This window comes from Acidaminobacter sp. JC074, from assembly GCF_022496765.1.
Classification (GTDB): Bacteria; Bacillota; Clostridia; order Peptostreptococcales; family Acidaminobacteraceae; genus JABXKX01.
In genome coordinates this window covers 115,343-230,685 of the sequence record NZ_VANV01000002.1, presented here as the reverse complement: position 1 = coordinate 230,685, position 115,343 = coordinate 115,343, and the positions used below count along the sequence as shown (strand labels likewise).

Genomic DNA, 115,343 nt, shown 5'->3' with positions numbered 1-115,343 from the left:
TACATATCTCCTTTCATCAATAAGATCTATATTAAGCTTATGTTAAGCATGTGGCTATAACAATTGAACTCAGGCATACTTGACAGTGACTGATGTAATTTCTTACATAAAAAAAATGACTTAGGATTGAATTATAAATCCTAAGTCATTTAACTTGTTTTTATACTTATTTTACTAAAGAAGCCTTCTCCCTTAGAAGTTATGTAGTCAAGGTTTCCATTCACCAAATCAAGCCTTGATCGGATACCTTTTAAACCATTACCTTCTATAAGTTCATCACAACCTTCACCATTATCAATGATCATCATCTGAAGATCATTAACTTGAACTTTTACTGAAACAAATATTTCTTTTGCACCACTGTGTTTGAGTGCATTAGTGATTAACTCCTTAGCAATTTTCTTAATAATGTCATACACCTTATCATCAATTTCTTTTTCAAGACCCTTTACAGATAATTTGGTCTGAATACCAGTATACCTGATAGCATCCAATATACGATTCAGTTCCTTTTTTAATAAATTGCCAGAGTAAGCTCTTGAAATTTGACCTTTTCTTATGTGACTCATGGATAATAGGCCTGCATCTAGCGAGTCCGAAACATCCTTTAAAGCATTCATGCTCAGAGTTCTGTCATTGTTGTAATATACCTTTGACACTTCTAGTAGTTTTATGGTTACTACTAATGAATGGCCAACAATATCATGAAGTTCCCTTGCGACATAATTTCTGGCTCCAATTTTAGAACTTTCTTTCAAAAGTCCAATATGGTCTGATAGTATCTTGTTCTTTTGATTGAGTTCTACCTGCTTGTTCTGGAGTTCGCTTTCAATAACCTTATAAGGTGTAATATCCTTAAAAATTAAAATGATTTGATCTTGAACCCAAGAGCTTTGAACTCTTATATAACGCTTATTATGTTTTAACTCTATAACATCAGGAGTTTTGCTTGTGATTAAATACTCTTTCAAATCATCAGGTTTACAAATGTCTTTACTTTGATAAGCATGGTTTTGATACAAGGTCTCAAACTTTTTATTTAAAACAAGTATAGGTGTATCTAGCTTATGAACAATTTCATGCCTTAAAATAGGCGATAAAGACATAAACTCAGACTTAAATGTTGCATATACAAATACAAACATGGACCATGTAAAGACAATGGGCGTTAAGTCAAAAATAACATACCAACCTAAGGAAAAAACAAAACGGTGAATCACTTTAGTAATAAAGAGCACATTGATAAAAAGCGGTAACAGTATTGCAGAAGAAACCAATAGTCTGTACATCGCATTTTTGCCTTCAAAGCAGATCTTAAACATTTTTCTACAATAGTAAAAACCAACACCAATAAAAGCATACTCAATTACCGTATGTAGTACAAACAAAATGCCAAATGAATCGGTCCAAAAGTTGTATGTCTTATAAAATAAATGGTGTATTGGATTTGTGACAATGATCAGTACCTGAAATACAACTACTGTCCATAGAAGCATTCGAACAGGTCTTTTTAAAGACTTTTGAGTGTAATAAGTATAGCCAAATTCTAAAAAGGCAATTTCCAATATACAAGCACAAATGTAATAAGCAACTATAAACAGCCATCTCAAGGTTACATTAGGTGCGACTGTTTTAAATATTTTAAATATCATCCAGCCGATCATAGAAAGTTGCACCACAACAAACCAGTTAAGCGCTTGGTTTTTTCTTGCTTTTATCAAAAATATCATTAAAAATGCTATTGATAAGACAATGGCAAAAATATGGACCACACAAATGGTTTGAATTTCAAGCTTTAGAACATCATTCATGATTCTATGCCATTTTCTACAGCATAAACTGCTAGTTGCAGCCTATCTGTTATGTTTAACTTCTCATATATCTTACTAACTTTATTTTTTATAGTACCTTCTGTGTAACAGAAAATTGCCGCAATTTCTTTGTTGCTTTTACCACTGACAATATGTTTGATCATTTCAATTTCTTCTTCTGATAAAACTTTAAGATAAGATTTACTGCTAGCCTGCATTCTAGAAAACTTGTTGACCATGATTTCCTTAACACTCTTATGTATAACTGTGAGTCCAAAGTTAACACATTTTATTATAGAAACCAGTTCACTGCAATCCACATCTTTAGTAATATAACCATCAGCATCTGCTAAAAAAGCTTCTACAATATTCTCTTTATTGTCAAAAGTCGTCAACATAATCACTTTAATAGTCTTAAACTGTTCTCTGATACGTTTCAGCGCTGTAATGCCATTCATTTCAGGCATTTCTATATCCATCAATACGATATCAGGCCTATGCCTTCTACAAGCTTCTACAGCCTCTTTACCGGTAGCAACCAAATCCACGACTTTAAACTCTTCTTCTATGCTTATCAACTGACCCAATGACTTTCTAAGAAGTACTTGATCATCCGCTATTAATATCTTAATCATGCTTCCTCCATTATTCGTTCATGTAAGTTGATACAGCCGCTCTGACATCTTTTAAGTCCTCTTTTGCACGACTTAAAATATCATTGATATCACTTTCAAACGCCTGAGACGATGCCAAATCTTTCACCATATTTTTTAGCCTATGCATAGACTTTTCTTGTTTTTCAGAAATCTCGTCTAGTATTTTGATTGTTTCTCTCTCTTTTTCAAACTCATAAACAATTTCTTTGTACTCTGATAATTGTCTATTTAGAATAACCGCCTGATCCTGTTTTTCACCTAATTGATCTAACATTTGAATCAAATCTGTAATATCCATAAAAGTTATGATAAAACCAACAAGTTCATTCTTGTCTTTTAACAAGCTATTGGAGAGATTAAAATACATCTCATCTTTACCAAAATATTTGATAAACTGCTTGTTGTAAGCCTGTCTAATGTCTATTTTCTCATCAAATAACTTGTCTAAGGAATCCATAGATACTTTGTCACAGGTGATTAGAAAATCCGACTCACGTACTTTCTTGTTTCTATATATGATGTTGCCATCTTTGTCTGTTATATAAATATAATCATCCAACATAAACCGAATGTTTCTGAATACTGACATACCAATCCGATAAGGTGTTCTTAATAAGGCAACATTATATATGCCGAATGCATAGGATGCATATATCAAACATAAGACAAGTCTTGTTAAATCTGAATTTAACATCACCACTATCAAGAAGACCAAGCTAGGTAATATCCAGAGTCCTAAATGATTGTACAAATAGCTTCTGATAGGGTTCATCTTATAAAGTCTGAAAACAAGGTATACATTTATAAGAATCAGTAGACCAAGAATGACAAAGAACATGTTTTCAAATTCGATACCATTAGGTTGATAAGAAATAAACACATCAGGCTTGAAGACAACCGCTAGTATAACCAAGACAGAAACCACAATGTTATCAAGACCATATTTACTTTTCTTATTTAAATAAATAACATCTAACAAGAATAAGATATGCATCATAATAAAAGTGACTAACCACAGCATATCTAATCTATGGATCAATGAAACATCTACGATGACCTCTTCTAAAAAAAGTATAAATAAGCCCAACAGGATTAAGAGTGTTGGTCTTAAAAATCGCCTACTATTTTGATCACCAGAAGTTTTATATAGTTGCATCATAAATACTGTTACAACATAGATAATTACAAGGGTTAAGAACACCACATTAACAAATTGTGCAATCGAATAATACCTTCCATCTCCCATAAACGCCTCCATCAATTTATTATATAATAAACGCCAGTCACTTGTAAGTGACCAGCGTCATTTCTCCATTTAATCATTCTCTTCTACTTGAACATAGTCTCCCTTATAATTATCCTTATCTAGAAGTTTGTCATCTATTTTACTATGTATGTCGATGCTTGTTACTTTCCATGATGTGATGTAAGGTAGTATCTTTCCTTCCATAAAATGATCACAGTATTCAAGGGTCGTACCACTTTCTTTATAGTCGGTTATAATTCTCTTATCTAGAGAATAAGTTAAAGACATTTTTGAATAAGTTTGACCACTCCTATAATACTTATGACCTAAAAAGACACGCTCACCATTTTTTGTTTCTATATACTCTCTATAACCATATTCATCAATAGTCTCTAGAAGGCCATCCTCACTTAGCCATTTATAGGTTTCGTTATCATTCTCGAGTTCTTCAAAAATAGAAAAATCCAAAAGTCTTATTGGTGCATTATCGCCATGTTCTGACATGATATAGCCATCCTGTCCGATAATGGTCGTTACATCTGCCTCATGGTTATACAAGATTTTTGTAACTCTTGTTATAGCACCTTTATAGGTGTTTTCTATCAAATAATCTCTACCTTTAAAGTAACACTTATTTTCAAATGTATAGTGAATTTCTCCATCATTGTGTTCTTTTGTATTTGGTGGATCATGATCCATACCTCCACCTTTTATGGTTACAGTGAGGTTTTTAGGATAAGCATTACCCCATTCTTCTTTCCATTCTTCAAAATCTAGTTGTCCAATTTCATGTCTAATCATGATTTCATCACCAAATGTCACATCTACATAGTCATCAATAGATGCTTTAAGTTCTTCACCTGTAAGCCCACCTTCTTCAGCATTTGAAGCTGGGTTACCTGCTTGACCAGAGTTTTCATATTGATAAACTACATAAGAGGTCTCTTCATCTTCTTCTTGGATAATGAACCAGACAAAGACACCACCAAGGGTTCCTTTAATATCAGCAGCACCAGGATACTCGGTAATATCATAATCCTCAGTATTTTCTAAAAGTGTTTTGTAGTAAGCTACAACTTTTTCAAAACTAGCTGATGAATAGTACTCAGTCACATAACCATCCGATGCACTGACTTCATTTCTAGAAACGAAGTCAGTAGCTTTATACTCTCCGAAACCAGCCAGATCATCACCACTTAGATTACTAAGTAGACCATCTAGGTTATCTACAATCACTTGAGTATCGATGTCTTCTTCAATTGCATTTGAAACTCTATCAAGTATAGACTCAAGGTCTTCAGTATCAAGATTTTCTAAATCTGCACCGCTTTCTTTAACGACTTCTATAACTTTGTCTATTTCATCTTTATTTTCTGTATACACTTCTTCTACTTCGTCTATAACACCTTTAATTTCATCTAATTCCTCACATCCTAAAAACAAGAGACAAACCACCATCAAAATTAATAATTTAGCCTTCATCTTCAATCCTCCCTTATAATTATTCTATAGAATACTCTAAGAAGAGACATCCACCTTAAGCCACAAGTTATTTAACTATGGTCACTAAATTGAACATAAAGAAAGAGGAGGAAACAAATCCCCCTCATTTTCTTAGTTAAATAGAAAAGCAGTTATCACTATCGATTCACAACTTTGATAACTTGGTCAAACTCATTGACAACTGCTTCTGTTACTATTTCATTTGGTATTCTTACATTAATTCTGATCTTCACATGTTGGTCATCATGGCTATCGATGATTTCCATCTTCTTAAGCTTCATATGATATTTGTCTACTACATGGTTGACATGTCCAATTTGAGATTTTAAGTCATTGGTTAAAATAACAATCTCCATATGTCTATTCTTAAGTGTCTGTCTGTGCTCGAATGTACCAAATACTTTTAAGATAAAAATAACAATGGCTGTTGCAGAAATACTGATGATATAATCACCCGCACCTATTGTAAGACCAATAATTGCAGACACCCACAAACTTGCTGCTGTGGTCAGTCCTTTTACACTGTTGCCATTTCTAATGATTGTACCAGCTCCAAGAAAACCGATGCCTGAGATGACTTGTGCACCTAGTCGTGTGATATCAAATGTATTACCATTTAGCTGATTAGTATGTATACCAAAAGGGATAATCATAACCAAAGACGCCCCAATACAAACCAAAGCATGGGTTCTTAGTCCGGCTGGTCTGTTTTTCGATTCTCTTTCAAAGCCAATTAGGCCACCTGCAAATGCTGCGGCAATGACCTTGAACAAATTTTCTGATAAATGTAAACTGATCAGATTGAGTGCTGTTCTTGATGCATCTACAAAATTAAAAACAGCTGTAGCTACAATCAGTCCAAACAATATTCCTACGATGAGTGGATCTCTTAAAACACCTTTTGTACGATTCATTTTCCCCCCTTAATATAAAAAGACTGCATAAACAAACTTATCATTCCATAAGCTTGTTTAGCAGTCTCATTCTCTTGCTATAATATTTAATTAACAACCCCAAATATCAACTTTACTGGTTGATACACCAATTGCACCAGCTTTTAAGCTGTTCATGATGTCTTCTTTTTCTGTTATCAAACCACCTGTAATAATTGGCTTTCTAACTTCTTTAACCATCTTGTTTACGATTTTCGGAACTACATTTGGCAGTATCTCAACAGCATCTGGATTACATGCGTTGATTGAACCTATACCCGTCTCTAATGAAAGGGAGTCCAGTAAGAAAATGCGTTGTATGGTCATGACATCATAATGCTTACATGCAGAAATCAAATGGCTTTTGGTCGTTATGATACCATCTGGCTTAAATACTTCACAGATGTATCTAATACCTGTCTTATTAGAAGATATGCCATCCACTAAATCCACATGCACAAAGGCCAGTTTATGTGCTTTCTGAATCTTTTTTATTTGATCATCTAAATCAAAGATAGATGAATTTAAGATAAAGACGATTTCAACATCTGCCCCTAAAGCTTCATTAAGATTTTTTTCATCACTAACGGCTGCTATGATTGGATTATTATGTAGTGAATCAACAATTTTATTTCCCATAAGTCACCTTCTGTTAACTGAATAAGTTAAGTGTAAATAATGCAATTGTTTCTGAGTAAGTTAGAAGAAGCAGTACTAAGATTAAGGCCCCTATAAATGGCCAAACTTCCCTGACAAAGTCTTCAAGTTTTACCCCTACAATGGTACATACTGTGAACATCATAGAACCAAACGGTGGTGTTAAACCACCAATCATGATGTTAACAATAAAGATCATACCAAAGTGAACCGGATCTATACCAAATGTGATTGCAGCTGGTACCAATAAAGGTGCTAGAATAACAAGTGCTGCACCACCTTCTATAAACATACCGATGAATAAAAGCATCACATTAACAACCATTAAGAATACAAATGGACTGTCTGTCATATTTACCAGTGAGTTTGTGATAAGCTGTGGGATTCTTTCAAGTGTTAAGTAAAAACCAAATACCTTGGCACTTGCAATGATCAACATAACTGCACCAGTTGACTTAACTGTATCCATTAAGATAACCGGCATATGCTTTAACTTTAACTTCTTATAAACAAAGAAACCTACAAATAATGAGAACAATACAGCGATACCACCAGCCTCAGTTGGTGTAAACATCCCCATTCTCATACCCATGATAATACCAAATGGTATTAAAAGAGCCCATATTGATTTAAAGAACTGAACAAGTACTTCACTGACTGAAGCTTGTTTGTCTCTACTTGGCTTAAATTTTCTTCTTACAGCAATGATATGTACAGCAAGCATTAGTGCACCTGACATCAAGATACCTGGTGTATAAGCCGCTAAGAACATAGCACCAACAGATACATTGGCAATAATTGCATAAAGAATCAAGTTTGTTCCTGGTGGAATAACTGGACTTACTGACGATGAAGCTGCTGTAATAGCAGCTGAAAATGGTGCTGAAAAGCCTTTTTTCTGCATTTCAGGAACCAAAATTTTAGATTGCATAGCAGCATCTGCATTGGCAGAACCTGATATACCACCCATCATAGCACTTAATAATACGTTTACCTGTGCAAGGCCACCTCTTGTATGGCCCACAAGTACCTCGGCGAACTTCATCATAGCCTCACTAATACCTGAATGATTCATAACAGCACCTACCATTATAAAAAATGGTACTGCTAGGTAAGGAAAAGATTCAATAGATGTAACAAACTGTTGAATGGCCATTTCCATAGGAATCGATGTATTGATGAAGATGAAGTAGAATAAAGATGCACCTATTAATGCAAATGCTACTGGAATATTCAAGAAGAATAAAATAAATAAAACAAGAATTGGCAATAAAGCTAACATTATTCTATCCCCTCCTTATCTGTATTTTTAGTAGCGAAAAACTGCTTGATATCATCATATGCAAAATATATAGAATATAAAGTGATAAGAAAGAATGATATAACAATAGAAATCTGAATATAGATATATGAGATTTCAAGTGCTACTGTGATCTTAGTTGAGTTCATTACATATTGGAAACTCAAATAAAACATACTACCTGATAATAAAACTACAATTATTGATGTTATTGCATTAAGAACAAGTCTACCTCTTGGTGGTAATAATTTTACTAAGACTTCTACACCGATAACGCTTTTCTTCTTGTAAGCGTTTGCAAAGCCTAAAAAAATTACCCATACAAAAGCTCCAACTGCTATTTCTTCAGTCCAGCTAAATGTAAAATTCAAGAAGTATCTTGTAAAAACATTCATAATAACAATAACTGATGTTACTGTTAAGAAAATACTTCCGATATAAAGTTCGAAGTCTTTCTTGAATCTATTTAAAAAATTGTTCATACTTCCTCCGACAATTAGATAAAAAGGTTGGAATGTCATTCCAACCTTTCATATAACAAGATATTAGTTTGACGCTTTAATTTTATCTAACTCTTTGATGATTTCATCATAGATACCTGGTGTCCACTTTTCGAACTTCTCGAATACTGGAGCAGCTGCATCCATAAATGCTTGAGAATCAACTTCGTGTACAGTTACACCATTTTCTTTTAATAAGTCTAAGTATTCGCCTTCAAGTCTCTTAGTCTCAGCTAAGTTGTCTTGCATACCTTTTTCGAATTCTTCAGAGATGATTGTTCTTTGCTCTTCAGTTAAACTTTCCCATACAGTTGTAGAGATAGATACTGCAGAAACACCTAATAAGTGATTTGTTAAAGAGTACTCTTTTACGTTTTCGTATTGCTTAGTACCATAGTAAGTTAAGATAGAACCTTCGATACCATCGATAACACCTTGCTGGATAGCAGCATATGTATCAGGGAATGGCATAGCGATTGGGTTACCACCCATAGCTTCTAATGTAAATGTGTACATTTGTGAGTTTGGTACTCTAATATTTAAACCATCCATATCTGCTGGCGTAATGATTGGCTTGTTAGTCATCATTGATCTGAAACCAAATACCCAGTCTAAAGATAATACTTTGATACCGTGCTCAGCTGCTTGAGCGTTTAAACCCTTAACTAAATCAGTTTGAGTCATTGCTAAGTATTGGTCAAAATTTTGGTATAAGAATGGACCTGTAATAGCATTGTAATCTGGTACGTAGTCACCTAAGAAGTTTACACCATCTACAGAAATCCAGTCAGCACCTTTAACTACCTGCTCCATAGAGTCTTTACCGATTGGTAAGATACCACCAGTGAATAATTGAAGATCTAAAGATCCTTCTGATCTTTCGTTGATCGCTTCAACAACTTTCTTTAATGACTTTGAAGTTTGCTCATCATCAACAAACTTTGTACTAACCTTAATAACTCTTGTTTTAACTTCTTCGCCACCAGCAGCCTTTTCGCCACCACAAGCGATCATAGTTAAAGACATCGCCAGTACTAATAATAATACTAATAGTTTTTTCATTGTGTTCCCCCTCTTTCTAAATATGGCACGATCCCCTTAAAAATATAAATTAATTATTTATGTGCCATCTTTTCAGGCCGAAAAAAAAGCCGCGTTTAAAACGACCTATCATTCCATAAGTCATTATAAAGCAGTCTCACTCTCTTGCCCTCATATTAAAATACTTCATCATTATATTACAGTTCATAAGCTTTGTACAGAACTTTTTTATACTTTTTTAATCAATTATAAAAAAGCTACAAACAAGCATTTTGAGACATTGGGCAATATTTTTCTCAAAATTCATTAATCATGATTAGCTTTTTTCTGCTGAATTAGTTGGAAATACACACTTTTGCCACATGATGATATTTGTACTATAAAGCATCACATCAGTTTATATAATAAACCATTAGAAAAAATGATATCACTATTTAGTTATAAGCAATTATAATTATAGACTTATATATAACTGTGATAGATTAACTATCAAAACAATCTTAAATAAAACGTTTTCCTATTTTTCAAGGCTTTTCACAAATCTTGAAGTCCACTGTCAATTGTCTTATGTCATTTTTCTATTAATTACTCTTTATATTACATTATAATAATTTTATTTTTATCAACTTTTTAATATATAAAAAGTACACAAAAAAAGAACAGGTTGCCCTGTCCTTTCGACTGCCCGCATTAAATAGCCTTCATAGATCTTGAAGCAACTATGTTAACACCTGTACCCAATACATTTTCTATTAGAACATCACCCATTTTAACAGGTGCAGTTAATGTGGTCTCATTAATTTCTTTCATACAGTCAAAGATTTTATCTTTAGGAATATCTTCTGCAGTTCTCACTGGAATTCTGCTACTTAAACCACCTTCAATTTTCATAGTGGAAGTAACAATTCTCGTTGGATTCGTCAGCTCTTTTACACCATACGCTTCACCACGTTTGCACTTAGCATGCTCTACAAGAATCTCGCTTCCTTCAGTCACCTTTAAATGGCAACCTACTGGACAGGCTATACAGATTAAATCATGTACTTTACTCATTAGACAACCTCCATTACTTCTACACTTAAAGTTTCATTAGAGTCTTCTAACATCTTAGATGCAAGAACAATTTTCTCCATTTCACTTGGTGTTACATGGTTCTTCTTTACTTCTCTAATAACTTGATCTCCTAGCTTGACTACAAACTTAACATTGGACGCTTGGTTTCTAACTCTCATAAATATCTCTACAGCTTTTTCATCATGAACAAGTGCAATTTCTTGAGGTACGATATAACCAATACCATTTCCTGGCGTCGTTTTAATACGTGTCTTAGATTGACCTCTTACACCTTGAATGTACTTGGCAGCATTTCTGCCTGCTTTTTCACTTTCAAAAGATACAAAGTCCACAATATCATGAACATGCACTACATTTCCACATGCAAATATCCCATCTACATCTGTAGACATGGTATCATCCACAATAGGACCTTTGGTTCTTCTGTCTAAGTCTATATCTGCTTTTTCCGAAAGTTCATTTTCAGGAATTAAGCCAACTGAGAATAGGACCGTATCACATTCAATGGTCTGTTCGCTACCTGGAATCGGTTGTTTCTTCTCATCCATATCCATAACAACAACACTTTCCACACGGTCTTTACCGTTGATTTTCACGATGGTTCTTCTTAACATAAGCGGAATATCAAAATCGTCTAAGCACTGAACAACATTTCTTGCAAGTCCTGCTGCGTAACCACCTCTAGCAAGTACACCAACAACCTCAGCACCTTCTAAAGTCAGTCTCCTAGCCATGATTAATCCGATATCACCAGAGCCTAAGATAATGACTTTTTTACCAACATTGAAACCTTCTGTATTAATTAAAAGCTGTGCCATACCGGCGTTGTAAACACCTGCAGGTCTTGAACCAGAAATACTAACCGCACCTCTTGTACGCTCTCTACAACCCATCGCAAGTACAATAGCATCAGCACTGATCGTTACAAAACCTTCTTTTACAGACATGTAAGAGATTTTCTTGTCAGGTGTTATGTCTACAACCATTGTATCTACTTTATATGGAATTTCCATTTCTTCAAGTTCAACGATGTATCTTTCAGCGTATTCTGGTCCTGTTAACTCTTCCTTGAACATTTGAAGACCAAAACCATTGTGGATGCACTGCTGTAAGATGCCACCTAATTCTTTGTCTCTTTCAATGACTAAAATGTCTTGAACACCATTCTTTTTAGCCTCAATGGCTGCTGCAAGCCCAGCAGGTCCACCGCCTACTACAACAAGTTCATAATGCTTCATTAGTGGGCCTCCTTCGTTTCACCTGTAATAATAAATGATTCATTTCTATCTTTTACAATTGTCTTAATATCTTTATCAAGCTCTCTAGCTAAGATCTCCATAACCTTGGCACCACAGAAACCGCCTTGACATCTGCCCATACCAGGTCTTACACGTCTTTTAATGCCGTCAACAGTTGTTGCGCCTAGTGTTCTATGGATCGCTTCAACAATTTCACCTTCAGTAATAAGCTCACATCTACAGACGATACGTCCATATCTAGGATCTTTCTTAATTAAAGCTTGTTTCTCTTCTTCAGGTAAGTCCATAAAGTGAGGGACTGCCTTTCTGATAGGATTAAAGTCTTCTTTTTCTTCAACATCTATTCTTTCTAGAATCATGTCCTTTACATAATCAGCAATAGCTGGTGCTGAAGATAAACCTGGTGATTCTATTCCTGCAACATCAATAAAACCTTTTACATCCGAAGCTTCTTCAATGATAAAATCTTTAGTTGACGGCTTTGCTCTTAAGCCTGCAAATGATGTAATCACCTGATTCATCGGTAGATTAACCACTGTCTTATAGGCTTTTTCTTTAATGAAATTTAAATTATCAGAATCTGTTTCTACATCTTCTTTATCATCAAACATCTCAGAGTCAGGTCCAACCAAGGTATTACCATGTACCGTTGGCAGTACCAGTACACCCTTACCTTTTTCTGTCGGGCACTGGAACATAATGCTGTTAAGTAGTGGCTTTTTCATCTTATCTAGTAGATAATACTGGCCTTTCCAAGCATCAATCTTAAAAGATTCTTTTGCAATCATATTATGAATCTTATCAGCATAAACACCTGCACAGTTAATAACAAACTTCGCTTCAATAGAACCATGGTTGGTTTCAAGTACAAAGTGTTCATCTTTATTGATATCATTTACCTGATGGTTGAGTAATAGGTCTACCCCATTGTCTACAGCATTTTCTGCAAGGGCAATGGTTAACTCCCATGGACCGATGATACCAGCCGTTGGGGCAAACAAGCCCGCTACAACTTCAGGATTTAAGTTTGGTTCACGCTTTAATAACTCTTCTTTATAAACAATCTCCATATCTGGAATATGATTGTCTTGTCCTCTTTTAAGAAGATCTTTCAAAGTCTCAACTTCTTCCTTTGAAAAAGCTAAAACATAAGAACCGATTCTTTTAAAAGGGACATCCAGTTCATCACATATTTTATCAAACATCATGTTTCCAAGTGCGTTGAACTTTCCTTTATTCGTATTTGGAAGTGCATCATACCCTGCATGGATAATAGCACTATTGGCTTTTGTCGTCCCCATTGACACATCATTTTCTTTTTCTAATAGTGCTACTTTTAACTGATATCTCGAAAGCTCTCTTGCAATCGAAGCACCAATGACCCCTGCACCAATTATGGCGATATCGTACATATTTCCTCCCTCACACGCAAAAAAAGCCACACAAATAAACGCTAGTTTACTGTGCGGCTCTCATTCTCTTGCCTATTTATTAAATTCGAGTTCATTATACATGACTTTTATACAATTGTCTATCTAAGAATTAAAATTTATTTAAAGTCACAGAATGAACTGTCAGAATCAACAAAAGCAGTGATCTGATTACTTCATATATATGGCTTGGCCTATGTCTTTCATACCAAGTTTTTCATATTTTGCATAAGTTGGTATCGCTTTTTCTAGATCAAAGTCACATGCTTGATAAAACATGTCTAAAGCCTTGTCCATATCAATAGTTCTACCCTTAGGTGGTCCATCATAAGCGGGTTCTTTCATAAAACGTTTAGGCAGTTTATCATCTTTTCTCCTAAAGCCTCTATCGTAATTAAGCGCTCTTTCAAGGGCGATGGTCCTTTCAGCTTTTAAAAGAAGTTCTCTTTTATCACATTTAAGACCAGTTGCATGCTCATACAAAGATGCCATTGTTGTAGGCTGCATTTCAGTGTTGATCACATTAAAGTCACAAAGTCCAATTAAGTTTGTCACAACAAAGTATTCCTTAATTGCCTTTAACCATTCTTTTGATTCTTCTTCACTAAATGGATCCTTAGGTTCGTTGATATCTAAATCAGGGTAAATATAGCCAAATCCATCAATGGATGCTGCATATGGCCTCATATGACAAGCGCCTCTTTCACTGGTGCCAAAGGCTATGGCCATGGAAACTGCCCCTCTTGGATCTGTCGCAGAGATCTCCATTCCCTTAACAGTCATAACATGGTCCTTGGATGCTTCACCTAGTTTCTTACTTGCCCAGTAAGAGCCATCTGCAAACAAATCACCGCAACCTTCACGCAAACACATCTTTCTAACAAGTTCAGCCATGGCCTGGCCATTTCCGAAATTCAGCTCAAGGCCATCTAAATCCTCTTTGGTCACAATGCCCTTTTCATACCATTCCATTGCAGTAGCGACCGTTGCCCCGGCTGATATGGTATCAATACCATATATGGATGTATAATAATTTGCCATGGCAATGGATTGATAGTCGTAAACACCACACCTTGGTCCAAAAGCAGCAATGGTTTCATATTCAAGTTCACCAACTTCTACATCTCCCATTACCACATACTTGTGACAACCTATTTGACAAGCATAACAAGTTCTTCTTTTCACATCAAACTTTTCACGGTCATTCCACAGATTAGCTGGCAGTAATGGATCCAGCTTATCAGTTTTATTTTTTTGGAAGTTATCTACTGGAAGTAAGCCAAACTCATTAGCACCATCTAACCATGCTGGCGTACCATATGCATGAACCGGTCCCCAAGTATAAGCCTCTGACTTAAGTTCTTTTATGGCTTTTGTTGTCATTTGTAAAAAGGCTTCAGATTCAGCTACATCTATAGAGCCTGTTCCTTTAACAACAATTGCCTTTAAGTTCTTACTTCCCATCACAGCACCTGCACCGCCACGACCGGCAAAACAATCATCAGAAAATATTGCAGCCAGCTTGTTGAGTTTTTCACCAGATGGTCCAATACAGACTACCTTATAGTCCTTTCCATGCCTATCTTTAAGTATGTCTGTTGTTTCTCTTGTGACTTTACCCCATAAGTCTTTTGCATCTTCTATGCTTACCTTGTCGTCATCTACAAATAAGTAAACAGGCTCTGAAGACGCAGATTCGAATATGATAGAATCATAACCGGCAAATTTGAGTTCCGCCCCAAAACGGCTGCCCATATTCGATGCCCCTATGGAGCCAGTAAGAGGCGAGATAAAGACCACACTTGTCCTAGAAGCAGAAGGTGCTGGTGTGCCTGTTAAAGGGCCAGTATTAAAGCTTAAAATGTTGGCTTCATCTAAGGGATCAATTGTATGGTTCATTTCATCCCACATAAGAGCCATACCATAACCTTCTCCCCCCATATACTTTTGGATGTAATCTTGATTCAAAGGCTTCTTGTTGATTGTTTTTTCTTTTAGATTTATTCTTAACTCACAATTCTTATATGCTTTCATATGGCCCCCTTACCAACTCAATACTTGTCGCGGACAAGCTTCTACACATTTTGGCAAACCACCGCACAAATCACACTTAACCGCCTGATTGTCCATCATTTGAATAGCATCAATTGGGCATGCTTCTTTGCAATCGCCGCATCCTACACAGCCATCACCAATAGTAACAGCACCTGAATACCTATCTCTTACAATCACATTATTGTTACAAGCTTCAGCACATGGCACGTCAATACACTGCTGACATACTGTTTGCATGAAACTTCCTAGCTCAGCCTTCTCTCTTATCTTAATACCTGTTCCATTAGGATTGATTTTTCCGAAATGAGCGAGGCTGCAGACACTTTCACATACTCTGCATCCCTGACACGCATTCCTGTTTACATTGATTTTAATTCTACCTGCTTTCATTAGGCCTCCTATCCCCCACCACAAATAGGCAGTATCTTCACTCTATCCATTTCTGATAAGACAGCATTCTTTGAAATTGTCTGTCCGTTAACCGAAATCACCAACCAGCTTTCATTTATTCTTACATCAAGTAGCTGAATAAGTTCTTTAACTGTTGTCTTCTCTGGTATATCCATAGTCTTTTCCTTACAACCTAAGGCTTTTTCTATCAAACCAGAGACTTCAATCGTCACTTCCATAACATCCCTCCCAACAAAAAAGCAAAGAAAAACCAATGTAAACATTGATCTCCTTTGCAAACGGCAGGCTGATTCATTGCTAAATCAACCCTATCGATCCTATATACCCTGTAGGCCTATAGAACTCGGAGTTGTATCCACTTCTAAGACCATTATAAACTCTACTCTTACAATAGAGTCAAGGCTTCATCATTTAATTGGTACTTGAATTTTAATAAACATCTTTTGTCTATTTTCAAAAACAGGCAGTTCCACAACTACTTCACATATATAATCACCTATCAAGACATAATTATGTTTTTTAGCATAATTCAAAAGCTTTTCAGCATACATAACTTCATCATAGAAGTTTTCAAAATACAAGGTTAGATACTTACCTGACCTTATGGTTTCATTTGATTCCATTGAGTCAACAAATATAAATATTTCAGAGGAATAGAAATCTTTGTTGACCAGCTTATCATGCCTTAATATAGAACCCACATTACAAAACTTTACCATGGGAAGATGGTCAAGCTTGACTTGCTCTTTTAAAGACCTGATCATATACTCCCAAGTGGAAATATCATTTTCATAAAAGTTGATCCCAGTGTCATGAACATAAACATTTCTCTCTTCAAGTTCCTCAATATAGATTTCTCCTAGTTTTGGCGCCGACCTGTATCTTGATATATTGTCGCGGTAACCTTTAACTGCCTTTTTCATATCTCTTAGGCCCTTGAGCTCTTCCTCTATCCACTTTTCTTGGTTACTCAAAATATCATCTAAGTCTTTAATATTTTTAGCATCCAACTGATTTTTAATAGCTTCTAAAGACATACCAAGACATTTCATGTATTGAATCATATCCAGACGAGCACATTGGTCTATCGTGTAATACCTGTAATTTGAAATCTCATCAACAATCACTGGTTTTAAAAGTCCCATCTTGTCATAATGTCTTAGGGTTTGCACAGTTACTTGATTGAGTTTTGCCATTTTACCAATACTTAATTTTTCCATAGAACACCTCAAAATTTCTATACCCCAGTAGGCTTTAATTATTACTTTTATTTTATCTTAAATTCTCCATAAAAAGAAAAAGCCTGATAAACAGACTTTTTAGTGTTTCATTTTGGTTGTAGGATCGTAATTGTACTTAACTCCCTGCACCTGACATCTGTGGAAGCGCCAAGTCTTCTTATCAACAAACTGCAACTCATCATTAACAGCTTCAACATTTTTAGCAACATATACTGTGATATCATCCACTTGATAGGTATCATACAAATCCATATTCCTAGGCTTTCTGTAATTGATCACTGGATATTTAGTAATACCATAAGAATAAATGTTATGTACGTCTGTCATAAGGGTTAATGTTAAGATATCATGGTGGTGATGGTGCATATAGTCAACAAGGTTATGATCTAAGTTCACTTTCATACTATCATCTCCTCTTTACATTTATACCCTTTATGTGCAATATCAAAACATCTGTAGGTAATCTGACATCTGTTTCTTAATCCACCCTGGGGAAGGATGTTTGAAGTCTAATCGATCATCGTGATAACAGGCGTCACAATAAATGCCACCTCCAATCAGAGTTTGATCTCTTGTTAATACAAAATGAGGATTTATTGCCTTAAACATGGCAAAATCAGGATAACATGCTAGAAGCTCAATAAGTTCTGAATCATATGTTTTAAAGATGTCACATATACGGCACTTGGTCACAATGTTACAATACGCTTGGTCATTTAACCTGATACCAATCCAGTCCATATCACCACCTTGGATATTAAAATCAACTTGCATAATCCTAAGTTGATTAATGGACTTTGGCGCGTCTTGTCTTTTTGGCAATTTGAAAATCATTTGGTCCAAATAAGCCCTTGTAAAGTTAACAGCAGCTGTTCTACCGACAATGTCCACCAAACATTCAAGTCTTAAATACTGAGGGAGCAGTCGCATTTTATGAAAACTATCTGCTGTTACAGTGTCGCCTTTATGCTCTAGCAAAGACATCATGTAACTTTTATAGCTAGAATGCAGATCCTGACCTTTTGGCAGTTGCTCTATTAGGTTATCAATATATAAGTCATAACAATCCTCAAATGCTTGACTTACAGCCTTTAAATATGATTCAAAAGATAAAATCGATTTCTTAATAAAACCGTCCACATCTAAATTTAAGACCGCATCTTGTTTGAAAGCCTTATAATACTTATTCATACAAGCCTCTTTTATTCAGATAAGCCTTTAATAATGGCACACTCTTATTAATAAAATCCCTCGGGTTTTCTCTAATGATAAGGACATAATTGATGAAATTGACACGTCTGGCAATAATCAAATCCTCAATTAAATCATCGTTAAAGTCAAACTCCCGCAATCTATGATAACCTCTTATAAATGCGTCTTTGACCTCATCATAAGACCATTTATTATGATGGGTATAGTAATAAAGTAAGGTCGCAAGATCATGCAGTGGACAACCTAACATAGCTTCTTCATAGTCTATTAAGAATAGATCATCTTCAGATACTTTTATATTCCAAGGATTTAGATCGCCATGTATCAATTGGCTGTCATACATACAATAGATTTTATCTAATGACTCATTTAAGATTGGAATGATCTTGTCTAGAAGCCTCTTCAACTCTTTGTCTATAAAATTTTCATACTTTATTTTATGATAAACGGCTACTTCATCCTTGTAAAAGAAGACCTTATTCCAACGCTTGGGTTTTAAGTCATGTAAAGCTTCTCCAAAAGTTGCCTCATGCAGTTTAGCTAGAGTTTCACCAAGTGTTTCAAAGCTTCTAATAGATTCACGTTTATCATGATCTTTTCCTGCCATCCACTTATAAATCATGATACGTTTATAAATGTCTTCAGAATCACAGTAAACACTGGTGACAGAACAGCCTTCCTTATTTTTAACAAGTTTAGGGAAAGATAAGTTTGTCTTCTTGTCTACCAAGTCAAGAAAATAAGCTTCTGCTTTATTATCTTCAAGACAAGAAGAGGCTTCCTCAAATATTTTCAGTGCGTAGTCACCTTCTTTAGTATGCACCTTATAGATAACATTTGTTTCTTCCACTAAAAACTCTATTTGAGATGACTTAAAATCATACATATTTATAGCACTCAATGCTATATCTCTATATTTATTCAATTCCATATATTCTAACCTTTCCATCTACACCAATCGTGCTAATGTATGTCTCATCTTTAGAAATAACAACTCCTTGTACCTCTGTTCCCGGTCTAAATGTCTTGATAAGTTTACCAGACTGAAAATCCCATAATCTCATGGTTCTGCCATGCGCACTACAAGACACCATCCAACTTTTATCTCTTGATATAAATACATCCATTACCTTGCCAGAATGGTCATCTAATAATTTATTAAGATTACCATCATGTATATCCCAATAGGCAATGTTATGGTCTGCACCACATGTAATGAGGTATTTATCACTAACTTTTATATCATAATTATAACCATCATGTCCTCTAGTTGAATAAAGTTTCTCAAATGATTTTGCATCTAATGCTGTTGTAGTAAAATCATCAGTAGCCCCTGCATATGCGAAGAATACTTTAGAATCATCATTTGAAAAAGCAAGTTGAAAAATAGGATAATCTAAAGCTTGATAATTTGAAATTATATCCAAGTCCGGATAGGTACATAACTTTATGTTACCACCAATTTTACCAATGACAATTTTTTTATTATCATTTGATAATGAAATACTACCAACTTGATCCTCTACAAAAGACATGGTTTTGCCTTCTAAGTCGTAAAAATACAATTTACCTTGTTCACCTTTGTAGATCAGTGTTTGGTCATCATCCGTAAAGACCATGTCAACAGCCATTTCATCTACTTGAACCTGATCTAGCAATCTACCCGATTTTACATGCCAAAGCTTAAGCGTCTTATCAAAACTAGAAGTGGCAACAATCTTATCGTCATGACTAAGAGCCAGACAAAAGCCAGCCTGATTATGAGCAGAAATTACTTTTAGTTCTTCAACTTGATCTAGATTTTCTAGTCCTATTATAGACAGGTCTGATAAAACCTTGTTTCCGATAAAATAAACAGTATCATCATAACCACCTGTAACAAGACCATCACTGGTAAATGTAACAGTGTGAAGTTCATCATCAAAGTTTATTCTTTTTACATGTTTGCCGTTCTCAAGTTCTACAATATTGACGGACTTATCAACACCTACCGAGGCCACATATTTTTCATCTAATGATATAGCTAGATCATACAAACCATCCATATGTCGATACTTCTTAATAAGACTACCATCCTCTTTCCATATGGCCACATTTGAATCTGTTCCTCCTGCTACTAGGTAAGCGCCGTCTTCTGTAATCTCCAAACAGTGAACATCAAAACTCAAACCTTTATAATTCATGACTACTTGTCCACTCATTATGTTATATTTTTCTACCTTACCTTCATGCCCCACACAATATATAAAGTCATTATTGGGACCAAACCGAACATCAAAACAGCCTGAAGTCCAATCAAATGAAGATATTAATTCAAACGAACTCAAATCAAATACTTTTACTGAATTACCATCTGAGATTGCAACGTAACTTAAGTCGTTACTGATATTAAACTCCTTTGTTATACCTTCATAAATAATCAAGCTATCAAATGACTCTAAATCTGTTTTAATCAACTGATTATCATCACTTATGCTATAAATAGCATTATGTATTTCTACTTCTTCAACACCCTTCGTATAAAGGGATTTATGATGTATAAGTTGACCACTGTGGTCCCATAGAGAAATGCTACCATCAGTAGAACCAATAACAATATAGTCCTCATTACTATCAGAAGTATAGATTCTATCCGCATGTTGATGACTTTCAAACACATTTACAAAATCCCTGATTCCTCCGTAATCGATGATGTTTTCGGCAATCTCTTCTTCAATTACAGTATTTTCTTTTGATTCACTTTGACAGCCTATCAAGCATATCATTAGCAATAATAACAACACTTTTTTCATAATCCCACCCCTTTCTTATAAGTATAGGATGTATATATATATGAGAAAAGTGATGAAAATAAGTAAAAAATAAGCCTTATATCATTCTTATGAAAGTAAATGATTGATATTTTCATAAAAAAACCGACTATAAGCCGGTTTAGATCTTATTACCATATAAAATTTTTCAACCTATTTCCATTGCTTTTTTATATTGGCGATTGCTAGTATAATGCAACTTCAACTCATCATGTATTTCATGAAGCATATGGTTTAACTGATAATTCAATGCAACCGATTCAGCTTTAAGTAAGATCACCTTATAAGCTTCATCTTTTATGTAATCTCTATGATGAATCATATAATCATACTTTGAATAATAAACATCCTCCAAAGCCTTATCCTGAGTTTTTGACAAATGAAGCTTCAAGTAACCTTCGTTAAGAGTTTTTCTAGCCAAATCCATGTTCTTAAAACTTAATACATAAGCCTTTTGAAAGTAAGGCAAAACACCATAAAGTTTCTTATCAATAGATTCTGCGTGTTCAATAGCCAGCTCAGCATACTTCAACATATCTGCTAGTTGGTTATTCCTCATTGAGATTTCACCTAAATTAGAGTATCCAAAAAACATGTAAGACCTAATATAATCATCACTACTTTGGCAGGATTCTGATAACTTGATGGCATTCTTGTAATAAGTTTCTGCCATATCATAGTCTCCCATAGCAACGTAAACAGTACCTACATAGTGAACAGTTGAAACAATACCTCTCATACAGCCTTCATTAAGAAAAGATGCTACAGCATCCTCAGCATATTTCAGAGCATGATGATACTTCTTCATACCTGTATTTAAGCACATCAATTGAAAGTTGACATATCCCTTAGACTTCATCTTCAACAAATCCTCTAACAAATGAATACCTGATAGCCTATCTGCAGAAAGTTCAGAAAGGCCATTATATAATCTGAAACTATACATTTGCTCATCATTTAAGTGATTTGATAAGTCTTCTAAGTAAGCTTTTGCAGCAAGTGCTTTTTTATAGAAGGGTCTTTTAGATATAACGTAATAACCGTATACCATTAAGTAAAATGCAATATGATATTTTGAAAACTTCAATAGAGACTGTCTCTTGATCAACCTATCATAAGTATCAAAAGCCATAAATCTATCCATAGACATTATCAACTCATGAAAATTATGCAGATCATAACAATCTTTCTCTCTAATTGGTTCCTTCTCAGATAAGTCTAATCTTTTCATCAATAGGCTCTTTATTTCGTCAGTTAACTCAACATCTCCAGTTTCTATTTTAGACAAGTGTGATACTGCACAAATACCATGACATACTTGCTTCTGTGATAAAGCCATGTGTTTTCTTTTTGCTCTAATAACCGCACCATAATTATTCATTTTCCACCTCAATAATTATTATAATACAAAAAAGATAGCCCTACAAAAGTAGGACTATTCTTCCATTAAACTTGTTACATATTCACTTACCTTAGCAAATTCCTCATCACTTTCAATTGATGTCACTTCAATTGTACCATCCTCATAATCTGAGAATCTATATAATAAGGCTACTTCATCTATTGGATGATAAAGTGCTATATACTGTTGTGCTTCAACTTCAAAAATATCAATAATAGGACATTCTAATTCTGAACCATCTTCTAATGTAAGTGTTACTGTATCATGGTGATGGTCATGATCATGTTCTTCACCACAACCGCATGTTTCTAATTCTTTTTCCTTTGTCATTGTCTTCTCCTTATTCTACTTTTCTTGTTCATCATACATAAGTTCAAAACATTTAACAAGCAAATCATCTAGATATTATAGAATTTAAATGTTTTAAAATTCTTTTACCAAAAATGCCACCTACTAAACCAAAACCAGCGCAAATTATTACAGTTATGCCAATCCATATAAAAGTCACATTTTCAAAAATACCACCTATTAAATGTTTAGAGAATATAAGTGCTGTTAAACCTGTATACATAGAAAAGAATATACCTCCTAGCATGGAACGTTTATCCTTGTCTATAAATCCAATGATGGAAACTTGTGTTAACAGTGTTGTGGTAACAATTGAAAGTCCCATGACAACATGAAAAAGTGACATGATACCTGCAAATACCAGTCCTATGTAAAGTATGGCATATTTATTTTCTATTTTCATTGACAGTACATACATCATCATGGATAAAAAAGGTGCCATCAGTATAAATTTTATCCCTGGAAATGGCATCAACTTAGATACGGCAAGTACAATAAAACCACCAGCTATTATTGATGCAACGCCAAATGAAATTGTGGTTATATCTTTCGTCTTCATAAACCTCTCCAAACTCTAATACGCCTATTATACCATTTTTGTTGACTATCTAAAACTATATACCTATTTTGGTTATAAAAAATTATAGTACCGATTTCGGGTATATCTTGACTTATAACCATTATCGGGTATACTTAAGATAAGGAGATAATATTATGTACTTTGTAATCAATATAGATGTAAAATATTCAAAAAAGCATAGCAATCGTCAACTCTTACAGGACAAACTTAAAAGACTTTGCGAACATCTTAATAAGGAATCTTATGTTATAGCAGCTTTCGATATTGTACTCGGGGATGAAATTCAAGGTTTGATTGAAGCATCTCCAGACTTAATATCACTACTTGAAACTTTAAAAGCATTCGAAATTAAACACGATTTAAAGCTATACATAGGTATTGGATATGGAAAAATAGATACTCAGTTAAATACCATTGATGTAGAAAAAAATGATGGTCCAGCTTTTCACTGTGCCAGAAATGCTATCATAAAAGCCAAGAAAAAAGGACAACCCAATACCATTATTGAAAACTTAAATTTTAAGTCAACTCAAAATCTATGGAATCTATATGTAAAATTAAAAGACAATTTATCTGATCAGGCTAACTTTATACTGGAATCACTCTATAAGGAAATGCCGCAAAAAGAAATCGCACTTAGACTAGATAATCAACAATCGAGTATTTCTAGGACCATTTCAAGATATTATCTTGTAGAGATTATTCAACTTAAAAATTCTTTAATACAACTACTTTCACTCACTTTAAAGGAGACTTCATGCAACTAGTTATTTATTATAGTATTTTTGCCCATATACTTGGTGACTTTTACTTTCAAAACAAAGAACTCATTAAGAAAAAACATGAATCTGTAAAATATCAAGCTTTACACACCATCATTCATCTGCTATGTTTGCTACCACTCTTATTTTACCAATTTTCCATTAGGATGATTGCTTACATTCTCATCATTTCAACGCTTCACTTCATGGTAGATGTTTTTAAGTACGGTATTAAGTTCGATAAAAAATATGATTTAATGGCTTTTTTACTCGATCAAGGTTTACATATTGTCTTAATCTTGATTTTTTCAAATATAATGGTTCAGCCCACTTCGTACGCTTTTTCAAGACTATATCGACTACTATTTTTGCTTCTACCGGTTCTTATAATGATTCGACCAGTGGATGTCCTAATCGAAATAGTTTTTTCAGTTATTCATTTAAAGGATTCCGAAGACGAATCTTCTCCATCTAAATGGATTGGATATATTGAAAGAATACTGTTTTCTATCTTGATTATCCTTAACCTAGAGTCTTTTGTTGCTGTATTTATTGGTGTAAAAACGGCTTCTAGGTGGAATGAGGTACAAAATAACAAACTTTTCGGTTTACAGTTTTATATAGGTACCTTTATCAGTGTTGTTGCTGGATTAATTACCGGTCTAATATTAAAAAGATACTTGATATGAGTGGAGATTACTCCACTCTTTTTAACATAGGATCTAAAGTATCAATCCAACTCTTAAAAGTATCTTTCTCTTCTAAATATCTAAGCGCATACTCATTTAAGCCACCTGGTGTCATTTCAGTTGAAAGCTGATTAAGATTAGAAATTGAAGCATTATTAGATAAGGCTTCGAAAAAGTTTGTCGTATAGTCTTTAGAAACTTCATAAGACAATCCTGCACCTTGTCCCCATAAGGTAACATCATTAAGCAGTCTATAATATGACGTCATCAGTCCTGTAATAGCAGCGATTGCCTCTATATCTTCTACCTTGTCTACTGAAAGCAAGTGTCCCATTTTAGAAAATACAGATGAAACAAAATCATTTTTAGGATAGACAGCTATAGGACCTTGTCTATTTTGAATAAATGATAAAGGCACCATATGGGTTAAAGATTGAGTTTTTCCTATAACACCAGCAATTTGATCTAACTTCTTATCCGACATCAAGTTAATCACATGATGTTTATCAGAGAAGCTTAAAGACGATAATATCTCCATACCTTTAGAAGGTAAAACTGAAATAATGATCAAATCGGCCTTATCAAGCACTTCTTGATTTGTTTTACATCTGATAACCTGACTAAACTCATCTTCTAATGATTTGCTTTTTTCTTCACCTCTTGGTGAAATGTATAACACATGGTCTAAGTCGCCATCCTTGCAAAAGCCTCTTATAATAGAGGAACCAATAACACCTACACCTAACACGCCAATATTCATGGGCAATCCTTTCTATATAACAAGTCATGTTTTCTATATAATTTCAAGAATATTATATCAGTAAATACCAAAAGACTCATAAATATTACGGAAATTTTCTTTGAGTGACGAATTAAATCTAGGGTATAATATTTTTAAAGGAGATTATTATGTTTCAATCCATTAGAAATCGAGCTATTTTAATATATTTAATCATTTTTGTCATTATTATAGGCACACTAACTTATACCTTTTCAGAGAGCACAACAAGTGAAATGCGTTCGCTTATCATTGAGAATTCTAAAGAGATAACACGTTTACAAGCCGAGATTATATCTAACAACTTAGAACTCCACATATCTACTTTGGAACAACTTGCAAGCATGAATTCTCTATTAAATAAGAAAATCGACCGTTTCAATCAAACCACTATGAAATATACAGATTCAGACAAATTTATATTTGACCATATATATTTTATAGACCTTGAAGGCAACTCCTACTGGCAAGACGGTACAATTGGAAATGTAACAGACAGAGAATACTTCTATCAGATAATAGAAAATAACTTAGATTATTATGTGAGTCAGCCTTATATGGGCAGGTACTTAAAAGCACCTGCTGTTGCAATACTGGTACCTGTTAGAGACAGTGGTGAACTTATCGGTGCCCTTGCTGGTTCTATTAAGGTCGAATCACTTTCTAAATCCTTTGAGAATGTTAAACTCGCGACTGAAAGCTATGGCTGGATCATCGATAGACAAGGCACCATCATTACACATCCTGACTTTCAATATGAAAACTATGTTAACATCCAAGACCTGCCTAAATACGGTTATAGTAATGAACCCGAAGTCATTCAAAGTTTACTAAAGGACTCTAGCGGTTCAGGCACCTTTGAAAGTGATGGCGAAAACCACATCATGACTTTTACCAAAATCCCTTATGCAGGTTGGAAACTTGGCATTACTTCTAAAGAAGATGATATTTATTCACCAACAGCTATCATAAGAGAAATGGTTGTAACAAGAGGTTTACTTCTTTTACTTATAGGACTCATATTAACAACATTTATCACCTACTCTTTACTAAAACCCATTGAAAAACTCACGGAATCGGCAAAGGCATCTCTGCCTTTTAAATCAAACCTGACAGGTTTACAAAAGAACACAGAAATGATGACACTGGTGGATACCTATAACTCCATGCACTCTGCTATAGAAAAACATACATCACAACTTGAAGGTCTTGTAGAAAAAAGAACAGAGGAACTGCGTGTTGCCAACAAGAAGCTCACGAAATTAGCTACACGCGATGCTTTAACAGGCATTTATAACCGTCATCAGCTCTATATAGAAATCAATGACTTTATCGAGTCCGTTAAAGAAAACCGCATCAACACCTTTTCACTTTGCTTCATAGACATCAACAACTTTAAATACTACAACGACACCTTTGGCCATGATTTAGGTGATGAAATTCTTATTAAAATATCTGGTCATATGGCAAGCTTTATTAGGTCAAAGGATGTGATAGGTAGATACGGTGGTGATGAGTTTATTATACTACTGCCTCATATAGAAGAAGATCAATTACAAAAACTGATTGTAAGACTTATACAATCTGTTGAAGATTTGATTCATGATCAAGATTATCTAGAAAATCTTCTAGGTCAAGAAGTCCAAATACCTAATGATAAAGAAATTTCTCTATCCATAGGATATGCAAGATATATCTCTTCTTCAAAATATACTGCTGACGATCTTATAAAATCTGCAGATGGTAAAATGTATGAAATGAAAAGACAAATAAAAGGCAAATAAAAAATCCGCTTATGCGGATTTTTTTAACCAAATATAGGCTTAAAAACTTTGCCTAATATAAATGATAATGGTATACCTATGATGACTGTTAAGACAAAAGTCAAACCATGACCAATTGCAAGTTGGTTTAAAAATAAAATGGTGATGGTTACCCCCATATAATGCATGACATAAGCACCAAATGCATACTTACTCATCCATTTAACAATGGTATATTCTCTGTTAAAGAAATGTTGGAAGACACTTGTTAGACCTAATGACATAGTACAGAACATGAGCATATCGAAAAGGCTGTACAAGAGTGAATAGATATTTCCACCACCAAAGGCATAAGTAATATCACCTACTGATGTTATTAGACCATAGATGACTAATCCTAATAAACCTAAAATTGGTATTAGTAAGATTAAAACTTTATAGTATTTGATCGACATGATCTCATCTAATATATTATCCCTCGATACAATCACACCTAAAGCATAGGCATAGATATACTGAATAAAGTGCGCTGGTTGAAATGCAACTACAGGAAGGAACACCCCTACAGGTGTAATCATTCTAACGAGCCAAGTTAAAATGACTGTAAGCGGCAACAAATATATCATATGTTTGATCTTGATCTTTTCTAGTAACTGATTTGTAAATGCATAAACACAATCAAATAGAAATAAGGCCAATACAAACCATAATGCGCCAATTGAAAAACTTAATGATAGGCCGTCATCCATCCCCTTTTGGAAGACTTGGACAATTATATTATTAAGTGGCGATAGGCCTATATAATAAATTAATGCTGGTATAAAGAGTCTTTTAAACTTAGCATGAATAAATCCCTGTCTACCTTTTTTCTTTAAAGATTTATAAGAAAAAAAGGATGATATGGCAAAGAAGAGTCCCATAAAATAGGATTGATTGATGGCTAAAAAGCCTGTCATACCTAAATTAAAAAGTCCACTTCCTTGAGTCTGAGATGCAATTACAAATGCACCTTCTCCACCAAAGGCTATGGCTATATGATGAACAATCACCAGAATGGTCAACAAGACCTTTAAGTTGTCTAAATAATCTAATCTAATATTTCCTTTCATAAAAACCTCACTTTCCATCTGAGTATAAATTATGATAGTCAAAAAATCATCATGATTAGAGTAAGTTGCATTTTTTACAGAGTAACTTACAAGTCCTTTATAAGGACATTAGAATTTAATGAGTCTCCTACTCATTTTAGGGGAATTATGCTATTATGACTATAAAAGAAAAGAAAGTAATAAGAGAGTGAAAAATGAGCAAATCCAACTGGTACAAATTAGACAATGCAGCCATGATATTTCCACCTTCTTCTAATAAGAAGAATTCTGATAACTTTAGAATATCTATCACCTTAAAAGAGCCAATAGACAAAAATAAACTTGAAGTCGCAACCAACAAGGCTATTAGTCACTTTCCTACAATGGCAGTAAAAATGAAAAGAGGCTTCTTCTGGAAGTACTTTGATTCAAATGATAAGCCAGTACCTATTCACGAAGAAAAAGAACGACCATGTTCTAAAATAGATTTAATAAAGAACAATGATTATCATTTTAAAATCCTTTATTTCAAGAATAGAATTTCATTAGAAATGTTCCATGCCATCACCGACGGTACAGGTGCCTTAACCTTTTTAAACAAGATAGTTTCTTACTATTTCGGTTATGAAGATCAACTCATTTCTGAAGAAGAGCAAACCATTGATTCATACCTTGAACACTATGATGAAAGTAAACCATTAAACATACCTATTCTAAATAGTGCAAGGAAAATCCATGGCAAGGAAGTAGTTTACTCTGGTATGCTCATTGATCAAGGTATCATGTCGGTAAACGATGTGTTAAGTCTTTCAAAATCAAGGCATCAAACCATAACAGAATTATTATTAAGTATCTTTTTTAAGTCCATTGAGGAATCAGCAAATACTCAAAAAAAACATCTTCCCATAACAATTATGGTACCTGTTAATTTGAGAAAGCTATTTTCTTCTGTTAGTTTAAGAAATTTCACTTACTTTATGCCAATTTCATTAAAAGTAAGTGAACTCAAATCCATGGCGTCTATTGAAAAGGCTGTTAAGGCCAATATGAAAAAAGGACTGGATAAAAAGGTGCTTTTTGCGCCAATCCAACTTAATATTAAGCTCAGTCAAAGTTTCTTATTTAGATTGGTACCTTACGGCATTAAACACAATATATTAAAAATGGCGAGAGGTTTATACAATGATAGGGGTATGACATCAATGCTTACCAATCTAGGACAAATATCCTTACCTGAATCCATTAGGGATCATGTAATTGGTTATGACTTTATTCTAGGGACCTCAAGTAAAAAGTCCGTCAATATGGCTGTTTGTTCCTATAAAGATAATTTAGTGATTACACTCTCTAGAAACATTGAGGAAAATGATATTGCAAATCGTTTCTATGATATTCTAGAAGAAGATTACAAGATACATGTTAAGAGGTTTAACAATGAATGAATATAAACTAGAGTATCCAAATTATCAAGATACAGTCATAGAAGAACCAGTATTTACACAAGTTCAGAAAAGACTTCTTTTGATTTCAACCATCATTTATTCTTTTTTCGCCTGGTGGCTGGCTTTATCTATCACTATAATTCTATTTGTCAGATACACCTTTAAGATATTTAGATCCAAATGGACACCGAGAGTTTTGAAAGTGCTTTTCTTACTCTTGGCCCTTGTCGGCCAACTCGTTGTAATGGATATGATTTTCGGAAGTCTGTCATGGTCCATAACCTATGTGTTACCCATTGTTGTCAATATGACGTCACTCATTATGATTGTCTACGCACTCAGTTCAGGCAAACACTGGAAGCCTCTTATCCCTATACAGTTCTTCAACTTCTGGATAGTGGTCTTCTTGGTTTTTACCTCACATACAAAGATTATGGGACTCATTTACTCAGCCATCATCATGATGGTCTTGTGTTATCTAACGTCTATTATTTTTTATGGAAGACTTTTTATTAATGAAGTCAAAAAATACTTGCACTTATAAAAGGACACCTGAGGTGTCCTTTATTAGTCAAGGTGATTTGCAAATGATTTATGCAACTCAACTTTAAGATCAAAGCCATGTTTTCTTATGGTTTTATCCAAAGCTTTCAAAGTTATAAAAAGCTTTTCTTCATAGCAGTTTTCTCCCATATGACCGATTCTCAACACCTTGTCTTTCAGGTGGGAAAATGCCCCTGCGATCATAATACCATGATCATCTAACATCGTGTCGTACAGAGATTTAAAAGCTATATTTTCCGGAACCATCATGGTGGTTACTGTATTAGAATGACCACTTGTTGGATAAAGTTTTAAACCACCTTCTAATAGAGATTTTCTAACAGCTTGTCCTATCTTTTTATGTCTTTCAATGTAATCACCTTTAGTGTTGACTCTTTCAACAGCTTTTCTAAACCCATAGATTTCACTAATCGATTGCGTATAGGGAAACCATTTGTCCTCATACCAAGACTGCCATTTAGATAAGTTGCAGTAGTAGCCCCTTACAGGCGTTTTTCTATTATTCATCATTGCCCAAGCATCTTGAGAAACACTTAAGAATGTTAGACCAGGCGCTGCTGACAAACATTTCTGTGAGCCACCTAAAACAATATCAATACCCCATTCATCTACATTTAAAGGTTCGCCTCCAATTGCAGATACTGAATCCACTACCGTTAAAATACCGTATGATTTAAGGAGCTTACATATTTTATCAACTGGATTTGTGATGCCTGATGGCGTTTCGCAGTGTACCAAGGTTGCCAGTTTAAAATCATGGTCCTCTTTTAAAAATCCTTCTAAAGCTTCGACTTCAATGTCGCTTGTATATTCAGCCTCAAAATAAACGACATCACCACCGTACATCTGTAGAAAATCACCAAAGCCATGACCAAATATGCCATTATCTATACAAAGTACCCTGTCACCTTCTTCAACCAAAGATGCACAAGATGCTTCAAGTCCCAATATACCTTCACCTGCTAACATCAACACATCATTTTTTGTATGTAATAAATCCTTGACTTGATTGCAGGTATCTCTATAAAATTCATAAAAGTCATGATCTAAATCAGGATTTGTAATCTCACAAGCCATGGCCTTTCTGACATCCTCATGAATGTAGGTTGGGCCAGGTGTCATAATCATTTTTTTCATTTATACCACCTTTGTCTTTTTAAGTGCAATAACAAGCGGTAAGCCGACCAAAGCCCCAAATACTATTTGAGTAATGTTACCTGGTATAGATGTAAAAGGAGCCACCCAGTTACCGTACAACAAAACTTCAGTAAAGTAATAGCCCACCAACATCCACAGGCCACCTACAATAATACCAATAAGATTGAGTGTAAAGCTGTTACCTTCTTTGCCATTCATCCATGCAATATGACCAATAATATAACCCATGACACCTCTTACTAAAAAAGTGAATGGTGTCCATGCTAGCCAGCCTGATAATACATCGAACAAGCCCATGCCAAATGCTCCGGCAATTGCACCTTTTTTCTTTCCAAAGACAATTGCTGCTAAAAACAACATGGTATTACCTGCATGAATTAATCCACCATTGATCGAAATTGGTAATCTGATGTTGATAAATCTGGTTGCTACAAATACCAGTGTGATCAGTAATGCTGAGATTACCATGTCTTTTGTTTTGTTCGTTTGTGTCCTAGTCTGTTCCATAAAATTGTCCCCCTTTGATATTTATATTTCACGAACAATTTATCAGCAAGAAGATAAAATGTAAACTGTATCTATAAAATTAGGGGTACAAATATCTTTTTATGGTGATTTATTCAAAATTGTATCGTTACAATTAAAAAAATAAGTTCAAAATGAACTTATTTTATTTGACTGTATTTACATGTTCAGCTTTTATTGATTCTAGTAAACTAGGATCATTTATGATGTCTATACCAGTAGCAGCTAATGAAAGAATCACTTTTTTCATAGCATCTAATGCATAAGGCTTGACTGTAGCATCAGCAAGGGCCCTTGTATGACCAGCAAGATCGTCTTTTGATATAGAGAACATAGGATGAGCCGTTGGACATACATGACTGACATTACCAGCATCAAGTGAACCCATTGATACTGCATGACTTTCTACATCAAAACCATTAAGATCAAAATGCTTTTTAACCACACCAGTTAAGGTTTTGTTCATCACAAAGTTATCATAAGATTTTTCATAATTTGTAATCTCTATCTCTGCACCAGTAGCAAGTGCAGCACCTCTTGCACAGTTTTTAACTTTTTCAACAACCTCTTTTAAGTAAGATTTTGTGGTCGCTCTTACATAAAACTGAGCTACTGCTTTTTCAGGTACAATATTAGCAGCAACACCACCTTCAGTGATAATACCGTGAATCCTAGTTGTTGATGTAATGTGTTCTCTTAAGGCATTGATACTGTTAAATGTTGAAATAACTGCATCAAGTGCATTGATGCCTTGTTCAGGACATGCAGCTGCATGAGCTGTTCTACCAGTAAACTCAAACTGTATAGCTTCCATAGCAAGAGATTGAATTTCTAAATTAGTCTTACTTGAAGGATGTGCCATAAGAGCAATATCTATATCATCAAATATCCCCTGATCAGCCATATCCACTTTAGCACCATTTGTTTCCTCAGCGGGTGTCCCAAGTACAAGAATTCTCCCGCCCATGTCATCTACAAGTTTAGACAAGACAATACCGACACCATCAGCTATCGTTCCTATCATATTATGACCACAACCATGACCAATATCAGGCAGTGCATCGTATTCCCCCATGACAGCTATTGTGGGGCCTGGCTTTTTAGAAGCATACGTCGCTTTAAAAGCCGTTTCAATGCCTAAATACTTTTCTTCAACAGAAAACCCATGTTTTCTTAAGAGCTTAACGTGGGCTTCACATGCTTTGTACTCTTCATTGCCCAGTTCAGGATTTTCATAGATAAACTGATTAATATCAACTAGTTCATCAAATACATCATCTAATACTTTTTTAATTTTTTCCATGACTCAACTCACTTCTTTCTATGACTCTTCCTACACTGTTATCAAGAATCCGGCCTTCTTTTAAAACAACTTTACCATCTAAAATTACGTGACTTATACCTACAGGACTTAAATCAGACACTTCATATGTGGCTTTGTCACTGATGGTATCTGGATTAAAGATAAAAATATCTGCATCCATATTTTCTTTAATTTCACCTTTTTTATCAAGACCTACCCATTTAGCAGGTTGTAAAGTCATTTTATAGAGTGCTTCAATCAAGGACAGTGCATGATCCTCTCTAACAAATTTTCCTAGAACTCTAGGGAATGTCCCAGCTGCTCTAGGATGACCTTGTCCATCTACAAGTATACCATCACTTGCTATAGATACAAAAGGCGAACGTAAGGCTTCTATTACTTCTTTTTCATTCATGACCCTAGCGACAACAGTCATATCAGGATACTCTTTTCTTACCTTGTCAAAAGTCTCCTTGTCACATACCACATTTTTGTATGGGTCACAAGTCAGTGTGATAGCTGAGTAATCTACATTTAATCTTTCTTGCCAGCCATCATCAAATACAGCTGAACCTATGAAAGTTGAAAAAGCATCGTATGGATAACAGTCTGCATCTACCTTCAGGCCTTCTTCCCTGGCTTTTTGGATAATATCTAGAGACTCAGTCATATAGCCTAAAGCAGAACAAGAACCTATATGGGAAACTCTCATAGGTAGTCCCGAAAGTCTAGAGGCTTCAACGAGCTCTCTAATGGAATCTGGCGCATCAGGTCCATCTTGTCTAAAGTGGGCGCTTAGAAGTAGGTCTGTATCTTTTAATCTCTTTACAAACTTTAAAAACTCACTTTCTGTGGTACCAGGAGAATACTCAAGACCAAATGATATGCCAGCAACACCCTGATTATAATAGTCTTTAAACCTATCAAGAATTGCATCAATATCTTCATCACTTGCCTCTTGATAACGATCTTTAACACCACAATCTTCTCTTAAGGTCGTATAGCCGGCCAAGAAAATATAATTGACTGGTCCCCCCTTTTTCTTCATAAAGGACTTAAACTTTTTAATACCATCCAAGCCGTTAAAGTTAAATCCACATTGACCGGCAATACAGGTCGTTACGCCCATCTTCAACATGCGGTTTGAAATATCGTAATCAATTGGAAGACTTAGGTCAATTAACTTCTCTTCATGCATATGACTGTCGATGATACCAGGTGCTACTACAGCACCTGAAACATCGATAACTTGACCACCATGCATGATATCTTTTTCAATTTTTACTATCTTACCATCTTTAATAGCTATATCTACATCTTTAAAGGACATACTATCAAAGTCGGCAACTGTCCCGTTTTTTATAATTAAATCATACATTAGAACGGTCCAAACTCAATTAACGTTGCTATTGTTACGAATATTGCACCAATAGCTGACCAGATTAAGAAGATAGGCATCATCCATTTAGCCCACTTATCCCATGATACACCACCGATTGCAAGACCAGCCATTAAAACACCACTTGTTGGAATAATGTTGTTTGAAAAACCATCACCAAACTGGTAAGCAAGTACAGCTGTTTGTCTTGTGATACCAATAATATCAGCAAGCGGTGCCATAATTGGCATTGTAACAGCTGCTTGACCTGAACCAGATGGTACAAATAAATTGATACATGTCTGAGTAATAAACATGCCTACACCAGATAGAGCTGGTGGTAAACCTTTGATGCTTTCTGCAAGGTGGAAAATAACCGTATCGATGATTGAGCCTTCTGTTAAGATAACTGTAATAGAAGTAGCAAGACCAATTACTAAAGCACCATAAATCATATCCTTAGAACCATTAATAAACTCATCTGCAATTTGATCTGGTTTTAAACCGCCTATTGCTCCTGCTACTAATGCTAATATAACAAATAAAGCACCTAATTCTGTAATATAGAAACCTAACTTCATAACACCGTAAGCGATTACACCAACTGTTGCAGCAAGTGACAGCAAGACCAGTTTATGTTTGGTTGTAAACTCATCCATCTCCCCTAGATGGAATTTTTCTCTATTTTTCTTATCTAGTTCATATGTCGGACTAAGTGTCGGATTTTTCTGAACTTTTGCTGCATGACGGTAGACAAGTAAGATGGTAACGATTGTTACAACTACATAAACAACCATTCTAAATGCAAAGCCTGAAAACGGTGGTAAGCCTGCAATACCTTGTGCAACACCAACTGTAAAAGGATTCATAAAAGCGCCTGAGAAACCTGCACCTGCACCTAATAAGCAAATAGCAATACCAGTAATAGTGTCAAAACCTAGTGCTAGTGAAAGTGCGATAAATATTGGTATGAACATAAGCGTTTCTTCTGCTAGACCGAAAACTGCTCCACCTAGTGAAAAAACAAGCATTGAAACTGGTATAACCATTTTCTCGTTGCCTTTTAACTTATCAACCAAGGCACCAATACCTGAGTTTATAGCACCAGTTGCCTGTAAAACACCAAAAGTACCCCCAATTAATAGGACGAAGAAGATGATATAACCTGACTTTTCCATACCTTTTGGCAGTGATGTGAAAACATTAAATGGTGTAACCGGTGTATTTTCAATTCTATGATAAGAATCAGCCACAACAGCAATACGTCCTGTATTTGGATCTTCAGCCCTTACAAATTCACCTGCAGGTACAATATAAGTTAAAAGTGCTACTACTACTAAGATACTAAATAGCAAAACATAAGTATGTGGCACCTTAAACTTTTTCTTTTTTTCCTCAACTAGCTTTGTTTTTTTCTGTTCCATGTTTCCCCCTTCTTAAATTATAATGCCTTTACACGTTGACGTGTCGACAATCATCAACATGTTATTTCAAAAAAAAGCTCTAGAGCGATTTTTTTGCAACAAAGTTTAAAATAGATCCAGCCAAAGAAGTCATTGTAGCCATATTGACGGAGTAAATAACTTCTTTACCTTCTTTTCTAGAATTAACGATTCTAGCACGCTTTAAAATTTGTAGATGGTGTGAGATTGTAGGTCTAGATACACGACAATTCTCAGCTATATCATTTACTATCATTTCTTTTGAGCCAAGTACTTCAAGTATTTCTAACCTCGTCTCATCAGACAAAGCTCTTAAAACATCTATATCAATACCAGCCTGATTCGACTCTAACATCCATCCTCCAATAACTATGATTTAAAAAGGTCCGTAATTTATTATACACGAAAATGCAACAATCGCACACCCTTCTATCATCCAAATAATCAGTAATGGCATTACCCAAGACAACCAGTCTTTCCACTTTACATCACATATAGCCAAGGTAGCCATTAAAAGGCCTGAGGTTGGTGTAATGGTGTTAATTAAACCATCTCCAAACTGATAAGCCAAAACGGCTGTTTGTCTTGTAATGCTCTGTAGATCAGCTATGTTGACCATAACAGGCATGGTTACTGCTGCCTGACCAGTACCGGATGATATGAATACATTGATAATACTTTGTATAAGCATCATACCAACTGCACTGACACTTGGTATTACGGAATCGATCAAACCTGAAAGTCCATAAATAATAGTATCTAAAATCTGTCCAGATTCCAAGACAACCAATATGGCTCTTGCAAAACCAATGATCATAGCACCATATACAATATTCCCAGCACCAGCGGTAAATTCTGAGATGATTCTGTTTATCTTAAGTTTACCAACAAGACCTGAAACAATGCCCATTAAAAAGAATATGGTTAACATCTCTGTTAGACCAAAATTGTATTTAAAGATACCAAAAGCCATAAAGCCAATGGATACAACTATGACTAAGGCCACTAACTTGTGTGTTCTAGTAAGACCATTATGGTCATTTAAATCAGGTGCAAAATAATCATACTCTTCAACTATACCTTTTGCCCTAACCTTTTTTCCATGTCTATAGACATATATATAACCTGTTATAAAAAATATAAAGAAGGCTAGCAACCTAAGCGAGATACCTGAAAACAAGGGTAAACCTGCAATATTCTGAGCGACACCTGTTGTAAAAGGGTTAATAACACCTGCTGCAAAACCGGAAGTTACACCAATATAAACCATGGCCATACCAGTGATTTTATCATACTTCATTGCCAGAGCCATCATAACAAACACAGGAAAAAATGGTAGTGTTTCTTCTGCCATACCAAATATAGCCCCACCCAGTGCAAAACCGAACATGACCTTAAAGATAATAGATTTCTCTTTACCTTCATAGTCTGTTAAAAAGCCTTGTACAAGACCGTTTACAGTACCTGTTGCCGTAATAACACCAAAGGAACCTCCAACTACCAAAACAAAGATAATCAAATCACTTGCAGACATAAGACCTTTTGCAATGGAATTTAAAATATCTGGCAAACTAAGAGGTGTCGCCTCTACAGAATGATAGGATCCTTCAACTACAGACGTGATGTCTAGTTCTTCATTGTATTCCCTATCGTATAACCCAGCGGGCACAAAATAAGTCGCTATACTTGCCACTATAACAATGATAATAATTAAGGAATATGCCTCTGGTATTTTAAATTTCATAAAAGCCCCTATACGTTTATATGTTTATATTCATCAACATGTACTTTGAGTTTAAAACAAATTTCTCGCTTTGTCAAACAATTCTGAAACTTCTAAAGCAAAAAAAGATATAGGAATCTATATCTTCTTTAATAACTCGTACAATGTTTGAACTTCATCCTCATTTAACGTTAAGGTATCCGGTTGACTTGTAATCACTCGATCACAATCATGATGAAGATTTACGCCCTCTTCTGTTAGGGAGATGTAAACGATTCTCTTATCGTTTTTGTCTCTAGTTTTCATGATATAACCCATTTTTTCTAATCCGCTTAGCGATCTAGAAACATTCGGACTTTCATCTACCATGCGTTCTTTGATTTCATTAACTGTCAGTGCGTCTTTATCACTTAAATCTAGTTCATGAAGAATCATGAGTTGAGTATTGGATATACCAAAAGGTTTTAAAAGCCTTGCAGTCTGAGCTTCAATTTCATGTGAAATACATTGAATTAAGCCAACGACCTTAAACTTAGTTGGATATTTTGCATCTATGATTAATTGTTTGTTTGCCATAATTTCTCCTTGTTAAATCTTATTATAGCATACAGGTAATATCTTTTGTATCAAACAATACTAGAACATGTACGTTTTTCTCTTTTTACAATAAGACCACTTACCCAATCAGGATTTTCATACAGCGCACACCCGCCTTCTGATTCCTCTAACATATGGTGATTTAATCTAATCTGAGTTAAAAGTCTAGATTGTAATGCCTCTTTTAAAGGCATATCATTAACCGATGCATCAGAGTATGGTGCAAAAGGACATGCTTCAATGCCCCCAGTTGATGAGATATGAACAAAACCCCTGCCAGCAGCTAGACACCCTTCAAAATGTGATTCATCTCCAGGTAGAGGTATTGGTAAAATAGAATAATCATCCTGAATATGCTTTACTTTTTCAAGAAGTATTGTTTTCTGCTTTTCTGTTAAACATAAGTCTAAATCACCATTACAAGGTACATACTCGATTAAAAACAATACCCTGTTTCCAAGCGCTTCTAAATCAGTAATATAATCATCTGACATAACCGTATCAAAGTTTTCTCTAGTCAAAGTAATAGACGTACCAAACATCATTTTTTCTCTGTCTAATAAAGACATTTTACTCAAGACTTTGCGATAGACACCTGAGCCTCTTCTTAAATCAGTCATGACCTCATCACCCTCTAAGGAGAAGACAGGGATTAACTGTTTCATAGACTTCATCTTGTTTTTTACGTCACCATCAATCATCAAGCCATTTGTAAACATAATAAAGATTGTATTTGGATACTTAGAAATAATTTCAAGTATATTTGCCTTCATAAGCGGTTCCCCGCCAGCTATCATGAAGATAGACACACCTAGGTCTATACCTTCTCTGATTACCCTATCTATATTATCACTGGTCATCTCAAGCTGTCTGTTCCTGTCCTGCGCATTGGCATAACAACCTGTACACCTTAAATTACAATCATTTGTCACACTCATTATTATAATCGGAGGTACAATTAAATCACTTTTTAAATCAAGACGTTTCTTTTCTTGTTTTTTTAACTGCATGACGACCTTACTGTAAAAAAGTGTGTAATGTCCTCTGTTTTTTAAATACTTCTTATTATCAATAAGATTTCTCTTGATAGCTTGATTAAATAATCCTATTCCATCCATGTTTTGCTCCTTAAATTTCTATGCCAATATACGTCTTCACTAAATAACCTATGCCAAATGACACCACAGCCACACCAATGCTGATCAGAGCCATCTCCATAAACCTTGACTTAAAAGGTTCATCCTTGGCAACCGATATATAATAATTAAAGAATGCAATGATCAACAGAGCTATAAGTAAGGTTAGGCCTAATGCCAACATATAGTTACTAACATGGAAAAATGGCAGGACCAAAAGCAAGACTGTAAGTACATAGGCTATTCCAGTATAAAGGCTGGCCTTCTTTGGATTTAAGTCTGTAGCCTCTTCTTTTGATGACAAATATTCACTGGCTGCCATTGAAAAAGAAGCTGAGATACCTGTAATTAGGCCAATGACTGCAATGGTTCTTGAATTCTGTATGGATAGTGTAAAGCCTGCAAGTGTCCCGGTCAATTCAACTAGGGCGTCATTTAAGCCGAGTACGACCGATCCCATATACTTGAGTCTATCTTCATTTAAGGCATCCAAAAGCAGCTTTTCATGTTTCTCTTCTTCTACAATAAAGCCATATATGTCTGGATAATCCCTAAAAGATTCAGCACCTGCAGATCTACTTTCCATTCTTTCTAAAAACTTTAAGACGAAGGTTAAACCTAAAAGATTAACAGCAAGTGAAACAATCATTAAAAGAAGCTTTAGAAAAAAGCCGTTTATTTTAAGGTCACGACCTGAAAACTCAGCTAAGGTTTGATAGTGACTTTTTTCACTTTCTGCAATCTGTAACAAGATGCTTTTCGTATTTTTGTCTTTTGCATAGTTTGAAAGATGTCTATATACACCTTCACCATACATTTCATTTTTCTGGGCTTTTAACAACAATGCCTCTTTGTCTTTAACCATCATAACATCCTTTCATTAATCAACTATTAAGCTTCAATAATAACTTTCTTAGAAAACTTAGTTTGACATGCAAGGCGATAACCTTCCTTTAGTCTATCTTCTCCAAGCTTTCTTCTTTCACGTGCATTAGGCTTTGAAACTTGACCCTCCAGTACTTTTACAGTACACTTGCCGCAAACACCTATATTGCAAAAGGACTTTATTTCTATATTGTTTTCTTTTGCATACTTTAGAATTGTCTTCGTTTCCTTACTTTTTAATTCATATTTTTTGCTCATGTTTTCTCCTTAAATTAAATAAAAATATCTAATGGTTTTCTCTTATCTCTAAAAGAAACTACATTCTTTACTGATTTAATCATCATTTGATTGGTATGATGTATGGCATTAACAGGACACGTATTACCGCAGGCAAAACAACCGATACATTTTTCATTATCAATTACAATGCCTTCCTTAAAGGTTATTGCCCCCACAGGACACGCCTTAATGCATTTCTTGCATTTTACACAAGTATCATGAACATCTAAACTTCTCATTGATTTGGGAAGTTCACCACCTGGACCTGGCAAAAGAGAAACCAGTCCACACTTGACGGTTGAAAAAGCCCCTTCTCTAGGCCAGTCGATTTTTAACTTATGATTAAAACTTAAATCTCCCGATAAAAGCTTCTCTTGAATCCTTCTTCCCATGTCCACTTGCATGACCTTATCTCTATCATCAGGTCTTCCCTTAGCAATTTCCTTGTTAAATGAATACTGACCTACAAAGCCACCTGCTCCGACTATCCTAAAGTTCTGTCTTGTCATAATTGTGTTTAGAGCTATTAAGCCTTTGCCATAATAACCGTTGCCGCAAGTCACAAGGCCAACAAAGGGTGTTTTATCACCATACAGTCTTGATACAATGTCACTCGGAAGACCAAAGAGTTTGGTCATGGTTGGCATACCTATAATGACAAGGTCGTCAGATTTAAAGTAATGGTCTTTACTTCGATTTTTAATATCATTCATATCAATTGTGATATGTTCTACATCTTTAAAACCACTGGCCACATTTAAAACACACTTTTTAGTAGAACCACCTGGACTAAAAAATATTGAGTAAACTTTCATGAATATCCTCCTTTTATATTCCGCGGAATTAATTATATTAAAAATAAATACCCTATTACAAAGGGAACCGCTGCAAGTAAAGAAATAAGTAAATTTCTCTTTCTGTATGGCGTGTGTCTTTTATAACAATCATTGTAATCCATCTTGTTTAAGTATCTTGGATAGCCTATATAGAGCTCAATAAGAACGATTTCAAACGCCCATAGAATGACCGCACTCTTAAAGGCAATCATGGTAAGGCCTGTATTAGGTAACAAGAAAATGATTGGTAAGACAATGATCCAGTGAATGATAAGACCTGAAAGCATCATCATTAAGTTTTGATGCCTATTATTTTCTTTAAAACGATACAAAAATAACCTTGTTATCGATTGAATAGGCATCATATGCGCTTTAGAATTGCCAACCGCTATACCAAAGTAATGAGCCCATTCATGGAAGTTTATCACAACAAGACTGCCTAAAATGCTTGCAATAACAACTGATATAGCTGATAAAATCATAGCATCCTTTTGGCTGGTATATGCATTCAAGAATATCACCAGTGCTATTGATACCATATAAATGATAAGATCTCTAATGGCATATACATAAATCGGGTAAACCCTATACTTCTCTTTTGGTAAATCAAACATATATCCTCCTTATATTCCACGGAAACTAATTACACTTTACCACCTCATCCAAACAATGTCAAGATACATTCCGCGGAAATTACATATAATTAAAAATCACATCCTAAGATGTGATCTAAAATCATTTAATAAACTTATTTACTGCATTTAGTATACCGTCTTCATCATTAGAGCTGGTAATGTAGTTTGCCACACTTTTTACTTTATCCGTCGCATTAGCCATAGCAACACCCATACCGACATAATCAATCATGTCAATATCATTGTTGCCATCACCAATAGCCATCATCTCTTCTCTTTTGATTTCAAAGTTCCTGCCTAAAAACTCTAAGGCCTTTGCCTTTGAAACTCTTGAATCAAAGAACTCAAGCAAATGAGATTTTGATGTACAATAGGTGATACTCTTATGAACAAGATCTTTAATTTTCTCTTGATAGCTTTCGAGTGTATCAGGATCATTTACCCATAATATTTTTGTAACACCCTGTTTAATAAGATCATCAAACTCGTTTAGAACAATTGGTTCTAAGCCAGATAACTTTTTATAATTGTTTACATAATCATTGATTCTATTTGAGTAAAGCTTGTTATTTGACCAAATAATCATGGTCGTGTCATACTGACTGCCAAGTTCTAGAACCTGCTTAGCATCATCTCCATTCATCTTCTGACTGTAGAGTACTTCGTCCGTTCTAGAATCGATAATCATAGCCCCGTTATAAGTAATGATCGGTGATTTCAAGCCCAATAAGTCAATGTATCTATAAACGCCTTGAATGGGTCTACCTGTGCTAATCGTAACTAATACATGATCTTTAATTTTTTCTATAACTTCAATTGTCGATGGATCCACCTGCCCCTGGCTGTTAAGCAAGGTACCATCTATGTCAAGCGCTAATAATTTATACATATGTCTCCTTGTTTATTCTGTCTCCGTATGAGATGAACCATCATCATCAATACCGCTTATGCCTTCTGCTGTCAGATCCTCATAAACGGCCTGTGTTGGCGCTAACCAAACTTCACCTGTACCTGAAAATGTCTGCAGCATCCCCTCACCTGATGCCATGGTACCTATGATGCCTTTGGTAACCATTTTTACAGTGAACTTAATATCTCCACGTCTTAATATAGCATAATTGCCATCCACTCTTAAGTCTTCATCATCCAATTGATAAACCATGACTTCTTCCAATGGTACTGGGATATTCAGCACAACAATACCTGACCCTTTAACCTTTGTCTGAAAGAAGCCCTCTCCACCAAACATTGTAGATGATAAATTCTTCTGAGAAACGGCTGATACCTGCATACTTGAATCACAAGCATAGAACATTCCTTTATCAACGATAATCTCATCATTATCAAGTTCGATGATTTTAAAGTGACCAAAAGAAGGTTCCAACCAGATTTCACCCTTTCCTGAATACTCAGGTTTAAACATTTTTTCTCCTGATAACAAGTTAGAGCCCAAGTTCTTAATAAAACCTTTAGCTGGTTTAGTGGCAACCTTTATTTTTCCCTTCATAAAAAATAATGCACCTGATTCGATTTTAACTGCCCCTTCTTTTAAGATGATACGAACATTTTTTAGTTTAATGCCCGCTTGTTCCATATAAAAAAGCTTCTGAGCTGTTTGACCATCTTTTGCACCAGACAACTTCTGATTCTCTATTATTTCCACTTTCATAAAGTCATTTTCAACTTGATGTATAACCTTGAAATTCTTCATGTGGCCTCCTTTAGTTTTGCTATTTAACCTGTTCTCATTATACCACATATGATAAGGAATCAGACCTAAAAAGATCCTACATATTCAGTAGGATCTATCTTTTATAATCTAATGCTTGTTCTTTTTTCATTGGTTTGGAATAAACATAACCTTGTATAAAATCAATCTCTAAGTACTTGCACATGTCAATCATTTCAACTGTTTCAATGCCTTCACCAACAAGTGTTAGATCATTATCATGACCAAGATTAACAATCGACTTAATAAACCTTGCTGCAGATTCATCGACCATAACCTCATTCATAATCTCACGGTCGATTTTTATCTCGTCTAGAGGCATCCTCAGCAGATTATTTAAAGAGGCATAACCAACACCAAGATCATCTAAGGCAATTTTAACACCATGATCTTTAAGTATGTTGATCTGTTTAACAGCATCTTCTCCCTTGTCGATCATCAAGCTTTCTGTAATCTCAATGATAACATTCGAGGTTTTTATACCGCTTTTATTTATAATGTCTAAAACTCTGCTTGCATAATCATGTTGAATGATTTCTACAACTGAAGCGTTTATTGAAATAGTGGCGTCTAACTTATGTTTTTCATTATATTCTTTTATGAACTGACACCCTTCTTTTAAGACAAACTCTCCTATAGAGATAATTTGTAGATTTTTTTCAGCAGCATCTATAAAGCTATCAGGATAAATCATGCCATATGTTTCGTTGTACCATCGAATCAAGCCTTCAAAACCTGTCACTTCATCATCTTCAATTCTAATAAGGGGTTGATACTCAACATAAAACTCATTATTAGCCAAAGCATTTTGAATGCCATTTTTAATAAAGAGCTTCTTGGTTACCTGATACTTAACATCTTCATCATAAAATACAGTCTTGCTTTCTACCTTGTCTTGGTCAAGCTCTAAGGCCAGATATGATTTATCAATAATATCAGCCCCTGATAAACCTTCCTCATGACTGAAATATATAACCGATGTATTGGCAACGATAGGGACAATAAAGTTCATACGTTCACGAAGATGTTCCAGTTTATTAAGGATTCTATCGATGGCTTCTTTTACAGAAGCATCATCTAAATGCTCCTTTAATAGTATAGCAAACTTATAAGATCCTAAACGATACAACTGAACTCTTTGATGATAACAACCCTGTACAAGCTCCATCCCCTTTATGATGACTTGGTTGGCAAACTCATAACCATAAATGGCAATCAACTGCTCTAACAGATAAAAGTCAAAGAAAATCAGCTTACCACTTTTATTATCTGTCATTAGTTCATTAAGATGTTCTTCTAACATCTTCTTATTATACATGCGGGTATCTTCATCTAAATAAGCCAGTTCAAACAACTTCTCATTGTAGGCTTTTTCGAGCGTAACATCATTATGGCACCCTGTCATAATAAGAAGTTGGCCCTCTTCATCAAACTCAGCCATACCAGTTGCCTCTATCCACCTGATTTCACCGTTTTTAGCAACAACACGATACTCAGACCTAAAGACTTCTCTTCTGTTTATAGTCTGAGTTTCTACATTATCAGTAAAGTGATCTTTATCTAATGGATGAACAATATTAATCCAGTCCGCCATAGTAGAATTATCTAAAGACAAATCGAACTGATCATAAAAATGCTTATTATAAAACTGAACTTTCTCATCAGGATACATCTCCCAAAGCCCCATATTGTTCATATCAAAAAGTTCTATAAAGTTGTTTAGCTCTCTTACCTTATTCTTATAATCTTTTTTCAATTTTATCTCCTATTAGTTGAATCAACTTATGAACTATATGCTATAAAGCCACCAGTGTCAACAGCTTCAACCAATTGTTTCAATTATTTAAATATTTTTATTTATAATCACTTATTATTTCACGAAAGGCAAATTATATTAGACTATTTTAGAACACATTATATATACCCACTCGCTCCTTTTTTAATTATAAGTCCAAACTAATTACCTTCTTTTTTTGGTCAAATTAGGTTAAAATAGTTTGAGAGGTTATTATGCAAATCATAAAAATGTGTTTGAAAAAGAAAAGGTATAAGTTAAACATACTTATTGGCTTTATGGAAGCCATCTCCATACGTTAGTTTTTGACAAACCATTACTAACTAAAAAGGAGAAGAAAATGAAAACAAGTGAAAAAATGATTCAAGAGGCAATTTGGGCTGGACTTAATGACCCATCAATAGACGATAAGGATGCAGATATCCTAGTTCTAGGTGTACCTTACGATGGCAGTGTCAGTTTTAGATCAGGAGCCAAGGATGGCCCAAGAGCTATTCGTGAAATAACCTATACCATCCCGCCTACTACAGAGCAGTTTAGAAGTCTTAAACCACTTAAGATAAAAGATCTAGGAGACATACAAGCCGAATCTAGAGATGATTTATTCAAGATAACGCGTACTAAAATTCAAGAAATTGTTTCAAGAGGTCAAAAGTTTACTGTCATAGGTGGCGACCATTCTATTACAATTCCTGTACTCCAAGGTATTAATGATGCCTTAGACGAGCCTTTTGGTATTATTCACATAGATGCACACTTTGATTTATGCGACACTTTAGAGGGCGACAGACTTTCACATGGGTCTACTGAAAGACGGGCTTTAGAACTTGAGAATGTGTCTAGAGAAAATATGTTCTTTATCGGTATCCGTTCCATTGAAGAAGATGAACTTGACTTTATTACAGATCATCCTGTCAATGTTGTAAGTGCTTATGACTTTGACAAGTTAAAGGTAGATGGTGTTTTAAAACATGTTAAAGACAAGCTTGGTCATCTTAACAAGATTTATATCACCTTAGACATTGACTGCTTAGACCCAGCTTATGCAGCAGGTACAGGAACACCTCAGTTTGGTGGTTTAACTTCAAGACAACTTTTAAACCTCTTAGAAGGATTGTTTGATCTACCTATTATGGGCTTTGACTTGGTTGAAGTTGCACCAAATTTAGACCCTGCTATGACATCTGTATTTGCAGCAAGGAAAATCATCACAGAATGCTTCGGGCACTTTTTATATAAGTAAACACTTCCCTATCTTATGATAGGGATTTTATAAGTAAAGGAAGGTCATATGGAAAACACACTAAAAATACTTACTGAATTAATGAAAGAAGTTGGTGCTTATCAGGTAGATAAATTTAAATCAAGAGCATTTACCTATGAAACAAAGTCTACTGAAATAGACATCGTCACAGAAGTCGACCAACAATCTGAAAAAATGCTTATCGAAGGTCTAAAAAAACACTTTCCTGACTATGGATTTTTAGCTGAAGAATCTGGCGAGCAGACCAGTCAAACTGAATATAGATGGGTCATAGACCCACTTGATGGTACAACTAATTTTTCAACAGGTATTCCCATCTTTGCGATATCTGTTGGACTTGAAAAGCATGATGAAGTTGTTTTAGGCGCGGTTTACGTACCCATCTTAAAGGATATGTATACAGCCCTAAAAGGACATGGTGCCCACAAAAATGGTAAAGCCCTATCTGTTAATGATTCAAAGAATTTAAGAACTTCTGTTATTGCAACAGGTTTTCCTTACGACCGTGCAGAAAACCCAGTCAACAATGTAAAAGAGATTTCTATTATGGCACCAAAAGTTAAAGGCATCAGACGTATTGGTGTTGCTGCCTATGACCTTTGTTTGGTAGCTGAAGGTGTCTTCTCTGGCTACTGGGAATACGGCTTGAAGCCTTGGGACTACGCAGCAGGCCTACTACTGGCTTTAGAGGCTGGTGCCAAGTACCAACCACTTACTAAAAGAGAAAACTCTATGATTGTTTGTAATGAACATATCTTAGAAGAAATGAAAAGTCATTTATTATAACCAAAGCATTTGCTTTGGTTTTTTTGCATCTTACTCCTATTTGTATGTAAGCTACTCTCTTCTTGTGACAAGCGCTCATTCAAACTGTTATAGTCATGTTACAAACAAAACAAACAATACAAGGAGTGAAAAGATGAAGAAAATAATTATTATGATGATCGTTACAGCACTAACACTTGTTGGCTGCGTGACCAAAGAAGACAAGAGACCAGGCCAAAACAAGGATGGTTCCTACACAGGTGTTGAAAGCATCGAAACAAGAGCCTATGATTTGAAAGACTTTAAGCATTTTAACATCTCAAATGATTTTGATACGACAATTGAAAAAGGTGATGCTTTTAAGGTAGAAGTCACAACGAATAAAGATGTTTTTGATAAGCTAGATATTAGCTCTTCATCAAATACTTTGACTGCTAAAAACATCAAGGATGTTTGGTTTAGAGAAACACAAATTTCTTTGACCATCACATGTCCGGAAGTTGTGAATTTCAACTTAGACAATGATGCAAAAGTTATGCTAATCGGTGCTTTTTCAACTAATGAAGATGTTAGTATCTCGAGTCAAAGTGATACAAGTCTTACAGGTGAGCTTTCATCTGCCAATCTAAGTGTTAGATCAACAAGCGATTCTAGGATCACACTATCAGGTACTACAAATGAGATAATTGTTACTGCTGAAAGTGACTCGAAAATTAACTTAAAAGATCTTATCGGGACAAATGCCTCAGTAACACTTTCAAGTGATGCAAAATGTGACATCAATGTAAGTGGAGAGATTACATTAAATAGTGAATCCTCACCTACTTTAAATGTTCATTCAGGTAAAGTAAACAAGCAGACGGTATCTGAAGATACCATTATCAATGAATAGGAGGTCATAATGAATAAAGAAACATTTGGCATCAACCTTCTAAGATTTCCATTTTTATTAATCATGGTAACAGTCTACTTATTCATTGGTCTCTTCTATAAAGTGTGGCATCCTACTTGGATGCTTCTTATACCAGTGCCATTTTATTATCACTATGCACTTTCAAGAGTTTATCCTCAGTTTAAAAAGACCTTATTTATTCTGCCACTCTTAACACTGGTTACATCAGTTTATGTTTTTATAGGAATGTCATACAGTTTGTGGCACCCAACATGGATGATATATTTACTAACTGTCCTTGTCATCTGGTTTATTTTAATCAAGAAATAGATGCTTACAATTTCATATAATTGTGTATATAATGATTAAGGGTGGTGATGATTCTGAAAGTCAAATTAATATGTCCCGAGGACAAAACAGACCTTTTAACAAAAGAACTTGAAGAAAAGGGTTTTACAATAGATGAAAATGCGGATTACATTTTCCTAGATAAGACTGTATCTGAAAAAAAATATATTTTCGCAAAGGATGCACAAAAGAACATCTCACTGATCGAGTTCGATCAAGTCATCTATTTCGAAAGCTTTAATAAAATTACTGAAGTCGTCACAAGCGATAAAAGACTTGAAGTCAAAGAAAAATTATACGAACTTGAGCAGATTTTGGTTATGAAAGACTTCATTAGAGCCAATAAATCAACAGTGATCAATATGCTTATGATTGAAAAAATCATCCCATGGATTGGCTCTAAATTTGTACTGGATATGAAAAACGGTGACCAAATAGAAGTCACTAGAACATACTTTTCTGATTTTAAGAAAAGACTAGGAATGTAGGAGGTCGCATGAAATCAATTATACGAAATATTCTACTTTACATGCTCATAAGTTTGATTTTTACAACACTTATTCTTTATATATACGATGGTAACTTCGACAACTTCTATGTTGTTATTCAAGGTACACTGCTCTTTACAGGTGTGGCCATCGTTTTAGAACAGATTATGATGGTCCTGTACACCAAAGTTAAAATACCATCTATTTTAAGGGTTCAACTCATCTTTGTAATTGCCTTAGCACTTTACTCTTTGGTAGTTTATATGGCAACTCCATGGCTTCTAAGAAAGATCTATAACTTGCCAGTATTTATGGTAACTTTCTTCCCCATGTTTCTCGGCTTTAGTATTTGGTTTGAAATTAACTTTCAAAAGACCACCAAAGCTTACAATAAGAAGTTGAATGATTTCAAAAAAAATAGACTTAACAACTAGAGGCTACTGCCTCTTTTTAAATATAAAAGGACCATAAAGGTCCTTAAAGTTTAACTTTCTGAAAATGATTATGAAGCAAATCAATATAAATCAATTCTTGTGTTTTTGCCCCCTTGTCTAGCAAGACCTTTACGGCTTCTGCAACTTGAACTGAGGCAACAAGACCAGGTGAATAAGCTGGTGTCCATTTAAAAGAAGATGGTTGGAGTAAAGTTTCCAAAATATTATCATTAGGATAAATGACAGCCACGTGACCAGACCATCCATTCACGGCACCATGGATCAATGGAATCCCTAAAGAGGAACAAGTCTTTTCAAGTAAGAGTCTGTCCTCAACATTATCTAAGCAATCAATAACTAAATGGCTGCCTTGCAAAAGTGTTTTGGCATTGATTTTCTTAAAATAATCCTTAACCGCAAGAAATGTAACCTGTGGATTGATACTTATGGCTCTTTTTTTTGCCTCATAAACTTTGGCTTCTCCTATGGTGAATATGTTTGATAGAAGTTGCCTGTTTAGATTACTCGTATCAAAGTCGTCACCATCAATTGCCTTAATCTGTCCAATCCCCAGTCTTACAAGCATTTCGAGTACATAACAACCTAATCCACCACAACCAACTACTGTTACATAAGAAGATCTTAAGCGCTCCCTTTCTTTTTTTGAAAAAGGCTTGTTTCTATTATAATCATTCATCTATGTCTCCTAATGAATCCGACTACTTTCTTGATTCAACTCCTTATAAACTTGTCTAATCAAGTCCTCATTTTCTAATTCGGAAATAGGCATCAAAATGTTACTCATAATCACAGACATCTGTTTTGGCGTATGTTTTTTTCCACTTCTAATCCATTCTAACATCACCATATAAACACCACCCAGATTCATTCTCATATAATACTTATAGATCTGTAGATCCTTGTGTGTAATGTCTTTATAGAGTTCATCAATGTTTTCTTCTGCTATGGACAAGAAAATATGGTGGCAGCCTGACTTCATCATCAGGTGGATAAAATCACTTTCGCGTGATATAACAGAAAATGTACCTTCTGCAATAATATCAATTCTCTCATGCCATGATTTATGCGATCGAATCGAAACCATTACTTCATGAAATGACTTCTGAAAGTACTGTCTGAAAATATCATCCTTATCAATGAAATATCGATAAAAAGTTGGTCTTGTAACGCCCGCTTTGTTGACGATATCGGTTATTGTAATTTTGTTATAGGGCTTTCTTGTCATCATAATTTTTAAAGCTTGGTAAATCCATTGTTTAGTTCTTATTGATTGTTTGCTCAGTAATGCTTCACTCATAGATTCTCCTACTATACTCTTCTTTCACTATACTTATATTATGACATATTTCTCTATTTTTACGCTACATTTTTTCGTTTGGATTCTTTCATTTTGCAGATTTTTCTATTGGAGATTGTCAATAAAACGACACCTAGAAGACTCAGCACAACTGACATACCATAGACTGAAGTATAACCAAATCCTTCTTGTATCTTACTACCAACAAAAGGTGCGAATGACATTCCTATAGATAATGCCGATATAATAATCCCAATTATTTGAGTATAAACTTCTCCCCCAAACATCCTTTGTACCAGTAAAGGAATTGGCACAGTAAGAAATACCATTGCCAATGCAAGTACAAGTGGAAAAATGTATTGAACTGTTGATACCGGTAAAACCATTAAGGATATAGATACCACAACCAGACAAGTTAGATTAATGCCTATAACTGTCCAGACACCAAATCGATCACTTAATCTTCCTAGTAAGACCTTAAAACCTGCATTTAAGCCAAACATAATTGCCCATAAAAAGGACACTCTTTGAAGTGATATGCCTGAATGATCCAAATAAGTTGGCACAGAATACATAACCATCTGTACTGAAATGGCAATTATCAAAACACCTATTGCAGTAAACCAGTAGGCATATGAGCTCATGACTTCCTTTACTGTTAATAGACTCTTAGTATCATTTGATTCTTCCATCGCTTTACCATAAGGACTTTGGTTTACAAGCTTTGGATCGGTCTTGATAAGTACAGCTGCCGGAACACCAGCAGACAAGATGATTACCGCTTGCACTAAAAAAGATGTCTGATAGCCATAAGAGGTAATTAAGTTGCCCACGATGGGACTCAAAATCATGCCTCCAATACCGCTAGCTGCGAAAATGATACCTAAAATCATACCACGTTTTTCTAAAAACCAATTAGATACAATAGCCGTAATTGGAATAGTCGTTGTAAAGGCATAGCCACACCCTATAAAAGCAGCACCTGCATAAACGAGTGTAATCGAACTTGATTGCGACATGATGATATAGCCTGAACCAACAAAGATGACACCTAAAACTAAAAGTCTTTTTATGCCTATCTTATTTACTAAAAAACTGTATATAATGTTCATCGTTAAAACACTGATGCCCATTGTAATTTGTATAATACTTACCCTAGACGTTGCGACACCCAAACCTTCGGAAATGGGTACAAAGTACATGGGAAGCGTTGCATTAAAACCCAGGATGGTTAAGAAAATCGTAAAGCAAAATACGACAATCCACCATCCATAAAATCTCTCTTTTTCCATACTAACTCCTATAATTTTGCCAAAGGATTATTTTCATTCGCCTTTTTAATGGCTGCATGAACATGTTTAAACAATCCTTGATCTACGTCAAATTTTTCTTTTGATACAGGTGATATCTCATCGTATAAAAATTGAGGTAAAGAATCACTTGTATCATCATAACCTGTATTTCTTGTAAATTCGTTTTCATAATAAAGTGTTGCTAGCCCTATCCCCATCATCCCATTAAAGTCAAGATCAAGGCCATATCGACCTTTAAATAGATTGGCTAAATGGCCAGGTCCTTCCGGATGGCTTAAGAAAGCGCCTGCAGTAAACAAACAAAATGTGTTATCAACAAATGCAAGTGAAATCTGAGAATTTATAGACTGCTCTATGGGTGAATCCCCTGGTAACCCAAGTGTAATGCCAGCAGTATGGTCTGCTCCCATAGCAGATGTTGCATAAGATACTCCGGTCCCCTTTGTTGCTCTTGGATCGTAAGCTGGAAATGCTTGTCCTCTAGCCACCGGTACACGACTTACCTTAAAATGTTTACCCACAGCATCAGCACCATCTCCAAGTATACGACCTGTGTTAATGCCTTCTTTCATTTCTTCCATTAGTGACATGGTTATATCAATGTCTCCCCATGGCACGATGCCTGCTTCCATAAGCACGCCAAGACCACATCCAATTTCAATGGTATCCACACCAATGTCATCACAGACTCTTGATATTTTGGCAATTGCATCTAAATCATATATATCACAGTTAGGTCCTAGAAGACCGACAGTTTCATATTGAAGTCCTGAGGTTATGTATGCACCATCTGAACCGTGATATCGATTTGAACATCTTACCACACAACCTCTTTGACAAGGTAGACCGGCTTTACCTCCATGTTTCATCAAGTTTTCATACAAGGATGGTCCATTGACCAGTGCAGTCCTCTCATCAGATTCCCCTCTAAAATTTCTAACAGGAAGACTACCTATGGCTGCAAATGTATCTAAACCACCTAATGTACCGAACTTGCTTCTCGCCTTAGCACTTGCATTACTTAAAACGATTTTGGCAAGTTCTTTTCTTGCACTGTCAAATAGTGTTTCATCCACATAAGGAGTATTGGCTTTTACCTTGGCCCTTTTGAGAACGATAGCCTTGATATTTTTAGAGCCCATTACCGAACCAAGACCACCCCTAGCAGCAGAACGCACTGGTTCATTTGATCCAAACTCAGAGAACATAATCGCACTTGATCTATAAGCTTTTTCGCCTGCGCTGCCAATGGTCATAATTGATATATCCTGTCCAAAATATTCTGTCAATTTTGCACATACCTCATAATTGTTAAGACCTTTATAATCGGCAGCATCTATAAAGTTGACCTGGCCTTTTTCATCGATATATATCAACTCCAGTTTTTCAGATACACCTTTGATATCAATCATTTTTATCCCATGTTCTGAAAGAAACTCAGCATAAGTCCCACCCGAGTTTGCCTCTTTAATTGTTTGTGTCATAGGACTCTTTGCACCAATTGAAACCCTGCTTGAAGTGGTCATCTTTGTGCCGGCAAATAAACCTGTAGTAATAATTAGATGGTTATCAGGTCCAAGCGGATCACATTTAGCATCAACCACATCCACCATTCGTTTAGCAATTAAGCCACGTCCACCTAATAGACTGTATTTAGGGTTAACTTGTCCATAAGATATTTGTAAAGTTTTCATATCTATTTCATATAATTTATTCATTAAGTACTCCTTTATCCGTTACATGAGATGCTGATAAAACTGACTGTATCATGGTCCTGCAAGTTGTATGAGACATCCACTCTTATTCCATTTACAACAGGAATCAGTCCTTTTAACTCATATGTTTCTAAGTCCATCTTCATCATAATATCAGTTATCGTACTCATAGATTCTAAATCTAAAGTTCCTTCAGAATCAAATACATGATTCTGAAAGAACTCCTTGTTAATAATCTTTATCTTCATCTGTTTTCTACTATCTCATTTAGGAAAGGCATTAAATAATTTTTAAATCTAAGATATGATTCAGTCATAGGGAAATGTCCTAAACCCTTCATCAAAGATCCTTTACAACCCTTGATTTCATCTGCTAACTTTTGACAAACTTCTGGTGGTGTTGCGAAATCGTATTCTCCCCATAAAAGGTATACCATACATTCTCTAGTATCAATTTGATCAGCCTTGCCTCTTAAATCATGATCAAAGGCATAATAATCAATATCTCCTGCAAATATACCTGGACCTCCCTGATTATAACAATATGCAATCTCTTGTTTAAAACGTTCTGGTACATCTGGCGCCATAGCTGAATACATACTATATCCAAGATAGTCACGGCCAATCTGAGGATTATCAGACAAATATCTTAATGTTGGCATATTTTCAGCCTCTGTGTATAAAGCAGCCTCAAGACCAATAACAGCACTAAACTTATCAGGATGATAGTATGCTAAATCTGCAGCCATATGACCACCCATAGAAGAACCCATAAATACAGGTTGTTCTAAATTTAATGCATCTTTTAATGCAAGGATATATTTCATAAAGAAATCTCTTTTCAATGAATACGTATCTTTCCACCACTCAATATTTAACGGTGGTAATGATTTGCCATGAAAAGGTAAATCATAAGCGATCAGTTTAAACTTACTTGTAACTTCTTCATCATTCATTAAAAACCTATACTGTCGAGAATCCGAACCAGCTGTATGTTGTAGCATTAAAGGAATGCCCTCACCCACCTCTTCTACATAACCTCGATACTGAATACCATCAATTTCTACATTTAAATATCTACCTGTTACATCTTCAAATTTACTCATTACATACCACCTTTATTATGTTCTTCTCGCATTAAAATAACTAAACGTTCAAAGCCTTGTAAATACTGTATCTGAGTAACTGGATTTATACTTTCATACTTCAATCCGTAGTTCATCGCACAAGATACCTGATGATAAAATGGTTTAGGAAGTGGTTTTAATACCTCTTGCCACACCGCCAAGTCACCTGACAACTCAATAGATGTTTCACATGGCTCAACTGGCGAAAGTTGTCCATTAGAAATCGCATAATAATGTTCTTCTTGACCAAAACCAACTTTTAAGGTTGCTTCTAAATACCTTAAGTTTCTTTTCAGTTCAGAATCTTGATTTGCCTTATCAAGAATAGTTAACATATCTATCATTACATTCTCCTTTATGTATAGTTAGACGTCTATTTCATCCTGTGCACAATTTAATTATGCGCCTAAAATAAACCTACAACAATAGGCCAAAGCCGCTTTATTACACATCAAAAAAAGTGTAATTTTTGACACAATTCCCGATTCGAGAACTTCACCAATGTTTTTTTGTTATTCATGTTGACAATTCATAATATCATGATAAAATTTAAGTAAACCGGTCTAAATAAAATAAGGAGGACAAATGTACAACACAAATCCCAGACTTGAATATTATGAGTCTAATCAAGCATGGAAGAAAGTAAACAACTTGTTACCAAAGTCGTTACAGATGAAAAAATTACCTAAAGAATCCTTTTGGAAATGGCGTGGCAATGCTATTCATGTTGAAAAATATGAGAATCCAAAGGCAAGTCACAGAATTTTTTTACATCACGGTGTCGGAACCAACAGTCGCCTATTAAATCTTATATTTGGTGAAAAAATGGCTCATCTAGGTTATGAAGTATTAGCAATAGATAATCTTGGTTATGGTATGACCAACTGCATACAAAGAGATGTGACTTACGATGACTGGGTTGACTGCTTTTCGGATTTTGTTAACGAACACTCCAAGGACGATAAGAAAGTTATACTCTATGGTTTAAGCGCTGGCGGTATGCTTACCTATCACGCTGCATGTAAACTTACCAAAGTGGATGGTATCATAGGCATGTGTTTTTTGGATCAAAGAATGTCTCTTATTAGAGAAGAAACTGCTATTTCAAAATCTATGAGTAAAATGTCCGTTCCCTTCTTAAGTACAGCATCCAAAATAGGGTTGAAAAGACTTAATTTAAAAATGAAACAAGTCTCAAAGATGTCTGCTTTGACTAACCATCCAGAGGCTTTGAAAATAATGATGAAAGACGAAACTTCTGGTGGTGGGAAAGCTCAAATCCAGTTCTTAAATTCTTATTCAAACTACATACCAGACATTGAACCTAAGAATTTTGAAAAATGTCCAATTTTATTGACTCAACCTGAAAAAGATAGGTGGACACCACTTCATCATTCCAAACTCAGCTTAAGAGATTTAAAATCAAATTTTAAGATTAAAGTCCTACCAGGAGCTGGTCATTATCCTATGGAAGAAGAAGGCATTAATGAGCTTGTTTCATCTTCTTTTCAGTTCATCCAAAGCATTTAAAGAGGCTGTATCATTGATACAGCCCCCCTTTAAGCGCTAATTGCCTCATCTACTTTTAATTTCATTTCAGGCGTTAAGTTCCAGATATAACGGAATGCTAAAAAGGCAATTAACATACCTGCTGCTGGAAATCCGATAGTCAGAAACTTAATACCGAACAAGGTTTGGGCAGATTGCATTTCAAGACCTTGTGTGTAGCCAACAATTGTAATACCCATACCTGCTATAAAACCTGCAATAGCCTGACCTGTTTTTCTTACAAAACTATAGGATCCATAGATAATACCTTCACTTCTTTCACCACAAAGATATTGGTTGTAATCAATGGTATCTGATACCATACCCCATATAAGCATGTTTGGTACAGTCATCATAAGCGAGCCTACAAAGAAGAAGCCTACATAAGTAAAAAGATTATCAGGTAAGAACATTAAGATGCCTAAGAAAACAGCAGAAACGACACTTGACAGTGAAACAACTTTTTTAGTTCCAAATCTTTTAACGACCTTAGATAAAACTGGTGCTAAAAACAGCATAGGAACCATCTGGATGACTGCTGTAATACCCATGGCTGATAAAGCGTCAAGATTTTCTCTAAAATAGAAGACACTCATTGCCTGATTGGTTAACATACCTGTTAACATGGCGATAGATGCAACTGAAACAGCAATAAATGGACGATTTTTTCTTAGTACCTTTACTGCAGAAATCAAAGAAACATTTTCATTTTTACTCTCTTTAACAGCTACTCTTTCTTCTAAAGTGAAGTATGTCACCAAATAACCGACAAAAGCTACCAGTCCCATAACAGCCATAGCTATCAGATAACCCTTTTGCTGGTCTGTTGCAAAAGAAGTTAAAAATACTGGTACAATAATCCTTGGTAAGATATTACCAACCATACCGCCCAATCCTCTTGCAACTGAAAGCGATGCTCTTTCCGATGGTTCTTGAGTCATAACAGCTGCAATAGAACCATATGGGATATTGATAAAGGTATAAGCCATTCCCCAGCCGATATATGTTACATAAGCCCATATAAGCTTTTGACCAGAGCCCAAACCATCCGGTGAGAAGAACATAAGAATTGCCATGATAACAACAGGCCATGAACCCATAAGTAAGTAAGGTCTGAACTTATCTACTTTTTTACTGGTCTTTTTCTTTAGTCTTTTTTTAAACATCTTATCTGTGAAACTGCCCATCATGGGATCGTTAATGGCATCCCACATTCTTGCTACAAGAAATAAGGTCGCAGCTGCAGCTCCAGTGATGCCTAAAACATCTACATAAAAAGATAATAGGAATCCAGCTGACATGGCAAATGTTAAACCATTTGCCATATCACCAATTGCATAACCAAATTTATTCTTAAAAGATAATTTTCCCATACTACACCTGCTTTTTTATCTGATTAAGTTCATTGTTAATCATGACAAGTAAAGCTTGTGGCATTGAATCTGGTTGCATACCAGCTAAAGTGTCTAGCGAAAAACCTTTTGCCATATTGAACATTGAGTGTTCAAACATAGGTGCTATATATTTTCTTAAGACTTCATCCCCTTCAGGATGATCAATGATATCACCTATCTTATCTTTAATTGAAAAGCAACCTTCATTAAAGATCATCTCCATAGACATGTTCACTTCGTCAGTAAACCAGTTCTTTACATTTTCACCATCAACCAAGTTAAATGCTGATGTATTTTCATCCTTTGGTAATACATAGTCCATATTCATTTCATGAACTTTATTAAATACAGTCTTATCAGATAAATCACCAGCAAATGCTTCTATTAAATTTTGACCTTCTGCTAATAAAACATCGAAATAATAAACTGTGTCTTCTCTTTTGCCAAGTGAGATTTCCTGACCATTGTGTGTCAGTTTTACATCATCTTGGTTAGAATATACTTTTACAGTAATTTGATCTAGGTGTCTGTCTACAAATCTCTTAGAAGTGATGTGAAGCATTGGCTTATCAGACCACATTGACTGATAGAAATAGAAAGCGTCTTTTCTAGTTTTTCTATCAAAAGTTACAAGACCCTTGTTGTTCATGCCTTGGACGCCACCTTCGTCTCTCATATCTGATCCAAAGTCAAACATATTCCAAACGTAAGTACCCCAGATAAAATCATACTGGTTAAAGATTTTTAATGTTTTCTCATGATAAATAGCATGATATTCTTCTGTGTAGTCCTTTACTTTTGGCTCGTCTGAATGCCAGTTTAAGATTCCCTCAGCACCATATTCTGAGATACCGAAAGCCTTATTTGGGTTGATTTCTCTAAACTTCTCTATAAAAGGAATAAACTCTTCTGCTTCACCAACATACCAGCCATAATACTTGTTCCATGCTACTGTATCTGTCGCGTAGTGTGCCGGATCATCTTCCTGAATCATCATTACTTGAGCTTGAGTTGTCACTCTAGTTGTATCTTCTTCCTTAACAACATCATGAATTTCCCTTGCAATTTGCTCAAGAGGTTTTTCCTCACCAAACATACCAACTTCATTTTGAACACCCCACATGACAATTGATGCATGGTTATAGGATTGTCTAATCAGTTCTCTCATTTGAGAAATAGCATTAGAAGCTGTTGCGTCTGTATCAGAAGTTTTAGAAATGTATGGGATTTCTGCCCAAACAACCATACCTTCTTTATCACATAAGTCGTAGAAGAACTGATTATGTTGATAATGTGCTAATCTAATTGAGTTAGCACCCATCTCTTTTATAATAGCCATGTCCTCTAACTGGTGTTCATGCGTCAAGGCATTACCTGCTTCGGCTCTATCTTGATGTCTACTGACACCATTTAACTGAAGACGTTTGCCATTTAAGAAAAAGCCTTTTTGTTCATCAAATTCAAAATATCTAAGACCGATCATGATTTCCTCAGTATCAAGAATGTCACCGTCAACCTTTAAATATACCAAACACTTATATTGGTATGGATTTTCTACACCATTCCAAAGTACAGGATTTTCAATTAACATGTCCATTTCAATGGTATCTTGACCAGAAACTGTTTTAGAAATCTCATCCGATAATACAAGCTTGCCATCTGCATCGTACCAAGCAGCTTGAACTGAAACTTCTTTTTCTTCATTCGCGCATACTAGTGCTTTTACATTCACTTTTGCATATGTATCTGTCACATCATTTTGGCTGATATATACGCCAGTTGATGCCAAATCCATTTTATTAAAATGCACATCATTTGTATAAATAATATTAACATCTCTATAGATACCACCATAGAATGTGAAGTCAGCAAATAATGGGTATACTGTTTCATCATGGCTGTTGTCAACTAATACCTCTAGTTTGTTTTCTTCCGATACAAGCTCAGTAATGTCGTATCTAAATCCAGAGTAACCACCTTCATGTCTGCCTAAATGTTGGTCATTCAGATAAACATCGCAAATGCTGTTGACACCTTCAAAGTCCAAAAAGATGCTTCCTTGGTGCTTCGAATCAATATCTAATTTCTTAAGATACCAAGCTTTGCCTCTATGATAATCATTGCCACCTGATACACCATCAATGTTGTTCCATGTATGCGGTAACTCTACCAAGCTAAAATCTTGTGAAGATAAATCTTGTCTCTCTAAATCTTTTAATAAAAACTGCCACTCACTGTTAATACAAACTTTTTTACTCATCTTACTGCCTTTCATATAGATAACGTTTTCCTTTTACTATATTAAGTATAGCTTGACTCAACAAAGCATTTCATATACGATGGTGATATCAATATATACAATTGTGATAGGAGTATCAAATGATTTCATTATTGAGCAAATGTCAAAACCTTGTGACCGTATTTTCGAGTAACATATATGTTCATATAGAGGATATCAACCATGAATACAGGTCCATTGAAACACCTGATTTTCTTGAAAGTTTTATCTTAAATACAGTACACGATATAGAAGATTACAAGGCGCTAAAAAGTATAAACGTTAACAATCATGTTTATGAACTAACAGATCCCTTTCAGTTTACCTACATCTCTTGGCCAAAAATTGAAATAAGAGACAAAATATACACCATCACCATCGGTCCTATGATAAAGAAACATCTAACAGCAGAAGAGATTAAGTATCTGGGCTATAAAATGAAGTTAAGTTCTGAAAATAATTTTATACTTGAATCCTTTTACAAAATTGTTCCCTACTACACTCAGGACCAAATAGAAAATATTGTTTCTCTTTTTAGTGATTATTTTTTTGCCAGTCCTAAAGATATGATCATCAAAACAATCGATTATGATATAGAAATCAGTTCAAGTAAACCTAATCATAGCAACAAGTTTGCATCTTATGATTTTATCGAGGCCAACTATGATAGGGAGGAACTCTTTTTAAAGACAATAGAACTTGGAGATGTTGAAAGGATAAAAGAACTATTCAAATCTACTCAAGCCTCCTTTACTTTACCAACTCGTTATCCTAGCGATCCTTTAAGAGAAGTAAAAAACTTTGCCATAACACTCAACTCCATATCGGTTCGTGCTGCCATCAAGGGTGGCTTGTCTAGGTCTATCGCTCATAATATGTCCTATCATTATGCCATTCTTATAGAAGAACAATTTACAGTCGATGCCATCACTAAACTTCAAAGAGATATGGCAGTTGATTATGCATCTTCAGTAAAAAAGTATGGACTTAAAAATCTTTCAAGTTCCGTTAAAGAAGCCATCATCTACATCAGACAGCACCTAACTGACAAAATCAGTGTGACTGATATAGCAAGTCACCTGCACCTTAGCAGGGAACATTTGTCTAGACTTTTTAAAGAAGAAATGGACCTTACATTAAGTGATTACATCCATCAGCTAAAGATCGATGAATCCCTTCCCCTACTTTCTTCCAAGGTCTATTCTGTCAATGAAATAGCCTATATGTTTGCCTACAGTTCACCTGCTCATTACACAAAAGCCTTTAAAAAAATAAAAGGTCTGTCACCAAAGAAATGGCAATCAGACCAAAACAATAAGGATTGAATCATTACGATTCAATCCCCTTTATTAGATTTAAAACATCTTCACTAGATGCACATGTTAAGGTTTTTTGACCAAGTGATTCTAGTTCACTTTTATTTAACTCGGTCAATCTTTTACGTAGTGGTAAGATACTTGATGGACTCATTGACAATTCATCTAAGCCAAGGCCCACTAATAGGGGTCCAGCTAAAAGGTCACCAGCCATTTCACCACACATACCTAGCCACTTGTTCTCCTTATGAGCAGCATCCGAAACCATTTTAATCAATCTTAGAAGTGATGGATTAAAAGGTTGATATAGATACGATACTTTTTCATTCATCCTGTCTGCTGCAAAAGTGTATTGAATCAAGTCATTGGTCCCTATAGAAAAGAAATCCACATGTTTGGCAAACTGATCTGCTAAAAGTGCTGCAGCAGGAATCTCCACCATGATACCAAGCTCTATTTCATCACTAACTAAAATCCCTTCTTTTTTAAGATCAGCCTTAACACCATCATAAACAGCCTTTGCATTTGTAAAATCACCAATCGTTGCAATCATTGGGAACATAATTTTTAAGTTACCATAAATACTTGCCCTTAAAAGTGCTCTTAACTGCGTCTTAAAGACATCTGTTTTTTCTAAACATAATCTGATAGCCCTATGACCTAAGAATGGGTTTAACTCCTCATCTAAAGGCATATAAGACAAGTGTTTATCTCCACCTATATCAAGTGTTCTTATTACAACAGGTTTATCATCCATTGCCTCTAATACTTTTTTATAGGCTTGAAACTGATCTTCTTCAGATGGAAAATCGTCTCGATTCATATATAAGAATTCAGTTCTAAACAAACCAATTCCTTCGGCTCCATTTTTCAGTACACCTTCTATATCATCATAAGAACCAATATTGGCAGCTAACTCTATATGATGACCACACCTTGTCAGTGTTTCCCTTTCTTTATACTTAGAAAGCAATTTCTTAACTTCTAACAATTCCAAATGTTTTTTCTCATATGCTTCAATGTCTTCATGATTAGGTTCTATGATGACTTGGCCGTCCTGCCCATCTAGAATCATCTCACAACCATGGCAAGCGGCTTCAGTCACACTGCCTGTACCTAATACTGCAGGAATCTCTAAGGTCCTTGCCATAATAGCCGAATGAGACGTTCGAGAACCTATGTTGGTTACAAAACCTAAAATTAAAGACTTATCCAGTTGTGCTGTGTCAGAAGGTGTTAGATCATCACATACAATGATGACAGGCTCATTGATACCTGATAAATCATTCATTTTTACACCATGCAAGTAACACTGAACTCTAAAGAAGACATCTTTGATATCAACAGCCCTGCTTTTCAAGTACTCATCTTCCATTTGATCAAATAATGATACATAAAAATCTGTTGTTTCTTTCAGAGCAAAAGACGCATTTATCTTAGCATCTTCCACCTTGGATATAACTTCATCAGTCATAACAGGATCTTTAAGAATCTCTAAATGAGCATCAAATATCAGACCGTGTTCAGCATCAATGTTTCTAGTAACGGTCCCTTTAATGGCTTTAATAGAAGCCTCTGTTTTGTCAATCGCTTCTCTAAAGGACTCTATCTCACCTTGAATGTCCTCTATTTCACTTCTTACTATATCTAAATTTATCTTTTCATATTTAAATGCCTTACCAATAGCTATACCATCAGAAGCACCTATACCTCTTAGTTTCACATTTTCCCCCTATAATAGCCACTTATGTACAGCCTTACTGATACCATGATCGTCATTTGTTGATGTCACATAAGTTGCATAGTCTTTTAAATGATTGATGCAGTTGCCCATGGCAATACTCGTATGGGCATACTCAAACATGGATATATCATTGTCTTGGTCACCAAAGACAATTAGATTTTCAGGCCCAATGTTTAAAGACTCACAAAGAAACTTCACGCCATTTCCCTTTGAGGCATCCTTGTGAACCACTTCTAATGCGCCACCTGATGGAAATAAGGCAATCCCTTCAACAGACCTATATCTTTTAATCAAGTCTTCTTTATCTGATTGAGACTTAAAGGGAATGAGTATCTTATAGATCTTATCCTTTAAATCTTCTAAACGGTCAACGATTTTTAGTTTGCTTTCATCGCCTACAGAAATCAATTCACCCTCTACATCCATAATTTTATGATCTTTTATTTCACTGTAGATATGATCTTTATCGTACACATGAAGGAAATGATTTGTTGCCTTTGCATAACAGATGATTTCCTTCACAGCCTTATCGGGAAGTGGCAGTAGTCTTGAAAAGGTCTTATTGTCATAAATCATACCACCGTTACATAGAACAATAGGCAGAGAAATACCCAATTGTTTTGAGTACTTTTTTACCATTTGATAAGACCTACCTGTTGCTATTGTAATATGGTAATCATGTTTTCTAAGTAAATCGATGGCCTCTAGTGAAGACTTTAAAATTTCCTTGTCAGAACTCAGAAGTGTACCATCCAAATCGAATACACAGACTTTCATTTTATTCCTCAAAGTTTGCCAGGTAAGCTGCCAGTTCTTCAACAGCTTTTTCTGCTTGTTGCCCACTTGCACTTACTGTTAACTCATCTTCATAGCCTACACCTAAAGACATGATTGATATAATGCTGTCACCCTTTACTTTTCTATCACCCTTTTGTAAATAAATTTCTGCATCATAAGCTTTACAGGCATTTACAAAATGCGTTACTGGGCGGGCATGAAGGCCAGTTTTATTGATTATTTTGATGGTCTTTTCCATAGTTTACTCCTTAACGATTGTATGATTTTTCAATAACCGACTGCAATTTTTCTTTAGAACCAAAAGGTAAAAATCCTAATACAGGACATGTCATTATTTGGTCCTTTTGATCTTTAGAAACTTGATAATCATCAAATTTTCTATAAAGGCCTATGGACTCAAGAAATGACTTAACACCTGATTCTAAATCACCTTCAAACAAGTCACCTAGCCTATCAAACTTCTGAGCATGTTCATCTTTAAATACATGAATAAACTCTGGATAAATAAGGGCCAAAGCCTCACCATGACTGATATGAGTAATACCACCGATGATCTCGCTAAGAGGATGTGGCGCATGGGCACCACCATTAGCAAGGGCAGTCCCCGCTAGCATCTGCGCTCTCATAAGTGCTTGTCTGTACTTTATTTCACCTGGCATTTCAACAGCCCTCGGTAAAACATCCAAAATGATTTTCATGGCTTCAAAGGCATACATTTCACTTAGGGGCGTTGAATTAGAGCTAACATAAGATTCAAATGCATGACTGAAAGCATCAAATCCTGTAGAAGCAGTCAAGCTTCTTGGTAAGGTTAATAAAAGCTCTGGATCCAATATAGCCTCTTTTGAAAAGTTATCCGGATGAAAGATGGTTCTCTTGTCATCCCCCTTAGATATAACAGCAGCCTGAGTAACTTCCGATCCTGTTCCTGCTGTAGTAGGTATGGATACTAAAGGCATATCCCCTAACTTTTCATAGTCTCCAAAAGGATTGTCCAAGTTATCAAAGTAGTAATCCCAGTCTAAGTTTTGTCCCCTTAGTAAGGCAATAGACTTTGCTGTATCTATACTCGAACCACCACCTACAGTCAGTACTAGGTCTGCATTACAAGCGTCTAAGGCCCTAATGCCTGCCTCTACAATATCAACAGTGGGGTTGGGTTTAACCTTATCAAAATGCCACACATCGATTCCTGAATCTCTTAAAATCTCTTTTACACGCTTGTATAAGTCATTTAAAGGTGGGGCATCTTCTGTTGTCACTAAAAGACACTTGTTACCATATCTTTTTACAATATCTCCTACATTATTTACTTGACCGCAGCCAAAATGTATCTTGGTCGGTTGATAAAATCTATAAGTCATTTTCAGCCTCTTTCTTGTATGCATTAAAAGCTTCTACCGCTAGAGCATGGTCCTCATCAGGTGATAAGCCTGTCACTGAAATCACACCAATTAGGTTGTCATCTAAAAACAGCGGCAGACCGCCAGGAACACAAGTGTAGTCACTTAAGTCCAAGCCATACTTGCTTGATAGGACCATATCCTCTTTAATCTTCTCTTGTAGATCTTTTGTAGACATTTCAAAGTGTTTAACAGCGTTTGATTTTCTATAAAGCCAGTTCACCTTATCTTTAGACAAACCATCCATCATGTAAAACATAACTGGATGGTTTAGTCTTTCAATCAACAAGCCTATTTTTTGATCTCTTGATAAAGCAAGTTCTATGACTTTCTTTCCGATTTCAAATGCAATGCGATTGCTAAATTTATCGATTTTCATTATAACAGTTCAAATCCTGCAGTGAAGTGACGAAGTGAAGTAATAGGTCCTTCATAAACAAGTTTCATACCCTTGTATTCATCACGTTTTTTATAGATATCGCCTAAAGCTTCTGCAATACAGTCTAAGTGATTATTCGTGTAAACTCTTCTTGAAACTGAAATTCTCATTGTTTCTAGCTCAGGCCAGATTGGGTTACCATCTGCATCTTTAGATCCAAATGCACAAGCACCTAACTCTACAGCTCTAACACCTGCTTCTTCATAAAGTGCACATACAAGTCTTTGAGATGGAAACTCATTTTGAGGAATCTGTGGGAAGAATCTTCTACCATCTACATAAACACCATGGCCACCTGTTGGTTCAACAATTGGAATCCCTTTTTCTTTTAACTTATCACCCAAGTATTTAACTTGCTTGACTCTGTATTCAAGATATTGTTCGTCACATACTTCTTGTAAACCAACTGCTAAAGCTTCCATATCTCTACCAGACATACCACCATAAGTGATGAAACCTTCATGAACAATTGCCAATTGATTTGCCTGTAAGAATACATCTTCATTTCTTGATAAGAATAGACCACCGATGTTTACAAGACCATCCTTCTTAGATGACATTGTCGCGGTCTCACAGTAAGAAAACATCTCTCTTGTAATCTCCTTGATTGACTTATCTGCATAACCTTCTTCTCTTGTTTTGATGAAGTAAGCGTTTTCTGCAAGTCTAGCAGAGTCCATAACTACTGGAATACCATGTTTGTTTGCAATCTCACTAACTGCTTTGATGTTTGCCATAGATACTGGCTGGCCACCATTGTTGTTACAAGTTACTGTAATGATGATCACACAAATCTGATCTGCACCTTTTTCATCAATTAACTTCTGAAGTTTGTTTGTATCTAGATTACCCTTAAAAGGATGTTCGCTTGAAGCTGTGTCAAGACCTTCATCAATTACGAAGTCTACAGGAATGGCACCTAATACTTCAGCATTACCTCTAAAGGTATCGAAGTGCATGTTTCCTACAGCGTACTTGCCTTTTTCACAGTAGATAGATGCCATAATATAGTCAGCTGCTCTACCTTGATGCGTCGGTTGAACATTTTTTATACCGAATACGTCTCTTGCTGATTCCTCAAGTTTATAAAACGACTTACAACCAGCATAGGATTCATCACCTAACATCATAGCTGCCCACTGCTCAGTAGACATAGCCGATGTACCAGAATCTGTGATACAGTCTACGTAAACATTTTCTGCCTTTAACTTAAATGCATTGTAGCCTGCTTCTTGTAACCAAGCTTGTCTTTCTTCTTTTGTTGTTTTCTTTACTGGCTCAACCACTTTTATTCTAAATGGTTCTGCTGTCATGTACTTCATATGATCCTCCCTATTCAATCTCTATAGTATATTTATCATTATTAATCACATTACCTGTGAAACTAAAGCTTAACTTCTTATCACCTAGGTTTGTTAAAACAACCGGTGTTATGGTTGATGGAATCTTATGTGTGATGCCTTCTAAGTCTACTTCAAATAAAAGATCACCAGCTTTTATATCTTGGTCTTGTTCTATCAGAAGATTAAAACCTTCACCGTTTAATTTGACTGTATCCATACCAAAGTGAATCAACCATTCATGGCCAGCTTCACTTACAATACCTACACAGTGTTTTGTTGGAAACACACTGGCAATCTTACCACTAACAGGTGAGTAAACTTTACCTGACTCTGGTAGTATACAGAAGCCGTCACCCATCATCTTGCCAGAAAAAACAGGATCCGGTGCTGAATCTAATGACAAGACCTTACCGCTGATTGGCATTAAAAATTCTATTTCATTATTTCTTTTAAAAAGTTTCTTAAACATCTTACACCTCCGTCTACATACAGATTACTCCATTTTCAGAATTCTTACAAAACAAGATAATGACATAAACATGTGGCAAGAAGTTACACTAAAAAAAGGCAAAAAAAAGTGTTATGAGGATCATAACACTTAAGATATTATTCTAAACCAAACTTTTCAGCTGCTTCATCAATGGCCTTTCTACACGCCTTTACACCCGCTTCAATCCCCTCAGGATACTTAAAGATTGCAGAAGACAAGATAACCACATCAGGATCACATTCAATCAGTTTTTCCATGTTATCATGACGAAGACCACCGTCAATTGCAAGTTCACACTTAGGGTTCTTTTCATCAATTAGCTTTCTAGCACGTCTTACAAGATCTGTAGAAGACTTTCTCCAGCCCCAGTTGTCAGCGCCATCAGTTTCATCAACGCCATGAACAACAATATGGAGTCTATCAATGTCGTAAATAGATTCTTCTACAAATGATAGTGGTGTATAGCAACCAATTGTTAAACCCACCTTCATGCCAAACTCTCTACAGTAGTTGATGATATAAGCAAGTGGTGCACCAATAAAGTGTTCAGCCGGTAAAACAAGCATGTTGGCACCTGCCGCTGCAATCTTTTCTATAAAAAGTCTGTCACAAGTATTTGTATAGAAGTGACACTCAATCATCTTGTCTGTTAAAGGTCTGATACCTTCAATGATCTGGTGACCACCCATTAATTGCATGTTCTTTAAATCATGCATGTCTGCCGCATCTGAATGGATGTAATCGACGCCTGCATCTAATGCTTCTTGAACAACACCAGCAATGTGTCCGTAATTAACGTGTGCCAAACCAGCAGCTATTTTGATATGTTTCATTTTATTTCCTCGCTTTTCTTAATCTTTTCATATTGTGTTCTTCATAGATGTCATTTAACAATTCTTCAAACTGTTTCATATCATTATGAATCAAGATGCTCGGTAGCATCACTATCTTTTCATCTTTGTAATTCTGTATTTCTGATGTGGTAATCACCATATCATGTTTGTCTAAAAGTGCCTCATTGAACATTGAAACCGGATAAACATTTTTTATGTCTAACTGCCTGTAGCGGTTGTGTAAAAACTCAAGCATCAACTTGGTTTCACTATAGGAATGATGATATATAACACATACTTCTAGGGGTTTTTTACTTCTTTCTATAGCAGAAGCAATATGAAGTGTTATATAACCAATCTCTTCTTCAGGCAAAGTCTCATTGTAAAATTCATTAAAGATCTGAAGCGCTCTTTTGGCAATTTCGTAAAACTCAGGGTACCTGAGTTTGGTTTCTTCTAGGTGCTCATTATAAAAATCTAAACCATATTTCATCTTGTTGGTTACAGTTTTTAAATGATGTAATAAGCCGTGATTAAAGGCCTCTTCATGTACAATTTCATAATGTTTCTTAGTTGTGGCAACAATTTCATTTGCGATGATCTTATTAATGGTCATCACGTCAGGATTTAAATTCTTGTTCTTATCGTAATGGGTTCCTGTACCCAACGTGATGCCAAATAAATAAGCCATTTCATGCCTGTTAATGTCTTTATCAATCATTTCAGATAAAACATGAGACAGGTCTTCAATTATTTTATAATACTTATGACTTTCTAGTTCTACTAGGGTATCATCTCTCATGGTTGCACCATGACCATCCTTGTATCTAGAAAGAGCAATACAATACTTCAAAGTCAGCCTGTTAAAGGAGTCAGTCATAAAATGACCCCCTATGCGGTTTTCGTATTCTCTTAAAACCTTTGAGACTTCTTGAAAATCAACGGTATAAAGCTCTGACTTTTGATCATAAGCATAAAAATCGATGGTTTCATATTTAGATTTTAATAAATGTATCAATTGGTCCTGCTTTAAACAGGCTCTAAACAAGTCGAATAAAGCTTTTCTTATTCTCTTTTCACCAGACTCAATGTAAAAGCCCTTACGTGATTCATGAATAAGTTTGATAGACCTATCTTTTAACCAATAACGAACTTTATCCATATCCTTATAAACAGAAGGTCTAGAGATAAATAGTTCATCTTCTAAATCGCCAATTCTGACGATTTTATTTTGATTTAGGAGTTGGTACAAAATATAGAGCTGTCTATCACTAGAAGAAAGCTTTTGGCCAGAAGACCTGTAACCTTTGGCCTTGGCAAGCATAGACAGCTTTGCCTTGGTCGTTCCTTCTATGTGTACACCAATACCAGCTCTTTTGACCAGTGTAAGCTTGCTCTCACTCAATACATGATCAACCTTAGAAAAATCATTTCTTATGGTTTTATTAGAAACATCGAGCCTTCTCGCGATTTCATTTATCGTTAGAACTTCTTCACTTTCTAATAATATTTTGATGATTTCCATAATTCTTAGTTTCATAAAAAGCGCCACACTCCTTTAAGAATGCCATATAAACCTCTTGGGATTTATAAAGACCTTCTAGTGATTGATTCTCATTTGGCTGGTGTTGATTAGGTACCTGTCCTTCTTGACAAGGTCCAAATGCCACACCTTTTTTTAAGACTCTTGCATAACTTGCGCCACCTTTAGTCACAAGCTCAGCTTCTTTATTAAATACCTCTTTGTATGCTCTCTTAAGAATGCCTATAAAAGGGTCTTTAGGAGGCACATACAAGCGGTCTTTAGATTCCTTTAAAACCTCTACAGAGGCGTTAAAATATTCAGCCACCAAATCATCTACTTCTTTTTCTAAGATATCATGAACCCATCTTATATCCAAATCTAAGGTCCAAGTATTACCTGAATAATTAAATGAACTGTAGTTACATGTAAAGTCACCCTTGTTCATTTTTTTATAAAAATGCTTCATTTTTTCAAATATCTCTAAAGGATTCTTGTAGGTTTCACACATTTTGATGATGGCATTTACACCTCTAGTCGGATGCCTTGAAGGGGCTGATATGCCATAATAACAGGTTTCACCATCAAAATCCTTTAAGATGACCTTTGAACAGACCTTGCTTTTGTCTCCAGTTGACTTTATAGAGTCAAGACAAGCATCTTCATTGCCTGTCAGTCTCAGATATCTGACACCTTTTTCTATATTGACGATTGGAAAGTTACCATCTGGAGATATACCGATTTCAGGCATTTCCTCTTTTTCAAAGTAATACTTTATCCCTTCCCAAGTCGTTTCCTCAGCCCCACCTACAATCAAGCGTATGGTATTGTTTAGCTGTATATTATTTGACTTTAGATAGATCAAAAGGTACAGACAAGCCATCAATGGCCCCTTGTTGTCGTTGACACCTCTACCATAAAGAACTTGATCCTTTAAGGTCATTTCAAAGGGCGCTGTCAACCATTTATCTGGTTCATAGATACCGACTGTATCTACATGACAGAGTAGTCCTATTAGTGGGCCTGTCCCATAATCAATGTGAATGGCATAGCCATCCACATCCTTATAGTTAAGACCATATTTTCTTGCTATTTCAATTAAATAATCAAAGCCTGACCTAACACCTTTACCAAAAGGTTTTAAATCATCAGAAGCTTCAGTATTGATGGCAATCAAACCTGATAGATCTTCTAAGAAGTCTTTTTCACGGTCCATCATAAAGTCTGATATACCACCACATATATTAGTCAATCTCAAGTACTTCCTTTACTTCTGTTGCAATGGTAGATACTTCTGGTCCATAGATGATTTGAATTGCCTTTCCATCACCTACAACACCCTTTGCTTTTAAATCAGATACCCATACATTGTTAGCCGATCTCTTATTAGGATCAATAAGGGTAACTCTTAAACGAGTCGCACAGTTGGTGATATTGTCAATATTATCTGGACCACCTAAATGTGCTACGATTTCATTTGCTAAAGCAGAACCATCTTTTTTATCTCTATAATCTTTTTTAGAGTAGAACTTAATTTCATCTTCCTCATCACCACGACCTGGTGTCTTGATGTTCCACTTAAGAATTGCCCACTTAAATGAGAAATAATAAGCTGCAAAATAAGCAGGTACCAATAAGAACAGCGACAATGCATGTACCTTATGTGGTTGGAATAAGTTTGGAATCATAAAGAATAAAGCATGACCATTAATTGATACTTGTGTCAATTCTGTTAATACATATGCAAGTCCTGATAAAGGCACATGAATTAAATAGTATAATAATGGATTGATAAATAAGAATGTATATTCAATTGGTTCTGAAATACCAACAAACATAACTGTTAATGCTGCTGGAATTACGATAGAAGCAACTTTCTTCTTGTTTTCTGGCTTAGCAGTTGCCATCATTGCAAATGCCGCACCCGGTAAACCACCAAATTGGAATAAGATTCTACCAGTTGTAAAGTTTCTTACAATATAACCAGTTGCATCTGGCGAACCTGCCTGTCCAACGATAATGTTTCTAACACCTTCATATACTTGACCACCAATTTCCATAACACCACCAACACGTGTGTACTCTATTGGGAATGCTATCAAGTGGTGTAAGCCAAACGGTAACAAGGCCTTGTCAGTTGCACCAAATAGGAATGTACCAAATAAACCAGAAGCGGTTATAAACTTAGTCATTGCCTGTAAACCAGCTGCGAGTACTGGCCATACATAAAATGCTGCAATACCTAAAGGTATAGAAATCAATGTAATCATGATGATTACAAACTTTGGACCTGAAAAGAATGAAAATACTGTAGGTAAAGTTTTCTTATACCACTTGTTGTGGATTAAAGATGTTACAACACCTGTTAAGATACCTGAGAAGATACCCATATCAAATGTAAACATACCTGCTAAGTCTTTCCAAAGTGAGTTAAAGTTTTTAGCCTTATCAGCTGCCCAACCTAAGTTATCAACTAAATGAGATACAGACACTGTATCCATATTCCAACCTTGAGTACCAGCATATGTACCGATTACCGTGTTGAAACACATAAACATAATAAGTCCTGAAAAAGCAGCCCATCCCTTTTCTTTTTTAGCTAGACCAAATGCTACACCAACTGCAAACCAAAATGGTAAGTAGCGCATAATCATAAAACCTATACTTGATATCACAGTAAATAAATTATAAAGCAAAGTGCCTTCTGTAAGTATGTAGCCTGTAAATGAACTGGCAATACTTACATAGAAACCGACGATGACTAACAGTATAATCGGTACCATCATCGAACCGGCAAAGGTTTGTAATTTTTCTCTCATATTCTCCCCCTCATGTGTGTAAAGGTTTTCTTCGCATGCATTTTGGATTACGTAATCTTTCGACAATATCATTATATCTTCAATAAAACTTTTATTCATGACAACAAATTACCACAAGTCAGTGGCAAATCTGTACAAACTTTCAGATAATTCTATTAAAACAAAAAAAACGACCTTAAAAATAGGTCGTTAGTAAAAGATAAATATCTATTTCAATATTATTTTATCACAAATCGTGAATCGTAAAAAGGAATCATTTTCATGATTTTTTAATCTTAAGCCTCTAAAGCTTGTGCTTCTGGCTCTACTTGAATTTTTTCCATTGTGATACCCGTATAACCATAGAATAATGAAACCAATGGGTTGATCAGATTCAAGAAGCAATATGGTATATAGGTAAAAGGTGCGAGCCCTAAAGTTGTGATCATAAATGCACCACAAGTGTTCCAAGGAATAAGTGGTGAAAGAAGTGTACCTGAATCCTCTAAACATCTCGATAAGTTTTTAGGTGCAAGTCCTCTTTGAGCATAAATGTCCTTGTACATTCTACCAGGAATAACAATTGATAAGTATTGGTCACCAGCAATCAAGTTAAATGACATAGACGTTAATAAGGTTGCAAGGACCAAACTGCCTGTAGAGTGAGCAAGTTTCATGATTTGATCTGCAATGGCTTGTAACATGCCTGACTTTTCCATGATACCACCAAATGTCATGGCACATAGTATCAGTGACAGTGTCCACATCATAGAATCTAAACCACCACGAGATAATAAGGAATCTAGTAATTCAATACCAGTTTCTGAAGCATAACCATAGTGGGCAGCATTAATTATATCTGCTAAGCCAGCACCTTGGAAAACTGCTGCAAAGAGACCACCTAAAATTGTACCTGCAAATAAACCTGGAATTGCAGGAATCTTTAATACAACTAGTGCAATGACTAGAATTGGTGGAATCAACATAAGTGGATTGATTGTAAAGTTAGCTTCTAGACCTTGAATAATAATGTCAATGTTCGTTGCGTCCATAGCATTACCTGCATATTTTAAACCGATGATACCAAAGATGATAAGTGAAATCACCAAACTCGGACCTGTTGTATAGAACATATGTCTGATATGATCAAATAAGTTCGCCCCTGCCATAGCCGGTGCTAGGTTTGTTGTATCTGAAAGTGGTGACATTTTATCACCAAAATAAGCGCCTGAAATAATTGCACCACCGATAATTGGAAGTGGAATACCTAAAGTTGTTCCAACACCAATCAAGGCGATACCCACTGTACCAGCAGTTGTCCAAGATGAGCCTGTTGCAACTGATACAATACAGCAAATCAAAGTTGTTGCTACCAAGAAAATACCTGGTGTTAAGATTTGTACACCATAATAAATCATGGTAGGTACGATACCACCTAGTATCCAAGTACCGATGATCATACCGATGATCATAAGTATAACTAAAGCCACTGATGATACCTTAATGGTTTCTATGATACCCTTTTCAAGATCGTCCCATGGTACGCCTGCAGACAGTGCCACAACCATTGCTACTACTGCTGCACTGATAATAGGAATATGTGCGTCCACATGACTAACTGTTACTGACCAAAATAATATCCCAACTAAATATAAAAGTGGTATTAATGCGTGAAATAACGTAATTTTTCCTTTTGCCTTCATTCTTATCCTCCCTAATTAATATTTAGACTGCCCAAAATAAAACCATGAATAATAACACTTGCTGACAGTCGACCCCAACAATTACAAACCCTCCTTTCGTTATCTAAATATTCTGACAATACAGATTTAAAAGTAATCAGACCGAAGTCTGATACTTTATCTATATTCAAAACCAATCTCTAAAGCTTTTGTGTTCATAGCTTTAAATTTGCCTTTTCCCTTTTTCTCAAATAAGTCATTCATACCATCTGCAGCTTCCATACTTGTAAACTCACCTAAATGTTTGAGTATTGCACCTGTCATAATGATATTGGCTCCCTTAGGATGATCTATCTTTTCAGATAAGGATGAACAAGGTATTTCGACATACTCTAGATCCGGTCTTTTAGATGGATCATATGTCACCATGTCAGAGTTGATAAATACGGTACCATTCGGTGCCATAATATCGATGAATTTATTAAAGGATGGTGTGTTCATAGCAAGAAGAACATTGGGTTCTTCTTGTGATGGATTATAGATCAAATCCTTGCCATACTTGACTGTACAATTGGCTGTTCCACCTCTCATAGCAGAGCCATAAGATGGTATCCATGTAGCATTCAAACCCTTTCTAACAGCAATTTCTGATACTATAAGTCCACATGTCAAAACACCTTGACCACCAAAACCTGCAAATACTAACTCTCTCATTTATTTGACCTCCCTTTTCTTAAACTCGCCTAATGGGAAGAACTCCTGCACAGTATCTTTAATGTGTTCTATGGCCTTCAGTGGTGTCATCCCCCAATTGGTTGGGCATGGTGATAAAATTTCTACCACAGAGTAACCTTCTTTATTGATCTGAGCAAGTAAAGCTTCTTTGATATATTTTTTTGTTTTGTTTACTTCAGCTGGACTAGTAACAGCACCCCTTGCTGCATAAGCCACATTAAACTGGTTGCTAACAAGCTCTGGAAACTTAATAGGTGTACCTGTTGTTTCACAGTCTCTACCATGAACTGAAGTTGTTGTCTTTTGACCTGGTAAAGTTGTATTAGACATTTGGCCACCGGTCATACCATAATTGGTATTATTGATAACAAAGACAGAAAAGCCTTCATTTCTATAAGCAGCACTTGTCGTCTCAGCAAGACCAATACTGTAGGCATCTCCATCGCCCTGATAAGAAATAACCATTTGATCAGGTGATACCCTCTTCATACCTGTACAGACTGCTGATGCTCTACCATGTAAACAGTGAAGTCTGTCTGTATCTAATACGCCACCTAATAAAGATGAACATCCAACACCAATACCAAACATAACATTTCTATCTTGATTTAATTCTTCTAAACACTCAGTTATTAAACGAATGGCAATACCATGTCCACAACCAGGACAAAATGTCGATGCCTTCTGTGCTATTTCAGGAACTTTTCTTGCTATAGGCATTAGTATACCTCCTTAATTTCACCAGCGATAATACGCTCAAAGTCATCACCTATCTGCTTCAGCTTTGGAATGCCGTAAACATATGGTAAACAGTAAACAGGTTTGTTATCTTCATAGACCTTCTTAACTGTCAGTGCAACGTCTTCAACCAACTGACCTGTTGCATTGGCTTCTACTGTAATGAAACCTTTAACATTAGGATTAACTTTTTCAAATGCTTTTTCAGGGAAAGGCCAAGCAGTAATCGGTCTGATAACACCAACCTTATGACCCTTGTCCTGTAGCTGTTTCATAGCGCCTTTCGTTGCTCTACCTGGTAAACCAAATGATACAAATACATAGTCAGCCTCTTCTACATCAACTGTTTCATATCTTTGTTCATTGGCCTTAATAGCATTGTGTTTTTCATTGATTAAAACAGCTTCTTTCATAGAATCTCTATCAAAGATACCTACTTTCTTATATGAATACTTGCCGTCAAATCCCCATGGATTTTTCTTAGGCTCTATAAAATCTGGCAAATTACAAGGCTCCATCATCTGACCCAAAGCACCTTCAGTCATTAAGACTGCAACAGTACGGTACTTTTCAGATAAATCAAATGCATCACCTAATAAATCAACAGCTTCTTGAATCGATTCTGGACAAAGTACGATGGCTCTATAGTCACCATTACCGCCACCTCTTGTTTCTCTAAGGTAGTCACACTGGGCTGTAAATAAGGTACCTATACCATTACCATATCTAACAACGTTGATGATAACTGCAGCCAGTTCCTCATCGTATAACTGGGTAATACCTTCTTGCTTTAAACTGATACCAGGTCCTGAAGATGCCGTAAAAGATCTAATACCACACGCTGCCCCGCCTATCACCATATTGATGCCAGCGATTTCACTTTCTGCTTGTACAAATGCACCACCTACTTCAGGCATTCTCCAAGATATATATTCCATTATTTCAGTAGATGGCGTGATTGGATATCCTGCATACAATCTTGCGCCATATCTTACTGCGGCTTCTGCTATAGCATGGTTGCCTTTAATCATATCTCCCATACAATCCTCCTTATCCTAACACTTCATAAACGCCATCTGGGCACATGATGTAACACATACCACATGCAATACATTTATCATTCTCTATTTGTGTTGTCCTATAACCAAACTCATTAAAAGTCTCTGTAAATGATATGGCTTCTTTAGGACAATTAACTGCACAAAGTTCACATTGCTTACATCGCTTTTGATCTACTTTTACTTTCATGTCTATTTCCTTTCATCTCAAATATATTTCTGCATCCAGTTTCTTTTGTAAAAAGAGATGCACCAAATCCAATTATGGTAATAACAAAGACCCAGAAAAAGCTTTTCTGATAGGCCAGTATGCCTGCATTGTTACTGATGACTCTTGCTACAATCGGCGGTATGACTATGGTTCCAAAGAAACCACCAATATTAGCAACAGCTACTGCTACACCGACATACTTAGGATCATTCACTTCTTTAACAGCTGGCCATGAAATGACATAAGCACAGGATGCAAAGCCCAGCAAGAAGAGAAGCGGCCATAATGTCCATGCTGGCGGCAATGTTTTTGTAAACAGATACATAGAGCCCCATGTTGCCATATATAAAGCCCCAACCATTATAAGCGGCTTTTTTCTTGACGCCATCTTGTCTGACAAGGTACCTACAAAAATAGAACCAAGTGCTGCACCGATGATCACTGCAATGAAATATGAAGATGCATCAATCAGTGTAAAACCGTAGGCCTCAACAACAAATGAGGTGCCATAATAGCCTGTTATCACAACATATGAACCATAAAAGGCTGCATACATAAAGAATAGTGGCCATGTTCTAGGATTGATAAATACTTTAAACAAACCTATGAAAATCTCTTTGACACTTGGTTTTTCATTTAAAACATGGTCATGTATTTCTTGTAAACCTAGTTCTGAAGGTCTGTTTCTTGCAATCAAGTAAATCAGACCTGCTATAACAACTGAAACAATGCCAATCAGTCTAAATGACCATCGCCAGCCTAAAGCTTCAACCATTAAAGCTAGGGGGGTTTGAGCAATCGCCCCACCCATGACACCTATGAAACAGGTCCAACCGGTTATGGTACCAAACTCATTTTCTCTAAACCAAGCAGATTGTATTTTTATGATAGATACAAATATGACTGCTGTTCCCAAGCCGACCAAAGACCTGCCTATATAAAGCAGTGCAATCGTATTAGAAAAAGAAAATATCAAAATACCAAAGGCAGCTATAAGAGTACCTAATGTAGCCGTCCATCTAGATCCCAATGTATCTACTAAAATACCAGTAGGTGCTTGCATGAGTAAGTAAAGGACGAAGTACACATTACCAATGGATACAAATGTGGACTCTGTTAAAGCGAAGTCCTTAATCAAATGGTCTTTAACGACCCCCATTGAAAATGAGTGGAAAAACACAAGTGCATAAGAGACGACCATCACGCCCCAAACAAGCCATCTGTACTTGAGTGTTTTTTCCAGACCCTTAGAGCTCATCATGGAAGAGTACTCCTAACTTTTTAATTCCGATTTCTATCTGGTCAGGATTCATGGTTGAATAGTTTAATCGGATGGTATTCTCATGACCCTTTTCAGCAAAGAAAGGACCACCGGGTACAAAACCTACATCAATGTCCAAAGCCTTGTGCAGTAAGTCTGTCGCATCTACCCCATCAGGTAAATCTAGCCATACAAACATACCACCTTCAGGTTTTGTTCTTAATATTGATTTAGGAAAATGTTCATCTATCAAATGACACATCAAGTCTCTCTTAGACTTATAGCCTTCTATGATTTTATCGACTTGTGCATCTATATCGTAGTTGTTTAAATACGTTTCAACCTGCATCTGAGCCAATTGATTAGACTGTAAGTCAGCCCCTTGTTTGATCATTTCGTATTTGTCAATCAAGTCAGGTGCTGCCATAACCCAGCCCACTCTTAAGCCTGCACAGAAGATCTTTGAAAAGGATCCCAAATAAACAACACGGTTTTCAATGTCCATAGATTTAATAGACGGCACATGATTGCCTTCAAATCTGATTTCACCATATGGATCATCCTCAATAATCGGCAGGTCGTATTTACAAGCCAACTCATATAACTTTTGTCTTCTTTCTAATGACCATGTCTTACCTGTTGGGTTTGAGAAATTCGGCACAACATAAATCATTTTGGCTTTTTTATCTTCAGATAAAAGTTTTTCTAACTCATCCATTTTCATGCCTTCAGAGTCAGCATTAACACCCTTTACCTGACACTCAAATGGTGCAAACGATGCAAGCGCACCTAAGTAAGATGGGTTTTCAGTAATGATGGTGTCACCTTTATCTAGAAATAGCATGGCCGAAAAGGATATGGCTTGCTGAGAACCTGTTGTAATCTGAAGATTTTCAATACCACAAGGCATGCCTTTTTTATGCATACGTTCTTTTATCTTATGAAGTAAAGGCTCATGCCCTTTTGTCGGACCGTACTGCAAGGCCTGTACCCCATTTTCATTTAATACTTTTTCTGTAATCTCCTTGATTATTTCAACTGGAATAAAATCAGGAGAAGGTAAACCCGCTGCAAATGAAATACAGTTTTTCTTAGCAGCGATTAATTTTCCAGCTTCTCTAATAGCTGAAGGTTTCATTACATCGATTCTTGAAGATAATTTCATTTAAGCCTCCTTAGATGATAGACATGCCAGCGCAATTGCATTTAGCTTTATCTGAGCTGTATCAGATCTAGAACTTAGAATGACCGGTTTCTTAGCACCCAGTACAATTCCTGCCCATTTAGCCTTGTTAAAGTGTAGCCATGACTTACCAAGAACATTTCCTGTTTCAATATTAGGAAAAACCAGTAGGTCTACATCACCAGACACTTGACTATCTATGCCTTTATGTTCTGCAGCATATTTACTAAAGACCACATCAAATGCCATTGGACCTTCTATGATGCAGCTGTCAATTTCACCTGATGCTACTGCATCCACCAGGCCTTTTGCATCTACCGTTGCCTGAATTTTAGGATTGACGAGTTCATTGGCAGCAAGAGCTGCGACTTTTGGCATGGTTATGCCCATAGACTTAATAGCCCCTAATGCGTTATTTAAAATATCTTTCTTTTGACTTAGATCTGGTGCCGCATTGATTCCAGAGTCTGTTGCGTAAATCAGTTTATGATAACCAGGTACTTCATAGACTGCCAAAACACTCAGAAGCTTGTCGGTTCTCATACCGGCTTCTTTATTGAGGATAGCCCTCATATAGACACTTGTGTTGACAAGGCCTTTCATCAAAATATCACCCGTACCATTCATCACAAGTTTCACGGCTTCTCCTGCAGCATCCTCTGGTGAGGATGCTGCATGCAGCCTGTAATCATTTAAATCAATGTCTTTGCAATAAGCCCTTATTTTATCTGAATCACCTATTAAGATAGGTTGAACGATTCCCATATCGCTAGCCAACTTGACGGCTTTTAAAACTTCTTTATCTTCTGCTGCTGCAACACATAAGTTATATGGTCCTGAAGACTTGGCAGCTTTCATAATTTCTTCAAAATTTTTATACATGATTCACCTACACATATTCCTTTGGTTCTTCTTCACCTGTTAACACCCTGATTGCTCCAAGGGCTAAAGCCTCTAACTCCATTTCACCTGGTTTTACAACTACATCAGCCAAGTAAGAAACCCTATCCTTTATTCCAGTAACAACTTTTTCAGAGTATGAGATACCACCAGTTAAAATGATCTTATCCACTGCACCTCTTAAAGATGCGCCATATTGTGATATTTCCTTGGCTATTTGATACACAAAGGCATCGAATATCAGCTCTGCTTCTTTATCTCCTTGATCAATCCTCTTTTCAATGTCTCTCATGTCTTTAGTCCCAAGATAATCATACATACCACCTATGGTTGAAACTTTTGAAACCATTTCTTTGTGGCTGTACTTGCCTGAGTAACATAAGTTGATCAAATCATATGTTAAAAGGCCACCTGATCTTTCTGGTGAAAATGGTCCGTCAGAACGCCCACCTGAGCCATCAATCATTCTTCCTCTTTTATGTGGTACAATAGAAATTCCTGAACCTAGATGTGCAACAATAAAGTTAAAGTCTTCATACTTACCACCCATTTTTTTAGCCTCATCTCTACAGACAGCCTTATGATTTAAAGCATGTAGCCAAGAGGCCTTTTTAATGTCTTTTAAGCCAGTTATTCTAGACACATCTTCAAACTCATCTACTGAGACAGGGTCTACTACGAAAGACGGTAGATTCAGTTCATCTCCTATATGTCTTGCAATTACTGAACCTAAATTAGATGCATGCTCACCATTGATTCTATTTCTAAGATCATCAACCATTCTTTGATTGACTGGATAAACACCACCTTCAATGGCTTTCATCAAGCCACCTCTACCAACAACACAATCAAGGTCATCCATGTTAAAGTTATGATCTTTTAATGCATTTTCTATTAAGTCTTTTCTATAGTTAAACTCATCAAACACTCTTTCAAACTTTGACAAGTCCTCTGCTGTATGTTCAACAGACTCTTTAAACAAAAGATCATAGTCTTCAAAGACAGCAATCTTTGTGGAAGTCCCTCCAGGATTAATAACAAGTATCTTCATTTAGCCCTCCGTTCTATTGAGTAGAACACCGTTCCTTTAACTGATTATTTTTATAACGTTCCGCCAGTAGGAACGCCGTTCTTTTTTATCTATATTTATGTTAGCATATATAATCTTCATATGGCAAGTATTTTTTCAAAAAAAGAAAATGCCAGAGGCATTTACAATTGATTACTGATCATTCTTGCTATATCTTTTACTTTACGGATCTTATATTTAAAGTCACCATCATGCATTCTATGAGTCGGTCCAGACAAACTGATTGCAGCTACTGCAACACCGTTTCTATCAAGTATCGGCGCACCAATACAAGTCAGTCCAATCTCTAACTCTCCTTCATCAATTGCATAACCATTGACTTTTACATCCTCAAGACAATCCAATAAATCATCCCAAGTTGATATGGTATTTTCAGTATACTTTGGCAGTTCAATTTCTTTATATTCATCAAATGGTATATTATCACCAAAGGCCAGTAAACACTTGCCTACAGATGAACAATGACAGTCACTAGACGAACCGACTTTAGGATTTACGGTCAAAACTTGACTCTCGTTTTCTTCTTTATGAATAATGATAGACTTAGGCCCATTAGGTCCTTTGGTATCTAGAATAGATACATTGACAACTTCCTTAAACTCCTGAAAGAGTTCTTTTGTAAAAGGTGCCACGACCTTGGTAAAGGACAACTTATCTTCTACACGTTTCCCGATTGCAAAGAGCTTCATACCCAACCAATATTTGCCGTTTTCTAGATTTTGATAAACAAAACCTTTCTTCTCAAGCGTCGTTAAATTTCTATGTATGGTAGACTTATGCATCCCCAAATCTCGAGACATTTCAGAGATGCCTTTTTCATTTCCCTCTTGATACAAGTAAATCAAAATATCTAATGCGCGGTCTACTGCGCCAATTACGTCACTCATGTATAACTCCTTCTAATTGATAATGTAAGTTTATCAAATAAATGAGTCTATGCCTAGTCTTTATAGCTTATAAAGTCTTATATTAAAGAATAATGTGAAATGATTAACAATTTCACAACCCCTGCTGACATGGGTAAACACCTCGATTTTAATAGATTTTCTCTACTACTTTTCCTGCTTTAAAAATCACGTGATAAGCTATCTTATCCTTGCTATCATAACGTATAAATTCCCCATCTTTTAGATCAGACTTATAATGGGCTACTTCTAGAATTTGGCCTGATTTTCTGTAGAATATCCATTTTCCCTCTTTTTTATCATCAAGATATTTGCCTTTAGATTTAAGACTACCATCTTGAAAATAATGAATCATCAGATCCCCTTTTACCTCAGATTTAACCTGACCATTTTTATAGGTTAGAGAAACCTCTTTAGATTTTTTAACAACTTTCTTAGTCGCCTTTTTTTTAAGCGTTTTGGTATAATCTAAACTCTTTTTTAATAGTTTAACCATTAAGTCTGTATCATAGAAAACCGACTCAGGAATCTCTACATACTCTTTGATTTTAGCCCCATAGTTTTCAAAAGCTGATGCATCATAATCAGCCATAAACTTATCTCTATCTTCTTTAGACAACCTAATACCTAATACACCGTCTTTTCTAAGCATGGTATACATGTTGCCACCAACCGATGTATAAGGAGATGTTTTACCTTTTCTTTCTACACCAAGTTTTGAGATTAATAGGTCATATTGAGTGATTTTATCTTGAATATCTGTCATATTACATCCTTTCCGTTTACATTTATATACCCAGAAATCTACAAAGTAAAATCCCTCGCAGAAAACTGCAAGGGACTTAATTATATCTTAAACTTTTCTATTAAGTTTCTTAGTTCTTCTGCTATGACTGCTAGATTTTCACCTGAACTTGCAACCTCTTCAACTGTCGCTGCTTGTTCCTCCATACTGGCAGATGCCTGTTGCGTACCAGCTGCATTTTCTTCTGATATAGCCGACAAGTTATTAACTAGATCAAGTGTCTCATTTTTATTCTTACTCATCTTTAACTGAGATGCATTCAAACGATGAATAAGCGTCTCCACACTTTCTATGGCGCTTGCTATTTGCCTGAACTTATCCTCTGTCATTTGAACACTCTTATCCTGTTCAGCAACAATAAGACTGACATCATTCATTGTATCAACAGCATCTTCAGACTTCTTTTTTAAGTCTAAAATTACCTCTTTAATCTCATTGGTAAAGGAACTCGACTGCTCAGCTAATTTTCTAATTTCATCAGCTACTACTGAGAATCCTCTTCCAGCTTCACCTGCTCTAGCAGCTTCAATGGCTGCATTTAGGGCTAGTAAGTTGGTTTGATCAGCTATCGATTCAATCATGCTGCTGGCTGCTTCTATCTTTTCTGCACTTGATTTGTTGTTCATGATGATCTGATAGATATCACCGGATGCTGCTCTTGATTTGTCTGTCTTTTCAATCAGAGTAGAAAGGATTACAAAGCCTTCTTCTTTTTCCTGTTCAATGTTTTTAGCAGCCTGGTTCAGCTCATCAATAAAGTGGGCTTCTTCTTCTATTAGCTTGTCTAAATCATTTAGGTGAATGGCTGTATTTTCTGTATCCTTCGCTTGTTCTGTAACACCAGATGCAATTTCTTCAATGGTACGTGCAATTTCTTCTGTTGATGTCGAAGCTTCTTCTGAAGTAGCTGTAAGTTCCTCAGCCGATGCTGCCACTTGCTCAGCTGACTCACCAGTAAACCTGATAAAATCAACTATATTAAGCTTCATTTCATCTAAAGACCTTGATATAAGGCCCACTTCATCTTTTCGTTTTTGATACTTAATAAGTGTTTGGTCTTCTTTTCTTGTAAAATTCAAAGTAGACAGTTCATCAATATAGGCTGACAAGTATATGATTGGATTTGAAATGCCACTACTGACTACATATGAAATACCTGCACCGATTACAATCATGACTAGAGTCAATCCAATAAATATGCTGGTGACAGTTTTGATTTCCGACATAACCTCAGAGTTTTCTATACCAACTACTAATATCCATTCAGTTTGATGAACAGGCGAAAATGCAACGACTTTCTCTTGACCTTCAAACTCATATTGCCCTGAACCTACTTCCTTTTTTGTCATTTGTTCTTTGAATAACTTAGATAAACCATCTTCTGAATCACCCTCTTTTACAACATTGTAACCTGATAGAACAAGATCATGATTCTTATGTGCGATTGTTGTACCTGAACTGTTTAAAAGGTATTGATAACCTGTTTCCTTGTACTTAAATGACTTGACAATACTTCCAATAGATGAGATATCTTTGTTTCCAGTAAAAACACCAATAATTTCTCCATCTTCAACAATGGGTTGTGAAATAACGATCATCTGCATACCAGTTTCTTTACTGATAATGACATCTGAAATATAGGTCTTGCCCTTTAGGGCTTCTTTAAAATATATTCTGTCAGATATATCAACAGATGTTTTGGTTCTATCTAATGAATGCGCTTTACCGTTTTTATCTGAAACAACAAAACCTAGGTAATCCTTTCTATTCATTTCACTTTCAAAAAAGTCGGTCTGGACCTTGTTTTTATCCACTGCATCTATGACCTTTTGCCCCATTGAAAGGGTTTCTATATAGTTCATTTCACTTGAGACAAGGGATGAAATGTACTTGGCTTCCTCACTGACAACCAGTTTTAGATTATCATGAGTACTCATTTCTATGCCAGCTTTTAAAAAACTAACAGTTATTACACCGATAATTGATGTAATCAATAAAATTACTATAGTAAATACCACCATAACTTTTAACTTAATCGATCTCATAAACGCTCCTTAAAAATTAGACATATTATTTCATTAAACTCAAGGCATGATCATAAGTAAGCGGCTTACTCAAATAATATCCTTGAAGTAAATGACAACCATAATTCTGAAGCTTTTGGTATTGAACTTTCTTTTCAACGCCTTCAGCAACAATACTTAAATCAAACTTCTTTGCAATACTCATAAATATTTCAAACATATCATCTTCATGATCCATTTGATCTACAAATGATTTATCCACTTTAATCACATCTAAGGGTAGATCTCTAATCTGACTTAAGGATGAGTAGCCTGTTCCAAAGTCATCAACAAAGATTCTGATACCATACATTCTCAGTGTCTTTAGAATAGTTTTAGCCTGTTGGATGTTTTTCATATAGATAGTTTCTGTTATTTCAATAGCGACGTTTCTAGGATTGATCTTTAGTTCATTTATTTTTTCAATAAGATGGTTAACATAGTCAGGTTTATATAGCTGAAAAGGTGAGACATTTATTGTAACGTATATTGAAGGATTGTATTCATTGATGGTTTTTATAAAGTTTAGTGCTTTTAATGTAATTAATTGGCCAATCTCATGAATCAAGCCGTTTTTTTCAGCAAGTTCAATAAAGACATTTGGTGGCACTTTTCCATGTTTATTCGAGGCCCATCTAGCTAAACTTTCATAGCCTACGACTTGATTACTAAGACTAGAGTAAATAGGCTGAAATTCAAGATATATTTCATCATTGTCAATGGCATCTCTTAATGAAAATATAAGATGACCATTTTTACATATACTATCAGTGTCAGAGTAGACATGTATATCCTCAAACTCAGACATTTTAGCACTTAAGAGGGCTGCTTCAGCATTTCTTATTAAGTCAGATGTATTGATACCTTCCTCGTTATAGGCAACGCCCATTGAACCACTCAAATGAAAGTCTATTTTATCAAGAGTGATTTTACTAAGTTTATGATCAAGTAGCTTTGACAAAGATTCTAAGTTGGATTCTGAGTTGATCAGCATCAAGAATCTATCTGACCTTAAATGACCCACATCATAAAAATGTGTCATCTCCTTAAGAATCCTAGAAATTCTTATTAAAACTTTGTCACCAACAGCATAACCATACTTGCTGTTAATGGCATTGAAGTTTATGATATCAATCATAACAAGTCCAAAAGGCACTCTCTCATCTGCAAGAGATTGTATTCTGTCAGTTATTCTATCCAGCTGATACAGATCTTGACCACTTCTAAACTTGCCTTTTTTAAACAATAAGTTCGTAAGAAGAAATACTAAAACAAATAAATTTATAAGAAGCAAGAACTCATACATATAATCACCTACATTTTTATATCATACTTATCTGCAAACTTGATATGACATGAAGTAAGTTCAGTCAATTTGCAGAAATAAAATTCAATTATTGTTAAATCTCTTTTATTGAATCCTTTAAGGACTCCCCTATAAAGATCATGCAAAACTTCTTCTTCAATGTACTTTGAATCTCTAATACCGCTTTCTAGGTTTATAACTGCATATATGCCTTTTAAACATGACTCCAATATGGAACTTTTGGTCAAAGTCTTAAGTCTGTTAAAAAACTTTTGCATCCGCTCATAGATATGAATCTCTTGATCTCCTACTAGCCCTTCTTTTAAAAGGTTTTCAAGTTCACCAAGTGCCTGATCACTTAATGTTCTGAATGCCCTTTCAAAGTATTGAACCTGGATTCTGTTATAAATCCAATAGGCTTCGTAAACATCATCAATCGTGTACTCCTTAATATAAACACCCTTATAAGGTATACTTTCAAGAAATCCTTCAGATACCAATCGATTCATGGCTTCTCTCACTGGCGTGGTACTGGTATTATAGGTTTCACTTAAGTCTAGTTCACGAAGTTTTTCTTTTCCCTTATAGACACCATTTACAATATCTTGTCTTAATAATTTGTATATATATTGAGTTGATGTCTCTCTCTTACTGGCCATGTCCACCTCCAATTATATATTCTATAGAATATTGTATATAGAGAATAGCATGATTGTTTTGAGTTGTCAAGAAATTCTATAGAATATTGTATTTTAGTTTATAAAAAAAGAACCTTCCGGTTCTAAGAGATAAACTCATCTATGTTTCTAAGTGCTATGTCCATAGAAATACCAACGATTTCTTCTATACTACTCACAGCCTCATCAACATTTCTTTCAGTCATTGCATCCATAAGGCTTATAAAAAGATTGCATATTCTATCCGAATCTGGTTTTTCACTAACATGCGTTAGCCGATCCACATTGATAATAGCATCCAATGGACTGATACTAGATATGATCACCTTGCTTCTAGATTTAGAAAAAATAGCCTTCTGAAAATCAAAAAACCTGTAAAAAATGTGTGCTTCTGTGTTCTTTAAACCAGCATCCAACAAATCTTCAAACTCAGCCATCTCTTCATCGTCGATTTTTTCTAATAAAAACCTCATGGCAAGGCCTTGAAGCTGTGCTCTTATCAAATAGGCTTGTTTAACATCGTCATAATCATATGACTTAACAAATACACCCTTATAGGGAATACTGACTAAATAACCTTCTGATACCAGCCTATTAAACGCTTCTCTAACAGGTGTTGGACTTAAGTTTAAGTTCTTAGCCATACCTGTTTCAGTCAGTTTGTCATCTGCTTTATAGTCACCTTTGATAATTCTATTTTTAATGATCTCATATGCTTGATCTGTCATCGTAGCTCTAACTACATTTTTATCCACTTCCCACCTCAACATTCTATAGATTATTTTCTATACTCTATTATTATACCCAATATTTCACAGAAATGAAAGTGGATTCATGGAATTCTATAACTAGATGAAATCACTGATTAAATTATTCAAGGTTTTTGTAAGCGTGTCTCTCACTTCTAAGTCAAAAGTTTGTGGATGTGGTGATGAAAACATTTCTATATCATTGTCATAGTATTTGCCATTGGCGTCTGAAAACTCATCAGAAAGTGATGCCTTGCAAAGTACTTTTCCGCCAATTGATAAGTCATATCCCTTAGTGCCATATGCCTTATGAACCATTTTGCTGCCGAGAAAAGACTTTGGATTAAGAGCAATCATAATAGGACTTTCTTCATCTGCCATTTGATAGGTCCACATAGTAAGGGCAAGTTTACTTTGTGCATAGGCTTCATTATCTGACATAGCTACTCTTTTAGAAACAGCTTCAAGATCAACAGACGCCTGTGCTGCTGATGATAAGTTGATTACTCGACTGTTTTTATCCATGACTGGTAGGAGTAGCTTAGTCAGTAAATAAGGTGCCACAGTGTTCACAGCAAAGCGCACATCTAAACCGTGTTTTATAAGAAGCTTGTCCGTTACAAAGACACCAGCATTATTGATTAGCACATCTAAATACTTATACTTTGATAAGATATCTTGCCCCATCTCTTTTACTTGATTAAAATCTGAAAGATCAGCTGCAAAAGCATCTGCTTCAAGGCCTTCATCAAGAAATGTCTTTTTTAGACTTTCAACCTTATCAAGACTTCTACCATGTAGGATTACATGATGGCCTAATTCACCAAGCATCTTAGCAGTCACCTTGCCGATGCCATCTGTTGCTCCAGTAATTAAGATTGTTTTTTTCATCTTCCCTCCTATATATTTGGTCTCTGATATGTGCCATTTAAAATATGATCATCTAACTTTAAAATGTAATTATCTATCTCTTTGATGATCTTCTCCTTGATCTTTAAGCTACCATTGATAGGTGCCAGATTAAATACATGACCACCAAAGAAGTAGGCATCTTCAAAGTCTAATAGTTCTAATAGTTTCTTCTCTTCTTCTAACATCTCTCGTTCTGTCGGTTCTATAAATTCACCCTTATCCCTCAGAACTTCAAGTTCACTACCAACCGACACAGAGGTAGACATTATAGAAACTAAATAAGGTGGTAGCTCATTTAAAAGTTTTGCAGTCTCTTTTACATTGATATCACTCATGCCTTTACCTGCCACACCCATCATGACAATGGCGTCCCATTCAAAACCTGCATCCATAAGTTTTTTTATGTTCTCATAGGCCTCTGCCTGTGTAAAGCCCTTGTTCATCTGCTTCAAAGCTGGGTCATAGGCTGTCTCTAATCCTATGTGAAGTTGATTGTATTTCAGTTTTCTAAGTTTCTTTAAATCTTCTAATGACTTGGTCTTTAATGACTTGACTGACGCATAACATGTGATGGTCTCGATTTCTGGAAAATACTTGTGAATCAAGTTGCTAATCTCTACTAGCTTGTCTGTAGACAAAATAAACGGCTCGCCATTAACAAGAAAAATTCTCTTTATCTCAACGCCCATAGACTTCATTTCTATCAAGTCTTCTTCGACGTGAGACAGTGGTGATAACTTAAATGGTGTATTTCTGTACATAGTGCAAAATGTACATTTGTTATGAGAACATCCGGCTGTTACTTCTAGTAAAGGTGTTCTCGCTTCAATTGGATGTCTGTATACTTGTCCTGTAAAATGCATTCTTTACTTCCTTTCTTCATTTATACCTTCATTATAGTGATTTAAATGCATACAACAAGTACTGACATTTTTGTCAGTGGGCAAAAAAATAAAACTGCCTAAGCAGTTTTAACAAGAATCGTCATCATATTGGTTGATAAAAACCATATCAGCATATTCATATGTCTCATTGTAATCCTTGCCCCAATTCCCTAGCCCTACAATTATAGGTGATAGATTCTTACCCGTCTGAGTCAACTTGTATTCCACACGTGGTGGGTTCTCATTGTAATCATGTCTATGAATGATGTCGTTTTCTTCAAGTTCTCTTAAAGCCCTTGAGAGGACTCTTTCATTCACATCTGGAATCAGTCTTTTAAAAGCACCAAACCTTAAGACATCTTTATGACTCAAATGATAGATGATCAGCGGTTTCCACTTACCACCTATAATATCTAAGGCAAGTTCAATGTTACAGTAAAATTTTTTATGAGTTTTCATAATGGATCCCTTAATACTTTGGCGATGAATCCTTAGATTCAAAGTATCTCAGCTCGTAAGTCTTATTAAGAGGTACCTCTTCTAGGAAATCACCAAAAGTATCCATTAAATCTTTAAATACACCTGTCTTCATAAAGTTTTCAGCATAAGACTTGTCTTCCCAAGAACCTATGGCCATCATTTCATTACCATTTGTATAAAGCTGTACTCTAATAAAGCCTTCAGCTTGCGTGATCTTACTATATACTGCTTCCTTCCATACAGAAACACCTTGTTCTAACATGCCTTCTTTAAATTTATAAACGATATGTGCGTTATACATTCTGCCTCCTCATCATAGTATACCAATTAAATATACTATTATTATATCCATAATTAAAAAGGACTACAAGGCAAATGGAACATTTCTTATCCAACATGGTTGGCATTAATGATATCTATAAGCTTCACATCTGAATTTCTATAACGTCTTTTGCTTTTCTCATTGTCCACACGAATGGCATTTTGAGGACAGTTTTGCGTACATGCATAACACCTGATGCACTCTCCTTTAAAGAAAACCCCATCACCGACTGTGATGTTATTTACCGGACAGACCTTCATGCATACCTGACACTTTGTACAGTGGTCTTCTACTGTAAAAGCTTGATCACATAAACCGATTTCATCTTTATAAGATTTATAACCTCTCTTAGACAAGGCAAGCATAATAGGATTTCTTGAACTACGTTTTTTTCTAGAAGCAACATCCTCTTTAATAGATGCTAGGTACTTATTTACTTGCTTTCTTTCAAGTCCTCGAATCTGCTTGTTCATATCATAATACTTCAAAGAAGTATCTACCATTCTGATCTTGTTGATGTAATCGATATTAAGATTTTTTTCTCTAGCCAAATCTAAAAAGAGCCCTTCTGCTCCAACAGCTGTCATGCCGTAAGTAACAATGGCAAATATATAATTAGCTTTAAAGGTATTAGAAGAAATGAAATCTTCAACAATCGTTGGAATCCCCCCTGTATAACACGGAAAAACAAAACCTATGACATCATCTTCATAATGATCTTTGTCATTTAGATGAATAGGCATTGAAATAAGGTTACCTTTAAAACTTTTGGCAATACTCAGTGAATTGCCTGTTGCTGTATAATAAAATAGTTTCATATTTACCTCCACATACTTTCACACTTGTAACACAATGTCAAATGTATTATAATGAGTCTAGAATCATTTGTAAATACTTTAGGGTATTCTTACTCATAATAAGGAAGGTGTATAAGTATGTTGAAGAATCAGGCACACCCGGCAGGCATACGTTCAAAGGAGCTTATTACAGAAAATCTCATGGACCTAATGAAGGAAATGCCTTATCAAAAGATAACCATAAAATCCATTACCGAAAAGGCCGTACTTACTAGAAGAACCTTCTATGCTCACTTTCAGACCAAAGAAGATGTTTTAAACTATGAACTTGATAAGCTTAACCAAAGCTTACTAAAAGAGATCATCGACTTAAATACGAGCAATCAAAGACTGACTGCACTTACCTACTTTCAGTTTTGGACAGGACATACCGACCTACTTCAGCTTATGAAGGATCAAAATCTTTTGCCCATACTTTTCGAGAACTTCGATAAAAGTATTCGCGCCTTCAGGTCTATGTTTGGTTGTGACTTATCTGAGTCTAATCAACAGTATAGAGATTATTCATCAGCCTACTTTACTGGTGTTTTATCAAATATTATCACTTGCTGGTTAGAAAACGGTATGAAAGAATCAGCTGAGGAACTGGTTGACATATTAGCTCTTATTACCAATAAACTATCATCAAACTTTGACTTAAACCTAAGACACAGCTAAAAAGCTGTGTCTTTAATCATTAAGTCACTGATCTTTATATCAGGATGTTTGTACCGTCCCCACAATTTCGTTTTTTGACCATATTGAATGGCTTCTTTAGGACAAAGCTGAATACAAGCATTACACTTGTAACAATCCTCGTGCCAGATAGGTTTACGTCCCTCTATAACTATATTGCCAGCAGGACATACTCTCATGCAGAGGCCACATCCATCACAAGAGGATTCCGAATAAAAGTTCTTAGCACAATCTTTTCTTACCATCAAGGGATTTAATAACTTGCCAGCATACCCCATCATGAAACTACCTGAATAGTTGTCGACCCTATCATTTATATGATTGGTAAGACTTACAAGACTTTGCTCAACCTGCTTAAGAGAACTTAATACCTGACTTTTATAATAAGGTGGATAAGATGTTTGATTGTTAGATGGCATAGACACTTCAAATGCGCCATTTAGCTTGATCCCTTTTCTATTCAAAATCATCTTCATATGACTGTTAGCACCTGCAGCCATCCCACCACATGTCGCTATAGAAAATACATATGCATTATCTACTTTTAACTTATTTAAAACAAAGTCTACAACAGGTCTAGGTACAGCACCAAAGTATACAGGATAGACAATGCCAAGCCTTGTAAAAGCAACTTTATCAACCTTATCCATGTTTTTTGTTATTCTTATAAGCTCTGTATCACCTAGTTCAGTGGCAATGGACTTAGCCACTGCATATGAATTGCCAGTTCCAGTAAAATAATAAATTAAATTTTTCATGTCATACCTTCTTTCGTTATAGAACTAATTATAGTCTTGCATAAAGAAAAGTAAACAATCTAAAAAGAAGTTACTCATTAAAGGCTTAATGTATAACTTCTAAATATTATTTATTATGATTGTTTCCCGCAAATATAATGGATAAAACGATAGATGTAGAAACCACACCAAGGCAAAAGGCTAACAAATCCATATTGACTATCAAAAACTTATAGATTAGAAATGCAATCAAAAAATTGCAAAGTCCCCAAACCACGTTAACAAGTGGGCTGGACTGGCCTTTGGTCGGTGGTGATGAAAAAGGCGTATAAAACCTTTCACCAACCAAGCCTTTTATATAATGTGGTATTCCATTGACTAAAAACAAAGCAAACATGAAACTGATTATGACTTACATAGTAGTTCCTCCTCATATTTACTATAAGTCATTTCAGCTTAAAATCAGCTTGCAGGTGAAAACTTACTCAGCAAGCAAAAAATGTGAAAGGATTGCACAGGCAATCCTTAATCCACTCTATTCACAACTTTATTTTTACCTGAAGCCTTGGCTTGATACATAAGGTTGTCTACCTTATGAAATACCTCATCAAAATCCATAGAGAAACACTTTGTCACACCAATACTGGCTGTTGTTTTAATATCTCTATCCCATTTAATATTTTCAATACTTTTTCGAACTCTTTCAGCGATTTCACTCAATTCACTTTGTCTTACATCTTTTAAGAATATGATAAATTCCTCTCCACCATATCTACCAAGAAAGTCATTGTCTCTGATACTTTCTCTTATGACATCAGATATTTTCACAAGTACAACATCACCAACTGCATGACCATGGGTATCATTGATGACCTTAAAGTCGTCTATGTCTAAAAGGATTAGGCCATTTTCTTCGCTCATGTTGTTTTCTATTAAATCTATGATTTTTCCTCTATTAAAAGCTTTAGTCAAATCATCGGTAATCGAATTGATATAAAGTTCTTTTTCGACTTTCTGCTTGCTTCTTATTTCATAAATCAAGACTGTCGTCCCCGTCAGTAAAAGACCAATTGAAATGATAGATATCAAAAGGAGACGTTTAGATAAAGTAATCTCTTTTTCCTTTAGAAGATTTACCTCTTCAAGCAACTTGATTTGCTCATTAACATCTTCTAGCTTGTATTCATCTAGTTGTTGAAATAGTTGGGAGTAATCTTCATCTGATGCATCATTATAACCGAGTATAGACTCATACATGTACTCAGCGGCTTTTTTATATTGCCCCGTGTCATAAGATAAAAGGCCCAGTTCTAAGTTAATATCTGATGCAAAATTATAGCCGTTTGCTATTAAAGAAGACTGATTGTAATAGTCTAAACTCTTTAAGTAGTAGTCTATTGATTTATCTTTATCTATGTCGTAAAAATAAGAGCCTAAATACTGATACATGTAGGAAATATTAAACTTATCTTGTGAGTCTAATGACTGGATAAAGACCAAGAGTGCTTCTTCAGCGTCTCCTATCTGATCTAAGGCAATTTGAGCATCTACTTCATAAAACTTGACTAATAATCTTACATCACTCATGACATTATTAACATAGGTGTCCCCTAGCGCTTCTTTTGCAAGTCTTGTATATTCAAGAACGCCTTCAAAGTCATCTTCATAATATTTCATATTTGACATGAACAAGTAAGCCTTGGCTATTCCAAAATCATAGTTTATCCTTTCAGATAAGTCTAAAGACTTTTCCGAAAAAGAAAGTGCGTCATCATCATTATAGGTGTCTGCAAATATAAAGGCTATGATATAATCCATATCAGCCATTCGCTTATGATCATTTAAAGCTTCAGCCAAAACTTTTGCCTTATTGGCATGATCTAAAGAAGAGGGTATCTTATAAAACTCACGATCCATTTCTGCCAGATAGTAATGAAGTTCAAGTAGTAATCTGTCGTCATTAGTAAGTTTCAAAGCAGCTTGTAAATTATTATAGGCAGCTTCATACTCAAAACTATACAAGTCAAGACGCGCTTGTAAAAACAAGCCCAAAGCCTCATAGTCCTTATTGTCACCATAATTCTTTTGATAATCATCTAAGTCTTCTTGGGTTAATTGACGAGATTCAATGATTTCTAAATAATCTTCAATGACTGATGTCTCTTCAGCGTAAGATGATGTACAAATCATAATTAATATCATAAAAAGCATCATGATTTTTCTCATAATAAACTCCGTCCTAAATAGTGTCATTATATTTATACCACGAAATGTCTCGATTAAATCCGTGAAAGCATATCACTCAAGCACTTAAATATCAACTCATGGAGTAGATATTTGAATAAGTTTGTATACTAATAACATACAATTCTTAATAGGTCTCTAAATGAAATCCACCATCACTATTTAAAAAGAGTGATTTACTTGAAAGCAAGATATCCCTGCCAAGAACCCCATCTAACTCATAGTCACCTAACAAAGCTGTAAAACCAGTAGCTATATTCTCAAATGTCACCATATGATTATCAATAATAACTTGATAGTCTTTAACAAGCAAAACTCTCCGTTTAACCATACCATTGATTCCTCTAGATCTGACATTCTTACTTGATGCAAGACTGAGCTTATTTGATTCAATAAGTCTTTCATGAATCCAAGACTTCTTAGCTCCTGTATCTATGCCAAATACACGCACTTGTTTTGACAAGTCATATACAAGAAGAAGTGGAAACTTGCTCTTAGGAAAATTTACTATGTCCTTTTCTTTTTCAATCATTTTTATTTCTTTATTTACAAGATCAAGTTCAAAGTCTAGTAAAGATAAAATATCCCATCCGATGATGCCATCAGCACCGATCAACAAGGGATGGTTCTTAATGACCAATAGTGGTAGGTTTTCAATCTTCATGTTTAAGATACTTGCACTTTTAGCATAAGCAAGCTTCATATCATTTAAGGTACCAAATGCATCTCCAATATCAAGGTGTTTAGAGGACGCAACCATCCCCTCATCTGACAGGTGTTTTTCATGTATGCAAGAAACTTGAGCACCTGTATCTACAAGAAATTTAAAGGGCTTTGAGTTGATCCGCACATCAAGCATGATACCACTTGGATAAAGTTCTATGGGATAAGTCTTATGATAACTCTTTATAATTTTCAAAGGCGGAAACTCTTCTAACATATGATAGAAAAACTCTTTGTCTTTAATAAAGTCATCATTGGCTTCTCTTATTTCCTTTATAACTTTCTTGTAGCCCTCTACTTGGTCGATCTCTAATGAATTCTCAAGTCTTGTCACCCTTGACTTATATTTATGAAACATATTATCTCCTTTCTATATTTGTACCCACTATCACCTAAGAAACACAAAGAACCTTCTACAATCATAGAAGGTTCCCTGTGTTTTGCTGAGTTTATTGAGACTAATATTAGACAATTACTTATTAAATAGCATGTTCATTTGAAGATGCTTGTATCTACTTAAGATATCCGAATCCACACTACTTTGGATGCGTTTATTGATGACAGGATACTGATCATAGACTTGATCTAACCAAGAAAAATATGAGGACTTTTCTATAGGTGCTAGTTTTAGAACTTCAAGTCCTATCCTAGCTGGACTAACCTTACCTAAATCCTTGCATAGATTTCTCTTATTTGACCAAATAACAAATGGTGTTGTTGCCATATTTATTTTTTCTTCCCTAGACCACTTTAATGGATTTTGAGACTTAATTAAGCCACATTGTTTAAAAGTAGAAAAACTCCTACCAAGCATGGGCAAATGATCTCCAAAGAAAACTAGGATGGTTTCATCCTCCTGATGACTAAAATAATCCACCAGGTGTTTTAATGCCTTGTCCGCATCATAGATACCTTGAGCATATGCCCTTAGCTCACCCAGTGCCTTATCATTTAAAGGACCACGGACTTTTATGTCATAATCTTGGTACCTAGATTCTTTATAAGGACCATGGTTTTGCATGGTCACACCAAATAAAAACAAGGGCTCTTTAGATGCTTCAAACTTCTTGATGATTTCCTTAGAAAAAGTCATATCGGAAATAAAATCGCCCTTTACTTTAGGTTTATCAAATGATTCATGACTGAAAAAAGATTTAAACCCCATATATTTATAAGCCTTGTCTCTTTGCCAAAACCATCTTTCATAAGCATGTAGACCAAGGGTATTGTAACCCTGATTGTTAAATAGCATGGGCAGTGCATCTACATTCTTATTTAAGTAAGATTTATAAGCCATGGTACCTGTCGGAAAGAAATACATGCTGTTTCCAGTTAACATTTCAAACTCTATGTTTGAGGTGCCACCGCCAAACTCAGGTGAAACAAGTTGACCATGTATAGACCTTTCTTTCAGACTATCTAGTGTCTGAGTAAGGGGTTTTGAAAAAGTAACATTTAGACTACTCGGATCCCAAAAAGATTCATTCATAATAAAAACGACATTTGGCTTATTGGTTTGGTCTAAAGACTTTACATCACTACTACAATTTTTCACATATGACTCTTTTTTTATACTAGGTGAACATGTTGCCCACTCTTTTACATTCATAAGAAAAGCTAGTGCCAGCCCATTTCTTGCATAAAAATCGGTTTGATTTTTTACAGGTAAATCTTTATGGCCAAGTAGAGAAATTTCAATTAATATAAAGTGTATCAACATTAAAATCATAGCTTGATTGTCAGATAAAGATGTACTTTTTACCATAAACATGGAAAGGCCTAATATCATGGCTGCAAGTGATACATCTAGGAGAATCGACTTCAAACCTAAAAAACTTTTCATGTTGGAAGATTCTTTACCAAGCTTTAAGTCCCACGGATATAGGTTGTCACCTCTGAACATATATTTATATTTGTTGCCATATCCCAGTGATAGTCCAATTGAAACAACTAGAATCACTGAAAGACTAAGAGATAAATGTTGATTCAATAGACCAATCAGCCCTGTATAAATCATGATGTTGCTCAATACTTTTACAGGATGGCGAAGTATCCAATCTAAACAAGAAGATCTATAAATCACTTCAACATATAGTGTTATTATGATTGCTACAATAAATACATTAAACATAAGTACCTCTTTTAATAGTTTATTACAAAGCCACTATACGCCTGAAAAAAACAGAAAACAATAGGTCTAATTGTTTCTTAATAGATTGTTCAAATCTTCTTAAGAATCATGTTAGAATCAAAAAAACTCTGCAATCCGAAGACTGTAGAGTTTTTATATCTAGCCTAATTTTTCATTAGGTGTTTCATCATTTTCATAGAAGATTTTAAAGTTCGGATCTACTTTACCAATGCCCATGTATCTTGCCTTATAATCTTTAAGTAGTGAGAAGAATTTCTTACTTAAAAGTAATAACACAAGCAGGTTTGCAAATATAGGAAGCGCTGTTGACATGTCGGCAAACAACCATACACTTGTACCTGGTAAACCGTTAGCAACTGCAAATATGACAAGCAGTAAGCCTGGTATAGGATAAGACCACTTATAAACAGTAAGAATTGTCTTTTCAGCCTTCTTACCTTCACCTAATACATATCTTACTAAAACTTCAATTTGTGCATAGATACCTGAAGATGTTGTTACACCAAATAATAAGATACCAATTGTTAAGATAAATCTTCCAAGTTCACCAATACCGCTTTCAAACGATGATAATGTTAAAGCAGCACCTGAGATACCTGAAGACCATTCACCTGTTACCAGGATAACCAATGATGTAATTGTACAAATAACGATTGTATCTACAAACACTTCGAAGATACCTAAGATACCTTGACTTACTGGATGGTTTGTTTTTGCTGAAGCATGAATCATTGGAGAAGAACCCCAACCAGCTTCGTTGGAAAATACTGCTCTAGACATACCAATTTTAATCACTTGTGTAAAGGCTGCACCAGCAAAACCACCTATTGCAGCAGTACCAGTAAAGGCACCTTTAAAGATCATACCAAATACACCTGGAATAACTGCAGCATTTTTACCAATAATAAAGATACCACCTAAAATGTAGAACAAGCACATAAATGGTACTAAGAAAGATGCAATTTTACCAAGAGACTTTAAGCCGCCAGCTATCATTAAGTAAAGTAATACTGTATAGATCACACTTACAGTAATCATGTTGATGTTAAATGTTGAAGAAACAGCTTCTGATACAGTATAGTTTTGCATCGTAATTACAAAACCTACACCAAAACCAAAGATGAATATAAATGCCAAGATGTTTGCTAGTGTCTTCTTATTCTTTTCTATACCTAAGCCCTTTTTAATATAGTAGGTAGGACCACCATAAGTTGAGCCATCTTTAGACTTCGACCTATAATGTACAGCTAAAGAGATTTCAGCCATCTTGATGACTTGTCCCAAAATACCTGCTACCCATAACCAGAAGACAGCTCCCGGTCCACCAACAGCAATAGCTGTCGCTACACCACCGATATTACCAACACCAACCGTAGCACCAATCGCTACAGACAAGGCTTGAAATGGTGAAATCGTACCTTCTTCTTTGTCATCAGACTTTGCAAAGAATTTAGAAAAGGCCACTTGAAAAGCATGCTTTACAAATCTAAACTGGAAAAATCCAGACCGAATTGTAAAATAAAAGCCTACAAACAAAGATAAAAATATAAGCGGCATTCCCCATAAATATTCCCATACTATTTTTTCTATTAACGCCATGTTTCCCCCTTCATAATATATTATACTAGAACCTCAACGATAAACAGCTTAAACCTCCATCAATTTTTTGGAATTCTGACATATGTACTTCTTTGATTTTAAAACCAGCATCCTCTAATTGCTTCTTAGTTTTAGGAAAATCAGCTGGCATGACCAAGAAATCATTCATTCTGATACAGTTAGCAGCATACATTTCATCACTTGCAATCTCAAGTTTTTTATAAGAATCAAATCTCGGATCTGTGATAAACTCTCCAGCGACCAATAATGTATTGTCTCCAATAAAGTTAACACCAGTTTTTAAGTGGAACATCTCTTTTAAAACTACGATTTCACCTGTGTAGCCATATTTTTCTACAATACTGATAAACTGCTTGGCACCGGCTTCATTGGTTCTTTTAGAAAGGCCAATGTAGAAATGTTTATCGATTTGCATCACATCTCCACCTTCTAAAGTACCTTCAGTGATATACTCATACTTGTCATAGAAATTCTTAAGGCCTTCAACGATGATTTCTTTTTCACCATTTCTTGTATCAACACCTGGATTTGTAACGATCGCAAAGTCCTTAGTAACCACCGCTGGGTCTTCTACAAAACATGAGTCTGGATACTTGTCGTTGGCTTCTAAAACTGTAACAGCCACACCTGTTGATTTTAATACTTCAATGTACTCATCATGTTGCTTTTGAGCCAGTTCAAAGTTTGGCAAACCTAAATCAGAAGTCGTTTGTCCCTCTACTACAGTGCTTCCTGGTCTTCTCACAATGACATTTTTAAACATAAAATCCTCCTTTATAATTTCTGATAACATAATCTATGATGTTTGGTGTTCTTTCGAACACATCTTCTTTATAAACACGTTCACTTGGCTTATGGAAATCTTTTCCCCAAGGACCGATGTTAACACAAGGCATTTGAACATGTTTTAAATCTTCAAATGGAATAGTATACTTACTCCCCCATCCTAAAATATCTTTCATTTCATCTTCTATATCTTTACTAGGAAGACTAGAATAAGATAAGTCTGATATGCCAGTAAAATACATCCTATTGTCATAGCCTTGTTCGTACTCATTTTGGGTAAATTCATTGACAAGGTCTAATAACTGACTTTGATCTTTATTTGTTATGGCAGGATAGTAAGGTGGCAAAATACCTATAATGACCAAAGGTTCATCGTCATTTGAAGATATCATAATTTTTTCAATATCCTCAGGATAGTTACTAAGATCACCATCAACAGCTTCTTTATTTAGGTATTCACCTAAGGTAAACACTTTAGAAGTACTAGGAAAATCAGACCAAGTCCTATTGGTCTTTTTAGAAAATCTTTGCCTCATAGCATTTACATGATCAATGTAATCATTTAACGATTTTAAAGTCATGTCTTTGACTTTAGATAAAACTTCTGATGGTGAATCAGTGAAATTGAGAACATTGAGTATACCATAAGACATGTTTGGAAAAGAGATATCATAAATCTTCTTAGTGTCTCTCATCATAACCCATGATGGCGGTATGCTCATTTCATGTTCTGTTTCATTGACTAGGACTTGACTTAAATCAATGTCCCTTACAATACTGGCTAAAATACCATTTGAGTTGATGCCTTCAAGGGCTTTGCCTGCATGAGCCAATACACCCTTTACATGGACAAAAACATTGAGTTTGCCTATGGAACCTTGACTGATAACACCTCTAGTATCATCCATCCTCTGATGGGGCTCAGTGTTGATCATAAGTTCATACTCTAAGTTATGTTCATCCTTTAAAGACTTTAGAAGTGAAATGGCAGCCCTCATACCTAATGATTCATTTTCTTCATCTGGTACGGCTATGACAAGGATACTGTCTTCAAAATTGGTTGACGAGTAATGATCGAGTAGCGCCAGTTCAATGGCACCACCAGCTTTCATATCAGCAACACCCCTACCAAATAAGTACTTGTTACTTTTTAAATCTGAGATGGCTTCTTCGCCTAAAAATGTTTCGTCATTCTTGTAGGCTTCCATAAGCTTATTAGGCTCAAATGCTAAGTCTTTATAACCAGCATAGTTGTCTACATTCACAACATCAGAATGATGTATCATGACGTATGTCTTTTTAGAGCCCTTGTAAAAGGCATAATTAACTTTCCTATCAAAGAGTGGATCATCCGTTTCATATTGACCAAATAAGTCTGGATGGTCTTTGAAATAAGACATGTCACCTACAGTTTTATGAAAGAAGGCATCCACATCTTCTTCACCCTTTGTATTTGTAAAACTCTCAACTTTTAAGTATTCTAGTAATATCTCTTCAATCCTATTTCCTAATCTCGGTAAACTGGACAAGTTAGGCATGTTGGACCTCCTGTACCATAGTAAGACATATTCTTACCTTCATAAGTATAAACATTACAGCCTTTTTCCTTTAGCAATGACTCTATTTCATCATTACCTGCAACCAGCATACAATTCTTTTCATCTAAGGCAAGGACATTAGATCCTAAATAATCATATTCTTTATCATTAACTTCTAAAAGCTCTATACCTCTTTCTAATAGAAGCTCTCTCATAAATACCGGCATGTACTTAGAATAAACAACTGCAAGCTTGTCATGAATCATGGAGATGATGCTCATTAAATGAAGACAAGCTTCTTCACCTTCACCATGAGGCATTGGAATGACAATAATTTCTTTTATAAAGTTTTTTGTAAGTTCTGTAAACTGTCTAATACCTTCATCATTGGTTCTATAGCCTCTACCAATAAGCACCGTATCTTCATTTAACCAAAGAACATCACCACCTTCCATCAAACCTGGACTCTGAATACGACCAAGTGTTGGAATCCCCTTTTCTTCTAAAAGTCTTTCCATCTCAAAACCTTCTTTTTGGCGAAGTTTTTTTCCTGTATTAAAGTAGATAGCACCCTTTTTAGTAATTTTAAGTGAGTCATGTGTATATATCGAATCCAGTCCTACAGTCTCTGCCTTTGGTAGATAGTAGACCTCCTCTACATGATCTTTAATCACTTTCTCAAATGATTCATATTCTTTTAAAACACTATTGAAATCAGGTTCCTCTACATAACCGTATTCCTTCCAATGTTTACTTAAATGTTCTTGTGAAATAAATGCATCATTCGGATGTTTAATCACAATCTTCTTGATCTTTTTCGTCATAGATTGACAACCAAAACTCATACAGCCTCCTTTTGTATACAATATTCAATATATTATGTATTATATTTTGTAATTTCATATTATCACTAATAAATTTCTAATTCAAGGACAAATTTAAAATATTCTGAATATTTGAATTTAAGACCGCATATGATACAATGTTAGAGACAGATTAAGGAGAGTTTTATGCAGCAATATCTATCATTAAAAGATCATGTTTACAACTACATATCAGATAAAATAAGAGAAGGTTCCCTAAAAGCAGATGAGAAAATCAATGAAAAAATCATCATGGAAGACTTAAATATTTCTAGAACACCAGTAAGAGAAGCACTGATTCAACTGGCTACAGAAGGTTATCTAGAAAACATTCCTAGAAAAGGCTTTATAGTAAAACCTGTCGATACTGAAAAATCAAAAGAGATCTATGCCCTACTCGGTGCTCTAGATGCTTTTGCAGCAGAGCTGGCTTTTGATTTTATCACAGAAGAAGATACAAGAAGAATGGAAGCACTATCTAAACAGATGGTTGTTGCCATAGATACTTATGATTTTAAAGCTTATTACAAGCTCCAAACAGATTTTCACGATGTCTATATTCATAAGTGTCAAAATGAAGAACTCATCAACACCATGAGCCTATTAAGAAAGAAGTTTATCCGTCAAACATACAATGACGAAGATGTAGAAAAAATGAAAGACATTCTTTATCATACCAATAAAGAACATATTGAAATTGCAAGACTATTTAAGGAAGCTTCTTATGAGAAAGTTTCTAAGTTTCTTAAATACACCCATTGGAATGTATCATATGCAGCATATGATTCCGTATAAAAAAAGTGAGTTACTTAAAGTAGCTCACTTTTAACGTTTACATATTCTTTTAGTCTTTTAAGCGCATGTGCATCAGCCCTTTTTTCATAAATATTGGAACGGTAGAGTAAGTTATATTCTGCAGGACTTGCGGTTCTAAGCCTCCCCTGATAGTCAGAAATATCAATACTCGCTAAGAAAGCTTTCGAGTCCAAACCTGAATCTAAAAATTCAAGCCAATGACCTTCTTCATGAAAAAGAACGAAATACAGTAAATATATATCCTCATAATCACCGATTGATAGTTTAATCATTTCTTTTAATCGATCAAGAGAATCATGACTCACTTGACCAATAAACGACAAAAGTTGGTCTATGTCTCCATTTATAAGATTGATTCCGAAATCTTCTGAATCATCGAAGATACAGATAAAAAAATGATGCTTAGCTGATAATGTATCATATTTTAGATAGTCAAGACATCGATAATCTAAAATGGTCTCTGCAATCGATTTGATCGTCATATGAATCCTTTCTTTTATATACTTTATTCTACTCTACTTCAGAAAGATTTCAATATACATTAGGATTAGTTAATATTAATGTTAGTAAGAAATATCTGATTTCAATTTCTTATTTCTAATTGGACAATCAAATGGTTTTAAATTATACATAATATCAATTGAACATTTGCCACATGTTGTGCATGAAGATGCTTTTTTCCCTGACTTTATTAAATTAATAATTTCAGGTTCAGCAATAAAAGGTCTACACATTGAAATAAAATCACATTTGTCTTCATTTAGTGCTTTTTCCATATCCACGACTTTTCTAAAACCACCAACAGAAATCACTGGTATTTTAACAGCTTTTTTTATCTCAGCTGCAAACTTTAGATTATAATTTTCTTTTTCAAGCTTAGGTTTTAAAAATGGTTTTAGACTACTACTCAAAGGTTTCATTAAGGAATTACCACCGCCATCCATAAACCTAAACTCATTTTTTCCATAGGCAAAAACATCGTAAAGCTGACTCACTTTGATCGAAGAACTAACTTCTATTGCATCGATACCTATAGATTCTAATTTTTTACAGACTTCCACAGTTTCATTTATGCTCATACCACTCCTTAGCAAATCATCACCATTAATCTTAATCAATACTGGGAAATCAGAACCTACTGTTTTTCTTATTCTATTATAGACTTCAATTAGAAATCTTTGTCTATTTTCAAATGAGCCACCCCACTTGTCTGTTCTACGATTAAAATAAGGTGATAAGAACTGTGTGACTAAGAAGCCATGTGCACCGTGAATTTGCACACCATCAAACCCAGCCATCTTAACACGTCTTGCAGCTTCTGCAAACCCACTAATGGCATCTTCGATTTCTGCTTCTATCATTTGTCTAGGTTTTATACCTGTTGCTAGATCTCTTACAGAAGAAGGCGCCAAATAAGAATCATGAACTTTTCCATAAGGTTGTCCACCAACGTGATTAATCTGAACAACTATTTTTGAATCGTACTTATGAACAATATCTGCTACACGTTTGATATCTTCAATTTCACAATCACTTGCGATTACCTTAGCTCTTGGCACTAGTGTCCCATCATGAGATATGAAATAACTATTAGTTATAATTAAGCCTACATTGCCTTTTGCCAAATTTTCATATAAGTCTAGATAGTCTTCTGTTAGCTTCCCATTGTCATCTACAAGATTGTCTACAGTCGCTGACCGTACAAACCTATTCTTTAGATTCATACTTTTTATTTTTCCTTGTTTAAATAATACTGACATAGTCTTCTCCCTTAATTATATAAATGTCTACTTAAATATATCTGATACCAAAGTCTTGGGATTGGTATATCTAAGTCGTTTAATAGTTTTATCACCGTAGTTTATAGCTGTTCTAGGACACCAATGGATACATGCAGTACAATGTTCACACTCATTCTTCCACACAGGTTTCTTATCGATTAGGTCAATATTCTCAAAAGGACAAACTTTCACACAAATCCCACATCCTATACATGTATCATTAACAGTAAATAAGATTTGACTTTTTAATTTTCTCTCTTCAAATAATGCATAATACTTATTCGAAACATATCCTAAGCGTTTATAGGCCTTTTTAGTTCTATTATTTTTTATGTCTTCTATGATGCCATCATATTTTTTTCTAGCCTTTTTAAGTAATCTTTCAACATGGTGTTCTGTTGGCATCTTGTAATCCATGATATAATTGCCAACCATTTTTAGTCTCTTGTAATAAGAAAGCTTTAATCCTTTATCAGAAAGAACAGATGCAAGTTGATGACCAGCATTTCCATCATACATATTAACTGTACATATAGCATAAATGTACTGATCTGAATTAAACTTAAGCTCTTTTACATAATCTAAAATAAACTTTGGTGTACTTAGAAAATAACAAGGATAAACAAAGCCTACTCGATCATATTTTCTGAGATCATCCTCTTTAAATGTGAACATGTTTTCAACATCACAATCTACTAACCCATCACTTAACTTTCTGGCAACCTCTAATGAATTTCCAGTTGCAGAAAAATACAAGATTAAATTTTTCATACCGCCTCCTTTTAAGTTACGTTGCGTAATTTATAAAACGATTATAAGTTACACCTTGTAACTTGTCAATACTTTATGATAAAATACTTTTGAGGAGATCTAATATGACATTTCAAAGAGCACGTTCAGATGAACAAAAGGATAAAAGAATACAAGAGATAATCAGTGCAGCTAAAAAGCTTTATACAACAATGGATTTTGAAGAAATCACTTTAACAAAAATTGCTGAAGAACTTTCATTCTCAAGAATAAACCTCTACAAATACTTTAAGACGATTGAAGAAATCTATTTAAAAGTATTGCTTCTAGATTTAGAGGACTTCATACAAGAACTAGAAAAGTCGATACACGCATTAAAGAATGTAACGGTTGAAGATTTTACGTATAAATTCATTGAAGTATTAACCAGGAACAAACGATTGTTACACCTTCTAACAATCGACCTATCTCTATTGGAAAAAAAAGCCACGGCTGAGAAATTACGTTCACATAAATCTAGTGTCATGGTAATAAGTAAAAGAATCACTGATCTCTTATCAGAAGTATTTCCAAGTTTAACAGATGATCAAACCATCCATTTTGTTAATAGTGTACTCTTTTATTCAAGAGGCTTGTATTCTGCAAATAATGCTTCAGAACTTCAACATGAAATCTATAATGAGCTTAATTGCAGATTCTTAGTACCTGATTACGACCTATATTTAAGCGAGTTTTCAATACTACAGCTTCGACATTTACTAAATAAAAAAACTTAGATGTGATATCTAAGTTTTTTTGTATTGAAGGTATTTTTGTATTACCATTCTACTTTTAAGTTTTCAAATCTAAAAGACTTTATACCATCTGCTCTATCGAACTCCTCATAGTTTTCTATTTCAAAGTCTTTGAAATGATATACATAAGCTCTTTCCTTTATTGGATCTACAATCCAATATTCCTCTACACCAGATAACATATAGACATTGAGTTTTTTAACTTTATCACGACTGATAGATGAAGGTGATAAAACTTCAACGACTAAAGTAGGCACCCCCTGATACCGGTCTTCTTCATCAGTATATTTTTCTAGATTACATATGATGCCCAAGTCCGGTTGCAGTACATTAATTTTGTCGTCTACTTCCAGCTTGATATCAAAGGGGGAAATAAAAGGCACACAACCACCTAAATCTAGTCTACAAAGCTCTCCATGAAGCTTGCCAACAGCCATCTGATGTTTAACCTTTGGTGATGCAAGCAAATAGATTTCTCCATTTAAAAGCTCATACCTATTTTCACTATTAGCGGTTAGCTTTAAAAACTCCTCATAAGACACCTTCCTATCTTTTGGCTCATAAGGTACAATAGATTCTTTGACTAGATTGTTTGGATCTAGTTTTTCAGTATACTTAATGATCTTTGCAACCACACGACCATTCTTTTTAACAATTATGTCTTCATAGTCTAATAACTTTAACATCTTTCCGAATGAGTTTTTTACTTCAGTAGCATTAATAATCATAACAACCTCCAATTAGCTAATTTATATATTAGTTAATATCATAGTATCATTTTAACTATTTCATGTCAAAATCCTCATTCATTCAAATAGTTTTATTTATAATATCTAGACTTAAAAATGTAGAAAATGATATAATAGTAAAAGAAACGAGGTTAAGATGGAAAATTTACATAGATATATAGGTTTACTCAACTCCAGAGCACGTCGCTATTTCGACCATCATTTATCAGAGTATGCCCTAGACCATAACTACTCAACTTACATCATACATATTGTTAAAATAGAAGGTATCAGACAAGACCAGCTAGCTGATCATCTTGGCGTTAACAGGTCAAGTGTTAAAAGAGCCATAGAGCATTTAGAAAAACATGGTTATGCAACAAGAAAAGTTTATGAGTTTGATAAAAGAAAATATACTTTACACCCAACTCAAAAGGCACATGACATGTTTGATAAGATTATGCAGCTTAAAAGAGAATGGAATGATATTCTTACAGAGGGCTTTTCTGATGACGAGAGAGAACTGATTTCATCTATGATATTAGACATGAATAAAAATGCCAAAGAACATATAAAAAACGAAATAAAAGCCAAGACTTAAGTTGAAGTCTTGGCTTTTTAACACTAACCTATTTTCTTGAACTGCATGTTATACAAGTCATTATAAATGCCACCTTTTGAAATTAAATCTTCATGATAGCCTTCTTCTAATATCTTTTTACCAATGACCATAATATGGTCTACATTTTTTACAGTAGAAAGTCTATGAGCAACCACAATGGTTGTTCTGTTCTTACAAAGTTCATCTAGTTCCTTTTGAATTAGATTTTCTGTTGTGTTATCAAGTGCACTTGTCGCCTCGTCTAAAATCAGTATCTTAGGATTCTTTAAGAACATTCTTGCAAGACTGATTCGTTGTTTTTGACCACCCGAAAGTTTTATGCCTCTTTCACCTATTTCAGTATTATAACCATCTTTTAGAGATAAAACAAAGTCATGTATATTGGCTTGTTTAGCAGCCTCTATCACTTGATCATGACTTGCATCTGGTCTGCCGTATACTATGTTATCGTATATAGAACCTGAGAATAAAAAGACATCTTGCTGAACAATACCAATATTGTTTCTTAACGAATGATAGGTATAGTCTTCAATTTTCTTACCGTCTATCTTGATTTCACCTGCATTTTTCTCATAAAATCTCATCAAAAGGCTACAAATGGTCGTTTTACCGCCACCAGATGCGCCTACTAATGCGATAGATTTTCCTGCATCAATTTTAAAAGAAATATCTTCTAGGACATTTTCACTGCCATCGTACGAAAAAGAAACGTTTGAGAATTCAATATCACCTCTTGCATTTAATAGTGCTGTAGCATCCTTATCATCTACTTCTTCATCTTCACCTAATACACCGACAAATCTTTCAAAGCCAGCCATACCACTTTGATATTGTTCCACAAGTCTTATAAGTGTATTGACAGGACCAATAAACAAGTTAATAGATATAATGAAAGATGAGAAATCCCCAAAGCTTATTCTACCTAAATATAGGCTGTAGCCACCCACAATTAAGAGAACAACATTGAACAAGTCCGTCACAAATGATGATGAGGATAAGAAAATGCCTAAAGCCTTAAAGCCTTTTCTTCTTGCACCAACTAAAAAAGATATATTGTCTTTGAACTTGTCATACTCAATATCCGAGTTTGTATAAGCTTTTGTCACTCTGATGCCTGTCACACTAGACTCCATTGATGTATTGACCATGGCCATACCTACTCTGGCCTCTTTAAAGGCAGATGATAATTGTTTTCTCGTTTTTATGGTTATAAAGACTAAGATCGGTATACACATAAATACAACCAGTGTTAACATCAAGTCAATACTTGCAAGGAAAATAAAAGAGCCTACTAGCATGACAACTGATGTAAAGAAATCAGTTGGAATATGATGGGCACACTCAACGATGGGATTTAAGTCATCTACCAACTTAGATAGTACTTCTCCTGTTTCGTGGTCATCAAAGTATTTATAAGGCAACTTTTGTAGTTTATGAAACATCTCTAGTCTCATATCCCTCTGGATCTTTACTCCAATCATATGACCATTATACTGCATCCAAAACCTTAAAAGCATTCTAACAAGATATGACCCCAGCAGTATCAGTCCACCTATTATGATCATGTTCATATTCATATTTGGTATATAATCATTAAGCATTTGTCTAGTTAGTATAGGATATAAAAGTCCTAAAAATGAAATCATCAAGGCTGCAAATAAGTTAATGATAAATGATACTCTGTAAGGCTTGTAATAAGCTATAAATTTTCTTATCATTTTCCCCTCCTCTCAATTCGTTGCTTTTGCAACAAAGTAATCATAACATACCTTCGTTGCATACGCAACATATATAAACATAAAAATAGAATCTCTAGCAAATGCTAAAGATTCTCTGATTAACGTTTTGGTTTGACTACTTGACCATAACCTACTTTGCCTGTAATTTGTCCGTCTTGCATGATGACTTGACCTCTTAGAAGCGTCATAACAGGATTTCCTTTTAAAGTCATGCCATCTATTTGAGTATAGTTACATCGAATATGGTGGTCTCCTTCAACAAAGGTCTTTTCTTTGTTCATATCTATAAGAACAAGGTCTGCATCAGAGCCCTCCATAATAACACCCTTTTGAGGATATAAGTTAAACCTTTTAGCAGGATTAACCATAAAAAGTTCATGTACTTGGGACAAAGTCAAAATACCCTCATTTACCTTATGAAGCAAAAGTGGTAAAGTGACTTCTAGATTCGTACCGCCTGGCAAGGCATTGTAGATGCTCTCTTTTACTGATTCTTCTAACTCGGTTTTAGTAAATGGCGAATGATCGCTGTTGACCATATCAACAGTACCATTATCTATACCATTGTAGATTGCATTTTTATCCTCATCACTACCAGGAAGCGGATACCACATAATGTAAGGATACTGCTCCTTAATGGCTTTATTTGTTTTTTCCAAATTAAGTGTCAAGACTTCACATGTCACATCTTGATTTCTTCTTTTGGCATCATAGATAAGCTCTAAGGAGTCCTTATAAGAGATATGGCAAAAGTGTACCGGCGCATTTACATACTTAGACATAGCAAGAGCTGAGGCAACACCAGAGGTTTCAACGATAGAATCCAGCGAATAAACAAAGTCTTCTAATGTGTTGTTACCTGTCTTAGCCCTATGGTCAGAGATTTCCATATCCTGAACATGTAAGGCATGAATCAAGCCTGTTTCTTTAACTGCTTGCATGATTTCAATCAAACTACCATTTGAAAAGGAACAACAGCCTTCAGTGTCTTCTCCTTCCCATTCTGGATTACAACAAAATGTTTTAAAACCTACAACACCAGCATCAGCTTGTTCCTTTATACTATCTAGGTTATCAGAACCTGCACCGCCAATTAGTCCGTAATCGATATATGCTCTCTCATCTATTAAGTCAACACGTTCATTAAAGCGAGCCTTACTGTTGACAAGCACACCTGGTGTTGGCATTATTAGGGCAGTTGTAATACCACTCGAGGCACATCCTTTGGTTAAATGATAAAAATCCTCTCTCTCTTCAACAGTACCATCTTCACAATGGATATGAGCATCAATGCCACCTGGAAAGACGATTTTACCACTGGCATCAATGACTTCAAGACCATCGCTTGCTTGTATAGAAGGATCAACTTTATCAATTTTTCCATTTTTTATACCAATATTGGTTTTAACCAGGCCTTCCATTAACATAACTTGGCCTGATATGATTACTTTATCAAACATCAAATTCTCCTTGTAACATCTCTTTAAGTATAGTCGCTAGAAGTAAAACACCATTTCCTAGATCATATGATTTTGTATATTCGTCAGAAGAATGACTTCTACCCTTCACACTTGGTACAAATATTAGACCGGTCTTTATATGAGGTGCAATAATCTGAGCATCATGACCAGCGCCAGACACCATCTTCATAGTCCTTAGACCCAGATTTTGTGATTTATCATACATAAAATCTGAAAGACGTGAATCAAGATCAACAGGTTCTTCAGCACAAAGCAGTTTTATCGTGACTGCATATCCTTGTTCTTCTAAAGATCCTAATGACTCATATATTCTATCAGTTACATTGACTAGGTCTTCTTCTGACCGATCTCTAAGGTCTATTGAGAAGTTAGTGCTGTCTGCAATGACATTACTTACACCAGGTAAAACAGACATGGCACCAATGGTAAAGGTGGCAGTCTTACTTAATCTTCTAACATAATCTGTTGTTTCACTGATAAATTTAGAAGCAGCATATACTGGATCGAGTCTTATATCCATAGGCGTTGTCCCTGCATGGTCTTGCCTGCCTTTTATGGTAATATCAAAAGCCCTGATACCAACGATGCTTTCTACTATACCAATATCGTGTCTTAATGTTTCTAAAACTGGTCCCTGCTCTATGTGCACTTCCAAATAAGCAGCCACATCACGTCGTTTTTCTTTTGGCAGCTTTTCAGGATCATAACCATTTGAAATCATTGCCTCTTTCAAAGAAATCCCATCAGAGTCTGTATCGTTTAACTCTAGTTGTGTTATTTTACCGACAAGATTTTTAGACCCTAAGTAGCCTGATAAAAACCTTGAACCTTCTTCTTCTGTAAAGGCTATAATTTCAATAGATTTATCAAAAGTTTCATCCGATTCTATGAGCTCTTTTAAAGCCAAAAGTCCAATCACAATACCACCAGCACCATCATACTTGCCACCATCTTTAACAGTATCCATATGAGAGCCTATCACGATTGTTTCCTTAGACTTGCCTTCTTTTCTTGCGATTAGATTGCCTATCTGGTCTTCAATGACAAGAAGACCTAGTGCCTCCATCCACTGCCGGATAATTTTCTTGCCCTTTTTTTCAGTATCAGAGTAAATATAACGCCATATTTCATCACCCATACGTGTCTGGTCTGCCAGTTCATTAAGCATTTCTTCTGCTTTTAAACCCACTTCTTGTCTATTCACTATCCACCTCACTGTAGTCAATCATCATTTTTAGCATCATAATGCCTTCTTTAATACCGTCAATAACATGAATGTCATGCCTATTAAGCATTTGACCGTAGCCTGCAAAAGCACCGCAGCCCAAGATGACAGATGAGACACCATGCTGATCTAAACAAGTATCAATTCTCTTATTGATAGTATCCAACAAACTTTCATCTACACCATTTACACCAACACCTAAATAAGAGATAGCCTTAACTTTATCTTTTAATCCATATCTTGCAGATATCTCATCAAATATTTCTATATCCTCTTTTCCACCAGATGTAACAAATGATGTGGATGGTCCTAGTAGACTAGCCATATGAAGAGACGCTTCAGCAATGCCTATAACAGGTACTTTTAGATATTCTCTTACTACCATCAGACCCGGATCCGAAAAACAGGCTATTAGGACACCCTTGTAGGATTTGTCTAAGTTCTTAAGATACTTGTTGACTTCAAAACTGGCAATCAGTTCATCTTCATAAGTTTCAATGCCAAGAGGTGCTTCTGAAAGATTTATGGTATCTATTACAAGGTCCGTGTTTTCATATTGTTTGGCTGTTTTTCTTATACCTTTTGTTATGGCTTCAGAGCTGTTAGGATTGATAATAAGTATCTTCATCGATGATCTCCTTTTACAAACTGACCATAACCAGGCTTGACTTTAATATGACCATCATAGACAACCTCTCCTCTTACAATGGTATAATCAACCTTACCCTTTAATTTATAGCCCATGTAAGGTGACCACTTCATCTTGTAAAGTAAATGATCCTCATTTATTTCATAGGTTGTATTAGGATCTAAAATGGTGATATCAGCATCTGATCCTACTTGTAAACAACCTTTTTTTGGATAGAGTTTAAACCTTTTAGCAGCATTGGTAGATGAAAGTTTTACAAAATCATTTAAAGAAAGGCCTTTATCTCTTAGTTGATATAAAAGCGGAAAGACAGTTTGAATACCTGTTAATCCAGCAGGGACTGTAAAGATATCATTATCTATTATCTCTTTTTCTTCAAATGTATAAGTTGCATGGTCCGAACCAACAAAATCAATTTGACCCTTTAATATTAAATCTTCAATCTCAACCATCATAAGTTTAGATCTGATAGGTGGATTACAAATACCAAAGGCACCTAAGTCATGAAGGTGATCTTGATTTAATCTAAAGTAATGACTACATGTTTCTACACTGACATCTACACCCTTGTTTCTAAATCTGTTTACTACGTCTACAGCACCTTTAGAAGAACAGTGAACAACATGTGCTTTACACTTTGATTCTTCTGCTAATAAACATACCCTAGTAGCGGCTTCTACTTCAGCCAATACAGGTCTACCTTTTTCATAATCCATAACAGATGTTAGACCCTCTTTTCTGGCTTCATCCGTACAGGTTCTTACAATGGCATCGTTCTCACAGTGAATGCCAAGTAGGATATCTCTTTCACCTAGTTGTCTCATATGTTTTAATAACTCACCATCATTAACCTGTGGGATTTCCACAGAATAAGGCATAAAAGCTTTAAAGGCAATGACGCCCCAGTCAATCATGTCATCTACTTGTTCATAATTATCTGGTGTTAGAGCGCCCCATAGACAAAAGTCCACGACGGCCTTTGCATTACCGATGTCTCTTTTTTGACTAAGCGCCTCTACGTCTGATGGTAAAGGAAAAGTCAAGGGATGTTCTAATACC

At 35.3% G+C, this 115,343-nt stretch carries 116 protein-coding genes and 1 riboswitch (2 of these 117 running past the window's edge); of the genes, 17 read left to right on the top strand and 99 right to left on the bottom strand.

Features of this window, described 5'->3' with window-relative positions; translation table 11 throughout:
• The 24 genes from EZV73_RS02990 to EZV73_RS02875 all read right to left on the bottom strand — a co-directional run.
• Position 1, bottom strand: a 1-nt sliver of a protein-coding gene (locus EZV73_RS02990) for a TIGR00266 family protein (protein WP_240838168.1). 803 nt of this gene lie to the left of the window's left edge; just 1 of its 804 coding nucleotides falls inside the window; only part of the start codon is in view: it crosses the left edge, with 1 base visible at position 1; the stop codon falls past the left edge of the window.
• Between the two features lie 148 nt (positions 2–149).
• A complete protein-coding gene (locus tag EZV73_RS02985) occupies positions 150–1,811 on the bottom strand; it encodes a histidine kinase N-terminal 7TM domain-containing protein (protein ID WP_240838167.1) in 1,662 nt (553 codons plus the stop codon).
• Positions 1,808–2,446, bottom strand: a complete 639-nt coding sequence (locus tag EZV73_RS02980) for a response regulator transcription factor (protein WP_240838166.1) — start codon at positions 2,444–2,446, stop codon at positions 1,808–1,810. Before EZV73_RS02980 ends, EZV73_RS02985 begins: the two co-directional genes overlap by 4 nt.
• A gap of 10 nt (positions 2,447–2,456) precedes the next feature.
• Positions 2,457–3,713, bottom strand: a complete 1,257-nt coding sequence (locus tag EZV73_RS02975) for a hypothetical protein (RefSeq protein ID WP_240838165.1) — start codon at positions 3,711–3,713, stop codon at positions 2,457–2,459.
• Positions 3,714–3,782: 69 nt separating this feature from the next.
• Positions 3,783–5,195 (bottom strand): hypothetical protein, encoded by a 1,413-nt coding sequence (locus EZV73_RS02970; protein ID WP_240838164.1) that lies wholly within the window; start codon positions 5,193–5,195, stop codon positions 3,783–3,785.
• A gap of 158 nt (positions 5,196–5,353) precedes the next feature.
• Positions 5,354–6,130: an MgtC/SapB family protein gene (locus tag EZV73_RS02965; RefSeq protein ID WP_240838163.1), complete on the bottom strand. Its 777-nt coding sequence runs from the start codon at positions 6,128–6,130 to the stop codon at positions 5,354–5,356.
• A 90-nt stretch (positions 6,131–6,220) separates the two neighbouring features.
• Positions 6,221–6,787, bottom strand: a complete 567-nt coding sequence (locus EZV73_RS02960; protein ID WP_240838162.1) for a glycerol-3-phosphate responsive antiterminator — start codon at positions 6,785–6,787, stop codon at positions 6,221–6,223.
• Positions 6,788–6,800: 13 nt separating this feature from the next.
• On the bottom strand, positions 6,801–8,087 hold the full coding sequence (locus EZV73_RS02955) for a TRAP transporter large permease (RefSeq protein ID WP_240838160.1): 1,287 nt from the start codon (positions 8,085–8,087) through the stop codon (positions 6,801–6,803).
• Positions 8,087–8,587 carry a TRAP transporter small permease gene (locus tag EZV73_RS02950; protein ID WP_240838158.1) on the bottom strand — a complete coding sequence of 167 codons (501 nt, stop codon included), beginning with the start codon at positions 8,585–8,587 and terminating at the stop codon, positions 8,087–8,089. Before EZV73_RS02950 ends, EZV73_RS02955 begins: the two co-directional genes overlap by 1 nt.
• Before the next feature lie 63 nt (positions 8,588–8,650).
• Positions 8,651–9,667, bottom strand: coding sequence for a C4-dicarboxylate TRAP transporter substrate-binding protein (locus EZV73_RS02945; protein ID WP_240838156.1), 1,017 nt, complete (start codon positions 9,665–9,667; stop codon positions 8,651–8,653).
• 669 nt (positions 9,668–10,336) lie between these two features.
• Positions 10,337–10,699 carry a DUF1667 domain-containing protein gene (locus EZV73_RS02940; RefSeq protein WP_240838154.1) on the bottom strand — a complete coding sequence of 121 codons (363 nt, stop codon included), beginning with the start codon at positions 10,697–10,699 and terminating at the stop codon, positions 10,337–10,339.
• Entirely contained in the window at positions 10,699–11,958 is a 1,260-nt protein-coding gene (locus EZV73_RS02935; protein WP_240838152.1) for an NAD(P)/FAD-dependent oxidoreductase, read from the bottom strand. The genes EZV73_RS02940 and EZV73_RS02935 overlap by 1 nt, the downstream gene beginning before the upstream one ends.
• Positions 11,958–13,391, bottom strand: a complete 1,434-nt coding sequence (locus tag EZV73_RS02930; RefSeq protein ID WP_240838150.1) for an NAD(P)/FAD-dependent oxidoreductase — start codon at positions 13,389–13,391, stop codon at positions 11,958–11,960. The genes EZV73_RS02935 and EZV73_RS02930 overlap by 1 nt, the downstream gene beginning before the upstream one ends.
• Positions 13,392–13,580: 189 nt before the next feature.
• Positions 13,581–15,443 (bottom strand): aldehyde ferredoxin oxidoreductase family protein, encoded by a 1,863-nt coding sequence (locus EZV73_RS02925; RefSeq protein ID WP_240838148.1) that lies wholly within the window; start codon positions 15,441–15,443, stop codon positions 13,581–13,583.
• 9 nt (positions 15,444–15,452) lie between these two features.
• Positions 15,453–15,854 (bottom strand): 4Fe-4S dicluster domain-containing protein, encoded by a 402-nt coding sequence (locus tag EZV73_RS02920; RefSeq protein WP_240838146.1) that lies wholly within the window; start codon positions 15,852–15,854, stop codon positions 15,453–15,455.
• Between the two features lie 8 nt (positions 15,855–15,862).
• Positions 15,863–16,093, bottom strand: a complete 231-nt coding sequence (locus tag EZV73_RS02915; RefSeq protein WP_240838144.1) for a MoaD/ThiS family protein — start codon at positions 16,091–16,093, stop codon at positions 15,863–15,865.
• A 33-nt stretch (positions 16,094–16,126) separates the two neighbouring features.
• Positions 16,127–16,236, bottom strand: a riboswitch (molybdenum cofactor riboswitch).
• 46 nt (positions 16,237–16,282) lie between these two features.
• On the bottom strand, positions 16,283–17,095 hold the full coding sequence (locus EZV73_RS02910) for a MerR family transcriptional regulator (RefSeq protein WP_240838142.1): 813 nt from the start codon (positions 17,093–17,095) through the stop codon (positions 16,283–16,285).
• Between the two features lie 99 nt (positions 17,096–17,194).
• Positions 17,195–17,518, bottom strand: a complete 324-nt coding sequence (locus EZV73_RS02905) for a hypothetical protein (protein ID WP_240838140.1) — start codon at positions 17,516–17,518, stop codon at positions 17,195–17,197.
• Positions 17,519–17,560: 42 nt separating this feature from the next.
• Entirely contained in the window at positions 17,561–18,307 is a 747-nt protein-coding gene (locus EZV73_RS02900; RefSeq protein WP_240838138.1) for an L-2-amino-thiazoline-4-carboxylic acid hydrolase, read from the bottom strand.
• The gene (locus EZV73_RS02895; protein WP_240838136.1) at positions 18,300–19,259 is read right to left on the bottom strand and encodes a phosphotransferase enzyme family protein; all 960 of its coding nucleotides are present in this window, start codon (positions 19,257–19,259) and stop codon (positions 18,300–18,302) included. The genes EZV73_RS02900 and EZV73_RS02895 overlap by 8 nt, the downstream gene beginning before the upstream one ends.
• Positions 19,246–21,120, bottom strand: coding sequence for a WD40 repeat domain-containing protein (locus tag EZV73_RS02890; RefSeq protein WP_240838134.1), 1,875 nt, complete (start codon positions 21,118–21,120; stop codon positions 19,246–19,248). Before EZV73_RS02890 ends, EZV73_RS02895 begins: the two co-directional genes overlap by 14 nt.
• A gap of 166 nt (positions 21,121–21,286) precedes the next feature.
• The gene (locus EZV73_RS02885; protein ID WP_240838132.1) at positions 21,287–22,519 is read right to left on the bottom strand and encodes a multiprotein-bridging factor 1 family protein; all 1,233 of its coding nucleotides are present in this window, start codon (positions 22,517–22,519) and stop codon (positions 21,287–21,289) included.
• A gap of 54 nt (positions 22,520–22,573) precedes the next feature.
• Positions 22,574–22,870 carry a DUF1292 domain-containing protein gene (locus EZV73_RS02880; RefSeq protein ID WP_240838129.1) on the bottom strand — a complete coding sequence of 99 codons (297 nt, stop codon included), beginning with the start codon at positions 22,868–22,870 and terminating at the stop codon, positions 22,574–22,576.
• A gap of 64 nt (positions 22,871–22,934) precedes the next feature.
• Positions 22,935–23,447, bottom strand: a complete 513-nt coding sequence (locus EZV73_RS02875) for a hypothetical protein (protein WP_240838128.1) — start codon at positions 23,445–23,447, stop codon at positions 22,935–22,937.
• 155 nt (positions 23,448–23,602) lie between these two features.
• On the opposite strand from EZV73_RS02875, the gene EZV73_RS02870 reads away from it, so the two are divergent.
• Positions 23,603–24,235 (top strand): SatD family protein, encoded by a 633-nt coding sequence (locus tag EZV73_RS02870; RefSeq protein WP_240838127.1) that lies wholly within the window; start codon positions 23,603–23,605, stop codon positions 24,233–24,235.
• Complete coding sequence (locus EZV73_RS02865; protein WP_240838126.1) at positions 24,226–24,918, top strand: DUF3307 domain-containing protein; 693 nt, start codon at positions 24,226–24,228, stop codon at positions 24,916–24,918. The genes EZV73_RS02870 and EZV73_RS02865 overlap by 10 nt, the downstream gene beginning before the upstream one ends.
• Before the next feature lie 7 nt (positions 24,919–24,925).
• Here EZV73_RS02865 and EZV73_RS02860 read toward each other — a convergent pair whose 3' ends face one another.
• Positions 24,926–25,678 carry an NAD(P)-binding domain-containing protein gene (locus EZV73_RS02860; RefSeq protein ID WP_240838125.1) on the bottom strand — a complete coding sequence of 251 codons (753 nt, stop codon included), beginning with the start codon at positions 25,676–25,678 and terminating at the stop codon, positions 24,926–24,928.
• Positions 25,679–25,827: 149 nt separating this feature from the next.
• Between EZV73_RS02860 and EZV73_RS02855 the strand changes: the two genes are divergently transcribed.
• Positions 25,828–27,480, top strand: coding sequence for a diguanylate cyclase (locus tag EZV73_RS02855; RefSeq protein ID WP_240838124.1), 1,653 nt, complete (start codon positions 25,828–25,830; stop codon positions 27,478–27,480).
• Between the two features lie 23 nt (positions 27,481–27,503).
• Here the strand turns inward: EZV73_RS02855 and EZV73_RS02850 are convergent, their stop codons facing one another.
• Entirely contained in the window at positions 27,504–28,568 is a 1,065-nt protein-coding gene (locus EZV73_RS02850; RefSeq protein WP_240838123.1) for an acyltransferase, read from the bottom strand.
• Between the two features lie 194 nt (positions 28,569–28,762).
• Here EZV73_RS02850 and EZV73_RS02845 point away from each other — a divergent pair, with 194 nt between their 5' ends.
• Complete coding sequence (locus tag EZV73_RS02845) at positions 28,763–29,989, top strand: hypothetical protein (protein ID WP_240838121.1); 1,227 nt, start codon at positions 28,763–28,765, stop codon at positions 29,987–29,989.
• On the top strand, positions 29,982–30,533 hold the full coding sequence (locus EZV73_RS02840) for a DUF6320 domain-containing protein (protein ID WP_240838119.1): 552 nt from the start codon (positions 29,982–29,984) through the stop codon (positions 30,531–30,533). Before EZV73_RS02845 ends, EZV73_RS02840 begins: the two co-directional genes overlap by 8 nt.
• Before the next feature lie 23 nt (positions 30,534–30,556).
• Here the strand turns inward: EZV73_RS02840 and EZV73_RS02835 are convergent, their stop codons facing one another.
• The 16 genes from EZV73_RS02835 to EZV73_RS02760 form a co-directional block, all read right to left on the bottom strand.
• Positions 30,557–31,690: an alanine--glyoxylate aminotransferase family protein gene (locus EZV73_RS02835; protein ID WP_240838117.1), complete on the bottom strand. Its 1,134-nt coding sequence runs from the start codon at positions 31,688–31,690 to the stop codon at positions 30,557–30,559.
• Positions 31,691–32,218 carry an ECF transporter S component gene (locus EZV73_RS02830; RefSeq protein WP_240838115.1) on the bottom strand — a complete coding sequence of 176 codons (528 nt, stop codon included), beginning with the start codon at positions 32,216–32,218 and terminating at the stop codon, positions 31,691–31,693.
• Positions 32,219–32,381: 163 nt separating this feature from the next.
• The gene (locus tag EZV73_RS02825) at positions 32,382–33,539 is read right to left on the bottom strand and encodes a M20 family metallopeptidase (protein ID WP_240838113.1); all 1,158 of its coding nucleotides are present in this window, start codon (positions 33,537–33,539) and stop codon (positions 32,382–32,384) included.
• Complete coding sequence (locus tag EZV73_RS02820; RefSeq protein ID WP_240838111.1) at positions 33,526–34,917, bottom strand: amidohydrolase family protein; 1,392 nt, start codon at positions 34,915–34,917, stop codon at positions 33,526–33,528. Before EZV73_RS02820 ends, EZV73_RS02825 begins: the two co-directional genes overlap by 14 nt.
• The gene (locus EZV73_RS02815) at positions 34,917–36,341 is read right to left on the bottom strand and encodes a YfcC family protein (protein ID WP_240838109.1); all 1,425 of its coding nucleotides are present in this window, start codon (positions 36,339–36,341) and stop codon (positions 34,917–34,919) included. Before EZV73_RS02815 ends, EZV73_RS02820 begins: the two co-directional genes overlap by 1 nt.
• A 79-nt stretch (positions 36,342–36,420) precedes the next feature.
• Complete coding sequence (locus EZV73_RS02810; protein WP_240838107.1) at positions 36,421–36,714, bottom strand: helix-turn-helix transcriptional regulator; 294 nt, start codon at positions 36,712–36,714, stop codon at positions 36,421–36,423.
• Positions 36,715–36,735: 21 nt separating this feature from the next.
• Positions 36,736–38,103, bottom strand: coding sequence for a YfcC family protein (locus EZV73_RS02805; RefSeq protein ID WP_240838105.1), 1,368 nt, complete (start codon positions 38,101–38,103; stop codon positions 36,736–36,738).
• A gap of 117 nt (positions 38,104–38,220) precedes the next feature.
• Positions 38,221–38,658, bottom strand: a complete 438-nt coding sequence (locus EZV73_RS02800; RefSeq protein WP_240838103.1) for a MarR family winged helix-turn-helix transcriptional regulator — start codon at positions 38,656–38,658, stop codon at positions 38,221–38,223.
• 50 nt (positions 38,659–38,708) lie between these two features.
• On the bottom strand, positions 38,709–39,797 hold the full coding sequence (locus tag EZV73_RS02795; RefSeq protein ID WP_240838102.1) for a radical SAM/SPASM domain-containing protein: 1,089 nt from the start codon (positions 39,795–39,797) through the stop codon (positions 38,709–38,711).
• A gap of 10 nt (positions 39,798–39,807) precedes the next feature.
• Positions 39,808–40,680, bottom strand: coding sequence for a VIT1/CCC1 transporter family protein (locus EZV73_RS02790; RefSeq protein ID WP_240838101.1), 873 nt, complete (start codon positions 40,678–40,680; stop codon positions 39,808–39,810).
• A 26-nt stretch (positions 40,681–40,706) separates the two neighbouring features.
• Positions 40,707–40,958, bottom strand: a complete 252-nt coding sequence (locus EZV73_RS02785; RefSeq protein ID WP_240838099.1) for a 2Fe-2S iron-sulfur cluster-binding protein — start codon at positions 40,956–40,958, stop codon at positions 40,707–40,709.
• Between the two features lie 14 nt (positions 40,959–40,972).
• Positions 40,973–41,794 carry a 4Fe-4S binding protein gene (locus EZV73_RS02780; protein ID WP_240838097.1) on the bottom strand — a complete coding sequence of 274 codons (822 nt, stop codon included), beginning with the start codon at positions 41,792–41,794 and terminating at the stop codon, positions 40,973–40,975.
• 32 nt (positions 41,795–41,826) lie between these two features.
• Positions 41,827–42,429: a hypothetical protein gene (locus EZV73_RS02775; protein ID WP_240838095.1), complete on the bottom strand. Its 603-nt coding sequence runs from the start codon at positions 42,427–42,429 to the stop codon at positions 41,827–41,829.
• 121 nt (positions 42,430–42,550) lie between these two features.
• On the bottom strand, positions 42,551–43,339 hold the full coding sequence (locus EZV73_RS02770; RefSeq protein ID WP_240838094.1) for a Cof-type HAD-IIB family hydrolase: 789 nt from the start codon (positions 43,337–43,339) through the stop codon (positions 42,551–42,553).
• A 12-nt stretch (positions 43,340–43,351) separates the two neighbouring features.
• Positions 43,352–44,161: an AIM24 family protein gene (locus EZV73_RS02765; RefSeq protein ID WP_240838092.1), complete on the bottom strand. Its 810-nt coding sequence runs from the start codon at positions 44,159–44,161 to the stop codon at positions 43,352–43,354.
• A gap of 94 nt (positions 44,162–44,255) precedes the next feature.
• Entirely contained in the window at positions 44,256–45,935 is a 1,680-nt protein-coding gene (locus tag EZV73_RS02760) for an EAL domain-containing protein (RefSeq protein ID WP_240838090.1), read from the bottom strand.
• 379 nt (positions 45,936–46,314) lie between these two features.
• Here EZV73_RS02760 and speB point away from each other — a divergent pair, with 379 nt between their 5' ends.
• From speB to EZV73_RS02730, 6 genes are all read left to right on the top strand, one after another.
• Positions 46,315–47,217: an agmatinase gene (gene speB / locus EZV73_RS02755; protein ID WP_240838088.1), complete on the top strand. Its 903-nt coding sequence runs from the start codon at positions 46,315–46,317 to the stop codon at positions 47,215–47,217.
• Between the two features lie 48 nt (positions 47,218–47,265).
• A complete protein-coding gene (locus tag EZV73_RS02750; protein WP_240838086.1) occupies positions 47,266–48,024 on the top strand; it encodes an inositol monophosphatase family protein in 759 nt (252 codons plus the stop codon).
• A 133-nt stretch (positions 48,025–48,157) separates the two neighbouring features.
• Positions 48,158–48,895, top strand: a complete 738-nt coding sequence (locus tag EZV73_RS02745) for a DUF2807 domain-containing protein (RefSeq protein WP_240838084.1) — start codon at positions 48,158–48,160, stop codon at positions 48,893–48,895.
• A 9-nt stretch (positions 48,896–48,904) separates the two neighbouring features.
• The gene (locus EZV73_RS02740) at positions 48,905–49,225 is read left to right on the top strand and encodes a hypothetical protein (RefSeq protein WP_240838082.1); all 321 of its coding nucleotides are present in this window, start codon (positions 48,905–48,907) and stop codon (positions 49,223–49,225) included.
• 47 nt (positions 49,226–49,272) lie between these two features.
• Positions 49,273–49,731, top strand: a complete 459-nt coding sequence (locus EZV73_RS02735) for a LytTR family DNA-binding domain-containing protein (protein ID WP_240838080.1) — start codon at positions 49,273–49,275, stop codon at positions 49,729–49,731.
• Between the two features lie 8 nt (positions 49,732–49,739).
• Entirely contained in the window at positions 49,740–50,165 is a 426-nt protein-coding gene (locus tag EZV73_RS02730) for a hypothetical protein (RefSeq protein WP_240838078.1), read from the top strand.
• Between the two features lie 43 nt (positions 50,166–50,208).
• Here EZV73_RS02730 and EZV73_RS02725 read toward each other — a convergent pair whose 3' ends face one another.
• From EZV73_RS02725 to EZV73_RS02695, 7 genes are read right to left on the bottom strand one after another with little or no spacing between them, the layout of a single operon-like run.
• Positions 50,209–50,862, bottom strand: coding sequence for a HesA/MoeB/ThiF family protein (locus tag EZV73_RS02725; RefSeq protein WP_240838077.1), 654 nt, complete (start codon positions 50,860–50,862; stop codon positions 50,209–50,211).
• A gap of 9 nt (positions 50,863–50,871) precedes the next feature.
• Positions 50,872–51,483, bottom strand: coding sequence for a TetR/AcrR family transcriptional regulator (locus EZV73_RS02720; RefSeq protein WP_240838075.1), 612 nt, complete (start codon positions 51,481–51,483; stop codon positions 50,872–50,874).
• 59 nt (positions 51,484–51,542) lie between these two features.
• Entirely contained in the window at positions 51,543–52,775 is a 1,233-nt protein-coding gene (locus EZV73_RS02715) for an MFS transporter (RefSeq protein ID WP_240838073.1), read from the bottom strand.
• An 8-nt stretch (positions 52,776–52,783) separates the two neighbouring features.
• Positions 52,784–54,514: an aldehyde ferredoxin oxidoreductase N-terminal domain-containing protein gene (locus EZV73_RS02710; RefSeq protein ID WP_240838071.1), complete on the bottom strand. Its 1,731-nt coding sequence runs from the start codon at positions 54,512–54,514 to the stop codon at positions 52,784–52,786.
• An 11-nt stretch (positions 54,515–54,525) separates the two neighbouring features.
• Positions 54,526–54,759: a hypothetical protein gene (locus tag EZV73_RS02705; RefSeq protein WP_240838069.1), complete on the bottom strand. Its 234-nt coding sequence runs from the start codon at positions 54,757–54,759 to the stop codon at positions 54,526–54,528.
• The gene (locus tag EZV73_RS02700; protein WP_240838067.1) at positions 54,756–55,616 is read right to left on the bottom strand and encodes an alpha/beta fold hydrolase; all 861 of its coding nucleotides are present in this window, start codon (positions 55,614–55,616) and stop codon (positions 54,756–54,758) included. The genes EZV73_RS02705 and EZV73_RS02700 overlap by 4 nt, the downstream gene beginning before the upstream one ends.
• On the bottom strand, positions 55,616–55,981 hold the full coding sequence (locus tag EZV73_RS02695; protein ID WP_240838065.1) for a hypothetical protein: 366 nt from the start codon (positions 55,979–55,981) through the stop codon (positions 55,616–55,618). The genes EZV73_RS02700 and EZV73_RS02695 overlap by 1 nt, the downstream gene beginning before the upstream one ends.
• Positions 55,982–56,222: 241 nt before the next feature.
• On the opposite strand from EZV73_RS02695, the gene EZV73_RS02690 reads away from it, so the two are divergent.
• Positions 56,223–57,167 carry an alpha/beta fold hydrolase gene (locus EZV73_RS02690; RefSeq protein ID WP_240838063.1) on the top strand — a complete coding sequence of 315 codons (945 nt, stop codon included), beginning with the start codon at positions 56,223–56,225 and terminating at the stop codon, positions 57,165–57,167.
• Between the two features lie 29 nt (positions 57,168–57,196).
• Here EZV73_RS02690 and EZV73_RS02685 read toward each other — a convergent pair whose 3' ends face one another.
• Positions 57,197–58,558 carry a glycoside-pentoside-hexuronide (GPH):cation symporter gene (locus EZV73_RS02685; protein WP_240838061.1) on the bottom strand — a complete coding sequence of 454 codons (1,362 nt, stop codon included), beginning with the start codon at positions 58,556–58,558 and terminating at the stop codon, positions 57,197–57,199.
• Between the two features lies 1 nt (position 58,559).
• Positions 58,560–60,839 carry a glycoside hydrolase family 2 protein gene (locus EZV73_RS02680; protein ID WP_240838059.1) on the bottom strand — a complete coding sequence of 760 codons (2,280 nt, stop codon included), beginning with the start codon at positions 60,837–60,839 and terminating at the stop codon, positions 58,560–58,562.
• A 119-nt stretch (positions 60,840–60,958) separates the two neighbouring features.
• On the opposite strand from EZV73_RS02680, the gene EZV73_RS02675 reads away from it, so the two are divergent.
• Positions 60,959–62,182, top strand: coding sequence for an AraC family transcriptional regulator (locus EZV73_RS02675; RefSeq protein WP_240838057.1), 1,224 nt, complete (start codon positions 60,959–60,961; stop codon positions 62,180–62,182).
• Positions 62,183–62,186: 4 nt separating this feature from the next.
• Here EZV73_RS02675 and ptsP read toward each other — a convergent pair whose 3' ends face one another.
• From ptsP to EZV73_RS02520, 31 genes are all read right to left on the bottom strand, one after another.
• Complete coding sequence (gene ptsP / locus EZV73_RS02670; protein ID WP_240838055.1) at positions 62,187–63,896, bottom strand: phosphoenolpyruvate--protein phosphotransferase; 1,710 nt, start codon at positions 63,894–63,896, stop codon at positions 62,187–62,189.
• A gap of 9 nt (positions 63,897–63,905) precedes the next feature.
• The gene (locus EZV73_RS02665; RefSeq protein WP_240838053.1) at positions 63,906–64,694 is read right to left on the bottom strand and encodes a Cof-type HAD-IIB family hydrolase; all 789 of its coding nucleotides are present in this window, start codon (positions 64,692–64,694) and stop codon (positions 63,906–63,908) included.
• A gap of 1 nt (position 64,695) precedes the next feature.
• Positions 64,696–64,953: an HPr family phosphocarrier protein gene (locus EZV73_RS02660; protein WP_240838051.1), complete on the bottom strand. Its 258-nt coding sequence runs from the start codon at positions 64,951–64,953 to the stop codon at positions 64,696–64,698.
• A gap of 10 nt (positions 64,954–64,963) precedes the next feature.
• Positions 64,964–66,079 carry an iron-containing alcohol dehydrogenase gene (locus EZV73_RS02655; protein ID WP_240838049.1) on the bottom strand — a complete coding sequence of 372 codons (1,116 nt, stop codon included), beginning with the start codon at positions 66,077–66,079 and terminating at the stop codon, positions 64,964–64,966.
• On the bottom strand, positions 66,069–66,497 hold the full coding sequence (locus EZV73_RS02650; RefSeq protein WP_240838048.1) for a heme-binding protein: 429 nt from the start codon (positions 66,495–66,497) through the stop codon (positions 66,069–66,071). Before EZV73_RS02650 ends, EZV73_RS02655 begins: the two co-directional genes overlap by 11 nt.
• Positions 66,497–67,879 (bottom strand): tryptophanase, encoded by a 1,383-nt coding sequence (locus tag EZV73_RS02645; RefSeq protein ID WP_240838047.1) that lies wholly within the window; start codon positions 67,877–67,879, stop codon positions 66,497–66,499. The genes EZV73_RS02650 and EZV73_RS02645 overlap by 1 nt, the downstream gene beginning before the upstream one ends.
• A gap of 10 nt (positions 67,880–67,889) precedes the next feature.
• On the bottom strand, positions 67,890–68,369 hold the full coding sequence (locus EZV73_RS02640; RefSeq protein WP_240838046.1) for a PTS glucose transporter subunit IIA: 480 nt from the start codon (positions 68,367–68,369) through the stop codon (positions 67,890–67,892).
• A gap of 137 nt (positions 68,370–68,506) precedes the next feature.
• A complete protein-coding gene (locus EZV73_RS02635) occupies positions 68,507–69,223 on the bottom strand; it encodes a ribulose-phosphate 3-epimerase (protein ID WP_240838045.1) in 717 nt (238 codons plus the stop codon).
• A 1-nt stretch (position 69,224) separates the two neighbouring features.
• Positions 69,225–70,763, bottom strand: coding sequence for a transcription antiterminator (locus EZV73_RS02630; protein WP_240838044.1), 1,539 nt, complete (start codon positions 70,761–70,763; stop codon positions 69,225–69,227).
• Positions 70,717–71,997 (bottom strand): M20/M25/M40 family metallo-hydrolase, encoded by a 1,281-nt coding sequence (locus EZV73_RS02625; protein ID WP_240838043.1) that lies wholly within the window; start codon positions 71,995–71,997, stop codon positions 70,717–70,719. Before EZV73_RS02625 ends, EZV73_RS02630 begins: the two co-directional genes overlap by 47 nt.
• Complete coding sequence (locus EZV73_RS02620) at positions 71,990–73,564, bottom strand: PTS transporter subunit EIIC (RefSeq protein ID WP_240838042.1); 1,575 nt, start codon at positions 73,562–73,564, stop codon at positions 71,990–71,992. Before EZV73_RS02620 ends, EZV73_RS02625 begins: the two co-directional genes overlap by 8 nt.
• A 275-nt stretch (positions 73,565–73,839) precedes the next feature.
• Complete coding sequence (gene nhaC, locus EZV73_RS02615) at positions 73,840–75,246, bottom strand: Na+/H+ antiporter NhaC (RefSeq protein ID WP_240838040.1); 1,407 nt, start codon at positions 75,244–75,246, stop codon at positions 73,840–73,842.
• A gap of 156 nt (positions 75,247–75,402) precedes the next feature.
• Complete coding sequence (locus EZV73_RS02610) at positions 75,403–75,939, bottom strand: 2-oxoacid:acceptor oxidoreductase family protein (protein ID WP_240838039.1); 537 nt, start codon at positions 75,937–75,939, stop codon at positions 75,403–75,405.
• A complete protein-coding gene (locus EZV73_RS02605; RefSeq protein ID WP_240838038.1) occupies positions 75,940–76,680 on the bottom strand; it encodes a thiamine pyrophosphate-dependent enzyme in 741 nt (246 codons plus the stop codon).
• Complete coding sequence (locus EZV73_RS02600) at positions 76,680–77,738, bottom strand: 3-methyl-2-oxobutanoate dehydrogenase subunit beta (RefSeq protein WP_240838037.1); 1,059 nt, start codon at positions 77,736–77,738, stop codon at positions 76,680–76,682. The genes EZV73_RS02605 and EZV73_RS02600 overlap by 1 nt, the downstream gene beginning before the upstream one ends.
• A gap of 10 nt (positions 77,739–77,748) precedes the next feature.
• Entirely contained in the window at positions 77,749–77,946 is a 198-nt protein-coding gene (locus tag EZV73_RS02595; RefSeq protein ID WP_240838036.1) for a 4Fe-4S binding protein, read from the bottom strand.
• Positions 77,915–79,228, bottom strand: a complete 1,314-nt coding sequence (locus EZV73_RS02590; protein WP_240838035.1) for an MFS transporter — start codon at positions 79,226–79,228, stop codon at positions 77,915–77,917. The genes EZV73_RS02595 and EZV73_RS02590 overlap by 32 nt, the downstream gene beginning before the upstream one ends.
• Complete coding sequence (locus EZV73_RS02585; protein ID WP_240838034.1) at positions 79,215–80,393, bottom strand: PLP-dependent aminotransferase family protein; 1,179 nt, start codon at positions 80,391–80,393, stop codon at positions 79,215–79,217. The genes EZV73_RS02590 and EZV73_RS02585 overlap by 14 nt, the downstream gene beginning before the upstream one ends.
• Positions 80,394–81,293, bottom strand: a complete 900-nt coding sequence (locus EZV73_RS02580; protein ID WP_240838032.1) for a phosphate acyltransferase — start codon at positions 81,291–81,293, stop codon at positions 80,394–80,396. It abuts the gene before it with no gap.
• A gap of 7 nt (positions 81,294–81,300) precedes the next feature.
• Positions 81,301–82,362, bottom strand: coding sequence for a butyrate kinase (gene buk / locus EZV73_RS02575; protein WP_240838030.1), 1,062 nt, complete (start codon positions 82,360–82,362; stop codon positions 81,301–81,303).
• Between the two features lie 161 nt (positions 82,363–82,523).
• Positions 82,524–83,288 carry an IclR family transcriptional regulator gene (locus tag EZV73_RS02570; RefSeq protein WP_240838028.1) on the bottom strand — a complete coding sequence of 255 codons (765 nt, stop codon included), beginning with the start codon at positions 83,286–83,288 and terminating at the stop codon, positions 82,524–82,526.
• A 148-nt stretch (positions 83,289–83,436) separates the two neighbouring features.
• Positions 83,437–84,072 carry a toxin-antitoxin system YwqK family antitoxin gene (locus EZV73_RS02565; RefSeq protein WP_240838025.1) on the bottom strand — a complete coding sequence of 212 codons (636 nt, stop codon included), beginning with the start codon at positions 84,070–84,072 and terminating at the stop codon, positions 83,437–83,439.
• 80 nt (positions 84,073–84,152) lie between these two features.
• A complete protein-coding gene (locus EZV73_RS02560; RefSeq protein WP_240838023.1) occupies positions 84,153–86,156 on the bottom strand; it encodes a methyl-accepting chemotaxis protein in 2,004 nt (667 codons plus the stop codon).
• Positions 86,157–86,181: 25 nt separating this feature from the next.
• Positions 86,182–87,480: a bifunctional diguanylate cyclase/phosphodiesterase gene (locus EZV73_RS02555; RefSeq protein WP_240838021.1), complete on the bottom strand. Its 1,299-nt coding sequence runs from the start codon at positions 87,478–87,480 to the stop codon at positions 86,182–86,184.
• A gap of 8 nt (positions 87,481–87,488) precedes the next feature.
• On the bottom strand, positions 87,489–88,139 hold the full coding sequence (locus EZV73_RS02550; protein WP_240838020.1) for a GntR family transcriptional regulator: 651 nt from the start codon (positions 88,137–88,139) through the stop codon (positions 87,489–87,491).
• Positions 88,140–88,261: 122 nt separating this feature from the next.
• Entirely contained in the window at positions 88,262–88,912 is a 651-nt protein-coding gene (locus tag EZV73_RS02545; protein ID WP_240838019.1) for a GntR family transcriptional regulator, read from the bottom strand.
• Between the two features lie 93 nt (positions 88,913–89,005).
• Positions 89,006–89,797, bottom strand: a complete 792-nt coding sequence (locus EZV73_RS02540) for an SDR family NAD(P)-dependent oxidoreductase (RefSeq protein ID WP_240838018.1) — start codon at positions 89,795–89,797, stop codon at positions 89,006–89,008.
• 8 nt (positions 89,798–89,805) lie between these two features.
• The gene (locus tag EZV73_RS02535) at positions 89,806–90,681 is read right to left on the bottom strand and encodes a radical SAM protein (RefSeq protein ID WP_240838017.1); all 876 of its coding nucleotides are present in this window, start codon (positions 90,679–90,681) and stop codon (positions 89,806–89,808) included.
• A 108-nt stretch (positions 90,682–90,789) separates the two neighbouring features.
• On the bottom strand, positions 90,790–91,161 hold the full coding sequence (locus tag EZV73_RS02530; RefSeq protein WP_240838016.1) for a helix-turn-helix domain-containing protein: 372 nt from the start codon (positions 91,159–91,161) through the stop codon (positions 90,790–90,792).
• Positions 91,162–91,171: 10 nt separating this feature from the next.
• Positions 91,172–91,483 (bottom strand): antibiotic biosynthesis monooxygenase, encoded by a 312-nt coding sequence (locus EZV73_RS02525; RefSeq protein WP_240838015.1) that lies wholly within the window; start codon positions 91,481–91,483, stop codon positions 91,172–91,174.
• Between the two features lie 86 nt (positions 91,484–91,569).
• Positions 91,570–92,322, bottom strand: coding sequence for an EFR1 family ferrodoxin (locus EZV73_RS02520; RefSeq protein ID WP_240838013.1), 753 nt, complete (start codon positions 92,320–92,322; stop codon positions 91,570–91,572).
• A gap of 117 nt (positions 92,323–92,439) precedes the next feature.
• Between EZV73_RS02520 and EZV73_RS02515 the strand changes: the two genes are divergently transcribed.
• Positions 92,440–93,018 carry a TetR/AcrR family transcriptional regulator gene (locus EZV73_RS02515; RefSeq protein ID WP_240838011.1) on the top strand — a complete coding sequence of 193 codons (579 nt, stop codon included), beginning with the start codon at positions 92,440–92,442 and terminating at the stop codon, positions 93,016–93,018.
• Here EZV73_RS02515 and EZV73_RS02510 read toward each other — a convergent pair.
• The 8 genes from EZV73_RS02510 to EZV73_RS02475 all read right to left on the bottom strand — a co-directional run bounded on the left by EZV73_RS02510 (position 93,015) and on the right by EZV73_RS02475 (position 103,681).
• Positions 93,015–93,794 carry an EFR1 family ferrodoxin gene (locus tag EZV73_RS02510; protein WP_240838009.1) on the bottom strand — a complete coding sequence of 260 codons (780 nt, stop codon included), beginning with the start codon at positions 93,792–93,794 and terminating at the stop codon, positions 93,015–93,017. The genes EZV73_RS02515 and EZV73_RS02510 overlap by 4 nt on opposite strands.
• Before the next feature lie 504 nt (positions 93,795–94,298).
• On the bottom strand, positions 94,299–95,999 hold the full coding sequence (locus EZV73_RS02505; RefSeq protein ID WP_240838007.1) for a GGDEF domain-containing protein: 1,701 nt from the start codon (positions 95,997–95,999) through the stop codon (positions 94,299–94,301).
• Positions 96,000–96,144: 145 nt separating this feature from the next.
• Positions 96,145–97,098 carry an aspartyl protease family protein gene (locus EZV73_RS02500; RefSeq protein ID WP_240838005.1) on the bottom strand — a complete coding sequence of 318 codons (954 nt, stop codon included), beginning with the start codon at positions 97,096–97,098 and terminating at the stop codon, positions 96,145–96,147.
• Between the two features lie 114 nt (positions 97,099–97,212).
• Complete coding sequence (locus EZV73_RS02495; RefSeq protein WP_240838004.1) at positions 97,213–98,871, bottom strand: LTA synthase family protein; 1,659 nt, start codon at positions 98,869–98,871, stop codon at positions 97,213–97,215.
• 159 nt (positions 98,872–99,030) lie between these two features.
• On the bottom strand, positions 99,031–100,491 hold the full coding sequence (locus EZV73_RS02490) for a sodium:alanine symporter family protein (RefSeq protein WP_240838002.1): 1,461 nt from the start codon (positions 100,489–100,491) through the stop codon (positions 99,031–99,033).
• A 25-nt stretch (positions 100,492–100,516) separates the two neighbouring features.
• A complete protein-coding gene (locus tag EZV73_RS02485; protein ID WP_240838000.1) occupies positions 100,517–101,275 on the bottom strand; it encodes a dimethylarginine dimethylaminohydrolase family protein in 759 nt (252 codons plus the stop codon).
• Entirely contained in the window at positions 101,268–102,836 is a 1,569-nt protein-coding gene (locus tag EZV73_RS02480; RefSeq protein ID WP_240837997.1) for a M20/M25/M40 family metallo-hydrolase, read from the bottom strand. Before EZV73_RS02480 ends, EZV73_RS02485 begins: the two co-directional genes overlap by 8 nt.
• Positions 102,806–103,681: a dimethylarginine dimethylaminohydrolase family protein gene (locus EZV73_RS02475; RefSeq protein ID WP_240837995.1), complete on the bottom strand. Its 876-nt coding sequence runs from the start codon at positions 103,679–103,681 to the stop codon at positions 102,806–102,808. Before EZV73_RS02475 ends, EZV73_RS02480 begins: the two co-directional genes overlap by 31 nt.
• Before the next feature lie 165 nt (positions 103,682–103,846).
• On the opposite strand from EZV73_RS02475, the gene EZV73_RS02470 reads away from it, so the two are divergent.
• Positions 103,847–104,494, top strand: coding sequence for a GntR family transcriptional regulator (locus tag EZV73_RS02470; RefSeq protein ID WP_240837993.1), 648 nt, complete (start codon positions 103,847–103,849; stop codon positions 104,492–104,494).
• Positions 104,495–104,508: 14 nt separating this feature from the next.
• Here EZV73_RS02470 and EZV73_RS02465 read toward each other — a convergent pair whose 3' ends face one another.
• From EZV73_RS02465 to EZV73_RS02455, 3 genes are all read right to left on the bottom strand, one after another.
• Complete coding sequence (locus tag EZV73_RS02465; protein ID WP_240837991.1) at positions 104,509–104,997, bottom strand: hypothetical protein; 489 nt, start codon at positions 104,995–104,997, stop codon at positions 104,509–104,511.
• An 81-nt stretch (positions 104,998–105,078) separates the two neighbouring features.
• Complete coding sequence (locus EZV73_RS02460) at positions 105,079–106,275, bottom strand: NADH:flavin oxidoreductase (RefSeq protein ID WP_240837988.1); 1,197 nt, start codon at positions 106,273–106,275, stop codon at positions 105,079–105,081.
• Between the two features lie 27 nt (positions 106,276–106,302).
• Positions 106,303–107,067 (bottom strand): EFR1 family ferrodoxin, encoded by a 765-nt coding sequence (locus EZV73_RS02455; protein WP_240837986.1) that lies wholly within the window; start codon positions 107,065–107,067, stop codon positions 106,303–106,305.
• Positions 107,068–107,171: 104 nt separating this feature from the next.
• Here EZV73_RS02455 and EZV73_RS02450 point away from each other — a divergent pair, with 104 nt between their 5' ends.
• Positions 107,172–107,822 carry a TetR family transcriptional regulator gene (locus tag EZV73_RS02450; protein ID WP_240837984.1) on the top strand — a complete coding sequence of 217 codons (651 nt, stop codon included), beginning with the start codon at positions 107,172–107,174 and terminating at the stop codon, positions 107,820–107,822.
• 41 nt (positions 107,823–107,863) lie between these two features.
• Here EZV73_RS02450 and EZV73_RS02445 read toward each other — a convergent pair whose 3' ends face one another.
• Positions 107,864–108,568 (bottom strand): Uma2 family endonuclease, encoded by a 705-nt coding sequence (locus EZV73_RS02445; RefSeq protein WP_240837982.1) that lies wholly within the window; start codon positions 108,566–108,568, stop codon positions 107,864–107,866.
• A 157-nt stretch (positions 108,569–108,725) separates the two neighbouring features.
• On the opposite strand from EZV73_RS02445, the gene EZV73_RS02440 reads away from it, so the two are divergent.
• Positions 108,726–109,169 (top strand): MarR family winged helix-turn-helix transcriptional regulator, encoded by a 444-nt coding sequence (locus EZV73_RS02440; RefSeq protein WP_240837979.1) that lies wholly within the window; start codon positions 108,726–108,728, stop codon positions 109,167–109,169.
• Between the two features lie 23 nt (positions 109,170–109,192).
• Here the strand turns inward: EZV73_RS02440 and EZV73_RS02435 are convergent, their stop codons facing one another.
• From EZV73_RS02435 to allB, 5 genes are all read right to left on the bottom strand, one after another.
• Positions 109,193–110,908, bottom strand: a complete 1,716-nt coding sequence (locus tag EZV73_RS02435) for an ABC transporter ATP-binding protein (protein WP_240837977.1) — start codon at positions 110,906–110,908, stop codon at positions 109,193–109,195.
• A gap of 119 nt (positions 110,909–111,027) precedes the next feature.
• Positions 111,028–112,389 carry a dihydroorotase family protein gene (locus tag EZV73_RS02430; RefSeq protein WP_240837975.1) on the bottom strand — a complete coding sequence of 454 codons (1,362 nt, stop codon included), beginning with the start codon at positions 112,387–112,389 and terminating at the stop codon, positions 111,028–111,030.
• Positions 112,382–113,614 carry a M20 family metallo-hydrolase gene (locus tag EZV73_RS02425; protein ID WP_240837973.1) on the bottom strand — a complete coding sequence of 411 codons (1,233 nt, stop codon included), beginning with the start codon at positions 113,612–113,614 and terminating at the stop codon, positions 112,382–112,384. Before EZV73_RS02425 ends, EZV73_RS02430 begins: the two co-directional genes overlap by 8 nt.
• Complete coding sequence (locus EZV73_RS02420; protein ID WP_240837970.1) at positions 113,607–114,263, bottom strand: aspartate/glutamate racemase family protein; 657 nt, start codon at positions 114,261–114,263, stop codon at positions 113,607–113,609. Before EZV73_RS02420 ends, EZV73_RS02425 begins: the two co-directional genes overlap by 8 nt.
• Positions 114,260–115,343 carry the 3' portion of an allantoinase AllB gene (allB, locus tag EZV73_RS02415; RefSeq protein ID WP_240837968.1) on the bottom strand. It continues 266 nt past the right edge of the window, so the window shows 1,084 of its 1,350 coding nt (coding positions 267–1,350); its start codon lies beyond the right edge, outside the window; its stop codon occupies positions 114,260–114,262. The genes EZV73_RS02420 and allB overlap by 4 nt, the downstream gene beginning before the upstream one ends.

Excerpts from the sequence above, each read along its gene's own strand:
- EZV73_RS02905 (WP_240838140.1), bottom strand. The coding sequence starts at position 17,518 with ATGAAAGTGAACTTAGATCATAACCTTGTTGACTATATGCACCATCAC.
- EZV73_RS02530 (WP_240838016.1), bottom strand. The coding sequence starts at position 91,161 with ATGAAAACTCATAAAAAATTTTACTGTAACATTGAACTTGCCTTAGAT.
- EZV73_RS02830 (WP_240838115.1), bottom strand. The coding sequence starts at position 32,218 with ATGGAACAGACTAGGACACAAACGAACAAAACAAAAGACATGGTAATC.
- EZV73_RS02465 (WP_240837991.1), bottom strand. The coding sequence starts at position 104,997 with ATGACGATCAAATCGATTGCAGAGACCATTTTAGATTATCGATGTCTT.
- EZV73_RS02790 (WP_240838101.1), bottom strand. The coding sequence starts at position 40,680 with ATGGTTAAAGACAAAGAGGCATTGTTGTTAAAAGCCCAGAAAAATGAA.
- EZV73_RS02645 (WP_240838047.1), bottom strand. The coding sequence starts at position 67,879 with ATGAAGTACATGACAGCAGAACCATTTAGAATAAAAGTGGTTGAGCCA.
- EZV73_RS02600 (WP_240838037.1), bottom strand. The coding sequence starts at position 77,738 with ATGGGAGATATGATTAAAGGCAACCATGCTATAGCAGAAGCCGCAGTA.
- EZV73_RS02945 (WP_240838156.1), bottom strand. The coding sequence starts at position 9,667 with ATGAAAAAACTATTAGTATTATTATTAGTACTGGCGATGTCTTTAACT.
- EZV73_RS02770 (WP_240838094.1), bottom strand. The coding sequence starts at position 43,339 with ATGTATAAATTATTAGCGCTTGACATAGATGGTACCTTGCTTAACAGC.
- EZV73_RS02495 (WP_240838004.1), bottom strand. The coding sequence starts at position 98,871 with ATGTTTAATGTATTTATTGTAGCAATCATAATAACACTATATGTTGAA.
- EZV73_RS02880 (WP_240838129.1), bottom strand. The coding sequence starts at position 22,870 with ATGACAAAGGAAAAAGAATTAGAAACATGCGGTTGTGGTGAAGAACAT.
- EZV73_RS02825 (WP_240838113.1), bottom strand. The coding sequence starts at position 33,539 with ATGGAAAAAATTAAAAAAGTATTAGATGATGTATTTGATGAACTAGTT.
- EZV73_RS02930 (WP_240838150.1), bottom strand. The coding sequence starts at position 13,391 with ATGTACGATATCGCCATAATTGGTGCAGGGGTCATTGGTGCTTCGATT.
- EZV73_RS02665 (WP_240838053.1), bottom strand. The coding sequence starts at position 64,694 with ATGAAAGTCTGTGTATTCGATTTGGATGGTACACTTCTGAGTTCTGAC.
- EZV73_RS02765 (WP_240838092.1), bottom strand. The coding sequence starts at position 44,161 with ATGAAGAATTTCAAGGTTATACATCAAGTTGAAAATGACTTTATGAAA.
- EZV73_RS02655 (WP_240838049.1), bottom strand. The coding sequence starts at position 66,079 with ATGACTTATAGATTTTATCAACCGACCAAGATACATTTTGGCTGCGGT.
- EZV73_RS02855 (WP_240838124.1), top strand. The coding sequence starts at position 25,828 with ATGTTTCAATCCATTAGAAATCGAGCTATTTTAATATATTTAATCATT.
- EZV73_RS02475 (WP_240837995.1), bottom strand. The coding sequence starts at position 103,681 with ATGAGTTTTGGTTGTCAATCTATGACGAAAAAGATCAAGAAGATTGTG.
- EZV73_RS02590 (WP_240838035.1), bottom strand. The coding sequence starts at position 79,228 with ATGATGAGCTCTAAGGGTCTGGAAAAAACACTCAAGTACAGATGGCTT.
- EZV73_RS02510 (WP_240838009.1), bottom strand. The coding sequence starts at position 93,794 with ATGAAAAATTTAATTTATTATTTTACTGGAACTGGCAATTCATATGCA.
- EZV73_RS02490 (WP_240838002.1), bottom strand. The coding sequence starts at position 100,491 with ATGGCGTTAATAGAAAAAATAGTATGGGAATATTTATGGGGAATGCCG.
- EZV73_RS02780 (WP_240838097.1), bottom strand. The coding sequence starts at position 41,794 with ATGAAAGTTTACTCAATATTTTTTAGTCCAGGTGGTTCTACTAAAAAG.
- EZV73_RS02505 (WP_240838007.1), bottom strand. The coding sequence starts at position 95,999 with ATGAGAAAAATCATGATGCTTTTTATGATATTAATTATGATTTGTACA.
- EZV73_RS02865 (WP_240838126.1), top strand. The coding sequence starts at position 24,226 with ATGCAACTAGTTATTTATTATAGTATTTTTGCCCATATACTTGGTGAC.
- EZV73_RS02980 (WP_240838166.1), bottom strand. The coding sequence starts at position 2,446 with ATGATTAAGATATTAATAGCGGATGATCAAGTACTTCTTAGAAAGTCA.
- EZV73_RS02925 (WP_240838148.1), bottom strand. The coding sequence starts at position 15,443 with ATGAAAGCATATAAGAATTGTGAGTTAAGAATAAATCTAAAAGAAAAA.
- EZV73_RS02480 (WP_240837997.1), bottom strand. The coding sequence starts at position 102,836 with ATGCCTAACTTGTCCAGTTTACCGAGATTAGGAAATAGGATTGAAGAG.
- EZV73_RS02560 (WP_240838023.1), bottom strand. The coding sequence starts at position 86,156 with ATGAGATCGATTAAGTTAAAAGTTATGGTGGTATTTACTATAGTAATT.
- EZV73_RS02860 (WP_240838125.1), bottom strand. The coding sequence starts at position 25,678 with ATGAATATTGGCGTGTTAGGTGTAGGTGTTATTGGTTCCTCTATTATA.
- EZV73_RS02520 (WP_240838013.1), bottom strand. The coding sequence starts at position 92,322 with ATGAAACTATTTTATTATACAGCAACAGGCAATTCACTGAGTATTGCC.
- EZV73_RS02580 (WP_240838032.1), bottom strand. The coding sequence starts at position 81,293 with ATGTATAAAAATTTTGAAGAAATTATGAAAGCTGCCAAGTCTTCAGGA.
- EZV73_RS02430 (WP_240837975.1), bottom strand. The coding sequence starts at position 112,389 with ATGTTTGATAAAGTAATCATATCAGGCCAAGTTATGTTAATGGAAGGC.
- EZV73_RS02845 (WP_240838121.1), top strand. The coding sequence starts at position 28,763 with ATGAGCAAATCCAACTGGTACAAATTAGACAATGCAGCCATGATATTT.
- nhaC (WP_240838040.1), bottom strand. The coding sequence starts at position 75,246 with ATGAAGGCAAAAGGAAAAATTACGTTATTTCACGCATTAATACCACTT.
- EZV73_RS02745 (WP_240838084.1), top strand. The coding sequence starts at position 48,158 with ATGAAGAAAATAATTATTATGATGATCGTTACAGCACTAACACTTGTT.
- EZV73_RS02675 (WP_240838057.1), top strand. The coding sequence starts at position 60,959 with ATGATTTCATTATTGAGCAAATGTCAAAACCTTGTGACCGTATTTTCG.
- EZV73_RS02910 (WP_240838142.1), bottom strand. The coding sequence starts at position 17,095 with ATGGAAAAATTAAGTATTGGTAAAATGGCAAAACTCAATCAAGTAACT.
- EZV73_RS02700 (WP_240838067.1), bottom strand. The coding sequence starts at position 55,616 with ATGAGTAAATTTGAAGATGTAACAGGTAGATATTTAAATGTAGAAATT.
- EZV73_RS02705 (WP_240838069.1), bottom strand. The coding sequence starts at position 54,759 with ATGAAGATAAAGATTATTAACAAGGAGTTCTTTCAGAATCATGTATTT.
- EZV73_RS02895 (WP_240838136.1), bottom strand. The coding sequence starts at position 19,259 with ATGGAATTGAATAAATATAGAGATATAGCATTGAGTGCTATAAATATG.
- EZV73_RS02455 (WP_240837986.1), bottom strand. The coding sequence starts at position 107,067 with ATGAAAAATTTAATCTTGTATTTTTCTGCAACTGGAAATTCATTAGAG.
- EZV73_RS02445 (WP_240837982.1), bottom strand. The coding sequence starts at position 108,568 with ATGATTATTAATGCTACTGAAGTAAAAAACTCATTCGGAAAGATGTTA.
- EZV73_RS02630 (WP_240838044.1), bottom strand. The coding sequence starts at position 70,763 with ATGAAACTAAGAATTATGGAAATCATCAAAATATTATTAGAAAGTGAA.
- EZV73_RS02470 (WP_240837993.1), top strand. The coding sequence starts at position 103,847 with ATGCAGCAATATCTATCATTAAAAGATCATGTTTACAACTACATATCA.
- EZV73_RS02585 (WP_240838034.1), bottom strand. The coding sequence starts at position 80,393 with ATGAAATTATCTTCAAGAATCGATGTAATGAAACCTTCAGCTATTAGA.
- EZV73_RS02715 (WP_240838073.1), bottom strand. The coding sequence starts at position 52,775 with ATGGAAAAAGAGAGATTTTATGGATGGTGGATTGTCGTATTTTGCTTT.
- EZV73_RS02750 (WP_240838086.1), top strand. The coding sequence starts at position 47,266 with ATGGAAAACACACTAAAAATACTTACTGAATTAATGAAAGAAGTTGGT.
- EZV73_RS02730 (WP_240838078.1), top strand. The coding sequence starts at position 49,740 with ATGAAATCAATTATACGAAATATTCTACTTTACATGCTCATAAGTTTG.
- EZV73_RS02835 (WP_240838117.1), bottom strand. The coding sequence starts at position 31,690 with ATGAAAAAAATGATTATGACACCTGGCCCAACCTACATTCATGAGGAT.
- EZV73_RS02635 (WP_240838045.1), bottom strand. The coding sequence starts at position 69,223 with ATGAAACATATCAAAATAGCTGCTGGTTTGGCACACGTTAATTACGGA.
- EZV73_RS02870 (WP_240838127.1), top strand. The coding sequence starts at position 23,603 with ATGTACTTTGTAATCAATATAGATGTAAAATATTCAAAAAAGCATAGC.
- EZV73_RS02975 (WP_240838165.1), bottom strand. The coding sequence starts at position 3,713 with ATGGGAGATGGAAGGTATTATTCGATTGCACAATTTGTTAATGTGGTG.
- EZV73_RS02940 (WP_240838154.1), bottom strand. The coding sequence starts at position 10,699 with ATGAGTAAAGTACATGATTTAATCTGTATAGCCTGTCCAGTAGGTTGC.
- EZV73_RS02570 (WP_240838028.1), bottom strand. The coding sequence starts at position 83,288 with ATGAGTGACGTAATTGGCGCAGTAGACCGCGCATTAGATATTTTGATT.
- EZV73_RS02525 (WP_240838015.1), bottom strand. The coding sequence starts at position 91,483 with ATGTATAACGCACATATCGTTTATAAATTTAAAGAAGGCATGTTAGAA.
- EZV73_RS02890 (WP_240838134.1), bottom strand. The coding sequence starts at position 21,120 with ATGAAAAAAGTGTTGTTATTATTGCTAATGATATGCTTGATAGGCTGT.
- EZV73_RS02775 (WP_240838095.1), bottom strand. The coding sequence starts at position 42,429 with ATGTTTGATTTACCAAAAGAGAAGTATAGGGTTTACCCGATTTATGTA.
- EZV73_RS02435 (WP_240837977.1), bottom strand. The coding sequence starts at position 110,908 with ATGATAAGAAAATTTATAGCTTATTACAAGCCTTACAGAGTATCATTT.
- EZV73_RS02850 (WP_240838123.1), bottom strand. The coding sequence starts at position 28,568 with ATGAAAGGAAATATTAGATTAGATTATTTAGACAACTTAAAGGTCTTG.
- EZV73_RS02965 (WP_240838163.1), bottom strand. The coding sequence starts at position 6,130 with ATGAATCGTACAAAAGGTGTTTTAAGAGATCCACTCATCGTAGGAATA.
- EZV73_RS02820 (WP_240838111.1), bottom strand. The coding sequence starts at position 34,917 with ATGTATGATTTAATTATAAAAAACGGGACAGTTGCCGACTTTGATAGT.
- EZV73_RS02960 (WP_240838162.1), bottom strand. The coding sequence starts at position 6,787 with ATGGGAAATAAAATTGTTGATTCACTACATAATAATCCAATCATAGCA.
- EZV73_RS02685 (WP_240838061.1), bottom strand. The coding sequence starts at position 58,558 with ATGGGAAAATTATCTTTTAAGAATAAATTTGGTTATGCAATTGGTGAT.
- EZV73_RS02555 (WP_240838021.1), bottom strand. The coding sequence starts at position 87,480 with ATGTATGAGTTCTTGCTTCTTATAAATTTATTTGTTTTAGTATTTCTT.
- EZV73_RS02565 (WP_240838025.1), bottom strand. The coding sequence starts at position 84,072 with ATGACAGATATTCAAGATAAAATCACTCAATATGACCTATTAATCTCA.
- EZV73_RS02420 (WP_240837970.1), bottom strand. The coding sequence starts at position 114,263 with ATGAAGATACTTATTATCAATCCTAACAGCTCTGAAGCCATAACAAAA.
- EZV73_RS02535 (WP_240838017.1), bottom strand. The coding sequence starts at position 90,681 with ATGCATTTTACAGGACAAGTATACAGACATCCAATTGAAGCGAGAACA.
- EZV73_RS02920 (WP_240838146.1), bottom strand. The coding sequence starts at position 15,854 with ATGAAAGCAGGTAGAATTAAAATCAATGTAAACAGGAATGCGTGTCAG.
- EZV73_RS02610 (WP_240838039.1), bottom strand. The coding sequence starts at position 75,939 with ATGAGAGAGTTAGTATTTGCAGGTTTTGGTGGTCAAGGTGTTTTGACA.
- EZV73_RS02605 (WP_240838038.1), bottom strand. The coding sequence starts at position 76,680 with ATGCCTATAGCAAGAAAAGTTCCTGAAATAGCACAGAAGGCATCGACA.
- EZV73_RS02985 (WP_240838167.1), bottom strand. The coding sequence starts at position 1,811 with ATGAATGATGTTCTAAAGCTTGAAATTCAAACCATTTGTGTGGTCCAT.
- EZV73_RS02485 (WP_240838000.1), bottom strand. The coding sequence starts at position 101,275 with ATGTTTAAAAATGTCATTGTGAGAAGACCAGGAAGCACTGTAGTAGAG.
- EZV73_RS02840 (WP_240838119.1), top strand. The coding sequence starts at position 29,982 with ATGAATGAATATAAACTAGAGTATCCAAATTATCAAGATACAGTCATA.
- EZV73_RS02785 (WP_240838099.1), bottom strand. The coding sequence starts at position 40,958 with ATGAGCAAAAAATATGAATTAAAAAGTAAGGAAACGAAGACAATTCTA.
- EZV73_RS02875 (WP_240838128.1), bottom strand. The coding sequence starts at position 23,447 with ATGAAGACGAAAGATATAACCACAATTTCATTTGGCGTTGCATCAATA.
- EZV73_RS02970 (WP_240838164.1), bottom strand. The coding sequence starts at position 5,195 with ATGAAGGCTAAATTATTAATTTTGATGGTGGTTTGTCTCTTGTTTTTA.
- EZV73_RS02690 (WP_240838063.1), top strand. The coding sequence starts at position 56,223 with ATGTACAACACAAATCCCAGACTTGAATATTATGAGTCTAATCAAGCA.
- speB (WP_240838088.1), top strand. The coding sequence starts at position 46,315 with ATGAAAACAAGTGAAAAAATGATTCAAGAGGCAATTTGGGCTGGACTT.
- EZV73_RS02800 (WP_240838103.1), bottom strand. The coding sequence starts at position 38,658 with ATGGCAAACAAACAATTAATCATAGATGCAAAATATCCAACTAAGTTT.
- EZV73_RS02805 (WP_240838105.1), bottom strand. The coding sequence starts at position 38,103 with ATGAAATTTAAAATACCAGAGGCATATTCCTTAATTATTATCATTGTT.
- EZV73_RS02735 (WP_240838080.1), top strand. The coding sequence starts at position 49,273 with ATGATTCTGAAAGTCAAATTAATATGTCCCGAGGACAAAACAGACCTT.
- EZV73_RS02915 (WP_240838144.1), bottom strand. The coding sequence starts at position 16,093 with ATGGAAGTGACGATTGAAGTCTCTGGTTTGATAGAAAAAGCCTTAGGT.
- EZV73_RS02725 (WP_240838077.1), bottom strand. The coding sequence starts at position 50,862 with ATGAATGATTATAATAGAAACAAGCCTTTTTCAAAAAAAGAAAGGGAG.
- EZV73_RS02695 (WP_240838065.1), bottom strand. The coding sequence starts at position 55,981 with ATGATAGATATGTTAACTATTCTTGATAAGGCAAATCAAGATTCTGAA.
- EZV73_RS02935 (WP_240838152.1), bottom strand. The coding sequence starts at position 11,958 with ATGAAGCATTATGAACTTGTTGTAGTAGGCGGTGGACCTGCTGGGCTT.
- EZV73_RS02450 (WP_240837984.1), top strand. The coding sequence starts at position 107,172 with ATGACATTTCAAAGAGCACGTTCAGATGAACAAAAGGATAAAAGAATA.
- EZV73_RS02810 (WP_240838107.1), bottom strand. The coding sequence starts at position 36,714 with ATGTTAGAGTCGAATCAGGCTGGTATTGATATAGATGTTTTAAGAGCT.
- EZV73_RS02440 (WP_240837979.1), top strand. The coding sequence starts at position 108,726 with ATGGAAAATTTACATAGATATATAGGTTTACTCAACTCCAGAGCACGT.
- EZV73_RS02550 (WP_240838020.1), bottom strand. The coding sequence starts at position 88,139 with ATGGCCAGTAAGAGAGAGACATCAACTCAATATATATACAAATTATTA.
- EZV73_RS02795 (WP_240838102.1), bottom strand. The coding sequence starts at position 39,797 with ATGGATGGAATAGGATTATTTAATCAAGCTATCAAGAGAAATCTTATT.
- EZV73_RS02680 (WP_240838059.1), bottom strand. The coding sequence starts at position 60,839 with ATGAGTAAAAAAGTTTGTATTAACAGTGAGTGGCAGTTTTTATTAAAA.
- EZV73_RS02595 (WP_240838036.1), bottom strand. The coding sequence starts at position 77,946 with ATGAAAGTAAAAGTAGATCAAAAGCGATGTAAGCAATGTGAACTTTGT.
- EZV73_RS02515 (WP_240838011.1), top strand. The coding sequence starts at position 92,440 with ATGTTGAAGAATCAGGCACACCCGGCAGGCATACGTTCAAAGGAGCTT.
- EZV73_RS02500 (WP_240838005.1), bottom strand. The coding sequence starts at position 97,098 with ATGTTTCATAAATATAAGTCAAGGGTGACAAGACTTGAGAATTCATTA.
- EZV73_RS02660 (WP_240838051.1), bottom strand. The coding sequence starts at position 64,953 with ATGGAAAAGACCATCAAAATAATCAATAAAACTGGCCTTCATGCCCGC.
- EZV73_RS02885 (WP_240838132.1), bottom strand. The coding sequence starts at position 22,519 with ATGAATAATTATGGTGCGGTTATTAGAGCAAAAAGAAAACACATGGCT.
- EZV73_RS02815 (WP_240838109.1), bottom strand. The coding sequence starts at position 36,341 with ATGGAACAGAAAAAAACAAAGCTAGTTGAGGAAAAAAAGAAAAAGTTT.
- EZV73_RS02620 (WP_240838042.1), bottom strand. The coding sequence starts at position 73,564 with ATGAGAGAAAAATTACAAACCTTTGCCGGTTCGATGATGGTACCGATT.
- EZV73_RS02955 (WP_240838160.1), bottom strand. The coding sequence starts at position 8,087 with ATGTTAGCTTTATTGCCAATTCTTGTTTTATTTATTTTATTCTTCTTG.
- EZV73_RS02900 (WP_240838138.1), bottom strand. The coding sequence starts at position 18,307 with ATGAATAAGTATTATAAGGCTTTCAAACAAGATGCGGTCTTAAATTTA.
- EZV73_RS02460 (WP_240837988.1), bottom strand. The coding sequence starts at position 106,275 with ATGTCAGTATTATTTAAACAAGGAAAAATAAAAAGTATGAATCTAAAG.
- EZV73_RS02950 (WP_240838158.1), bottom strand. The coding sequence starts at position 8,587 with ATGAACAATTTTTTAAATAGATTCAAGAAAGACTTCGAACTTTATATC.
- buk (WP_240838030.1), bottom strand. The coding sequence starts at position 82,362 with ATGAAGATACTTGTTATTAATCCTGGAGGGACTTCCACAAAGATTGCT.
- EZV73_RS02640 (WP_240838046.1), bottom strand. The coding sequence starts at position 68,369 with ATGTTTAAGAAACTTTTTAAAAGAAATAATGAAATAGAATTTTTAATG.
- EZV73_RS02740 (WP_240838082.1), top strand. The coding sequence starts at position 48,905 with ATGAATAAAGAAACATTTGGCATCAACCTTCTAAGATTTCCATTTTTA.
- EZV73_RS02540 (WP_240838018.1), bottom strand. The coding sequence starts at position 89,797 with ATGAAAAAAACAATCTTAATTACTGGAGCAACAGATGGCATCGGCAAG.
- EZV73_RS02710 (WP_240838071.1), bottom strand. The coding sequence starts at position 54,514 with ATGAATAAATTATATGAAATAGATATGAAAACTTTACAAATATCTTAT.
- EZV73_RS02720 (WP_240838075.1), bottom strand. The coding sequence starts at position 51,483 with ATGAGTGAAGCATTACTGAGCAAACAATCAATAAGAACTAAACAATGG.
- EZV73_RS02650 (WP_240838048.1), bottom strand. The coding sequence starts at position 66,497 with ATGAAAATCGATAAATTTAGCAATCGCATTGCATTTGAAATCGGAAAG.